Origin of the sequence: Halostella litorea (genome assembly GCF_004785955.1) — an archaeon.
Lineage (GTDB): Archaea > Halobacteriota > Halobacteria > Halobacteriales > Natronoarchaeaceae > Halostella > Halostella litorea.
This window is the reverse complement of the sequence record NZ_ML214300.1, coordinates 327635-437366: the sequence shown is the minus strand read 5'-3', so window position 1 is coordinate 437366 and position 109732 is coordinate 327635. Positions and strand designations below refer to the sequence as shown.

Below are 109732 nucleotides of genomic sequence, written 5' to 3'. Positions count from 1 at the left end.
GGGGTGGGGCTGGCCGTCGACGTACTCGCTGACCTCTTCGGGGTCGACCGGCCGGACGTTGCGTAGGTACTTCGCGTTCGACCGCACCGCTTCGCGCCGGTCCGTCATCCGTCGCCCCCCGCCGCGTCGGCGGTCCCGCCCGCGGCCTCGTACAGCGCCGCGAACGCCTCGGCGTCGGCGTCGGCGATCCGCCGGGCGGCGTCCGCGACGGCCTCCGCCCCGTCGAACGTCTCCTGTATCTCGGCGTACACCCGCGGCTCGTTCCCGGTCACCTGCGACGCGAGGTCGGCCAGCCCGTCGTAGACGGGCGTCCGCAACCCCTCGGGCACGTCGTCGGCCGCGAGCGCGAACGCGAGGACGGCGGCGTGGGCGCCCGCCTGGACGGTCTCCATCGCCGCGTCGTGTTCCGTCGGCGTCGTCTCGTACACCTCGTTGCCGGCTGCGCGGACGTCGTCCAGTACGGCGTCCGTCACGGGCCCCGCGGCGTCCCTGACGACGGCGACACGCCCGGGCGCGCGCTCCGGCGCGAACATCGGGTGCAGACTCGCCCGCTCGGCGTCGGGCGCGTGTTCGGCCATCGCGGCGACCGACCCGGCCATGACGCCCGTCACGTCGAGGACGGCCCGGGTCGCCTTCGGGGCGTGCTCGGCGATCGCCGCCTCGCCGGCCGAGATCGGCACCGCGACACAGACCGCGTCGAACCGTCCGTCGGCGTCGAGCGGGACGCTCCGTCCGCCGACCGCAGTGGCCGCCGCGTCGGCCGCGTCGGGGTCGGCGTCGGCGAACGCGACGTCACCGTCGACGGTCCGGGCGAACCAGCGCCCCATCGCCCCCGCGCCGACGACCAGTGTCTCCATTGGGATGTGATAGGCCCGCACGGTCGTAAAAGGGGTTCGATCACCGCCCCGTCCCCTCGCCAGCTTTATGCGTTCGTGCGGGGTTCTGGACCGTATGCAACGTCGAACTATCGGGGTGCTGGTAGTCGTCGCCCTCGTCGCGGTGGCCGGCTGTTCGGGGCTGACGGGGTCGGACGACCCGACGGAGACGACCGGCGCGACCGACGCGACGACCGGGACCGACGCTGCCGCCGGCAACGGGACGTCGACCGGGAGCGGAACGACGACCGGGAACGGCGGGTCGGACGGGGGGCCGACGCTCGCCGACGTGGCGTATCCCGAGGGGGTGTCCGAAGGCGGGTTCGTCAACGCGAGCGCCGCGGCCCTCGGCCACGCGACCGCGCTGTCCGAGACCGGGTTCGCGGTGACGCTCTCGCAGGCGACGACCGAGGGCAACCAGTCCCGGAACCTGGACTACGAGGTCCGGAGCGACCCCGACGCCCAGCGGACCGCGGGGACGCTGAACGCCAGTTCGTACCGGAACCAGTGGTACGACAACGCCACGCACCGCCACGCCAGGACGTCGACCACCGACGGGGTGCAGGTCCAGGAGCGGCGGACCGACTTCTCGCGGACCCACCGGCAGGAGACGCTCGCGACGACCGTCCGGTCGGTCCTGACGAGCGGGAACTACTCGGCAGTCGAGACCGTCGAACGCAACGGCGAGACGGCCGTGCGGTACGAACTCGACGAGTACAACGCCAGCGCGAGCGAGGGCTTCGAGGCGGAGCAGGCCAGCGGCACCGTCGTCGTCGGCGAGTCCGGCATCATCTACGAGGCGACCCTCTCCGCGACGGGCACGACCGACGCCGGGGAGGCCTCGCTCGACCTCGCCTACGAGGTGACCGAGATCGGCGACGTCGAGGTAGAGCGGCCGGACTGGGTCGACGGGGCCTGACGCCGCTCACTCAACGACTAACTCCTTCTCGTAGTCGACGAGGTTCTCGTAGCCGTCCTCGGTGACGACCACGAAGTCCTCGATCCGGACGCCGCCGACCGCGGGGTCGTACAGCCCCGGCTCGACCGTCACCACGTTGCCGGGTTCGAGTTCGCCGCCGTTCGGGGCGGCGCTCGGGAGTTCGTGGACGTCGAGGCCGATCCCGTGGCCGGTGCCGTGGATGAACCCGGTCTCGGTCGTCTCGTCGCTCCGGAGGGTCGGGTAGCCCGCGTCCTCGTACACGTCACAGACCGCGTCGTGGACGTCCGCGCCCGTCGCGCCGGGCTCGATGGCGTCGAACGCCGCCTCCTGTGCCTCCAGGGTGACCTCGTAGTAGTCCCGGACGGCCTCGCTCGGCTCGCCCTTGACGAACGTCCGCGTCATGTCGGCGTGATAGTTGCTTGCCTTGTCGCGGGGGAAGATGTCGACGACGATCGTCTCGCCGGCCCGGAGCGGGCCGCTCCCGCGGTCGTGGGGGTCGGCGGCGTCGGCCCCGCAGGCGACGATGGTCTCGTCGAGCGCACAGCCGTGGCGCAGCAGCGTCACCTCTATCTCCTCGGTCACGCGCTCGCTGGTCAGGGGCTCGCCGTCGGACACGAGCGTGCCGTCCTCGACGTCGGCCGCTTCGATCAGCTCCTCGGCGGCCGCCATCGCGGCCTCGTTGGCGCGCTGTGCGGTCCGGATGTGGTCGACCTCCTCCTCGGTCTTGACCGCCCGGATCCCGGTGATCACGCCGTCGGTGTCCGGGACGACCGTGATGCCGAGTTCCCGGAGGGTGTCGGCGCGTGCGACGGGGAAGTCCTCGGGGACGGCGACCGACTCGACGCCGTGGTCCGCGAGGAAGGCGGCGAGCGTCCGGACGCTTCCCTCGTAGGAGCCGTACTCCTCGATCTTCTCGCGCCGCCCGTACTCCGCGATGCGGGAGACGGTGTCGGCACGGCTCTCGGAGGCCGCGCGGCCGTACTCCAGCCCCGAGACGAACAGGTGGGTCCCCTCGGGCGTGTACAGGGTCGTGAACGGGTCGGGCGCGCCGAAGCCGGCGAGGTAGAGCTGGTCGGACTCGCCATCGTCGGCGTAGATCAGGTAGCCGTCCGCGTCGACGTCCTCCAGGTGCGCGTCGAGGTCGGAGAGGTCCGGTTCCATGTGGAACCGTGCGAGTGCGCCCCACAAAACGTGCGCGGTTTCGGCGGCTCCGGCGCGGTCGGCGCTCGCCCGGCGGCCGCCCGCGCCAGCGCTGCCGCGTCCGGTAGCCTGATACCGGTGCGGGGGGACTGGCCCTCCATGGACGTCACCGTCTCCGAGTCGACCGTCGCGGGGAGCGCCCGCGCCCCGCCGTCGAAGAGCTACACCCACCGCGCCGTCCTCGCCGCCGGGTACGCCGACGAGGCGACGGTCCGGGACCCCCTCCTGAGCGCCGACACCCGCGCGACGGCCCGCGCCGTGGAGGCGTTCGGCGGGACCGTCGAGCGCCGCGACGGGGACCTCGCCGTGACGGGGTTCGGCGGCCGGCCCGCGGTACCCGACGACGTGATCGACTGCGCGAACAGCGGCACGACGATGCGGCTGGTCACCGCGGCCGCGGCGCTCGCCGACGGCGCGACGGTGCTCACCGGCGACGGCTCCCTCCGATCCCGGCCGCAGGGGCCGCTGCTCGACGCGGTCGAACAGCTAGGCGGCCGCGCCGAGAGCACCCGCCGGAACGGGCAGGCCCCGCTGGTCGTGGGCGGCCCGGTCGACGGCGGGGCCGTCTCGATCCCCGGCGACGTGTCCTCGCAGTACGTCACCGCGCTGCTGATGGCCGGCGCGGTCACCGACGAGGGGATCGCGGTCGACCTCGAAACGGAACTGAAGTCCGCGCCGTACGTCGACATCACCGTCGAGGTGCTCGCCGACTTCGGCGTCGACGCCGAGCGCACGGCCGACGGCTTCCGCGTCGCCGGCGGCCAGTCGTACGCCCCCGCGGACGGCGAGTACAGCGTGCCCGGCGACTTCTCCTCGATGTCGTACCTGCTGGCCGCCGGGGCGGTCGCCGCCGAGGACGGCCTCCGGGTCGAGGGCGCACGCCCGAGCGCGCAGGGCGACAGCGCCATCGTCGGCGTGCTGGAGGACATGGGCGCGTCGGTCGACTGGGACCGCGACGCGGGGGTCATCGACGTCGAGCGCTCCGCCCTCTCCGGCACCACGGTCGGCGTGGGCGACACCCCGGACCTGCTCCCGACGATCGCCGCACTCGGCGCGGTGGCGGACGGCGACACCCGCATCGTCGACTGCGAGCACGTCCGCTACAAGGAGACCGACCGCGTCAGCGCGATGGCCGAGGAACTGGGGAAACTCGGCGCGTCGGTGAGCGAAAAGCGCGACGAACTCGTCGTCCACGGCGGCGACTCCGACCTCGTCGGCGCGTCGGTGGACGGCCGGGCCGACCACCGCGTCGTCATGTCGCTCGCGGTCGCCGGCCTCGTCGCCGACGGGGAGACAACGATCCGCGGCGGCGAGCACGTCGACGTCTCGTTCCCAGACTTCTTCGACGTGCTGGACGGCCTCGGCGCGGCGGTGCGCCGGGACGGGGAGTGACCCCGGCGGAGTCCCGGCCGGCGACAGCGTGACAGCCCGGCCCACACGACCGGCAGTTACTTTTCCGGGTCTCCCCACCGCATCGACATGCTCCGCGAGTCGGTCGAGCGCCGCCTGCGCGAGGACCACGGTGAGGACGGCTACCTCTTCCCGGCCTACGAGGACTACTGCTTCGCGAACGTCCCGCACACGGTCGCCTCCCTGCTCGGGGTCGACACCGGACGGACTCTGCCCGCCGACGCGCTCGACGGCGTCGACACCGAGGGGATCGACACCGTCGTCGTCGCGCTCGTCGACGGGTTCGGGCTGGACGGATGGAAGCGGACCCGCGATGATCACGGGTTCCTCCGCCGCGTCACGGATCGGGGCGTCGTCACGCCGCTGACCTCCGTCTACCCCTCGGAGACGGCCGCGGCGATCACGACGTTCCACACCGGCGCCCTGCCCGCCGAACACGGCGTCGTCGGCTGGAACGTGTACGAGCCGACGGTCGACGAGGCGTTCGAGGCGCTCCCGTTCCGGACGAAGGCCGGCGACGAGCCGGCCGGCCTCACCCGCGGGGACGTGGCGGACGCCGAGCCGCTGTACCCGGACCTCGCCGCCGAGGGCGTCGAGTCGACGCTCGTCGACCCCCACGCGGCCAACCAGCCCGGCGTCCGGGAGCGGCCCTACGAGTCACTCGACGAGGTCGGCACCGAACTCCGCGACGCCGTCGAAACCGCCGACGCCCCGGCGTACGTGGCCACCTACGTCCCGCACGTCGACCACGCCGCCCACGCCGACGGAACGAACTCCGCGACCTACGACGGGACGGTCGGGGCGGTGTTCGATCAACTCGAAGCCGGACTGGTGGATGGGCTCGACGACGCGGCCGCCGAGAACACCCTCCTCGTCGTCACCGCCGACCACGGCCACGTCGACACCGACCCCGAGCGAAACGTCGACCTCTCGGCGGCGGATGGCGTCGGCGACTCGCTCCGCCAGCACGCCGACGGCAGCCTGATCCGGTTCTCCGGGAGCCCGCGGAACGCCCACCTCCAGCTTCGCCCCGACCGCGTCGAGCGCGTCCGGGACGAACTGCTCGCCGGACTCGACGCCCGCGCGTTCACCCGCGAGGAAGCGCTCGCCCGCGACCTGTTCGGCGACGTCGACCCGTCCGAGACGTTCCGCCGCCGCTGTGGCGACCTGGTCCTGACCCACCGCGACCTGGGCACCTGGTGGGGCGACGCCGAGGCCGAGGAACTCGACCTCGTCGGGATGCACGGCGGCCTCCACCCCCACGAGATGCTCGTCCCGTTCGCGGCCGTCCGGCTCTCGGAGCTCCATGACTGAGACCGACGGCCTCCTCGACCGCGTATCGAGCACGCTCGACGCGACGGCGACGGGCGCGACGGAACTCCACGGCGGGATGGTCGGGACGGTGTACCGCGTCGAGTTCGCGGACCGGCAGCCGGTCGCCGCGAAGGTCGACGACGCGCCGCTCGGCGTCGAGGCCGCGATGCTCCAGTATCTCGCCCGCGAGTCGCCGCTGCCCGTACCGACCGTCCACCACGTCGAGCCCGGGCTGCTCGTGCTGGAGTACGTCGACGGCGACGGCAGGTTCGACGAGCGCGCGGAGCGCGATCTGGCGCGCCACGTCGCCGCCCTCCACGACGTGTCGGCCGACGCCTACGGGTTCCCGTTCGACACGCTCTCGGGGCCGTATGCCCAGTCGAACCCGTGGACTGACTCGTGGATCGAGTTCTTCCGGGAGCGACGGGTGCTCCCGTTCGCGAACGCCGCGAGGGACGAGGGGAGCCTGCCCGTCGCCGAGTACGACCGGGTGCTGGCGTTCGCCGACGCGCTCGACGACCTGCTCGTCGAGCCCTCCGCGCCGTCGCTTCTCCACGGGGATGTCCACCCCGGAAACGTGGTCGTCGAGAGCGGCGAGGTCGATGCCGTTCTCGACCCCGCCATCTACTTCGGCCACGACGAGGTCGACCTCGCGTACGTCGCCCGACTGGACTCGGTCGGCGACCCGTTCTTCGACGAGTACCGCCGACACCGGGACGTGTCGGACGCCTTCTTCGACGTGCGCCGGGACGTGTACGTCGCGTTTCACGCGCTGGAGAACGTCCGGTTTTTCGGGGCGGACCCGCTCCCGAACCTCCGGGACGCGCTCGACCGACTGGGGTTCTGAACCCGCGGCGTCGACCCCGTCCCTGCCGACTCCGCGACCGCGCCGACCGCCCGTTCTTGCGCGTATTGCAACACCTAAATGCCCGGCGACCCCACCGGTGAGTAATGAACGGCAACAGCTTCGGTCGCCTCTTTCAGGTGACCACCTTCGGCGAGAGCCACGGCGAGGCGATGGGCGTCACCGTCAGTGGCTGCCCCGCCGGCCTCGAACTCTCCGAGGACGACATCCAGGCCGACCTGGACCGGCGCAAGCCCGGCCAGTCGATGATCTCGACCAGCCGCGGCGAACCGGACGCCGTCTCCATCAAAAGCGGCCTCCAGGACGGTTACACGACCGGGACGCCGATCGGGATGGTGATCCAGAACAAGGACGCCCGTTCGGGCAAGTACGAACCCTTTATCACCGCGCCGCGGCCGTCCCACGGCGACTTCACGTACTCCGCGAAGTTCGGCACGCGCAACTGGGGCGGCGGCGGCCGCTCCTCGGCCCGCGAAACCGTCAACTGGGTCGCCGCCGGCGCGGTCGCCAAGAAACTGCTCGCCCGCGAGGGCGTCGAACTCAAGGCCCACGTCAACCAGATCGGGGACATCGAAGCCCCTGAGGTCTCCTTCGAGGAGATCAAGGAACACTCCGAGGAGAACGACGTTCGCTGTGCCCACCCGGAGACCGCCGAGCGGATGCAGGAACGCATCGAGGAGTATCAGGAAGCGGGCGACTCAATCGGCGGCAGCATCTACTTCGAGGCCCGCGGCGTCCCTCGCGGCCTCGGCGCGCCCCGGTTCGACTCGCTGGAAGCCCGCCTCGGGCAGGCCATGCTCTCCGTCCCCGCGACGACCGCCTTCGAGTTCGGCCTCGGCCGCGAGGCCCGCGAGTACACCGGCTACGAGCGCAATGACCACTGGGAGTTCGACGAGGACGGCGACCCGGTTCCCGCCGAGAACGACCACGGCGGGCTTCAGGGCGGCATCACCACCGGCGAACCGATCTACGGCGAGGTCACCCTGCACGCCCCCACCTCGATCCCCAAGTCCCAACAGACGGTCGACTGGGAGACCGGCGAGGAGAAGGAGGAGCAGGTCATCGGCCGCCATGACCCGGTGCTCCCGCCCCGCGGCGTGCCCGTCGTCGAGGCCATGTTTGCCCTGACGCTCGTCGACTTCATGCTGCTCGGCGGGCGGATCAACCCCGACCGCGTCGACGGCGACGCCGGCGAGTACGACACCGAGTACCACCCGAGCAGCCCGCGGAACGAGTAACCTACCGGCGTATCAGGCGGACCGCTACGAGGAGGATCACTACCCCCATCGCGGCGACGATGGCGTAGTCCAGCGGGGTGTGTTCCTCGTTTGCCTCTATTCGCTCCTCGACTGACTCGTTCTCGTAGTGGTACGTCCGGTTTCGGCTCCACCGCGGTTCGATGGGCTCGTACGACCGGTTGTACACCTCCGTGTCGCCGTCGACGCGCCCCACGAACTCGCGTTGGTCGAACCCCTCCTCACCTTCGGAGAGATTGTCCGCGTACAGGCGGACTTCACCCGCGACCAAGGTGTCGGGGTCTTCTTTGATGGGAACTAGAACCGTCTTGTTCCCTTGGGGGGCTGCAGTAGACCCACCGCGTCGGCTGTAGGTGGTTTCACGGGTATTAACCATTAAATTGGTTCCATAAATTTGTCTCGCCGGATTCTCAACTGCGACTTTTACAACTGTCGTGTTTTGATCATATTCTTCTCCGTCTCCCGTCGTGACTTCGACGTTCGTTATCCGTGGTGACGGTACCTCGGGTGAGTTAGAGGGATCGTACTTGCGCGTGAAGTTGAACTGTGCGGAGCCCTCGTACGTGTAGAACTCCACGGAATGATTATCCCGCATAACGTCGATGCTATTGGAGACGTCCCAGGAATCCTCCCAGGATTCGTTTGTAGAAAGGTTGAGGGTGTGTATCTGGTGTTGGTAACCATCAACGTCCACCCCAAAAGAGGATTCATGATGGAACTGGGTTGGATTGTGTGCGGACACACGTACGCGGTTACGGTCGCTATCGAACTGTACTGTATAGTTCACACCGAGTCCGGACGTTACGTTTTCAGACTCATTGACTGATATTGGTGGAGTAGCACCAGTACTCAGTCCAGTAACAGAACCAACGCTGGCAACGGCCACTACTAATACCGTGACAGCAACCGCCTGACGAAATCTGTTCATCCCTCACACCTCGAATAATAGCCGCCTCTCGCACACGAGTCCTCCGTTCTCGACTGTAAGTCTTCGATCATCGCTTCGGTAGACACCAAGCCGCTTCCGCTGTAGTCACGGGACAACTCGCCGATGTGCTCCCGTCGAGTTTCGTTCCCGTTTATCTGTTCGATGACCTGCACGCTCTCACCAGTCACCGTTCCACGCGTTTCGATGACGCGGTCGGGGTTCTCGTACTCCTCGACGGTCACCTCGCGAGTGTCGACCTGCTTGCTCAGGATCCATCGCTTCGACTGTCGCTCCCCTGCAAGCCGGTAATCCTCGCTGTTGCCCATTTCCTCGGCGATTCCTCGGTTCGTAAGGGTATCGTACGTCCGCCACTCGTACTTCGCCGGCTGTCTCTGTACCCGCCGTGATGCTTCGTACACTTCGACGTCTACCGTTTCCTCCGTTCGGATTCGATACTTGTACTGCCGTTCGTACTGGGCAGGCGAAACGCGGACCTGCCGGCTCGCTACTCGGCTATGTGAGTGGCTTCTGGGAATGCTGCTCCAGTAGGAGTGTTTGGTCCGCACCGTGTACGTCTCCTCCTTTTCGACCGTGTAGGTAACCGTCTTCATTCCGTCACCGTTCATGTTTGGAACCGGTCTCGTTCGTGTTTCAGTCACCGTTCGTGTCCGCTCCTCCGTCTCGTAGTAGACGTACTTTCGCTCGGTCCGGTACTCGGGGGGAGCCGTCTGTACCCGCCGCGTTTCGCCGGTGAACTCACCGGACCCACCCCGATCGCTGCGCCACTCGGTTTCGGTCTCCGTACGCGTTTCCTGACGGACGTATCTACCACCAGCCTTCCAGTCGTCGTTGCGGTCGATGAACCGATCACGGCCTAGTTTGTGCCGGAACGCCTTCGTCTCCTCCTCGTACTCCGCTTTCTGCACCTGTACTCGCTTCTCCACCACGTACTCGGTCCCCTGTCTGTCCGTCCTGTTGAGCTGGTAGCCGGCGTCCAGTAACTCGTCGCGGCGTTGGGCCGTCATTACTCTCCGTTGCGTCCGTTCCGGTATCTCAACCACGTACGACCGGTTCTCCACGGTGACGTTCGTCCACCGGGTCTGGGGCGGTGCGAAGATCTTGCTGTCGGTAGTTAGTGAAGTCGACTTCCGCGTCGTCTCCGGATTGGCCCGGTTGAAAAACGTCACCGTCGGTGCCGGCTGGTCGTCCGCAAAGGCGGCCGCATCCACCTCAACTGTCGCGACGTACTGTTCGCCGCTTTGGTTGATGTTTGGACTGATTCTTTCTTTCCGTTCCTCTATGTAGTGCTTCTTTAGATCGACCACATGAGCTCTGCTAGACGTAGTTACTCCGATATGGTGGTGTTCATGGAAGGTGTTCTTCGTGAAATCGAATCGGTCAGTATACACTTTGAACCGAATCGAATCCGTCAAGTTATACGCCCCTCCGGATATCTCCCGCGAATCCCTGATATCCGGCGTGTAGTAATCTTGGAACGAGTGAGAGATTTTCCGTTCTAATTGATATCCATCGACTACTGTGAGATTTGCAAACCTGAATGAATCAAATTTCCCTATGCCTACCTTTTCCGTTTCAGATGCGCCCTGTCTCCAGAAGTATTCCAAACGCGTTCCATCCGGATCGAATGAATCCCGAGCATCTACCACCATCCCGTCATTCCGGATATCCCGGAAATCTCCACCGTGGATGATGTCTATCCGGATCTCCGGGGGACTGGGTGTTACCCTGAACAACGCAGATTTCCCAGAGCCGACCGAATCTACTTTATCACCTTTCTCTGCATGCAGTCTTGTAGTTACCTTATAGGAGTCTGGAACATCGCCTGCCCAGTACGTATGTACAGTTAACGTTCCTGTATGGTGATCATATTCTTTATGACGCGTTAGGTCACCGGAATCCACGGGTCTAGTATCATCGGACAACGAGCCAGTTTCAACCGACACCGCATCCGGTCCGAGACCGTCCAGATCTACCTCGGTCACGTGATGGGCGGCGTACCGCTCCGCGTCGATCCGCTCGTGGTAGGAGTCAACGGGGCCGTTGACGAACTCAGCCCTGACGATCTCGGGTTCGGCTTTCGGGACGACGGACCGAGTGACTTCGGACCGTTGCCCCCGGGCATCGATGGCGGTTACGGTGACGTTGCTGTCCGTACCGGCCGAAACGTCGCCGACCAGAAAACCGAGTTCCCGCTCGTCTATCGGACGGCTCTTCATACGGTCCCCCGCGGTCCACTCCTCGACGGTCCGCCCGTCGACGGCGACACGGAGCCGCCGGAGGTTACCGACCGCATCGGTGGCGGAGACGGCCCCCGAAATCGTGCTCCCGTTGTCGAGTCGGTCGAACTCCGCGACCGGTCGAGGGTCGACGAAGACGTCGTTCGTCCCGTCGTCGAACGTCACGGTTCGTTCCCGACCGTCAGTGTAGTTGACCACCGCGACGAGTTCGTGGCTGCCGGGGTCCCAGTCGACGACGCGTCTGGGTCCGGTCCCGGCCGGGGATCCGTCCCGATACCAACGGACTCCGACGACCTCGTCGGACGGGCGAGCCGTGTCGACGACGTACCGCTCCCGGAACGGTTCCGTCCCCGTGACCGTCTGTTCGCCACGGAGCGCCGGATCGAGGGTCGGTTGGTCATCGTCGTCGGGCGGTGCGGTGCCGTCGGACGGGGGCGAGGGGTCGGCGACGGGCGGGAGCGGACGCTCGACGGTAACCCTCACGCTGTCGGTCCGCCGTTGCTCGTCGGTCCCGACCGCGACCGCCTCGACCGTGTGGTCTCCGGAACTGTTGAAATTTCGCGACAGCGAGACGGAGTCGTGTCCGGACCGGACGGCCGTCTCCTCGGCCGTCGTGCCGTCGACCCGCCAGACGACGCGGTCGAGTGGGGCACCGCCGCGCCGAACGTCGGCGGTGTACGTGGCGGTCGAGTCGGCCTCGACATCCGTCGTCCCGGTGAGCGTGACTCGGGGCGGATCGCCCGACGTGACGTTCACGTACAGCGTGTCGTTGCTGGTCGCGCCGTCGTCGTCCGTCACCGTGACGCGGACGGCGTACGTCCCTTCGGCGGTCGGTCGGAACTCGGTACGCCCGCAGGTCGGACAGGCGGGCGAAACGGTGCTCCCGTTCGGCGCGGTGATCCGCCACCCGTACGCGGTGACGGTCCCGTCGGGGTCGCGCGACCCAGTCGCGTCGAGCAACACGGTCGACCCCAGCGACACAGTCTGGTCCAGTCCCGCGTCGGCCAGCGGCGGCGCGTTGTCGGCCGAGACGCCGGCCACGGGGCCGCTCAAGGCGGCCGAAACCACGAGTACAGCGATTGCCAGTTCCTTCATTCGTTCCGCAATTAGTTACGCGGAGTAATCCGTTAAAAATGTTCTGAGTTTCGAGAATACTTCTATCCGAGAAAGGGATCTAACAGTGCGAAAGGACGGCGGTACCGTCGCGGACGGTTCGACTAGCGCTCCGACTCGATCCGGTGGAAGATCTCGACCTCGTAACCGTCCGGGTCCTCGACGAACGCGGCTCTGGCGTTCGCCGCGTCGATCGTGAGCGGTCCCTTGAGAACCTCGCAGTCGGTCCGGTCGACGAGGCGGTCGAGCGTCGCGTCGGCGTCGTCGACGAGGACCGCGAGGTGAGCGATCCCGTCGGGGGTTACCTCGTCGTCGCCCTCCGGGTCGTGGACGAACTGGATCTCCGTGTCGAACTCGTCGCCTGTGACGTAGTAGTTGTGGACGCCGTCGTCGGTGTGGAAGTCCCAGGCGCGTTCCAGGCCGAGGCCGTCCTCGTAGAACTCCTTCGTCGCCTCCAGGTCCGACACCCGCACCGCGGCGTGTTGTATCTCCATGGGATCGGATCGTCCGGCCGGGTGATAAGTCGTTCCGTGGCGGTACCGCGGCCGCTACTCGGGGTCGCCCGACACCGCGTCGACGGCCGCCTCGGTCCGGAGTATCGTGGCGAACTCCCCTGAGAGATGCGCGAGCGCCGTTCGGTGGACCGTCTCCGGGTCGAACGCTTCGCCGTCCAACGACCGGTCGAACGTCGCCGACGCGTCCCCGACGAGCGCGACGTCGAACCCGCGGTTCTCGGCCATCCGCGTCGTCGTCGACACGCAGTGGTCCGTCGTCAGCCCACAGACGACGAGCGTTTCGGAGCCGCGCTCGCGGAGCCACGATTCGAGGTCGGTGTCGACGAACGCGCCGTTGACGCGCTTGACGAACTCGGCCTCGCCGTCCCGCGGTTCGAGCCCGTCCTTGAAACGGAAGCCGGGTTCGCTGCGGCGGAGCGGTGACGTCGCCTCCGTCGAGTCGTGGCGGACGTGGACGACGGGCAGGTCGTGTTCGCGCCAGGCGGCGAGCAGTCGCTCGGCGCGGCGTTCGGCGTCGGGGTTGTTGCGCTCGCCCCACCCCGGCTCGTCGAACCCGCGCTGGAAGTCGACGAGCAGGAGGACCGGCGTCCCGTCGAGGTCGACCGTCATCAGTCGGCGCTCCCCGCCGGGAGGGAGTCGTCGGGGCGGTCGGCGTCGAGCAGCAGGCCGGACTTCGGATGCTCCCGCGTGACGGCGATCGGACACTCGTCGGGGGCCTGGTCCCCGTCCGACGACAGCATGTACTGGGGCCACTCGCGGTCGCCGTCCACGCCCCAGTCGCCGAGGTCGGCGTGCGGGCAGACTCCGTCGTAGTCCTCGAGGCGGTCCTGGATCGCGTCCCTGGCCTGCTGGCCGGCCTCGGTGTCTGCGGTCACGCCGAGGTCCTCGAACAGCGCCCGCGGCTGGAACGTGATCTCCAGCCCGACCGGGCAGTACCGGCTCTTACGCGTCCCGTAGAACGGCGCGCGGCAGGTCGGGAACGTCGGCTCGCCGGCGAAGGAGAACTCCCAGTAGGGGTCGTCCGGGTCCGTGGGGATGTCCTCGGGCCACGGCTTCGGGTCGTGCACGTGGAGGAACTGGAGGATGTGCCAGAGGCGCTCGTGGTACTCGGCCTCCGACAGTTCCCGCTCGGGCGGCCTGAAGAAGGTGACCAGCGACGCGTTGCCGCGCCGGTCGCGGTACCCGTCGAGATACCGCCGGAGCGTTCGCCCGAGGTCAAGCAGCGCGTCCTTGTCGGTCATCGACGGTACCGCCGTGTACAGCGGGTCGCCGTTCTCGACGGACTCGACCCCGAAGTAGCAGGGGAACGGCGAGCCGTTTCGCTCGCCCAGCAGCCCGTCGCGAAAGGAGTGCCAGTGTTCGGCGACCCAGTCGGGAGCCGCGCCGGTTTCGACGCGGTCCGCGACGGTCGACTGGTCCACGAGCCCGCCGACGATGCGGTCGCTCATGGGCGAAATCCCGGCTTCCGGGCGTTTCTATCCATCGGTTCCGGCGTCGTCACCCGCCGCGCCGACCCCGTCGCCGACGCGGAGCGTGCCGCCGTCGACGATCCGACAGCGCAGGCCGCCGCGGTGGACCAGCGCCTCGCGGACGCCCTGCTTTTCGAGGTGGCGCTCCAGGTACGAACACGGCTCGCACAGTTCGGTCCCGCGACACACCACGTCGCCGACCCGGAACTGACGGTCGACGAAATGGTTGAGCCGCACGCCCTCGGTGGTGACGTTCCGGCGGTGGACGCCGGGCGCGAGTTCGATCCCGTAGTCCCGTTCGACGGCCGCGAGCGCCTCGCCCTCGATGAGCGTCAGGTCGCCACCGTCGCGGTTCGCGAACGTCCCCTCCGCGTCGAAGTACCGGTCCCCGCGGAGGCCCGAGTCGGCGACCGCCTCGACTTCCTCGACCGGTTCCGGCTCCGCACCCTGCTCCGGGGCGACGTGAATCGCTCGAACGCGACCTTCCATGCGGGGGTCGTCGTACTGGCTCGTAATAACACCCCCCGGTCCTCGGGCGCGTCGGCAGCGTTCAGAACTCCGCGGCGACGGCCTCGAACTCGGCCCGCGTGTTCAGGTTCTTGAACGTCCGCAGCGGGGCGTGCCGTTCGACCTCCGCGCGGTCCACGACCACGTGGTCGAGTTCGAGCACCGCCTCGACCACCTTGCGCTCGCCCCGCGCCAGCGTGCGCTCGCAGGCGTCGGCCATCGCCGCCGTCCGGTAGACGGCCTGCGTCGGCTGGAACCACTCGTCCGGCTTCGGGACCGCCGCGTCGCGGCCGGCGGCCCGGGAAAAGAGGTAGTCGATCAGGTCCGGAGAGACGAACGGCATGTCGCAGGCGACGACGGCGGCGTACTCGGCCTCGGCCGCGCGCAGGCCCGTCGCGATGCCGGCCATCGGTCCCCGGTCCGGCGTCTCGTCGAGGGCGAGCGTCGGGTCGAACGCGCCGTCGGCGAACGCGGCCGCGACCGCCTCCGCCTGGTCGTCACGGCAGTTGACGACGAGTTCATCGACGACCCCGCCGATCCGGTCCGCGACGCGGCGGACCATCGGCGTCCCCGCGAGGTCGGCGACCGCCTTGTCCTCGTCGCCGAACCGGGCCGAGCGGCCGCCGGCGATGATGACTCCTGCCCGCATACGTCGCCGTTTGCGCCTGTCACGGAAGTACTCCGGTGGTACGACTGCGCTGATCGGTAAGTGTAGATGAGATACTGGCGTGAACTACGTCGTTTGTTTGTCGCAGTCTATTTCCGGGATCGGGTTCCGAATGATTGCAATGTCGTAGGCGTTCTCGTAGGCGACTCGACCACCGACACTCTCCGGCCCGAGGAAGCTGTGGCCTGCGTTCTCGCTTCCGATGAAGATAGCGGATGTATCGAGGTCACGGGCGAGGCGACGAATGCGGCTCGAAATCGTTCCGGATGTCGCATATCTATCCACAGTGATATGTTTAAACTCCGCCTCAGGAGCGATCTGTGCTACCTGCTGGCGCAATCGGGAGACGATTAGCTCCTTGTCGAACTCCTCCTCGTCCGTAAGCCAGCCATTCTCTCGTGCGTATCCCGCGTTTCGGTCCGGAATAACCGTGACAGCGAGCAGGTCATCCTGGTAGAGGCCGGATGCACGTAACCCGTGTAGAAGAGCTGATTTCGAAAGTGTTGACCCATCGAACGGTACGATAACGACCATGGGGTACGAAATATCATCGAGATATAAATGTCGCATGGTTTAGAAGGGGAAATTGTAGTCCAACTTCGGATCGCTGGATATGACCGTGGTCGATTGTTTGAGATGCCTACCTACTGAACAGAACGTCAGTGAAAATCGCCTAAAAATCGTCGGAGGCTATGAACTCAGCCGGGCACGTCCTCGTCCTTTGCTGCGCAGTCAGTCGAACAATCGTCACGGCGGTGAGAAGCGGATGGACTCGCCGGGATTTGAACCCGGGGCCTCTCCCATGCCAAGGGAGTGATCTACCACTGATCTACGAGCCCTCGAACGCAATAGAGGATAGCGCGGCAGGTATTGATAAAACCGTCGGATCGCCCGCCGTACGGCAGGGAGTCGCAGGACGGTACGCCCCCGGGCCGGAGTAGAAACCCTTTAGTCCGCCAGCGCGGAAGGACCGGTGGGAACAGCACGACCGCAAATCCGACGCGTCGTCGCGGCTTTCGCGGCGGCTTGGGATTGCGGTAGTGCAGGCGCGTTGCGCCGAGACTACAGCGGTCTGTGCGGTTCCTATCCTCAACTATGGCACGAATGCACACCCGACGCCGCGGCTCGTCCGGTTCGGACAAGCCGGCGGCGGACGAACCGCCGGAGTGGAGTGACGTCGACGACGAGGCGATCGAAGCCCGCGTCGTCGAACTGGCAGAGCAGGGTCACGACCCGAGTCAGATCGGGATGAAACTGCGTGACGAGGGCGTGAAGGGCACGCCGATCCCGGACGTCAAGCTGGCGACCGGGAAGAAGGTCACGGAGATCTTGGAGGAGAACGATGCGGACTCCGACCTGCCTGAGGACCTGCGGAACCTCATGGAGCGCGCAGTGCGGCTGCGCGAGCACATGGAGGAGAACCCCCAGGACCACCAGAACAAGCGCGCGCTGCAAAACACCGAGTCGAAGGTTCGCCGCCTCGCGGACTACTACCGCGGCGACGAGCTCGACGAGGACTTCACGTACTCGTACGACGACGCGAAGGAACGCCTCGAATAGATGTCCACGACGGGTCGAACCGCAACCGCCGCGCCCGACGCACTCGCCGCGACGCTCCGCGAGGCCCCGTTCGTTCGGGTCCTCGCGGCCGCGGACGGCGACAGCGTCGCGGCCGCCGGCGTCGTCGCACGAGCGCTCGACTGCCCGTTCCAGGTCAGCGTGACCCGGACCGCGGCCGAGCGCGAGCGCCGCGCCGCCACCGCCGAGCAGCCACGCGACGCGGCCGCGACGCTGGTCGTCGGCGACGACGCCGACGGCCCGGCGATCGCGGGACGCGAGACGCCCGCCAGCGTCACCGCTGTCGACGTCGCCCGTGAACTGGGCGCGTCGGCCGACCCGGTGCTCGCGCTGGCCGGCGTCGCCGCGGCTGGCGGCGTCCCCGGAGCGGGCGAGAGCGCGAGCGTCCTCGCGGCCGCGGAGGAGCGGGGCCTGGTCGAGCGCCGACCGGGCGTCGCCGTTCCCGTCGCGGACCTCGCGGACGGCCTCGCGCACACGACGCTCGCACACGCCGACTTCTCCGGCGACCCGACGGCCGCCGGCGCGGCGCTCGCCGAACTCGACCTGCCGGCCGACCTCGACGACGGGGCCTACAGCACCGTCGCCTCGCTCGTCGCGCTGTCGGCCAGCGGCGGCGAGCGGGCGACACCCCGCGCGGCCGAGGCGGTCGAGCGGGCGCTTCGCCCGTACGCAACGCCCGAATCGCCGTTCGCCACCGTCAGCGGCTACGCCGACGTGCTGGCGACGACCGCGGAGGCAGCGCCCGGCACCGCCGTCGCGGCGGCGCTGGGCCACGACGTCCGCGACGCCGCGCTCGACGCGTGGCGCGACGCCGCCGAGCGCGCTCACCGCGCGCTCCGCGAGGCGACGACCGGCCGGTACGACGGCCTGTTCGTCGCCCGCCACGACGCCGCGCCGGTCGCCACGACCGCGCGGCTGCTCCAGGACTTCCGGTCGCCGGAGCCGGTCGCGCTGGTCGTCGGCGACGGCGAGGCGGCCGCGGCGGCCGTCGAGGACCGCGGCGTCGGCGCGGCGATGCGGGCCGGCGCGGACGCGGTCGGCGGCGAGGCCGGCGGCGACGCCCGCACCGGCTACGTGCGGTTCGACTCGGATCAGGACGACGGGGCGGCGAGCCCCGAAACCAAGGAGTTCATCGCGGCGTTCAGGGAGGCGCTATGAGACGCGCGACGATTCGCACGGAACTCGACCGGCCCGCCCTCGTGGCCGCGGCGGTCACCCCCGACAACACGTCGGAGATGACCACCCGCGTCGAGGGCGACGCCGTCGTCACGCGTATCGAACGCGAGACGACCGGCGGGCTCCGGTCGACCGTCGACGACTACGTCGTCAACGTCGACGTCGCCACCCGGGTAGCACAGGCAGCCGACCAGTTCACCAACACACAATCATGAGCGAACGATCAGTCTCCAAGCAGAAACAGGAGAAGCGGTGGTACACCGTCCACGCCCCGGAGCAGTTCGACCGGGAGGAGCTCGGTGACACCCCCGCGGACGAACCCGAGAAAGTACAGGGCAGAACCATCGAGACGACGCTCGGCGACCTCACGTCGGACGCCGGCGAGAACAACACCAAGCTGACGTTCAAGATCACGGACGTCGGCAGCGACGCGGCCTACACCGAGTTCATCAAACATGAACTCACGCGGGACTACCTGCGCAGCCTCGTGCGCCGCGGGGCCTCGAAGATCGAGGCCAACATCACGGTACTGACGACCGACGACTACCGCGTTCAGGTCCAGCCCGTCGCCTTCACGACCAAGAAGGCCGACGCGAGCCAGGAGAAGGCGATCCGCCGGACGATGATCGACCTGGTCAACGAGGCCGCCGACGAGCGCTCGTTCGAGCAGCTCGTCGACAGCATCGTCGAGGGCCGCCTCTCCAGCGCCATCTACGGCGAGGCCAAGACCATCTACCCGCTGCGCCGCGTCGAGGTCCAGAAGACGACCCTCGAAGCGCGTCCGGAGGAGGTCGCCGCCGAGGAGGAGACGGCGGTCGACGTCGAGGACGAGGACGTCGAAGTCTAACGCCCCGGATCCGTTTCGTTTTCCGCTGTCGTAACGGGGCCCGTCAGGTGAAGTAGTCGATGTTGATTATCGTGACGCGGACGTAGACGTCGATAGTGTCCCCACTGTCCGGCTCGCAGGTGAACGTCCGCTCGTTGCCCGTCCCGCTCACGTCCCAGTCGTCCTCGAAGTAGTCGCTCCACGCCTCGGGTTTGTCCGACTCGACGGTGACGCTGACGTTCTCGACGGTCGCGTTGTTCTTCGTCCCGGTGCGGTTCTCCGGATAGCGCAAGCCCGACGATTTCCCGGACTCGGCGCGGATCTGTGCCGTCCCGTCGGCGCTCAGCGCGCCGCCCGATGTCTGGACCTCGACGACCGACACCATCGCGTACGACTCGCCGCACCGGTACTCCGGTTCCGACAGCATGATTGCGCGGCCGTCGCCGTCCTGCCGGAAGACGGCCCCGTTCTCGTACGATATCTGTGTTCCCTCGTACTCGTAGACGAACGACCCGACGGACCGGTTCGTCAGGCTGTTTTTCGACCCGTTCGACAGGTTCCAGGTCGGCGAGTGGACCGTGACGTCCGTTTCGTTCTCGACGGAGAGCGTCCCGCCGGAGAGGCGTAGCTCCCCCGAGCGGGCCTCGACGTGGGTCGATTCGATGTCGCCGATGTTGTCCGACAGCGCAACGAACGCGCGCTCGGCGTTGCGCTTTTGCTCGTTCTCCTGATAGTCGGTCAGGGTCGAGTAGCCGAACGTGTAGGTGATCCCGACGCTCGTGATGATGAGCGAGAACACGATGACGAACGCGATCATGTCGCTCACCCCGCGGTCCGTCCCTCTCATGGCTGGCTCTCGATCGTTATTGTCGGGGTGCTCCCCGTGGAGTCGTACACGATCCGAATGTCACCGCCGCTGGCGGATCCGGGGTCGACCTTGCTCGGGTCGACGTCGACCGGAACGACCCGGTCGTCCGAGAGCATCGACGTCGACAGCACCAGGCAGGCGTCCGTCGTCGAGTCGTCGATCAGGGGGCCGCTACAGTCGGGCCCCGTTCTGAGCCGCACCGTGTACGTCGCGCCGCTCACCCTGCTGGGATGGGTGGTGTCGACCGTGATCCGCTCGTCGCCCCCCGGCGTGGCCGCCCGGTCGAGGCTCGATATCTCGGCCGAGACCCGGTCGCCGATCGTGTCGAGTTGGTCCCGCGCGGTACTCCGTTGCTGGTTGTCCAGCACGTTCCCGGCCGTGATGAGCAGCCCCGACAGCAGGATCGTCACGATCCCCGTCGCGAGGACGTGCGTGACCGCGACGGAGACGGCGCGGTCGTCGCCGCGGAAACTGGTCATGGGCCCTCCCGGACCGTGACGGTCCGATTGCCCTCGTACGTGACCGTGCCGGTTTCGAAGGTGAGATCGAGGTTCGCCTCCTTGACAAGGAGGGTAGCGTACGGTGAAGACGACCCGTCGCGGTCGTGGTAGACGGGTTGACTGGCGATCCCGCTCCCGGAAGCCAGGAAGGTGTAGTTGCCTTCCACACGGTCCGGGTTCTGGAAGTGCACCGTGTACGGTGCCTTGAGGTCGTCGAGAGCATAGAAATCACAACCGCTCTTGTTCACTGATGACCCTGTCGAAAGGTTCACCCAGGCTTTCTCATTGTAATCCCCCACGGAACATGTTTCTACATTTCCCGAATAGTTACTCGTGATTTCCATCTCGTTGGATGGGTTCTTTTCGAATCTAACCTCTATTCGGTCGCTGCTGTTCTCCAGCAGGACCGTGAAGTTCTCGGTCCCTGGTCCGGTGTCGCTCAACTGGTTGACGACCATCTGGGCTCTGAAGTCGGTCACGTTCCGTTCGCTGTTTACCGGGCTCCAGTCGCCGGTTCCGCCCGCCCGCTGGAACTCCGTTTCGGTGTGTGTGATCCGCGTCTGAAACGTGCTTTCGCTCTCGTCGAACTCGACGTCGACGTACTTCGTTCCGGATTCGGCGTGTGTCTCGGCGAGCAAGCGGCTGTACGTCCCGGACACGTTCGCCTCGACGTTCGACGTGAGTTCGCCGTTGGAGACCGTCCCGTTCTCGACCCTGCGGATCAGTTCCGGGACCTCCCGCTCGACCTGCTGTTGAAACTCCGTCGCCTCCTCGACCTCATCGACGGAGCCGCGGGCGGCGATGTTCTCGGTGAAAAGCACCGTGTTGAACACGACGACCAACCCGAGGACGATAAAGGCGATGGCGATGCTGCCGACGAGCACCAACTGTGCGCGGTCCCGGCCGCAGCGGCGATCGCTTACCATACGACCAGTCGCACCTCCGCGACGGTGTAGACCGGGCTACCGGGAGCGGTATCCGGGACGGGGAAGTCGTCGGGGTTGCTCACCTCGTCGTCGTAGATTGTCACCGTCTCGGACGCGACGACGGCGCTGTCGGAGGGGACGCCGCGGTACACCATGTTCTTGACGGCGCTGTTCACCCCCGTGTTCGTCGTCTTGTTGGACACGCTCCGGAACTCGACGATGACGTTGTACACCCGGCCGCGCCGGGAGAACGTCCCGTTCAGCGTCTCCCCGAAGTCCCCCGGCGGGTTCGACGGGGCGTAGCCGGTCGACGGTTCGCCGTTGTACCCGTCCTCGGACACGTTCAGGACCTGCTCTTTCAGCGTCCCCTTGTTCCGTTGCTGTGCGAGCACGTCCTCGGCCTCGCGCTCTATCCCGGACTGGACGTCGCGGTCCACCGTCCCCGACGTCGTCGGGGTGATGATGACCGACTGGAGCGCGAACAGCACGGCCGTCAGTATCAGCATCGAGCCGATGAAGCCCTCCAGCGTGAACGCCTGTCCGCGGTCGTCTTCGTGCATGTTACCACACCCTCACTACCAGCCGGCAGGTCGGTGTACAGACGTCGCTCGAGGGGTCATCGAAGCTGATCACGCGGCTGCTGCTCGCGGAGACCTGGTCGTCGTACGCGTCGCCGCGCTTCAGGCGGGTGCTACCGATCTCACGGATGACGGACCCGTTCTGGGTGCGCACCGTCACGTTGACCCGTGCGGTGGTCGGCAGTTTGTACTGTTCTCGGAGATCGTCGCCGTCGCCGCCGGCGTCGAAGAACGACCGGGTGGCGACTGGATCCAGCGTCCCCGGTTTCCCGTCGACCGAGAAGTCCTCCACGACCGTCGCGGCGATCCGGTCGGCCCGGGACTCGTCGCTGCCGCCGGTGTCGGAGTCGAACGGCGTGAATATCGTCGGGATGAACGCGAACAGGAACGCGGTCGTCAGCAGGAAGATGCTGATCCCAACCGCGAAGTCCTGGGTGGTCTGCCCGCGGCCCCCGAGCCTCATCCTACCACCGTCCACACCGCCAGGGCGATGGTCTGGAGGACGATGACGAACTTCAGCCCGCCCATCAGGTCCGCCTCGCGCATGTAGCCGCTGATCATGCCCGAGAGGATCGCCTGCATGGTCACCGCGTGGAAGAACAGCAGCGACAGCTGGTCGGTGTCGACCCCCTCGCTGAGGCTCGCGGCACCGGCACCGCCTCCGCCGCCACCGGCCCCGGCCCCGGCGGCCGCGCCGCCGCCGGAACTCGCCTGCCCGCCGAGCCCGGCCATCACGTCGAGGAACTGGGTCTTGAGGATTGCCATCACCGCAAGCAGCGTCAGATACGTCATGATGATGATGACCATCTGCATCCGGGTCCGGGACTTTCGCTCCCGCATGATGTCGTCCTGGTTCTCGCTGGCTTGGGCGGCCGTCGACAGCACGTCGGTGATCTGGCTGGAGGCCTCCTGGGACTTGCTGATCAGCTTGACCGTCCGGGCCAGCCGCGGCAGGTGGTACTTGTTGTTGAACTCGACCAGCGCGGCCCGGAGGCTCATTCCGTAGTTCACCTTGGCGTGGATCTGCTCGAACTCGTGGGCGAGTTTCCCGGACGTGGTGTTCGCGACCGTCTGGAACGACTCCAGGAGGGTCAACCCCGTGTCGTTCGCGCTCGATAGCTTCCGGAGGTTGTCGGAGATGTCGGACGTGATCGCGCTCCGCGAGCGGATGTTCCACTCGCGGAAGATGGTAAGCGGCGTCAACACGACGTACGTCGGCATGTACACGTAGATGAACGTCCCCCACACCGGTTGGTTCATCAATCCGTCGATCGACGTGGGTGCGGAGCCCGAGGCGACCGCAGTCACGAGGATCACCAGGGCGGCCGGCACCGTCAGTGCGAGCGTGTACAGCGGGTTGTCGCGGAAGAAGATGTGCGGCCGCTGGAGCACCTTCTTCGTCTCGTGGGTCCCCTCCTTGTTCTTGATGCGGTCGAACACGCTGTGTTCGCCGGTGAAGGCCTCGATCAGACCCAGGTCAAGCAGGCCGCCGTCCCGGGCGTTCTTCAGCCGCTCGCTGCTGCCGGACGGTTCGAGGTAGCCGTCGCCGACCTCGTCCTGCTTCACCGTCGACACCATCACCAGAAAGCCGACGCCGGTGATAGGGATCAGCCCGTAGACGGTCGCGTACAGCATCTGGTCCCGCGCCTGCCCCATGATGCCCATGATGACGAGGATGATGATGAGCAACAGCGGGAACAGCGACAGCGTCATGTACATCTCGCCGAACAGCTCCAGGGTCTCCAGGGTCATCTCCTGTTGCTGCTTCGCCGTCCGCATGTGCTTGTCCTTCTTCTCGTCGAGGAACGACTGCATGTCACCGCCGCTGCTGACGATCGAGAGCATGTCCGTGAGGAACTGGCTCAGTTCGTCGCTCGGCGTCTCCATCGACTGCGTGCGCAGCGCGGTCCGGTAGTCGGTGTCGAAGTACTCGGTCTCCTGGACGATGTTCTTGAACTCGTAGGCCACCTCGCCGTACGTGTCCTCGGCTTCGGCCATCGCCTCCAGGATCTCCAGTTGGTTCAGGCCGCCGACCGACAGCGCGTACATGAAGGAGACGGCGTCGGGCAGCAGCATGTTGATCTCGCGCTTGCGGGACGACGCCCGGGAGTACGGCACCGCGACGAACGCGCCAAAGCCCATCCCGAAGCCGATCGTGCCGAGGACGAGCCCGGTGACGCCGATGAGCGCCGGTATCTTCAGCGTCTGGACGATCGTCAGCAGCGTCTCGTTGGGGATCCGCGCGCCGAGGAGCAGTCCGACCTCGACGACGCCCGTCGCGAACAGCACGTAGCCGAGCAGCGTACCGATCAGCCAGAGGAACCCGCCGGCAAGCACGCCGATACCGAGCGCGCGGGAGAGGTACATCTCCACGGGGTCGGTCATCCGCGCCTGCGCGAGTTTCGTCTCGACCCCGCTGACGAAGTTACTGTTCTCGTCGAACAGCGTGGTGTACAGCGGGTAGAACGCGTCGCCGAGCGGGTCGTCGCTCGTGCCGAACCCGCCGTCCCCGCCCGACCTCGTGTCCAGGCTCATTCCTCGTCACCGCCCGTTTCGCCGCCGAAGATCGAGTCGTCGTCCTCGTCGGCGTCGTCCGGACTGAATATCGACTCCCCGTCGCTCTCGCCGAAGATCGACTCCCCGTCGTCCTCGAACAGCGAGCCGTCGCCCCCGTCGTCGCTCTCGTCGAAGACCGGTCCCTCGTCACCGCCGCCACCGCCGTCGTCGTCCCCGAAGATCGAGTCCCCACCTTCGTCCCCGTCGCCACCGAAGATCGAATCGCCGTCGTCCTCGGAACCATCGTCGTCGCCGAAGATCGAGTCCCCGCTGCCACCGCCGAACATCGACCCGCCGTCGCCGCCGTCGTCGCTGTGGTCGGCGTCCCCGGAGCCGTCCTCGTCGTCGAATATCGACTCGCCGTCGGCTCCGAACGGCGACGCGTCGCCGCCCTCGTCGCCGGGCGTATCGGGGTCGTCCGTGGTCGCCCCGTCGTCCGACTGGCTGGTCGCCGACCCGTCATCTGGTTGGTCGGTCGCCGTCTCGTCGGCCGGTTGGTCGGTCACTGGCCCGTCGTCCGGCTGTTCGGTCGCTACCCCGTCACCCGGCCCGTCGGCGCTTCCGCCGCCGGTACCGGTTTCGGTTCCGTCGGGGGCCTTCTCGGCGGCGTCCGTGCGGTCGCTCGGCCCGGCGTCGTCGGACGCCGGCTCAGCGGGCGACGACCCGCCGTCCGAGGGGTCGCTGAACACGACGCCCTCGTCCGAATCGCCGTCGCCGGGCGCGCCGTCCGCCGGGGCGGGCGACGCGTCGACTCCCGTCCCGTCGTCCGTGGGGTCGCTGAACGTGGCGTCCGTCCCGTCGTCCGCCGGTTCGCTGTCCGCCGGTTCGGCCTCCGTGTCGGCCACCGGTGCTTCGGTGCCCGCGTCCGCGTCGGCGGGCGGCGTCGCCGCGTCCGCCTCGGCGCTCGATGCGTCCGCCTCGGGGCCGGTTTCCTCGTCGGCCGCCGCGAGGGCGGGGAGTTCGTCGTCGCTCGACCCGTCCCCGTCGTCGGGGTCCCCCGCTTCGATAGCCGGCCGGTCGCCGTCCGCCGGTTCGGCGTCGTCCGGCTCCGCGGCGGCGTCGGCCGTCTCGCCGTCCGACTCGTCCGCGAAACCGTCGTCGCTGAGCCACTCCGGCCCCTCGTCCCCGACCGCCTCGTCGTCGTCGGCATCCGTGCCGAAGGTGAAGTCGTCCTCGTCGCCAAGCCCGAAGTCGGCGTCGGCGTCGCCGAGGTCGCCGCCGAACTCGAACTCGTCCGCGTCGGCGCTGTCGGCCGTGATCGTCGGCTCCTCCTCGCCGCTGACGCCCGACAGCGCGCTGCCGAGGCCGCTCGGCACCTTCCCGCGGAACTCCTCGAAGATGCGCCCCTCGGCGCGTTCGAGGATGTCGGTCGCCTCGTTGTATATCTCGTCGCCGGCGTCGGGACGCGGGACCAGCGCCTCCTTCTCCGGGTCGACGTCGATCAGCACGGACTCCATCTCGCGGAGGTCCTCCAGGCTCTCCTCCAGTTGCTCGTTTGCGATCAGCGTGAGGATCGTCTCCGGGTCGTTGATGAACGCCTGGACCGTCGCGGCGACCTTCGTGTACTCGTTGAGGCCGTTCTTGATGAGATAGGCGAGGATCACCCGGCGCTTGAACAGTTCGTCGTCCAGTTTGTCGCGGCTCCACCCGCGGTCGAACTGGATCTCGTCCAGCGTGTTCGAGTCCCCCATCTTCAGGAACTCGTCGGTCTCGGCCTGCCACTGGTAGACGTCCTGGACGTTGATCTCGTCGTTCTCCGCGTCGTAGTGGTTGATCTCGGTCAGGGACTTGTTCCGGCGGACCTTGTTGCCCTGCACCCGCGTCTGGGTCTGGATGGAGACCAGGTCCAGCGCCGTGAACATCGTCTTCGAGACGTTGATCGGGTCGGTCGTGAACCGCTTGAGCACCTCGCCCACGGAGTCGGCGTGGAACGTGGTGTAGGTGGTGTGGCCGGTTGACATGACCTGGAACAGCGTCCGGCCCTCCTCCCCGCGGATCTCGCCCATGACGATGTAGTCCGGGCGCTGGCGGAGCGCGGCCTCCAGCAGGTCGAACTCGTCGACGTCACCCTGGCTGTCGTCGGAGAAGGACGGGCGGGTGACGGAGGCGATCCAGTTGCGCTGTGGCAGTTCCACCTCGCGGGTGTCCTCGATGGAGACGATCTTCGTGTTCGACGGGATGAAAAGCGAGATGGCGTTCAGGCTCGTCGTCTTCCCGGACGCAGTACCGCCCGCGAAGATCAGGCTCTTGTGGTTCTCGATGCAGAGCCAGAGGAACGCCATCTCGTCCAGCGAGAACGTGTTCCAGTTGATGAGGTCGACCGGCGTGAACGGCACGTCCTTGAACTGGCGGATTGTGTAGTTCGTCCCGTGGTCGGACACCTCGCGCCCGAGGGTGAGCTGCGACCGCGACCCGTCCGGCAGCGTCGCGTCGACCTGCGGCCGCCGCTTGCTGATACCCTTCCCGGACCGCTGGGCGAGCTTGACGACGAAGTCGTCGAGTTCCTCTTCGCCGTGGTAGATGTTGGAGATGATCTGCTCGTAGTCGGTGTGGTAGACGAACACCGGCGAGTGGTAGCCGTTACAGGAGATGTCCTCGACGTTGATGTCGTGTTTGATCGGGTCGATCCGCTCGTACCCGATGAAGTCCCGTTTGAGCAGGTACAGCAGCTTCTCGACCTGATACTCGTTCAGCCTGTCCGGGTCGTCCGCCAGGATCGCCGGCTCGGGGCGGACGGCGATGCCGTCGAGGCCGCCCTCGGTCTCGTTGCTGGCGGCCGCTTCGCCCATGCCGACGAGTTCCTTGATCTGGTCGACGAACGAGCCGCCGTCGCCGCTTGCCGGCTCGTCGAACAGGTCGTAGCGTTCGAGCAGCCGGCGGGTCTCCTTCTCGATGACCGCCTTCCGACCCTCCTCGCCGCCCTCGACGGTGACCTCCTCGTCGGCGTACTTGATCGCGGTCCGGAGCTTGCCGGTGAGAAACTCCTGGAGGTCCTCCTCGATCTCGGTCAGGTACGGCTCGACCGCGTAGTACTTCTTCTCGTTTTCCTTCTCGGAGTGAAACAGGATGACGAAGGAGTAGGGCTTGTTGACCCAGTACCGGTCCTCCTCGCGGAAGTGGGACTTCTTTTTCTGTGGCACCTCCTTCTCCAGGTCGTAGCGGTTCGCGACCGTCGTGTGGCCCTCCTGCGTGCTGAAGAAGTCGTCCTCGGCCTCGGGTTCGAGCCGGACGTTGACCGTCCGCTCCTCGACGAGGTCGTGCAGCTCGTCGGCGAAGTCCTGGCCCTGGCTCAACAGCCCCTCTATCTCCTCGGGGTCGTGGCCAAGCGCCTCCTCGCGGTCGAACTCGACGACCTCGCCGTCGGCGTCCCGCGGGAGGTCGCCGTCTTCCTCGTAGTAGAAGTCCCACTTGTAGTGTTCCCACCAGTACTCGTCCTTGACGACCGGCGTGGACCGGATGTCCTCCTTGAAGTCGGTCCAGAGCCGCTTGGCCGGCGGGGCGGCCTCCTCGGTGATCCGCTCGGCCAGGTCGTCGGGGTGAAACCCGAGGTATTCCTCGGGCTCGAACTCGACGCCGTCCCAGTCGTCGCCGGTCGGCGGGCCGACCTGCTCGTCCTCCTTGCTGTCGAGGCCGAGCGAGCCGCCGGAGTCGGTCGTCGCGTTCGTCGGGTAGACGCTGCTCACCTCGTGGCCGTACCCGTACTCCTCCATGAAGTCGGCCCACGTGTACTCCCCGACCGCGACGCGGGGGCCGGCGTCGGCCTCGCCGCCGCCCGTCTCGTCGGGCCGCTCCTCCTCGTCCTGGCGGGCCGTCGACCCGTCCCCCTCCTCGGACCCCCCCGGATCGGATGCCGACTCGTCCACCTCCCCCTCGAGTTGACTCGGATCCGACTTGTCGGCGTCGTCGATAGCCATTGGATACTCACTCTGGGCGACTAGTCAAAAAACCTTTTACCAGTTATCATATCCGATAATTTAGACGGAACGCCGGACGGGAGTTCACCCGGACGGACCGGGTCGGATAGGGGACGATTGAAGATGTCTCCGGTCCACAATGACGGCCGTCTGCTCGGGCTGAACCGGCGCGTGCCCGGCCGGCTGAATCCCGCGCCGCTTACACGGCTCACTGACGTTCGCCGGTGAGTGGGCGTGGCCGGGATTCGCATCCCACGCCTCGCGGTCGCTCACGTCCGTTCGCAACGCGCAACGGACGTGGTGGGAGTGAGCGAACGCTTTGCGTTCGCGAGCTACGCCACGGCCTGAGGAGCGCAGCGACGAACGGACGTGGCGGGATTCGAACCCACGCTCTGGAGGTTAGGAACCTCCCGCCCTGATCCACTAGGCCACACGTCCGCCGGAAGAAAAACCAGTCGCGTTACTGCGTGGTCTCGGTATCGGTGTCGGTGTCCTCGCTCGTCACGGGTTCGGTGTCGACGAAGTCGCTGTCGTCGGTGCCGACGTCGTCGGCGGTGTCGGACGTCGAGTCCCCGGACGTACTTCCATCTCGCATCTCCTCGAGTTCCTGTTCGACCTCCTCGCGGCCCTTCTGGAACTCGCCCATCGCCTCGCCGGTCGACCGCGCCAGCTTCGGGATCTTGTTCGCCCCGAACAGCAGCACGGCGATCAGGAGGATAACGACGAGTTCGGGCCCGCCGGGCAGCCCCCCGACGAACGCCGGTGCGGTTACAAGTGCCATCTCTACCCGGTGCTTACCCGCTGGCAATTATAGTCTTTTTGCTCGGGAAGCCCGTCGAGCGGACTGATAGGTCCGAAATAGGAGACGTGTCGGTCGGAAAAGCGAAATTCACTTCCACGTGGTGTCGGAACGGTCGGACGCTATGGTCGAAACCGGCGACGACGCACCCGACTTCACCGCACCGCTCGCGAACGGCGACGTCGACGAGTTCACCCTCTCGGCGGCGCTCGACGACGGCCCCGTCGTGCTCGCTTTCTTCCCCGGCGCGTTCACCAGCGTCTGCACCGACGAGATGTGCACGTTCCGCGACCAGCTTTCCGAGTTCGAGACGGTCGGCGCGGACGTGTACGGCGTCAGCGTCGACTCCCCGTTCGCGCTCAACGAGTTCCGCGAGCAGAACGGCCTGAACTTCGGGCTCGTCAGCGACATCGACAAGGAGATCATCGACGCCTACGACGTGCGCATGGACTTCGCCGACCTCGGCGTCCGCGGCGTCGCCAAGCGCGCCGTGTTCGTGGTCAACACCGACGGCGCGGTCGCCTACAAGTGGGTCAGCGACGACCCCGGCGTCGAGCCGGATTACGCCGAGGTCGCGGCCGCGGCCGAGGACGCGGCCTGAGCGCGGGACGCCGCGGGCCGGCCCGCGTTGCCGGTGCCCTTTTGCCGCCGCTCGACGAACGGCGACCGTATGGCCGACTCAGCGAGCGACGGAAACGGTCGCACGTACGCCCCCGAGGCCGACCACGCCTTCCCCGACGACAGGCTCAACGCGGTTCTGTCGTTCCTCGACGACGACCCCGAGGTGCAGGTGTACCTCGACGCACAGAACGTCAACCCCGTCAAGCGGAAGGGGTACAACGACCACGGGGCGAAACACATCAGCATCGTCCGCAACCGCGCGCTCTGCCTCTACGACCTGCTGAAGGAGGCGGGCGTCGCGTTCAACGGCGCGGCCGACCAGGGGCTGGAGGAGCGCGACGAGTCGGTCATCGTCGCGCTCGCCGCCACGCTGCACGACATCGGCCACGTCGTCCACCGCGACCGCCACGCGTACTACTCCATCCCGCTCGCGGCGGACATCCTCGACCGCATCCTCCCGGAGTTCTACGACGCCGCGGACGCCGTCCGGATGAAAGGCGAGGTGCTCCATGCCATCCTCTGTCACCACACCTCGGAGGACCCGCTCACCACCGAGGCGGGCGTCATCCGCGTCGCCGACGCGCTGGACATGGAGCGGGGCCGGTCGCGGATGCCCTACGAGATGGGCGGCCGCGGCATCAACACCCTCTCCAGCCGGGCGATCCGCAGCGTCTCGCTCCAGCGCGGCGACGAGCGTCCGGTGCTCGTCGAGATCGAGATGACCAACGCGGCGGGCGTCTACCAGGTCGACAACCTCCTGAAGGCGAAGCTCCGGGGGTCCGGACTGGAGGACGACGTCCGGATCGTCGCGGTAAACACCAAGGACGAGGGCGACCAACTGGTCGAGCGGATCGAGCTCTGAGCGCCGGAAGCAGTTCCGCGTCGATATTGTTACTTGGTACCACAACACATATAGCGGTCGGTGGCGTACGACACGCCATGACGCCAACGAAAGTTCGTGAACGTCTCGCGGAGGCCGACGGGGCGGTCGACCCGGAGGAGTACGTCTCCGCGCTCCAGTACGTCCGCGGGGACCCGGACACCCGGGGGGATCGGTAAGTCACCGTTAGCCGGCGACAACCCGCGCGAACGCGAGAAACGGTCGACTCCTTTTACCCGGTCAGCGGCGTCGTTGCGAGCGGGGAAACACTATGGCAGACTCACCGAACAGAGACACGACCGGCGAGACCGCCGGAACGACAGACACGCGAACGGCCGAGGACCGCCCCGGCGACGCCCGAACGACCGACCTGAGCGGGTCGAAACTGCTGGCCGGACTCGCGTCGCTCATCGGGCTCTGGGTCGTTATCGCCCCGTTCATCTACGGGGACGTATCCGGGGACACGCTCGACGCGCTCGGCTGGAACAACGTGATCGTGGGCGCGGCGATATTCCTCGTCGCGGGCTACAACTACTACCGGATGTCGAAGGGGCTGAACGTGAGCGAGGCCGCGGCCGGCCTCGTCGCCCTGCTTGGCCTCTGGCTCGTCGTCGCGCCGTTCGTCGCCTTCGACACGACTTTCGAGTTGCTGTCGAGCACGGCGATCAGCGGGCTGGTCGTGGCGGCGATCGGTGCGTACAACGCCTACAAGGGGCGGCAGGCGAGCGACCGCCGGACGACCGCGCGGACGACCTGACGACCCGACTCGCCCGCCGATCCGCGCCCCGGTGGCTCAGTCCGCGGGCTGGTCGCTCGTCGGCGACCACGCCTCGTCGACGCGGTGCGCCGCCAGGTGATACTGCGTGGCGACGGCGGCGAACGCGACGAGCGCGAGGGCGAACAGCCCCGGGTACAGCGCGGGGACGCCGTGGACGAGGCTGTTCGCGAGCTGTGCGACGGCGACGAGCACCGGGAGGACGGAGTACGTGAACGCGCGGCCGGGGTCGGCGCGGACGAACGCTAACAGTTCGGAGCCGGACATAGTAAGCGTCTCTTTCCGAGGGTTGGCGACGGTCACTATGAACCTTCTCATCGCGTAAGCGTCCGTTTCGCGAGGCGTCTACAGGTAGCCGTCGACGAGCAGGTCGAGCCGCTCGCGCGTCTCGTCGGGGACCGCCTCGGCGGGCGTGTTGAGCGTGCCCTCGAGCGCCGACCCGCAGTCGCAGTCGCGCTCGTCGGGGAGCGTTCGGACGGCGTGCTCCACGATGGCCTTGATCGCCTCCTCGTTGGCCGCGGCGTTCTCCAGCACCTCCGCGAGGCGGTCGTCGGTCTCGCCCTTCCAGACGCCCCAGTCGGTGACGCCCGTGATCGTCGCGTAGCACAGTTCGGCCTCGCGGGCGAGTTTCGCCTCGGGGATCGTCGTCATCCCGATGACGTCCCACCCCTGGGCCTTGTAGAACTCGCTCTCGGCCTTCGTGGAGTACTGCGGGCCCTCGATGCAGACGTACGTCCCGCCCTGCTCGACGTCGGCGTCGGCCGCCTCGCCCGACTCGACGAGGTGGTCGGCCATGTGCGGGCAGTACGGCTCCGCGAACTCCATGTGTGACACCAGGCCGTCGCCGAAGAACGTCGGTTCGCGGTGCTTCGTGCGGTCGAACGTCTGGTCCGGGACGACCAAGGTCTGTGGCGGCAGGTCCTCGCGCAGGCTGCCGACCGCGTTGCTCGACAGCACGCGCTCGACGCCGACCTGCTTCAGCGCGTGGATGTTGGCGCGGTACGGCACCTCCGTCGGCGAGAACTGGTGGTTCCGGCCGTGCCGGGGCAGGAACGCGACCTCCTCGCCGGCGAGTTCGCCGACCGTGACCGGGGCGCTCGGGTCGCCGAATGGCGTCGTCACGTCCTCCTCGCGCACGTTCTCCAGCGGGAGCGCGTCGTAGATGCCGGAACCGCCCATGAAGCCTATCATGGGGGCGACTGCGGGCCGTGCGGTCTTAAAAGGGGATCACTGCCGGGCCGCGGGGCGCCTACTGGCCGGCGACGTCAGTCGTCCGTGAGCGTCCACGCGCCGTCCTCGCCCGCTATCACGCCGCGGCGCTCCATCTCGGACAGCACCTCGTCGAGGCGGTCGGGCTGGGCGATCTCCATCTCGATACGCTGGACGTCGTGGTACTCCGCGAGGTAGTGGCGCACGTCCTCGCGGTCGAACCGCTCGGCGTCGGCCTTCTCCATGACGCCGGCGGTCAGGTCTATCATGTCCTCGATGAAGTTCCACGGGTAGACGACCCACGTCCACTGCTCCAGGCGCTCGCCGACGTGGTCCGGTTCGAACTCGCTGGTCTGGAGCAACTGGAGCGTCGCCGTGCGGACCTGGCCGGGGTCGCGCTCGTTGACGTACTCGTAGGCGCGCTTGATCGACCCGCCGGTGTCGGCGATGTCGTCGATGATGAGCACGTCCTTGCCCTCGACGCTCCCCTCGGGCATCGGGTAGCGGACCTGCGGCTCGTCGGCCTTCTGGGCGGTGCCGACGTAGTGTTCCATCTTCAGGCTGGTCAGGTCGTCCAGCCCGAGGAAGTCACAGATGCAACGTCCCGCGAACCACCCGCCGCGGGCCAGCGCCACGATCACGTCCGGCTCGAACTCGTCCTCGCGGACCTCCCTGCTCACGTCGCGACAGAGCCCGTAGATGTACTCCCAGTTGGTGATCGTACAGTCGAAGTCCTCCGGCAGGTCGCTCATGGGGACGTGTCGCGCGCGTCGGCACTTAACCGTTTCATCTCCCCGCGGTCCCCGCCGTCGCCGGCCGCGTGGGAAGACCCCTCGAACGCGCGCCAGATTCATGCCGCGGGCGGGCGACTGGACGGGCATGGACACCGTTCGTGCGCTGCAGGTCGACGCGTTCACCGACGAGCCGCTGACGGGCAACGCGGCCGGGGTCGTCCCCGACGCCGCGGGGCTGACCGAGGCGCAGATGCTCGCGGTCGCCCGCGAACTCGCGGTGAGCGAGACGGCGTTTCTCCTCCCGAGCGACGACGCCGACCGCGCGGTCAGGTACTTCACGCCGACCCAGGAGGTCGACCTCTGCGGGCACGCGACGGTCGCGTCCCACGCTCACCTCCGCGCCGACGGCGTGATCGACGCCGGCACGCACACGCTGGAGACGGCGGTCGGCGTGCTCGACATCGAGGTGACCGACGAGGGAACCGTCTGGATGACCCAGGACGCCCCGACCGTCCGGCCGGTCGACGTCGCCTACGACCGGCTCGCGGACGCGCTGGGCGTGCCCGTCGGCGCGCTGCAGGACGTGGGCGCGGACCTGCCGACCGCCGTCGCCTCGACCGGACTGCCGTTCCTCGTGGTCCCGGTGAACTTCCTCCAGCACGTCGGCGACGCCGACCCGGACATGGCCGCGGTCGAGGCGGTCTGTGACGAGTACGACGCGACGGGGGTCTACATGTTCACGTTCGACGCGCTGTCGGCCGACGCGACGCTGCACGCCCGGATGTTCGCGCCCGGGGCGGGCGTCCCCGAGGACCCGGTCACCGGCACGGCCAGCGGCGCGGCCGGCGCGTACCTCCGCGAGGTGGCCGCGTTCGACGGCGACCTCCCCGAGGAGATGCTGTTCGAACAGGGTCACTTCGTCGACCGCCCCGGACACGTCCGGGTGCGCGTCGACGACGAGGTGTGCGTCGGCGGCGAGGCGGCCACGGCGCTGGACGGGACGCTGTCGATACCGCCGGCCGACGAGGACGAGATACTGGAGGCGTAGCGCCCGCCGGGGGAGCCGGCGACGCTACAGTTCGGCTCCGCAGTTCATGCAGAAGGAGACGTCCTCCTTGTTCGGGTAGCCGCAGTCTGGACAGGCGACGCCGTCGGGCGTGTCCTCTGCCCCGGCGTCGTCCGCGCCCGTGTCGTCGTCGGGGACCGACGCGGCCGCCGTCGATTCGTCGGACCGCGATGCGGCCGCAGCCGAATCGTCGGACTCCGCGTCCGCGCTCGCCCGCTGGTCGTCCGCCTCCTCGGAGGGGGCCGTCCCGGTGCGGGCCGCCCCCTCGTCGCCCGCGGTCGGGGTGCCGGTGCGCGTCCCCGCGTCGGGCGTCGACTCGCTCTCGTCGCCGCCGGCCTCCGCGGTCGTGTCTCGCCCGGTGCCGGGGCGGCCCGGTTCGTCACGCCGGCCCGCGGCCGTCCCGGTGGTCGTCGGGTCGTCGGTCGGAGCGGCGGACTCGTCGGCCGGCCCGGCCGTGTCCCGCCCCGTCGCCCGCGATGCGCCGGCGGTCGCGGCCGGCCGCGGATCGGGGTCGGTCGGCTCCCGTGCCGGCGCGGCAGCGGGCGCACCGTCCGTCTCGGTCGCGTCGTCGACGGCCGACGCCAGCGTCCAGTAGAACCCGATCGACTTCCCGACCTGCCAGACGAGCACGCCGACGACGACCGACCCGGCCGCGAGCGGGACGTTCGCCGCCGCCTCGGCCTCCTGTTGCTGTGCGGGGTAGTTGTTGATGAGGATGTCTATCGTCTCGCCGAGCCCCGCGGAGAACCCGTACGCGGTGATTCCCATGCCGACGATGAACGACAGCGTCGCGATGCCCCGGTAGTACGCGGCCCACCGAACCGCTCGTTTCGCTTCCATACTCCCTGTGACAGTATTCATCAGTTAAAGCATCTTTGGCGACGGCGTCGCGGGCGGCCTCGACCCCGTCTTGTACTCGGATCCGAGTTGGAATTTTTCACCCACGTTCGCAAAGTACTTTGGCACAGTCGTGGACTCTCCGGGTACAGCATGCCAGTACTGTCTCTGGAGGCGATCGGGGCGGGCGACGTCGACACCGTCGGCGGCAAGGGCGCGTCGCTCGGCGAACTGACGGGCGCGGGGCTCCCCGTCCCGCCGGGGTTCGTGGTCACTGCGGGCACTTATCGGACGTTCATCGAGGAGGCCGGGATCGACGAGGAACTGTTCGAGGCGGTCGACGTGGACGTGGAGGACTCGGCCGCGCTCTCGGCGGCGGCCGACCGCGCACAGGAACTGATCCTGAACGCCGCGTTCCCCGACTCCCTCCGGTCGGAGGTTCTCCAGGCCTACGACGGGCTCGGTGACGGCGAGGCGTTCGTCGCCGTCCGCTCCTCGGCGACCGCCGAGGACCTCCCGGACGCGAGTTTCGCCGGCCAGCAGGAGACGTTCCTCAACGTCACCGGCGAGGCGCTGCTGGAGCGCATCCGCGAGTGCTGGGCGTCGCTTTTCACCCAGCGTGCGATCTACTACCGGCAGAAGCAGGGCTTCGACCACTCCGCGGTGAACATTGCCGTGGTCGTCCAGCGGATGGTCGACGCCGAGAAGAGCGGCGTCATGTTCACCAGCCACCCCTCGACCGGCGACCCGCGCATGATAATCGAGTCCGCGTGGGGGCTCGGCGAGGCGGTCGTCTCCGGTTCCGTGTCGCCCGACAACTACGTCGTCGACAGGGAGAGCGAGGCCGTCGAGGAGGTCACCGTCGCCGAGAAGAAGGTGATGCACGTCCGCGACGACGAGACGGGCGAGACCGTCGAGCGCGCGGTGCCCGACGACCGCCGCGAGCAGCGGGTGCTCTCGGACGAGGAACTCGACCGCCTCCGGGAGATCGGCGAGCGCGTCGAGGGCCACTACGGCACCCCGCAGGACGTGGAGTGGGCAATCTACGACGGCGAGGTGTACATGCTCCAGTCCCGGCCGATCACCACCATCGACGACGGCGAGATCGGCGAGACCGACGGCTCCCGGATGGACGATCCCGTCGGGTCCGCCTCCGAGGCGCAGGCGACCGACGGGAGCGGCGTCGTCGAGGGCAAGAGCGACGACGATGGGGCGGACGCCGGCGGCGTCCTCGTCCAGGGGCTCGGGTCCAGTCCCGGCACGGCCACCGGCGCGGTCCGGATCGTCGGCAAGCTGGACGAACTGGACAAGGTCGGCGAGGGCGACATCATCGTCACCGAGATGACGACGCCGGACATGGTGCCGGCGATGAAGCGGGCCGACGGCATCGTCACCGACGAGGGCGGGATGACGAGCCACGCCGCCATCGTCTCCCGGGAACTCGGCGTGCCGGCGGTCGTCGGCGCCGGCAACGCGACGACGGTGCTGTCGGACGGCCAGCAGGTGACCCTCGACGGCGACAAGGGGGCGGTCCGCGAGGGCCGCGACACGTCCGAGCCCGAGCGCGAGCCGATCGAGGACGCCCGCCCGGAGACCCCCGTCAAGCCCATGACCGCGACGGAGGTCAAGGTGAACGTCTCCATCCCGGAGGCCGCCGAGCGCGCCGCGGCGACCGGGGCCGACGGCGTCGGGCTGCTCCGGATCGAGCACATGATCCTCTCGCTCGGGAAGACCCCGAAGAAGTACGTCGCCGACAACGGCGAGCGCGCCTACGTCGACGAGATCGTCGACGGCGTGCAGACGGTCGCCGACGAGTTCTACCCGCGGCCCGTCCGCGTGCGGACGCTTGACGCCCCGACCGACGAGTTCCGCGAACTGGAGGGCGGCGAGGACGAACCGGAGGAGCACAACCCGATGCTCGGCTACCGGGGCATCCGCCGCAGCCTCGACACGCCGGACGTGTTCGCGCACGAACTGGCGGCGTTCCGGCGGCTGTACGAGATGGGGTACGACAACATCGAGATCATGTTCCCCCTCGTCAACGACGCCGAGGACGTGCTCCGCACGAAGCGCCTGATGGAGGAGGCCGGGATCGACCCCGACAAGCGGCGGTGGGGCGTGATGATCGAGACGCCCGCCTCCGCGCTCGGCGTCGATCGGATGGCCGAGGCCGGCATCGACTTCGCCAGCTTCGGCACGAACGACCTCACCCAGTACACGCTGGCGGTCGACCGCAACAACGGCAACGTCGCCGACCGGTTCGACGAACTCCACCCCGCCGTGCTCGAACTCATCGGCAAGACCATCGAGACGTGCCGCGAACACGACGTCGACACGAGCATCTGCGGGCAGGCCGGCTCGAAGCCGGAGATGGTCCGATTCCTCGTCGACGAGGGCGTCAGCTCCATCTCCGCGAACATCGACGCCGTACGGGACGTGCAACACGAGGTCAAGCGCGTCGAGCAGAAGCTGATGCTGGAGTCGGTGCGGTAACCGACCGCGGCGACGGGGCACGCGGTGTCCCCGCGGCGGGTGGCTGGCGCGACCGGTCGCCGGCGGCGTGGTGCAACACCTGCCCCGACCGAAAGGGCAACCGATAAACCGGCGTCGGTGATACGCTACGGCATGCGAGCCGAGCCGCAGGACTTCGGCCGGGTGCTCTCCTCGATGTGTACCGAGCCGCATCCGGCCGCCCGTGAGGCCGCCGAGCGCTTCCTGGCGACGAACCCCGGCGACCCCGGGACGTACGAGACGGTCGCCCGTCTGGAGGAGCGCGTCGTCGACGACCTCGGGGTGATCGCCGGGCTGGACGACCCCGCCGGCTACGTCGCCAGCGGCGGCACCGAGGCGAACATCCAGGCCGTGCGGGCGGCCCGGAACCTCGCCGCCACCGACGACCCGAACGTCGTCGCCCCCGAGAGCGTCCACTTCTCGTTCCGGAAGGCCGCGGGCGTGCTCGACGTCGAACTCCGACTCGCGCCGCTCGGCGACGACTACCGGGCCGACGTCGACGCGGTCCGCGAACTGGCCGACGGCGACACGGCGCTGGTCGTCGGCGTCGCCGGCACGACCGAGTACGGCCGGGTCGACCCGGTCCCGGAACTCGGGGCCGTCGCCCGGGACCACGACGCCCTGTTCCACGTCGACGCGGCGTGGGGCGGCTTCTTCCTCCCGTTTACCGACCGCGCGTGGAGCTTCGCGGACGCGCCCGTCGACACGATGACGATAGACCCCCACAAGGTCGGGCGGGCGGCGATCCCCGCGGGCGGTTTCCTCGCCCGCGACGAATCGCTGCTCGACGCGCTTGCCGTCGATACGCCGTACCTGGAGTCGACCGGGCAGGCCACCCTGACGGGGACCCGTAGCGGCGCGGGCGTCGCCAGCGCGGCGGCCGCGATGGACGAACTGTGGCCCGACGGCTACCGCGAGGGGTACGAGCGGGCGATGGCCGACGCGGAGTGGCTGGCCGACGCGCTCGCCGACCGGGGGTACGACGTGGTCGACCCGACGCTGCCCCTCGTCGCCGCGGACGTGCCCGAACCGGAGTTCGCCGCCCTCCGCGATGAGGGGTGGCGGATATCCCGGACCGGGAGCGGCGAACTCCGCGTCGTCTGCATGCCCCACGTCACCCGGGAGGCCCTGGAGTCGTTCGTCGCGGATGTCGACGCGGTTCGGCGGCGACGAAACGTCAACACTTAGGGTGCTACGTACGAGGGGTCGACCGTGACTGGACTGGTCCCCACGGCGTCCCCCGCCGGCGCGACCGCGGTCCCCGCGGCCGGCATCGCCTCCGAACTGTTCGGCCCGGACTTCAGCGCGTTCAGGGCCGCCGTCGAGACCGCGACCGGCGTGAGCGGGCTGGTTCTGATCCTCGTCTACTCGTTTCTCATCGCGTTCGTGCTCCCGCTGCCCAGCGAGATCGTGCTCATCCCCGGCTACGCGGGGATGGGGCTCATGGTGCCCGACGCCGTCGAGTTCGGGCTGCTCATCTTCATCAGCGGCGTCGGCAAGGCCGCGGGGAGCGTCCTCGCCTTCCACCTCGGGCAGGAGGCCAAGCAGTCCGGGCCGGTGATCCGGTTCCTCCGGAACTCCCGGTTCGACGTGGTGTCGTGGTCGGAGAAGCGGACGGTCGAACTCGCCCGCGAGTACGGCTACGCGGGGCTGGCGCTGGCGCTCTGTGTCCCCGGCTTCCCCGACACCATCTCGATCTACGCCTTCGCCGTGCTCGAACGCGACTACTACCGCTTCGCGCTGGCCACGTTCGCCGGGAGCGTCGGCCGCCTGCTCGTCACGATGGGCGGTATCGGCGTCGGCACCTCCGTCCTCGGGCTGTGACCGGCGGTCCAGACGGGCGGACGCCGTCCGTCCTGCCCCCGCGCTCCAAAGCGCTTATTCCGCCGCTGGGCCAACCGGCGGGCGTGTTCCGAACGGCCCGCCGTCGGCCTCGTTCCATGCCTCCGTAGCGGGGACGCCGGGTGGACCGCCGCGCTCGGGCCGGTCATGCGGCCGCCGCGCGGCGCGCAAACCCGCGACCGCGACCGCACCGCCCGCGTAGCGACGCCGTCACCGATACCCATGCACACGACCGAGATCGGCGGGTTTTACACCCGCACCGGAGAGAGGGCATAGTATGAGTCACGAGCAGTTCCCAACGGACGACCCCGCGGTGGTGACCTGCGGGCTGCCGTACGCCAACGGCGACCTGCACATCGGTCACCTGCGGACGTACGTCGGGGGCGACGCGTTCGCGCGCTCCCTCGAAAAGCTCGGCCAGGAGACCGCGCTCGTCAGCGGCTCGGACATGCACGGCACGCCGATCGTCGTCAACGCCGAGCAGGAGGGCGTCGACCCCGAGTCGTTCGCGCTCGACTGGCACGAGCAGTACGCCGAGACGTTCCCCAAGTTCGCCATCGACTTCGACAACTACGGCCACACCCACGACGAGACGAACACCGAGTTGACCCTCGACATCGTCGAGAAGCTCGACGAGGAAGGGTACGTGTACGAGAAGGAGATCAAGGTCGCCTGGGACCCCGAGGAGGACCAGCCCCTCCCGGACCGGTACGTCGAGGGGACCTGCCCGTACTGCGGCGCGACGGCCCGCGGCGACGAGTGCGACGAGGGCTGTGGCCGCCACCTCGAACCGGGCGAGATAGAGGACCCGACGAGCACGATCACCGGCAACCCGGCGGAGTACCGGGACCGGACCCACAAGTTCTTCCGCGTCTCGGAGCTGTCCGACTACCTCTCCGGGTTCCTCGACCGGCTGGAGGGCACGGACAACGCCCGCAACCAGCCCCGCCAGTGGATCGAGGACGGCCTCCAGGACTGGTGTATCACCCGCGACCTGGACTGGGGGATCGACTACCCGGGCGACGACGACCTCGTCCTGTACGTCTGGGTCGACGCGCCCATCGAGTACGTCGCCTCGACCAAGCAGTACAGTGACCGCGTCGGGGCCGACGAGTACGACTGGGAGGAGGTCTGGCAGGAGTCGGGCGAGATCGTCCACGTGATCGGCCGCGACATCATCCAGCACCACACCATCTTCTGGCCGGCGATGCTCCGCGTCGCCGAGTACCAGGAGCCCCGCGCGGTCATGGCGAGCGGCTTCATGACGCTGAACGGCGACGGCTTCTCCACCTCCCGGAACCGCGCGGTGTGGGCCCGTGAGTATCTCGACGAGGGGTTCCACGAGGACCTCCTGCGGTACTACCTCGCCACGAACGGCGGGTTCCAGCAGGACGTCGACTTCTCTTGGGAGAAGTTCCGGGACCGGGTCAACGGCGAACTCGTCGGCACCGTCGGCAACTTCTGGTACCGGAGCATGCTGTTTGCCCACCGGAACTACGGCGGCACGCCCGACGCCGACCTCTCCGGGGAGGTCCGCGACCGCATCGAGGACGCCGTCGACGAGTTCGGCGCGGCCGTCAACGACTACTCGCCGCGGGAGGCGAGCGAGGCCGCCGTCGACCTGGCGCGCTTTGGCAACGAGTACATCCAGCGCAACGAGCCCTGGAAGCTCGTCGACGACGCGCCCGACGAGGCGGCCCAGGTGATCCGCGACTGCGTCCAGGTCGCCAAGGCCGTCGGCCTCCTCATGCAGCCGTTCACGCCCAGCAAGGCTGAGGCGCTCTGGGACCAGCTCGGCGAGGACGGCGACGTCGGCGAGGCCACCGTCGAGGCCGCGCTCGAACCGCCGGCCGACGAGTTCGCGGAGCCCGCGGAGCTGTTCGAGTCCATCGAGGACGAGCGGGTCGACGAACTGAACGAGAAGCTCGAAGCTCGCGTGGAGGCGGCGACCGAAAGCGACGAGGGGGAGGCCGCCGAAGGCGACGACATGAGCGACGACGACGCCGAGGTCGAACCGCTGGCCGACGAGCGCATCGGCTTCGAGGAGTTCCAGGAACTGGACATGCGCGTCGGCCGCATCGAAAGCGCCGAGGGTATCGACGGGGCGGACGAACTCGTCCGTCTGGAGGTCGACGTGGGGACGGAGACCCGCCAGATCGTCGCCGGGCTGAAACAGCTCCACGACGTCGACGCCCTGCCCGGGACGAAGGTGGTCGTCCTCGTCAACCTGGAGAAGGCGGAGCTGTTCGGGGTCGAGAGCAACGGCATGGTGCTTGCCGCCGGCGACCAAGCCGACCTGCTCACGACCCACGAGGACGCCGAACCGGGCACGACGATCCGGTAGGTCGGGGAACGCGACCGCCGCCGGCCCCGACGAGCGCTCAGATGTCGTCGACCAGGTCGGCGAACTTCTCCGTTTCCTCGATGGGGATCGTCTCGGTCCGGAGGCCGTGGCGGCCGATCGCGAGCGCCGTCCGGTAGGCGGCGTCGCGGTCCGCCGCGTCTATCGTGACGAGGAAGTCGTACTCGCCGAGCGCCGCGTACGACTCAGCGAGTTCGACGTCGCGCTCCCCTATCTCGGTCCGGATCTCCCCCCACAGCGTCGCGAGGTCCTGGACGTTCTGGAACTCCGCGTCGTCGACGGTGACGAGGACGGCGAACTGCGGCATGTCCGCCCTGCAACGGCGACCGGCAAAACGGTTCGCCCGACGGCGCGGGCGGAACACCGTGCTTTTTGGCGCGGACAGGCGTACCGAAACGCATGCGAAACGCGAAGATCGTCTGTACCCTCGGCCCGGCCTCCGAGACCCGGTCTACGATCCGTGAACTGGCCGACGCGGGGATGTCCGTCGCGCGCCTGAACGCGAGCCACGGCTCGCGGGAGGACCGCGCGTCGGTCATCGACCGCATCCGGCAGGTCGACGACGCGACCGCGGACCCCCTCGCCGCGATGGTCGACCTGCAGGGCCCGGAGATCCGCACCGCGCCGCTCGACGACGCGATCCACCTCGCCGAGGACACCGAGGTGCGCTTCGTCGAGGGGGACCACGCGACCCCCGAGGAGGTCGGCCTCTCCCTGCCCATCCAGGGCGTCGGCGAGGGCGACCGTATCCTGCTCGACGACGGGCGGATCCAGACGACCGTGCTGCGGACGGAGGGCGACGCCGTCATCGCGCGCGTCGACGACGGCGGCGAACTCCCCGGCCGGAAGGGCGTCAACATCCCCGGCGTCGACCTGGACCTCGATGTCGTCACCGAAAACGACCGGAAGGACCTCGAACTGGCGGCCGAGAAGAACGCCGACTTCGTCGCCGCCTCGTTCGTCCGCGACGCCGAGGACGTGTACGAGGTGAGCGAGGTCCTGGAGGAACTGAACGCCGACATCCCGATCATCGCGAAGATAGAGCGGGCCGGCGCGGTCGAGAACTTGGAGGAGATCGTCGACGCGGCCTACGGCGTCATGGTCGCCCGGGGCGACCTCGGCGTGGAGTGCCCGATGGAGGACGTGCCGATGATCCAGAAGCGCATCATCCGGACCTGCCGGAACGCGGGCGTCCCGGTGATCACGGCGACCGAGATGCTTGACTCGATGGTCCACGAGCGGCGGCCGACCCGCGCGGAGGCCTCCGACGTCGCCAACGCCGTCCTCGACGGCACCGACGGCGTGATGCTCTCCGGCGAGACGGCGATCGGCGACCACCCCGTCCGCGTCGTCGAGGCGATGGACCGCATCGTCCGGCAGGTCGAGCGAAGCGAGGAGTACGCCGAGGTGCGCGAGCAACGCGTCCCGACCGCCGCCGACGCCCGCACCGACGCGCTGGCGCGGTCGGCGCGCTACCTCGCGCGTGACATCGGCGCGAGCGCCATCGTCGCGGCCAGCGAGTCCGGCTACACCGCGCTCAAGACCGCGAAGTTCCGCCCGGGCGTCCCGGTCGTCGCGTCGACGCCGAACGACCGCGTCCGCCGGCAACTCGCGCTGTCGTGGGGCGTCAACCCACAGTACGCGCCCCTCGTCGACGAGGGCGCGGACGCCGTCATCGAGAACGCCGTCGGCTCGGCGCTGTCGGCGGGCGTCGCCGAGAGCGGGGACACCGTCGTCGTCCTCTCGGGGATGATGACCGAACTGGAGGGCGCGAGCACGACCAACATGCTGAAGGTCCACGTCGCGGCCGAGACGCTCGTGACGGGCCGGAGCGTCGTCGGCGGGCGCGTCGCCGGGCCGGTCGCCCACTCCGCTGACGGCGACCTCTCCGAGGTGCCCGAGGGCGCGATCCTCTCGCTCGGCGAGGGCTTCGACGGCGAGTTCGACGGCGACGCCGCGAAGCTCGGCGGCATCGTCGACGCCGCGCCCGGGATGACCGGCTACCCGGCGATGGTGGCCCGGGAACTCGGCATCCCGATGATAAGCGCCGCGTCGCTGTCGGTCGACGACGGGACGCTCGTGACGCTGGACGCCGAGCGCGGCGTCGTCTACGAGGGCGACGTCGAGGCGGCCCAGGCCGACCGGCCGCGCTGAGACGGCCGCCGACCCGACCGGCGGATTTTTGCGTTCCCGTGACCGACTACCCCTATGGTCGACGACCGCGCTTCGGAGCGCGACGACGGGGACGGGTCGCCCGAGCCCGGCGAACGAGCGCCGGACGGCGAGGACCGGATGAATGCGGCCCCCGACGATGACGAGTGGCGGTTCGGGGTGGACGAGGTCAGCGAGGACGGCGTCGTCGACGACCGCGACCCGATCGAACCGGAGGCGGTGTCGCTGGAAAACGCCGCCTTCGTGCTGTTGGGCGCGCTCGTCACGCTCGGGGTCATCGCCCGCGTGGTGATGGTGTTCGCCCCCTGACCGGCGACGCCGCATGTCGACGGCGCCCGCGCCGCCTGCAAAAATGTTAATCAGTCACGAGCCATACCACCCCACATGGCTCTCACGCTACTGCAGCTCCTCGGCGACGGGGGCAGCCTCCCGCTGCTCCTGACGGTCGCCGGGTTCGCCCTCGTCATCCTCGAGGCGTTCGCCCCGGGCGCTCACTTCATCGTTCTCGGCGTTGCCCTGCTCGTCGCGGGGTTGCTCGGGCTCGCGCTGGGGAGCCTCGCGACGCCGCTCGTGCTCGCGGGGCTGGTGTTCGGCGTCGGCGCGGTGACGCTTTTCGTCTACCGGGAGTTCGACTTCTACGGCGGGAAGGAGGCCGGCCGGACCAGCGACTCGGACTCGCTGTCGGGCAAGGTCGGCCGCGTCACCGCGCGCGTCACCGAGACCGGCGGCGAGGTGAAACTGCAGGACGCCGGCTTCAACCCCTACTACCAGGCCCGGAGCCTTGACGGGGAGATCGCGGAGGGCGAGGAGGTGATCGTCGTCGACCCCGGCGGCGGCAACGTCGTCACCGTCCAGTCGCTGGAAGCCGACCACCGCGACGACATCGACCGGGAACTCGCCCGTGAGCGGTCGGACCCCGCCGAGCGAACCGCGCCGGACGGGAACGGCCAGGACGCGGCCGACGCCGACGGCGATACCGGCACGGTGGACGACACGGCGACGGACGCGGCGGGGGACGACACGAACACGGACACCGAGACCGAGCCGACGGGCTGACCACGACCGCACACACGGGAACGCTTTTTACATCAGTGCCCCAAGGGAAGGTTATGTGGTATCACACCATCCTCCAGGTGACACCGACGTTGACGGTCGTGGCGTTGCTGTTCCTGGTACTTGCCGTCGTGACCGTGTACAGCATGGTCGAGATCGTCGACGCGACCGAGAAGCGCGCGTTGACGGTGTTCGGCGAGTACCGGAAACTGCTCGAACCGGGTATCAACATCGTCCCGCCGTTCGTCAGCAACACGCACCGCTTCGACATGCGGACCCAGACCCTGGACGTTCCCCGCCAGGAAGCGATCACGCGCGACAACTCCCCGGTGACGGCCGACGCCGTCGTCTACATCAAAGTGATGGACGCCAAGAAGGCGTTCCTCGAGGTCGAGAACTACAAGCGCGCCGTCTCGAACCTCGCACAGACGACGCTGCGTGCCGTCCTGGGCGACATGGAACTCGACGACACGCTCAACAAACGCCAGCAGATCAACTCGAAGATCCGCATGGAACTCGACGAACCCACCGACGAGTGGGGGATCCGCGTCGAGAGCGTCGAGGTCCGCGAGGTCAACCCCTCGAAGGACGTCCAGCAGGCGATGGAGCAACAGACGTCCGCGGAGCGTCGCCGCCGCGCCATGATCCTCGAAGCGCAGGGTGAACGCCGCAGCGCCGTCGAGAAGGCCGAGGGTGACAAGCAGTCCAACATCATCCGCGCGCAGGGGGAGAAACAGAGCCAGATCCTCGAAGCGCAGGGTGACGCCATCTCCACGGTCCTGCGCGCGAAGTCCGCCGAGTCGATGGGCGAGCGCGCGGTCATCGACAAGGGAATGGAGACGCTGGAGGCCATCGGTCAGGGCGAGTCGACGACGTTCGTCCTGCCACAGGAGCTTTCCTCGATGCTCGGCCGGTACGGCAAGCACCTCACCGGCAGCGACGTGCGGGACAACGGCGACGACCTGAACAGCCTCGAGTTCGACTCCGAGACCCGGCAGATGCTCGGCCTCGACGACATCGACGAGATCCTCGGCCAGATCGACGAGGAGGCCCAGATGGACATCGAGGCGATGGAGCAGGAGGCCGAGGCGATAAAGCAGGGGGAGGATTCGGCCAACATCCGCGACCCCGACGAGGTCATCGAGGACATGGACGGGAACTTCAACGCCGACGGCGGCACGGACGGCGAGGCGCCTCCGGAGGGCGGCGACGCCGACGGCGAAACGAACTCCGACTAGCGAAGGGGTTTTAGGTTCCACCGCGTAACCCCACTCCAATGGACGGTCCCCGCGACGTCGACGAGAGCAAACGTGCGACGCTCCGGCGCTTCGCTGCCGTCGGAGCGGCGAGCCCGCTCACCCGGCTGCGGGACGGGGACGACGAGCCCGAGCAGGACAGCGACGCGCGCGACGCCATCTCGGGCTACGTGACGACGACGCCGGGCGCACACTTCTCGAAGCTCCGCGACGACCTGCAGCTCGGCACCGGCGAGACACAGCACCACCTCCGCCAGCTGGAGTCGGCCGGCGCGGTCGTGAGCCGGAAGGACGGCGACTACCGCCGCTTCTTCCCGGCCGGGCGGTTCTCCGGGTTCGAACAGGTCGCGCTGGGCTACCTGCGTCGGGAGACGCCCCGCGGGATGCTCGTCGAACTCCTCCGGGACCCCGACGCGACCGGCTCGGACCTGGCGGACGCACTCGACGTGTCGCGGCCGACGATCAGCAAGTACGCGGGCGAGCTAGAGGAGGTCGGACTGCTCTCCCGGGAGGACGGTTACGCGGTCGAGGAGCCCGAAACCGTGCTGACGCTGCTGGTTCGGTACGCCGACTCGTTCGGCCCGGACGCCGCCGCGCTCGCGGCGGACGCCGACGGGCTGATCCGGTTCGACCCCTGAGCTACGCGGTCACTTTCCACGTCGTGCTGGAGGAGTAGCCCCACTTCTCCACGTCGACGTCCGCGTCGCCGTTCTGGATCGCCGTCATGTTGGTGCCCACTTCCTTCGCGGTCATGTTCAGGTCCTCGCCGATGAGCCGCGACTTGAAGTAGGTCTTCGTGTCGGCGTTCTCGCGGAGGTAGTCGAGGATGCGCTCCTGCTTGTCGGTGAGGTCGGGGGCGGTCGACGTTGCTGTGGTGCTCATACTGGTAGGGAGGACCGAGACCACCTTAGGGGGTTTGGTACAGCAGGTTAATCCGTCGCTTCCTTGCGATTACCGGGGGCCGAGATCCGGTTCTCGGGCGGGTGGGTTTGCGGGTTGGTACGGCCGGGAAACGTCGGCTTACCGGCGGGGGCGGGGGTGGCCACCACGTGGGGCGGCCGGCGCGGTTGGCCGTCCGCCGGTCGGACCGGGACCGCATCCAGAAAATTCTTACACGCGCGGTTTCGATGACCACCAATGAGTCCCCCGGCGGTCGAGGTCAGCGTCGTCCTCCCCGCGTACAACGAGGAGGCGACGATCCGAGATACGGTCGAGACGACCCTTTCCACCCTCGCGGCGTTCCTGCCGGCGGGAAGCTTCGAGGTGCTCGTCGCCGAGGACGGCTGCGAGGACCGCACGCCGGAGATAGCCGACGAACTCGCCGCCGCCGACGAGCGCGTGCGCCACGTCCACAGCGACGAGCGCCTCGGCCGCGGCGGCGCGCTGGAGCGCGCGTTCGCGGCCGCCCACGGCGACACGCTCGTCTACTTCGACACGGACATGGCGACGGACATGCGCCACCTGGAGGAACTCGTCGAGAGCGTCCGCTCCGGCGAGTACGACGTGGCGACGGGGTCGCGCTGGATCGAGGGCCGCGAGGCCGATCGCCCGGCCAAACGCGGCGTGCCGAGCCGGGGGTTCAACGCCCTCGTGCGCCTGTTCCTGCGCTCGTCGCTGCGCGACCACCAGTGCGGATTCAAGGCGTTCGACCGCGAGGCGCTGGAGACGCTGCTGGACGACGTCGACGACGACCACTGGTTCTGGGACACGGAGGTGCTCGTCCGCGCCCAGCGGGCGGGCTACCGCGTCAAGGAGTTCCCGGTCGACTGGACGCCGAAGGGCGACACGAAGGTCGACCTCGTCCGCGACGTGTTCGGCATGGGGTCGGCGATCCTCCGCACCTGGTGGCAGGTCGCCGTCTCCCCGCGGATCGACCGCCGGGTCACGCTGGGCGCGGGCACGCTGCTCGTCGTCGTCGCGCTGGCGCTGATGACGCAGTACCTCGACCCCCAACGCGTCGTCGACAGCATGGCCGGGGCCGACCGGGGGCTGGTCGCGCTCTCCGGGCTGATCTACCTGCTCTCCTGGCCGCTGCGGGGCGCGCGCTACCGCGACATCCTCGCGGAACTCGGGTACGACGAGCGGGTGGGCTTTCTCACCGGCGCGGTGTTCATCAGCCAGACCGGCAACCTCGTGTTCCCCGCCCGGGCCGGCGACGCCGTCCGGGCGTACGTCGTCAAGGCGCGGCGGTCGATCCCGTACCCGACGGGCTTCGCATCGCTGGCGATAGAGCGCGTCTTCGACCTGCTGACGATAGCCGCACTCGCCGGGGCGGTGTTCCTCGGCCTCGCGGCGACCGGCGGGACCGCGGGCCTGGAGTCGGCGCTGTTCGGGAGCGGCCGCGAGGCGGGCCAGAGCGGGCGCTATGCGGTCACCGTCGCCGCGGGGGTCGGCGCCGCCGCCATCGCCGCGGTGGCGCTCATCGTCGCCACGGCCCGCTCCGACCGGAACTTCGTCCGCGAGGGCGTCACGCGGCTCAGCTCGGACAGCTACGCCGAGTACGTCGCGGGCGTCGTCGAGCAGTTCGCCGGCGACGTGCAGGCCGTCGCCGGGGACGGCCGGGCCTTCGCCCGGGTCGGCGCGAGCAGCCTCCTCATCTGGGCGCTGGACGTGGTGACCGCCATCGTCGTGCTGGTCGCCTTCGACGGCGTCGACCTGGCGCTCCCGACGCTGCTCGCGGTGGGCTTCTTCGCGGTCAGCGTCGGCAACCTCGCGAAGGTGCTGCCGCTGTCGCCGGGCGGCGTCGGCCTCTACGAGGGCGCGTTCACGGCGCTGGTCGTCGGCCTCACGCCGGTCGGCTGGAGCGTCGCGCTCGCCGCCGCCATCGTCGACCACGCCGTGAAAAACGTCGTCACGGTCGTCGGGGGCGTCGTCTCGATGCTCCTGCTAAACGTCTCGCTGACCACGGCCGTCGAGGAGAGCGCCGACGCGCGCGAGACGGCCGCGGTCGATACGGACTAGTACAGGTCGGCGACGAACGGGCCCAGCGCCCCGGCGACCGCGCTCGAAAGCGCCGCTTCGCGGTCGACCGCCCCGTCGGTGAGCGCCCCCGCCGCGCCGCCCTCGCGCGCCACGCCCTCCCTGTCCAACACGTCGTCCATCACCGGGCCGAGTTCCTCGCCGGCGTCGACGCGCGCCGCGATGTCATCGGGTAGGCGGAGGCTCGGCCCGCCGCCGCGACCCGTCCGATCGCCGTCGGTGACCGCGGCCCACATGATCAGGAAGCGGCCGCCGACGCCCGAAAGCGTCGCCACGCCGCCCTCGATGCCCACCCCGAGGTCGAACTCCCCGGCGGCGAGCGCTCGCCGCGCGCGGTTCTCCGCGCCCTCGACGGTCTCGGCGCGTCCCCGCGGCTGTTCGCTCACGCCCGACTCGACCGGGACCGCTTCGACCGTCGCGTCCCGCCCCGCGAGCGCGCGCTCGGTGGCCGTCGCCTTCACCGGGTTGCCGCTGCCGACTCCGACTCGCATGGCCGCCGGTTCGAACCCGGGGGCAAGAAAGCTGGCGCTCGCCCGATCAGGTATCCGTATTGAATCTTTCTCCCCGCGGGTGCGAGACCGGCCAGCGTCGGCCGTTTTCGCCGGGATCGGATTCCCGGACCGAAGAATATAAATGCTGCGCTGACGGATAACGAAGGTAAGGAACCATCTCCGGGATTTTTCCGAGCGATCACCCGGGCAGCTTCCGCCCTCTCGTACAATGACCGAGAACACACGAACGCGCGTACGCAGCTCAGAGGACGAACGCGAGACCGAGCAGACGGACGAAACGCTCTCCTGTCCCGAATGCGGTGGCCAGCTCGTCAACGACGAGGAACACGGCGAGACGGTCTGTCAGGACTGCGGGCTCGTCGTCGAGGAGGACTCCGTCGACCGCGGCCCCGAGTGGCGGGCCTTCGACGCACAGGAGAAAAACCAGAAGAGCCGCGTCGGCGCGCCCACGACGAACACGATGCACGACAAGGGCCTGTCGACGAACATCGACTGGCGCAACAAGGACGCCTACGGCAACTCGCTTGGCTCCCGCCAGCGCGAGAAGATGCAGCGCCTGCGCAAGTGGAACGAGCGCTTCCGCACCCGCGACAGCAAGGAGCGCAACCTGAAGCAGGCGCTGGGCGAGATCGACCGGATGGCCTCCGCGCTCGGCCTCCCCGAGAACGTTCGGGAGACCGCCAGCGTCATCTACCGCCGCGCGCTAGAGGAGGACCTCCTGCCCGGCCGCTCCATCGAGGGCGTCTCGACGGCCTGCGTCTACGCCGCCGCCCGCCAGGCCGGCGTGCCGCGCAGCCTCGACGAGATATCCGAGGTGAGCCGCGTCGAGAAAAACGAGGTCGCCCGGACGTACCGCTACGTCGTCCGCGAACTAGGCCTCGAGGTCCAGCCCGCCGACCCCGAGAGCTACGTGCCCCGCTTTGCCTCCGGGCTCGGCCTCTCGGACGAGGCCGAACACCGCGCGCGCAAGCTCCTGCAGAACGCCAAGGAGAAGGGCGTCCACAGCGGGAAGTCGCCGGTCGGCCTCGCCGCCGCCGCCGTCTACGCCGCGGCCTTGCTCACCAACGAGAAGACGACTCAGGCCGCGGTCAGCGAGGTGGCCGACATCAGCGAGGTCACCATCCGCAACCGCTACCACGAACTGCTGGAAGCCGAGGAGAGCCTCGGCCTGGCGTAACCGTTCTCCGCGAGTCGGCTTCCGACTGGCTCGTTCGGCCCGTTGACATCGCGCTAGCCGGCGGTAACAGTCCTCACTCTTCGCCGTCGCCGGTCAGGAACCCGTAGCCGAGGAGCGCCGCGAGCACCACGACGCCGACCGTGGTCTCGGTGGCGTACCGGAGCCCGATCCCGACCAGGAGGGCGCAGTTCACGGCCAGCAACACGAGGGCGGCGTCGAGGCGCGTTCGCAGGGCAGCGTCGCTCATCCGGGTTTCATGTGGTACGAGCTGGAAAAATAGCTACCGGTCGGCCGCCCGTCGAGGCGGCGGACCGCCGTTTCGGCTGTGTCCGGCCGGGCGTTTTAACTGACACACCGTAGAAGAGGGAAGAATGGCGCAGAAAGTTCTGCTGGACGTCGATCCGGGGACGGACGACGCTCTCCTGCTGGCGATGCTGCTCGAAGCCGACGACTGGGACGTGGTGGGGATCACCACCGTCGCCGGCAACGCGACAGTCGGGAAGACCACGCACAACGCCCTCTCGATACTGGAGTTCCTGGACCGGACGGACGTGCCGGTCGCGCGGGGCGCACACCGGCCGCTCGTCGACGAACACGAGGACGCGGAGTGGGTCCACGGGCCGGACGGCATCCGCGGCGACCTCCCGGAGCCGAGCGCGGAACCGGTGGAGGCGGAGGCCTCGGACTTCATGCTGGAGACCGCACGCGAGTACGGCGAGGATCTCACTGTCGCCGCCGTCGGGCCGCTGACGAACGTCGCGGTGGCGCTGGCCCGGGACCCGACCTTCGCCGACCGGGTCGGCGACCTCTACTTCATGGGCGGCGCGGCGCTGACCAGCGGCAACGCGACGCCCGCCGCGGAGTTCAACGCGCTCGCCGACCCCATTGCGGCCAGCCGGGTCGTGCAGGACGCGACCCCGAAGATGGTCGGCCTCGGCGTCACGGAGCCGGCGATCATCCGGGAGGAGACGGTCGAGCGGTGGCGTTCATCCGCCGAGCCGCTGGCGACCGTCGGCGAGTGGTGCAATTACCCGGACAAGCTCAAACACGACGGCGGCTACTCCGTGCCCGACGCCGTCGTCGGCGCGCACATGATCGGCGACGTGCTGGAGTTCGAGGACCTCCCGCTGGCGGTCGACACGTCCCACGGGCCGAGCCGCGGCGCGACCATCGCCGACACCCGCGACGAGGCCGAGAACAAGGAGCCGCCGAACGCCGCCGTGGCGACCGCGGTAGACGTCGAGGCGTACCGCGAAGTCGTCTCCGACCTCGTCGAGTCGCTCTGAGCGCCGAGCGGGTCGCTCGCCGGCCCCGGCGGCTCAGACGACGCGGTTGTGTAGCTCCTCGCCGTCGGCGATCCGGCCGGCGTTCTCCCGGACCAGTTCGGCCACGTTGCCCGCGTAGTCCCGCGTCGCCCCCGCGGTGTGGGGCGTGACGATCACCTCGTCCATCCCCCACAGCGGCGAGTTCTCGGGCAGGGGCTCCTCCTCGAACACGTCGAGCGCCGCGCCCGCGATCCGGTCGGCCTCCAGCGCGGCGACCAGCGCGTCCTGGTCGACCACGTCGCCGCGGGCGACGTTCAGGAGGTACGCGTCGTCGCGCATCGCGTCGAGTTCCGCCTCGCCGATCATCCCCTCGGTCTCGTCGGTCAGCGGCACCGCGAGCGCGACGAAGCGGGCGTCCGCGATGGCGTCCCGGTACTCGTCGCTGGGGTACACCTCGCCGACGCCCGGCACGTCCTCGGGCGTTCGCTTGACGCCGGTCACGTCCATCCCGAGGCCGGCCGCGCGGTCGGCGATGCCCCGGCCCAGCGCGCCGAGGCCGACGACGCATATCGACTCGCCGGCGACGGTGAACGGTTCGTGCCACTCGGGGCGGTCCCACGCCCGGCGCTGCTGGGCGGCGACGGCGTCGTGCAGCCGGCGGGCGAACGCGAGCACGTAGCTCGCCACCGTCTCGCCGACGCTGTCGTAGTGGACGCCCGTGCTGTTGGTCAGCGCGACGTCCCGCGCCTCGAACTCCGCAAGCGGGAAGCGGTCGTAGCCGGCCTGTATCGAGTGGACCCAGTCGGCGGTTTCGAGGTAGTCGCCGCGGTGGGCGAACGTGACGACGGCGTCGCATTCCGCGAGGTCGCCGGGGTCCTCGCCGACGGTGACCTCGACGCCCACGTCCGACAGTTCGGCGGCGAGCCTGTCCGGCGGGAAGATGACGCTGACGGAGTCGTCGATTCCGAGGCGACGGAGTTGCATGGCCACCCATTCGCGGATATCGGGGTTCAATCTTGCGCCGAAGGGCGACGCTGCCGAGAAACGGTCGCTACGCGTCGGACGGTGGCTCGGGTGAAGGCCTCGTCACAAGGGGCTCGGAGGGGGTAACTGTCTTCATCGCCACCGGGCGACGGTTGCGGGTGCAGGTACAAAAGCGTCCGCAACCGCGGCGGCGGTGGGTCGGCGGGCTGCCCTCCGTCACAGCCGCTTCCGCATGCAGGTCGCGGCGTTGGGGCACAGGTCCGCGAACTCGGTCGTCCCCGCGATGGCCGGTGGGACGCCGTCCCGGTCGACCGCCTCGTAGCCCCGCCGGCGGAAGAAGTCGGCCGCGGTCGTCGTCAGCAGGAACAGCGTCCCGACCCCGGCGTCGCGCGCCCGCGCCTCCAGCGCGTCGCACAGCGCCCGACCGTACCCCTGCCCGCGGTGGGGCTCCGGGACGACGACCGACCGGAGGAGCCCGTTCGAGCCGTGGACTTCGACGCCGCCGACGCCGACGAGCGCGCCGTCGGCGCGGGCGACGTGGAAACACTCCGGCTTCGTCCGCACGTCCCCGCTCGGGAGCCCGTTCGCCGCCAGCAGGGATTCGACGCGCGCGAGGTCGTCCCCGTCGGCGTCCCGGAGCGTGATCGATGGGTCGGTCATCGTCGGTCAGCAGGTCTCGTCGGCGGGGGGTCGCCGGATCGTGATCCGCGCCGTGTCGCCCACGTCGAAGGCGATCCGCCGGCAGTTCCGGAGGCACCGGACCAGCCTGTGGGCGCTCCGCACGACGGCGGCCGCGCCGACGAGCGCGGCCAGCAGGGCCGTTCCGGCCAACGGGTTGGCACCGAACCAGAGCAGGAACGGCACCGCGGCGATCAGGCCATAGCTGCCGGCGACGTCCCGCCAGGTCGGTTGTTCTACGAGCGGACGGTCTCGGGGGTCGAGTGGTGGTCGAAACATGGTGGGGTTCAGTCGTCTGCTGGTTTCTCCGCGGCTATTCGCGCCGACGCGACGTACTCGCTCAGGTCGCGGTCGGGGTCCCATTCGCGGACGAACGCCTCGCTCTCGGCCTTCGGCTCGACGGCCACGTCGGCGAAGCCGGCGTCGGCGAGCATCGCCTCCAGTTCCGGCACCGTCGCCGCGCCGGCGACGCAGGCGGCGACCGACGTCGGGTCGTCGCGCAGGTCGGCCGGGACGTCGGCGGTCATGACGACGTCCGAGACGGCCAGGCGGCCGCCCGGTCGGAGCACGCGGTACGCCTCGCGGAACACCTGCGGCTTGTCCGGCGAGAGGTTGATCACGCAGTTCGAGAGGATCACGTCGACGCTCCCGTCGGCGACCGGGAGGTGTTCGATCTCGCCGAGCCTGAACTCGACGTTGCCGGCGTCGTTTTCGGCGACGTTCTCGCGGGCCGTCTCGACCATCTCGGGGGTCATGTCGACGCCGACGACGCGGCCGTCCTCGCCGACCTCCCGGGCCGCGAGGAAGCAGTCGAACCCCCCGCCGGAGCCGAGGTCGAGGACGGTCTCGCCCGCCTCGAGGCCGGCGATAGCGGTCGGGTTGCCACAGCCGAGGCCCAGATTCGCGTCCCCGTCGACGGCGTCGACGTCGTCGGCCCCGTAGCCCACCGCGCGCGACCGCGCGGCGGCGTCGCGCGGGCCGTCGTCACCCCCGCCGCCGGTCGACGCCGCTCCGTCGCCGCAACACGTCGACCCCTCTTCGGCGATGCTGGCGTAGCGCTCGCGGACGGCCGACCGCTGCTCCGCGGCGGAGAGGCCGTCGCCGCCCGCGTCGGCGGAACCGCCGTCACTCATCATCGACCGACCTCGTGTCGTCGAGGACGCGGAGCAGGCGCTCCGCCCGGGGCGTCGGCGTGTAGTACCGCCAGCGCCCCTCCTTTCGCCGCTCGACCAGCCCGGCGCTGAACAGCCGCGAGAGCGCCTGGCTCACCGCGCCCTGGCTGACGCCGAGCGCGGGCTCTATCTCGCAGACGCAGACGCCGTCGTCGTCGCCCTCGGCGATGACCCGGAGCGCCTCGTACCGCGTGTCGTTCCCGAGCGTCGCGAGCACGTCCACGTCGGCGGCCACCGCCGACTCGGGGAGGGAGTGCGCGTGCGGCCCCGAACAGCAGCCCGCGGACTGCTGGTCCTGTCCCTCGGCCGCCCGGCCCTCGGATCGCTGTTGCGTCATTTTAGCTCGTGCTAATATTAGACTGTGCTAATATAAGGTTTCGTATAAGCGATCGGAGAGGAATGCGTCGCTGGCGGGGTGGTCAGGCAGCAAGGACGCGGAAAGTCGCCGCTACGCCGCGAAAATGCCCGCGTACTGGAGCGTCTGCGGGTTACTCGTCCGCGCGCTCGGCCAGTTCCCGCAGTTCCTCGGCGACGTCGGCCACGTCGTCGGGCGACAGCGCGCCGCGCTCGGTGACGACGGCCTCGACCAGGTCCGGCGGCGTCACGTCGAACGTGGGGTTGCGCACGTCGACCGGCGCGTCGCCGTCGTACACCGCCGCGCGGTCGCCCGACTCCAGGGGCACCTCCTCGTCGGTCGCTACCTTGTCGCTGGCGGCGGCGGCGTACAGCGGGACGCCCTCCCGCGCCGCGGCGAGCGCGACGGCGCGGGTGCCGGTCTTGTTCACGACGCTTCCGTCGGGCAGGACGGTGTCCGCGCCGACGAGGACGGCGTCGACGTCCGCCGTCGCCAGCACGTGCGCGGCCGCGGCGTCCGTGTGGAGCGTCACGCTCGTCCCGTCGGCCAGCGTCTCGGCGACGCCGACGCCCTCGTTCCCGGGGCGGGACTCCGCGACGAACAGCGCGGCGGGCGGCCCCTCGCGCAGCGCCGCGAGGACGGTGCCCGAGCGGGAGAGCGTCAGCGCGTGCTCGCCGCGGACGCGGTCGGCGGCGGCGCTCGCGGCCCCCTCGTCGGCCCGGATGGCGCGGTCGATACCGCCGTCGGCGCTGGCCTCGACGCCGGCCGGCGTCCCGTCGGCCTCGGCGACGGCGCGGTTGACGCGGTTGTGGAGCGCGGCCATGCTCGGCCGGGCGCGGCGCAGGCGGGCCGCCAGGTCCCGGAGTTCGGCGTCGTCGGCCGCGCCCTCGTCGGCGACCACGGCGGCGCGGTCGCGCAGGACCTCCAGCGCACGCACCGAGAGGTACGCCGACCCGTGTTCGTCGTCCGCCGCGACCGAGCGCACCGTCGGCGCGACGACCTCGTACGCCCGCCACGCGCCCGGCCCGGCGTCGCGCCGGAGCAGTTCCGTCGGCGTCGCCCACGCCGTCTCCGCGGGGTCGCCGGGGAGCGCCGCCGAGTCGACCGACCGGTCCGCGCAGTCGAACAGGAAGGGGCGGACCGACTCGCCCCCGGCGTCGACGGCACGGCCGCTCCGCACGAGCGTCGCGTCGCCCGCGGCGCGCTCCGCGAGGGCGGTGGCCACCGCTTCCGGGTCGTCGCCGGCCGGCGCGCGCGGCACGTCCCACTCGGCGGACTCCGCGGTCGGCCCGTCACCGGTCTCGGGGTCGTCGCCGCGTCGACACAGCAGTACCTCGCCGTCGTTCCGGAGGAAACACGCGAACGCGTCGGGCATACGCCGGCGTACTCGCGCCACCGGGAACTTCTTTCGGGGTTCGGGCCGAAGTGCGAACATGCCCGAAGTAGCCGTCGTCAGCGACACGCACGTGCCGACGCGGGCCGATACGATCCCGGAGTGGGTCCGCGAGCGGATGGGGGCGGCCGACCACGTCGTCCACGCGGGCGACTTCGACTCGGCGGAGGCGTACGACGAGGTGGCGGCCCTGGCGGCCGACCTCACCGCCGTCGCCGGGAACATGGACCCGGTCACCCTCGACCTGCCGGACGTTGCGACCGTCGAACTCGGCGGCGCGACGTTCGTCGTCGTCCACGGTACCGGGGCGGTGCGGAACTACCGCGAGCGCGTCGCCGGCATCGTCGCCGACGAGGCCGAGAGCGCGGCGGCCGCGCCGCCGGTGGTCGGGGTCGCGGGGCACACCCACCGGGTCATGGACGAGCGCGTCGAGGCGAACGGGCGGACGGTCCGCCTGCTCAACCCCGGCAGCGCGACGGGTGCCGACCCGGCGAGCGAGGCGACGATGCTGACCGTCGCGGTCGACGACGGCGAGGTGGACGCGACCGTGCGCCGCCCCTGACGCGGGGGCGTTCGCCGCTCCTCCCGCCGCGCGCCGTCGCCGACGCCGGGGGTACCTGCCAGCATCCGCGCGCTTTTTACCGCGACGGGCCGAGGCACCGCCATGGAAGTGTTCGCTGTCCCGGGACTCCCGGAGGTGCGGCGGGGCGACGACCTCGCCGCGCTGATCGAGGACCGGATGGACGTCCGGGACGACGACGTGGTCGTGGTCGCAAGCACCGTCGTCTCGAAGGCGGAGGGCCGGGCCGCCGACCTGTCGGCGTTCCCGGCCGGCGACCGCGCCGAGGCTATCGCCGAGCGCCTGGCGTCGATCACCGGCGAGGAGAAGGACCCGCGCTTCGCACAGGCCGTCATCGAGGAGAGCGAGGCGCTGCTCACGGAGGCCCCGTTCCTGCTCGCGAAGACGCGCTTCGGCCACGTCGGCGTCAACGCGGGGATCGACCGGTCGAACGTGCCCGACGCGGACCTGCTCTTGCTCCCCGAGGACCCCGACGCGAGCGCCGAGCGGATCCGGGCGAACCTCTCGGCCGACGCCGCGGTCGTCGTCACCGACACCAGCGGGCGGCCGTTCCGTCACGGGCAGCGCGGCGTCGCCGTCGGCTACGCCGGGATGCCGGCCAGCCGCGACTGGCGCGGCGAGACCGACCGCGACGGCCACGAACTGGAGGCCACCGTCGAGTCGGTCGTCGACGAACTGGCCGCGGCGGCCAACCTCGTCACCGGCGAGGGCGACGGCGGCAAACCCGTCGCGGTCGTCCGGGACTGGGAGTTCGGCGACCACGGCGGCAGCGACGAACTGTTCCGCGACCGCGAGGCGGACCTCGTGCGCCAGGCGCTGGAGGCGTGGGAGTACGAGCCGTGATCGGGATCGAACTCACCCCCGAGCACTCGCTCGACCGCGTCGCGGACCTGGCGGCGCGCGCCGAGGCCGCGGGGTTCGAGGCCGTGCTGGCGAGTTGTCACTACAACAACCGCGACCCGTTCGTCGCGCTGTCGCGGATCGCCGCCGCCACCGACGACGTGGCGGTCGGCCCCGCCGCGGCGAACCCGTACGACACCCACCCCGTGAAGCTGGCGTCAGCGGTCGCCACCGTCGACGAGGTCAGCGACGGCCGCGGCGTGTTCGGGGTCGCGGCCGGCGACCGGTCGACGCTCGCGAACCTCGGCTACGACTCCGACCGGCCGCTCCGGCGCGTGCTGGAGGCGTTCAAGGTCGCACAGCGGCTCTGGGACGGGGAGACCGTCACCCACGACGGAACGTTCGAGGCGACCGACGCCGCGCTGAACTACGACGCCGGCGACATCCCCGTCTACGTCGGCGCGCAGGGGCCACACATGGTCCGGATGAGCGCGAAACACGCCGACGGCGTCCTGCTGAACGCCTCCCACCCGGACGACTTCGCGTGGGCGGCCGAGCGCGTCGAGGAGGGGCTGGCCGAGCGCCCGGCCGACCGCGGCGAGTTCGACTTCACGGCGTACGCGAGCGTCAGCGTCGCCGAGGACGAGGCGGCGGCCCGGGAGGCCGCCCGCCCGCCGGTCGCGTTCATCGCCGGCGGCGCGGCCCCGCCGGTGTTGCAGCGCCACGGGATCGACGAGGAACTGGCCGGCGATATCGGCGCGTCGATCGAGGCCGGCGAGTTCCGCGAGGCGTTCGCGGCGGTGACGCCCGCGATGATAGACGCGTTCTCGGTCGCCGGGACGGAGGAGTCGGTAGCCGAGCGGCTGGCGGAGATACTGGAGTACGCCGACGGCGTCGTCGTCGGCGCGCCGCTGGGGCCGGAGTTAGAGACCGCCGTCAGCCTTGCCGGGGCGGCGCTCGACCGAGCGACTCGGGGATGATCAGGTCGACGACCGCGCCCGCCGTGAGGTAGGCGAGGGCGGCGGACGGGGCGACGACGAACAGCGCGCCGACCGCGACCAAGGCCGCGGAGAGCGGGTCCGACGTCGCGACGTCGCTGAACAGCGAGACCATCGTGGAGAGGTTCTCGACGATCGAAACCATGCCCGACCGTTCGGAACGGCCCTACTTGTGTGGTTCGGCTTCCCGCACCTCTAAGAGCGCCCGGGCCGAACCGCGTCCCGTGACCGAGGACGCTTCCCTGACCGACTTCGCGGACGGCACGGAGTCGGGCGACGCGGACCCGGCCGACCCGGCGAGCGACGCGACGGCGGACGACGCGAACCCGGACGGAGCGGAGGCCGGCGACGTGGAGGCCGACGACCCCACCGACGAGCCGGCTCCCGCCACTTCGACCTACGGCTGGTCCCCCGACGGCGAACCCTGTCCCGAGTGCGGGCGGACCGTCGAGCGCCGCTGGCGCGACGGCGACCGGCTCGTCTGTGCCGACTGCAAGGCGTGGTAATGTCGACCGGGCCGAACAGCAACGTTACAAGCCTCGCCGCGCTAGAGAACGACACCACACCGGGCGGTCCCCCGTGTCCGACGCGCCGCCCGCCGCCACCACCATGACCGACACACACGGACCGGAGACGGCAGGACCGTCGAACCGGGAGGCCGACCCGACCCCGCTCTCGGTCGACGCCGCCGCCCGTGCGGGCAACGCGATCATCGACAACGTCAAGGAGGTGATCGTCGGGCACCACGACGAGATCGAGCACGTCCTCACCGCCGTCCTCGCCGACGGCCACGTGCTGGTCGAGGACGTGCCCGGCGTCGGCAAGACGATGCTCGCCCGGGCGCTGTCGCGCTCCATCGACTGCTCGTTCAGCCGGGTACAGTTCACGCCGGACCTCCTGCCCTCCGACATCACCGGCGTCAACGTGTTCAACCAGAAGACCCGCGAGTTCGAGTTCCAGCCCGGCCCCGTCTTCGCCAACTTCGTCCTCGGCGACGAGATAAACCGCGCGCCGCCGAAGGCCCAGAGCGCGCTGCTTGAGGCGATGGCCGAGCGCCAGGTCACCGTCGACGGCGACACCCGCCCGCTCCCCGACCCCTTCACCGTCGTCGCCACGCAAAACACCGTCGAGGGCGGCCGGACGTACGAACTGCCGATGGCGGAGGTCGACCGCTTCACGAAGAAGATCCACCTCGGCTACCCGGACCAGGACGAGGAGGCGCGGATGCTCGACCGCGTCGTCGGCGGCCACCCGATAGAGGAACTGGAGGCCGTCACCGACGTCGAGACGGTCCGCCGGGCGCGGGCGACGGCGTCGGCCGTGACGGTCAGCGAACCGGTCCGGGCGTACGCGAGCCGGATCGCCGGCTACACCCGCGACCACGCGAGCCTCGGCGTGAGCCCGCGCGGCTCCATCGCCCTCCTGCGCTCGGCGCAGGCCCGGGCCGTGCTCGCCGGCCGGGACTACGTGGTGCCGGACGACGTGCAAGCCGAAGCGCCGACCGTCCTCGCCCACCGGATCCGGACGGCCGACGGCGACCCGGACGCCGGCGCTCGCGTCGTCCGGGAGGCGCTGGAGTCCGTCCCGGTCGAATGATGCTCACGCGACGCGGCTGGGGGCTGCTCGGGGTCGTCGTCGGCTGCCTGGCGATGGCGACGGCGTACGGCGCGCGCTCGCTCAACGCCGTCATGGTGCCCGGACTGATCGCGCTGGTCGCCGCCGTCGTTCAGGTCGCCCGGGCCGACAGGCCGTCGGTGACCCGCGGCGTCCCCGCGGACGGCTTCGTCGGCGAGCGCCGGACGGTTACGGTCGACGTGGCCGCCGACGCGGCCGCCGCCGGCGTCGTCACCGACCGCCTCGACGCGGGCCTCGGCGGCGGGACGGTCACCCGCGAGACGACGGTCGGCGGGACCGTCTCCTACGACGTGACGCTCGAAGCGCGCGGCGAGCACCGCCTCGGCCCCGCCTCGGTCGCCGTCACCGACGTGCTCGGGCTGGCGCGGCGGGCCTTCGACTACCGCGACACGGACACCCTGCTCGCGTACCCGCCGGTGTACGGGCTGACCCGCGGGTCGCTCCCGTACGGTGCCGCCGCGACGGCCGGCGGCCGCGAGGAGTTCGACCACCTCCGGGAGTACGACCGCGGCGATTCGACCGGCGACGTCCACTGGAAGTCGAGCGCGAAGCGGCCGGACGACGAGTTGCTCGTCCGGGAGTTCGTCGGGGACGAACCCGACGCCGTCAGCGTCGTCGCCGAGACGGCGGACGACGCCCGGCCGCAGGCGGACGCGATGGCGACGGCCGCGGCGAGCGTCTCGCTCGGCCTGCTCGACCGCGGGGTGCCGGTCGCGGTCGACGCCCCCGCGGGGAACGTCCCGGCGGGCGACGGCCCCGACCACCGGACCGCGGTCCTCTCGCTGCTGGCCCGGACCGGTCCGGGGTCTGTCCCGGCCGACCGGCGGCGGGACGCCGACGTCGTCGTCACCGCGACCGACGGCGGCGTCGACGTCGCGTTCGCCGACCGCCGGACGACGTTCGACGCCCTCGTCGCCGGGGAGCCGACGGAACGCGCCGCCGAGGCGGAGGTGACGCCGTGAGCGCCCGTACCGCCGCCTCGGCCGTCGAGGGGTCGGGGCGGGGGTACCGCCTGCTCGCGCTCGGGGGCGTCGCCGCGCTCACCGCGTCGTACGTCGCCGTGTTGCACGACCTGGCGACGATAGTCGGCGACAGCAGCCTCCTCCTGCCGGTCGTCGCCGGGTCGGCGCTGCTGGGGGCCGCGGTCGCCCGGTCGCTCGGGGAGCGGGCGGCGGCGACGCTCGCGGCGTGTCTCGGGGCCGTGGGCTACGGCTACTACCTCCTCGTGACGCCGGGGGGGCTGGAGGTCCTCCTGAACGCGACCGACCGGATCATCTCCGACGTCGTGGCGCTGCTGACGGGGTACTCCGTGCTCCGGCTGACGATGGCCGACGTGTGGTCGCTCGGCTTCGCGCCGGCCCCCGTCTTCCTCTCGTGGTACTTCGCCGTCAGGCGGCGGTACGTCCCCGCCGTCGCGGCCGGCGGGGCCGCCCTCCTCGTCCTCGTCCTGACCGGCGACGCCGGGATCGAGATCACGCTGCTGGGGGTGCTCGGCGGCGTCGCCGCGGTCGGCTTCGGCGAACTCGACCGCCGCGGCGGGAGCGTCGAACAGGCGGACGTCGTCGTCGTGCTCGTCGTGGCGATGGCCGTCGCCTCGCTGTGGGTCCCGGCGGTCGGCGGCGACGGGAGCAAGCCGCTGTTCCTGGTGCCCGGCGGCGGGAGCGCGGCGGCGGGCGGCGGGCTGGCCGAGGCGACCGACCGCATGACGATACAGGGCGAGACCGAGCTGTCGCCGACGGTCCGGTTCACCGTCGAGAGCGAGCGCGCCGAGTACTGGCGGGTCGCCACGTACGACCGCTACACCGGCGACGGCTGGATCCGGTCGGGCAAGTCCGAGCCGTACGACGGACAGCTCCTCGAACCGCCCGGGCCGACGCGGACGGTCGAGCAGCGCGTCACCGTCGAGTCGCCGATGCGGGCGATGCCGGCCGCCGCCAGCCCGGTCGCCGTGCGCGGCGACGCCGCCGGCGACGCGCTCGTCACCGACCACGGCGGGCTCGCGACCGGCGGCCGGCTGGCGCCCGGCGCGACGTACACCGTCGAGAGCGAGGTGCTCACGACGACGCCCGGGGAGCTGCGCCGCGCGGGCACCGAGTACCCCGACTACGTCCGGCAGCGCGACTACACCCAGCTGCCGGACGACACGCCCGCCCGGCTCGGCGAGCGGACCGCGGAGATAGCGGGGGACGAGACGAACCCCTACGACAAGGCGGTCGCCATCGAGGAGTACCTGGAGGCGAACAAGGAGTACTCGCTGGACGTCGACCGGCCGGACGGCAACGTCGCCGACGCGTTCCTCTTCGAGATGGACGCCGGCTACTGCACGTACTACGCGACGACGATGACCGCAATGCTGCGGTCGCAGGGTATCCCCGCCCGGATGGTCACGGGCTACACGCCCGGGCAGGACGTCGGCAACGACACGTACGTCGTCCGCGGGGTCGACGCCCACGCCTGGGTCGAGGTGTACTTCCCGGACAACGGCTGGGTGCGGTTCGACCCGACGCCGAGCGGCGACCGGTCCGACTCGGAGACCGAGACGGTCCAGGAGGCCCGCGAGGACGGCGCCGACGGCGTCGACACCGACGAGAGCGCCGGGGAGCCGCTGGTCGAGACGACCACAGCGCCCGACGACCCGGGGCTGACGAACGGGTCCCAGCCCGGGGAGCGGGGGACCGTCGACCGCCGGGCGAACATGCCCGAACTGCCCGAGGGAACGGTAAACGGCACGCTCGCCGCGACGGACGCCCCCAACACGACGGCCGGCGGCTCGTCGCCGTCGAACGACGCGGGCGGCGGCGACGCCGGACCGTCGTCCCCGGACCTGCCGTCCCCCGAGACGGTCGCCTGGGCGCTGTTCGTCGGGGTCGGCCTCGTCGCTGGGGCACACCGCGCCGGCGTGACGGGCCGGGCGTACGGCGCCCTGCGGCTCCACTGGCAGGGCGACGCGGACACGCCGGCCGCCGACGCGGAGCGCGCCGGGGAGCGCCTCGACGCGCTGCTCGCGCGCGAGTACCGCCCCCGTCGCCCCGGCGAGACGCCGCGGGAGTACGTCGAGTCGCTGTCGCTTGCCGGCCTCGACGACCGGGCGCACCGGGTCGCCCGGATCCGCGAACGCGCCCGCTACGGCGACGGCGTCTCCCGCGAGGAGGCCGACGAAGCCATCAAACTGGTCGACGACCTCGTCGCCGAGCGGACGCCGCTGCTCGGAAGGATCCGGCGGCTACCGTAGGCGCTGGCGGTCTCGCAACTACGCGCGGGAGAACGGCGTCAGTCGGCGTCGCCGGCGTCGGGCGGATGTCGGAACAGCCCGTCGACCATGGCGAGCAGTCCGACCGCCGCGCCGGCGACGAGGGTCACGCGTGGCGAGAGCGAGAGCAGGCGACCGACGACCAGCGCACAGACCATCGCCGCCGGAATGACCGCAAGCAGGATGTCGTAGCGCGATACCGGGAGCGACCGCGTGGCCGCGAACGTTCGTCCGTCACGTTTCACGCTCATCTCACTCTCACCTCCAGCGGATCGTACGACGGATTTCCACTAAAATCTTATCCCCGTGCAGTTCAGCCAACACACTCGGAACCGCCCTGTCGATAACACCGTGGTTCTTTTTGCCCAATGCAGATTATCCTCATAACTTATAGACCGAGCTTTCGGGCCGACGCTGGCGATCCGCGAGGCGGCGACGGCCCGCGTGCGGCCGGCCCGGGACCGCTCAGCGCAGGTCGCCGTAGTGTTCGCCGAGATACGACTCGATGCGGTCGCTCTCGGTTACGACCTCGCCGCGGTCGTGGTCGACGAGCACCGGGATGGTGTCCTCGCCGGCGACCGCCCGCAGTTCCGCGTGGACTTGTTCGTTGAGCACGGCCGGATTCTCGCCCGGGCGGCGCGGGTTGTGTGCGACGTAGGAGAGCCCCAGATCGGTGAGTTTCTCCCGAACCGTTTCGCTGTGCGGACAGCCCTCGGCCTGGTACAGTTCGAGCATCGACCGCGTGTCCACGCGCCGGCGGAAAAGCGGCGTGCCCGCCGCGCCACCAATCGGCCAACCTTGCAGCCAGAAACGGCCTTTTGTCCGTCCGGCCCCTAAAACGGGTAGTCCGACGACCGCACGCTCGGGTTAGCCGAAAGCGGACTAAGAACGGGCCGAAGTTAGCCAACTTGGGCAAAAGGTACTTGAATAGCGCAACCGTTACCCGAGGTGAAGGTCAAACGGCTTTCCATCATGCAAGGACAATCGCAACAGCAGGCGTACGACCGCGGGATCACTATCTTCTCGCCGGACGGCCGCCTGTACCAGGTGGAGTACGCCCGCGAGGCGGTCAAGCGCGGGACGGCAAGCATCGGCGTACGGACGAGCGAGGGCGTCGTCCTCGCGGTGGACAAACAGCTCCGCTCGGAGCTGATGGAGCCAAACAGCATCGAGAAACTGCACAAGGCCGACGACCACGTCGGCATCGCCAGCGCGGGCCACGTCGCCGACGCGCGCCAGTTGATCGACTTCGCGCGCCAGCAGGCGCAGGTCGAGCAGATCCGCTACGGCGAGCCGGTCGGCGTCGAGACGCTGACCAAGCGCGTCACGGACCACATCCAGCAGTACACCCAGACGGGCGGCGCGCGCCCGTTCGGCGTCGCGCTGCTGATCGCCGGCGTCGACGACGGCCAGCCGCGCCTGTTCGAGACCGACCCCAGCGGCACGCCCAACGAGTGGAAGGCGCTGGCCGTCGGCCGCGACCGCGGCGAGATCCAGGAGTACCTGGAGGACAACTACGAGGAGGAGGCCGACCTCGACGCCGGCATCGACCTCGCGCTTGAGGCGCTTGGCTCCGTGGCCGACGACGGCTTCGAGCCCAGCGGCGTCGGCGTCGCGACGGTCGACGTCGAGACCGAGCAGTACGACGAACTCGACGAGGACCGCGTCGAATCGCACCTCGCTGAACTCGACCTCCTGACGGAGGAGTAACCATGCACGACGATTTCACTACCGACGGCATCGACGGCGGACGGCCCGGACCGACCGACCCCGAAGTCGGGCAGATCCCGACGAACGACCTGTCCGCGGAGGACCTGGACAACGTAAACAAGACGGGGACGACGACGGTCGGCCTGGTCACCGCGGACGGCGTGGTGATCGCGACGGACATGCGCGCCAGTCTGGGCGGGCGGTTCGTCTCGAACAAGAACGTCCAGAAGGTCGAACAGATCCACGACACCGCGGCGCTGACGCTGGTCGGCTCGGTCGGCGGTGCGCAGTCGTTCATCAAGAGCCTGCGGGCTGAGGCGAACCTCTACGAGGCGCGCCGTGGCGAGTCGATGAGCATCAACGCGCTGGCGACGCTGGCGGGCAACTTCGCCCGTGGCGGTCCGTTCTTCGCGATCAACCCCATCCTGGGGGGCGTCGACGAGGAAGGCCACCACGTCTACAGCATCGACCCCGCCGGCGGCGTCATGGCCGACGACTACACCGTCACCGGCTCTGGCATGCAACTGGCCTACGGCGTCCTCGAACAGGAGTACGAAGAGGGCCTCTCGAACGAGGAAGCCAAGACCGTCGCCGCCCGCGCCGTCAAGAGCGCCGCCGAGCGCGACACCGGCTCGGGCAACGGCGTGTTCCTCGCCGAAATCACCGACGAGGGCGTCGACATCCACGGCCACTCCGACTTCGACGAAGTCATCTGAGTTCCTCGACGTCCACGTCCTCGCGCTCGCCGCAGTGATGTGCGAACGCGCGCAACTCCTCCTCGGTGAGGTCGCTGTACGCGCCCCGCACGATCTTCTCGACGGTCTCGTCGACGGAGGCGGTCGTCCGCTCCACGTCGAACGTCGCGCTGACCGCGGTCGCGCCACACTTGCGCTCGGCGCGGTGGACCGCCTCCACGAACGTCGCCCGGCGCGAGCGGTCGCCGTCGCCGACGCCGAGATAGAGGAGGGCGATCGCGTCCACCAGCGCGTCGTCGAGGTCGTCGTCCGCGAACACCCGCTCGCGGTCCCGCGACTCCAGTTCCTCGAACAGCAGGGCGAAGTCGAGCACCGCGTTTCTGAGCCGCCGCCGGATCCGGTACCGGGCGTCGTAGGCTGACTGTTCGCTCCGGAGCGTCGCCTCCCCGCGGAGGTACGCCCTGTCGGCCGGCGTGAGTACGCCGCGGTCGCGGCTATCGTCGTCTGACATAGTCTGAAACTGGCTAATCGATTTCGAGTTCACGCCCGTATCAGCAAAAACGTTGGGGCACGGCCGGGACGGCCGTCGCCGACAAGTCCGCCGCGGTGCGTCCCGACGGCCGATCCGGCCGGCGCGTGAACGTTATTACTAACCGGTTCGTAAGCTCGACTGTATGCCCCGAACCGTGACCGAACTCTCCGGGTGGGAACAGAACACGGAAATGAGCCTCATCGGGTACCTGCTCGGGGCGGGGACGGCGCTGCTGATGCTGCCCCTGCTCCCTTTCCTCGCCGTGCTGTGGGTGTTCGACCGCCTGTTCGGCGGTGACCGCACCGGGCGGGCCGCCGACAGTGTCGACTACCGCCCGGACTAGGGCTGACCGAACGGTTAGATGGGCCGCAGATTCGCCGGCGTTCCGCCGGCGGCCGCGCGGCCCCGGGCAGTTCCGCGACGCACCCCCGACGGAACCGGTGTCCGAGTTCGTTCTCCGCGCCGCAGTCCGGGCGGGCGACGGCGTCGGTCGCCGCGACGACGGGTTCCGCGAGCGTTAGAACGATTGTTTCTCGGCTCGAAGCGCCCGTATGAGCGAGTCGTGGGACGCGTCATCGATGCCGGACCAGTCCGGGAAGACCGTGGTCGTCACCGGCGCGAACAGCGGCGTCGGCCTCGAAGCGACGCGGGCGTTCGCCCGGAAGGGCGCACACGTCGTCATGGCCTGCCGGAGCGTCGAGCGCGGCGAGGCGGCGAAGGCGGAGGTCCGCGAGGACGTGCCCGCGGCGTCGCTGACCGTCGGCGAACTCGACCTCGGCGACCTGGGATCGGTGCGGTCGTTCGCCGAGTGGTTCGGCGGGCGGGACCTCCCGCTGCACGTCCTCTGTAACAACGCCGGCGTGATGGCGATCCCGCGGCGCGAGACAGCCGACGGGTTCGAGCAGCAGTTCGGCGTCAACCACCTCGGCCACTTCGCGCTGACCGGGCTGCTCCTCCCGCACCTCCGGGAGACGTCGGGGGAGACCCGGGTGGTCACCCAGAGCAGCGGCGTCCACGAGCGGGGCCGGATCGACTTCGACGACCTGCACGGCGAGGCGTCGTACGACAAGTGGGACGCCTACGCACAGAGCAAGCTCGCCAACGTGCTGTTCGCGTACGAACTCGACCGCCGGCTCGGCGGCGACGCCGACAGCGCCGACGTGCGCAGCGTCGCCTGCCACCCCGGCTACGCCGACACGAACCTCCAGCGGCGCGGCCCGGAGATGGCGGGCTCGCGGATCCGCCTGTGGCTGATGAAGGCGGCGAACGCCGTCCTCGCGCAGTCGCCCGAGGACGGCGCGCTCCCGATGCTGTACGCCGCCACCGCGCCGGACGTCGACGGCGGCGACTACGTCGGCCCGGGCGGCCTCATGAACATGCGCGGCCCTCCGGAGAAACAGCGGTCCAGCGACCGGTCGTACGACGAGTCGACCGCGCGCCGCCTCTGGGAGGTCTCGCGCGAGGCGACCGGCGTCACGTACGCGCTCAGCGCGCCGTCGTGAGCCGGGACCGGCCGTCCAGTTACGCCGTCGTGCCCTCGACGAGCCGTTTCAGCTGTTCCGGCGGGACTGCGCCGCGCGCGGCGTGTTCCTTGTAAACGAACGTCGGGACGCCCGTGACCCCCTGCCGCCGCGCCGCGTCGAACAGTTCGCCGACCGTCTCCCGGAGCCGGTCGTCGGAGATAGCCGACCGGACCTCGTCGGGGTCGACCCCGGCGTCGTCGGCCAGTTCAGCGAGGACGTCCACGTCGCCGATGTCCCGCTCGTCCTGCCAGAGCGCGTCGAATATCGCCCAGTCGAACGTCAGCCACGTCCCCTGCGGGTAGTGTTCCTTCACGTAGTACGAGGCGACCTGCGCGTCCAGCGAGTCCACATCGGTGGCCATCTCCGTCGCCATCTCGACGCCGTACTGCTCCTGCAGGCGCTCGACGTTCCGTCGGGCCTCCGCGTAGTAGTCCTCGTCCTTGCCGTTGTCGACCGAGCTATCGATCTCCCCGTCGGGGCCGCGCTCGCCGGCACGGAGGTCGAACGGGTGCCAGTCGACCGCGATGTCGCCGTCCCGCCCCTCGCGGTACTGCTCCAGCGACTTGCGCCCGAGGTAACAGAACGGGCAGACGTAGTCGGAGTAGACGGTGACGACTTCGGCGTCCTGCGCGTCGCTCATTGTGCCCCGACGTAGCCGGCGGCGACACAAGAGCGCGTCCCGGGTGTGAGCGGCGGGCGCATCACCGCCGCCGCGGCTCGGTCGCGGCCGGTGGGGCGTGTTCCTCGACCGTTCCGACGAGTTCCTCGGCCCCGACGAACCCGTCGGCGTGGCGGGCGACCTCCTCGCCGTCGGCGAACAGGACGAGCGTCGGGACGCTGCGCACGTCGTACTCGTCGACGAGGGCGAGGTCGGTTCGCGGGTTGCACGTGGCCACGACGGCGTCGGTCGCGCGGGCGACGGTGCCGACGACGGGCTCGACGGCCTGACACAGCGTACAGCCCTTCGTGTAGAAGTCCACGAGGACGAGGTCGTGCTCGGCGAGGAGCGCGTCGAGTTCGTCCCCGGTGTCGACGCTGACGGGCGTGTCGAACTCGCCATCGGCCGGCGCGGCGGTGTCGGTCATCACCGACCGTAGGCGACGCGACCCTTTTCCGGTTTCGGGGGCGTGCGGTGGCCGCGCACGGCGGCGGTCCCGGGGGCCGCCGGCCCCGGCCGACCGCTCGAACCGGCCGCGGTTCCGAGAGGTATATCCCCACGGAGGCACGGCGATCCGCCATGGACCCGGCGCTGGGACCCCCCGAAAAGATGGCCGAGCGGGTCGAGGACCTGACGCCGATGATGCGCCAGTACCACGACCTCTGTGCGCGCTACGACGACTCGCTCGTCCTGTTTCAGGTCGGGGACTTCTACGAGACGTTCTGCGAGGCCGCCGAGACGACCGCCCGCCTGCTGGAGATCACCCTCACCGAGCGCGAGGACAGCACCGGCACCTACGCGATGTCCGGCATCCCGATCGACAACGCGGAGTCGTACATCGAGACGCTGCTGGACGCGGGCTACCGCGTCGCCGTCGCCGACCAGGTGCAGGACCCGTCGGAGACCACCGGCGTCGTCGACCGCGCGGTCACCCGCATCGTCACGCCCGGCACGATAACCGAGGACGAACTGCTGGAGACCGACGACAACAACTTCGTCGCCTGCCTGACGGAGTCGGTCGACGGCGAGCGGTACGGCCTCGCCCTGCTCGACGTGTCGACCGGCGACTTCTACGTCACCGGGGCCGACTCGACCGCGACGGTCGCCGACGAGGTGAGCCGCTTCGCCCCGCCGGAGGCCATCGTCGGCCCGAACGTCCGGACCGGCGCGGCGGAGGCGTTCGACGCGGACTGCATGGTGACGCCGTACGACGAGGCTGCCTTCGGTGGCGACGCCGCCCGCGAGACGGTCGCCGACTACTTCGGGTCGCCGGACCGCCTGCTGGCCTCGGACGCGGAGATCCGGGCCTGCGGCGCGCTGCTCGCGTACGCCGAGTACGCGCGCGGCGGGCAGAATGGCCGCCTCGATTACCTCAACCACCTGACGCGGTACGACCCGCGGGAGTACATGCTCATGGACGCCGTGGCCCTGCGCAGCCTCGAACTGTTCGAGCGCCGCGGCGTCCACGGCGCGGAGGGGGCGACGCTGGTCGACGTGCTGGACGAGACGGCGAGCGCCGTCGGCAGCCGGAAGCTGAAGGACTGGCTCCGCCGGCCGCTGATCGAGCGCGACCGGATCGAGGCGCGCCACGACGCCGTCGGCGAACTCACTGAGCGGGTCCGGACCCGCGAGGCGCTCCACGAGCGCCTGCGGGACGTGTACGACGTCGAGCGCCTCGTCGGCCGGATCTCCCGCGGCCGGGCGAACGCGCGGGACCTGCGCTCCCTGAAGGAGACGCTGGACGCGATCCCGGACCTGAAGGAACGCCTCGCGGACGCCGACTGCGAGCCCCTCCGCGAACTCCGCGAGGAGATGGACGAACTCGACGACGTTCGCACCCTGATCGGCGACGCGATCCGGGCGAACCCGCCCGCAGAGATCACGGAGGGCGAGCTGATCCGCGAGGGGTACGACGACGAACTCGACGACCTGCGCGAGACCGAGCGCTCGGGGAAGGCGTGGGTCGACGACCTGGAGGAAGGCGAGCGCGAGCGCACCGGCATCGACTCGCTGAAGGTCGGCCACAACTCGGTGCACGGCTACTACATCGAGGTGACCGACGCCAACCTCGACCGCGTCCCGGACGACTACACGCGCCGGCAGACGCTGAAGAACGCCGAGCGGTACTACACGCCCGAACTGAAGGAGCGCGAGGACGAGATCATCCGCGCCGAGCAGCGCGCCGACGAACTGGAGTACGAACTGTTCACCGAGGTGCGCAGCGACGTGGCCGCCGAGTCCGAGCGGATCCAGCGGCTCGCGGACGCCGTCGCCGAACTCGACGCGCTCGTCTCGCTCGCCGAGGTGGCCGCGCGGTACGGCTACGTCCGCCCCGAACTGGCCGACGACCGGATCCGGATCGAGGCCGGCCGGCACCCCGTCGTCGAGCGCACCCAGGAGTCGTTCGTCCCGAACGACGCCGCCTTCGACCGCGAGTCGCGCGTCGCGGTCGTCACCGGCCCGAACATGAGCGGCAAGTCGACGTACATGCGCCAGGTGGCGCTGATCGCCGTGCTCGCGCAGGTCGGGAGCTTCGTCCCGGCCGAGTCGGCAGAGCTCCGGATCGTCGACCGCGTGTTCACCCGCGTCGGCGCGAGCGACGACATCGCGGGCGGCCAGTCCACGTTCATGGTCGAGATGACCGAACTGTCGGAGATACTCCGCGCCGCCACGCCGGACTCGCTGGTGCTTCTGGACGAGGTGGGCCGCGGCACGAGCACGACCGACGGCTACGCCATCGCGCGGGCGGTCACGGAGTACCTCCACGACGAGGTCGGCGCGACGACGCTGTTCGCCACCCACCACCACGACCTGACCGAGGTTGCCGCGGACCTGCCCGGCGCGTTCAACCGCCACTTCGCCGCCGAGCGCGTGGGGGACGGCGACGCCACGGACGGAGCCGACGACCGCGAGGTGACGTTCAGCCACGAGATACGGCCGGGGGCGGCGACGGCCTCCTACGGCGCCGAGGTCGCCAGCATGGCCGGCGTGCCGGGCGATGTCGTGGACCGGGCGCGGGACCTACTCGACGACGCGGCGGACGCGGCGAGCGGTCGCGGCGCGGGCACGGCCGATCCGGACCCGACGGACGCCCGTGGCCGACCTACAGACTTGCCGCAGGTCGACGCGGGCGAGGGTCGACCCGCCGTCGCGACCGACGGCGACCCGGATGTGCCGCTGTCGGTCGCCGAGCGCCTGCGCGCGACCAGCATCGCCGACACGACGCCGATGGAGGCACTGCGGCTGCTCGACGAACTCCAGCGCGAACTGGAGTAGCCGCCCGGGGGGACGGGGGCGCCACTGTGCCGTCCGACAGCCACTTGACCCCGCCGCCCTGACAGAACCCCGTGAATCCCGACGACGTGGCCCGAGAACTCACCGGCACGGTCGCGGGCGGCCTCGGCGTCGACCCCGACTACGCCCGGGGGAGCGTCCCCTGCGCGCGGTGTCGGCCGGACGACGGCTCCGACGACGGCGCGGACGGACTGCTCACCGCCGACGACGAGGTCACCGTCGCGTTCCGCCGCTACGAGGGCCACACCTGGGAACCCGTCGGCGTCTACTGCCGCCGTCACGGCGTCGACGCCGTCGTGGACGCGATGCCGACGCTCGCCGAGGACCAGGCCGTCGTCGCCGCGGTGCTGGAGCCGACCGGGTACCGCGACCCGCTCGACGGTCACCACCCGAACGCGCTCTCGCTGGGCGGCTTGGAAGTGCTCGACGTCAGCCCCGCCGAGGAGGGGTACTGATACGGACTATTGTATTTCGGGGACTGTCCCGTAACTGGCACATGCCAGCACGAGGTTGGGACTGCTGGTATCACTCCGTTGGGAAGTCCATGGGGCGTAAAACGGCGATTATATTACTGAATACTCCTGTTGACATCAATCATCAGATAACATTCTCAGACTCACTCTATAGCAATTCCCTCTATGGACGATAGTTGGACGATACTCCGAGTCCATACGGACCTCATTTAACGTGCTGAAGATTTCGAGTATTCCCGATGAATACTCCGGTTCTTCCACATATGTGTCGGAGTGTACGATCGTATCCAATTTCTCATCGACAGCATCTGTAGTGTTCCTCTCATCGAAGTTCACGTCAACCGACTCGTTGTTACAGTCGGTTTCCGTGGCATTCATTTTTATCTCCCCATCGTTGACTCGGTCTCCGAACGTCCTCTCGGTCTCATTGGCTCGGTCCCCAAACACACAACCCGAGAGCCCAACTACACCGATCGAACAGGTAGCCAAGACGGTTCTGCGGTACATATGAACAGGACGCAGTTTGAGTGGTATATGCTTTCTCTCAGCTAGGGCTGGCGTTTTTACTACCCATTCGGTTCTGAACTCAACAACCCACTGACTCCGGTAGCGGACTGGTTGGTTAGTACAGCTAGTAGACGGGACCCCCAGACGGGCAGACGGTTATGGCGGCGATAGCGCGACGAACTCGAGGCCCTTCTTCTCCAGCAGCCGCTCCGCTCTCTGCGTCACGGAGGGCGCGATCAGCAGCCCGCGGACGCTCGCGTCGGCGTGGAGCGAGCGCTCCAGCGCCCCGACGTAGCGGTCGAGTTGGCCGACAGCGTCCGGGCCGACGCGGCGGCGCTTGAGTTCGACGACGACGGTCCGGCCGGCGGCGTCCTCGCCGTAGATGTCGACCGCGCCGGCGGGCGTCTCGCGCTCGGTCGCCAGCGGCGTGAAGCCGTCCTCGACGAGCGACGGGTCGGCGAGGATCCGCTGGCGCAGGTCCTCCTCGGTCCCCTCGACGGCCAGATCGTGGCCGTCGGTCAGGTCGAACGCCGACACCTGGTCGACGCGCTCGAACGTGACGACCAGCTCCTCGTCGGGCGACGAGCGGACGCTCCGGACCCGGAGGTCGCCGGCGTCCGTAAGCGACGGCTCGTGCGTACAGCCCGGCGGCTGCCAGTTGACGGGTTTCTGTCCCTCGTCGGTGTGGACGAGGATGGTGCCGTCGGGCTTGAGCATGACGTGGCGGTCGCCGGGGCCGAGCTGGCTGGCGGCGCGGCCGTCGTAGTCGACGGTACACCGGCCGAACAGGGTGACGAGCGCGCCGGCCGCCACGCCGTCCTCGACGGTCGACAGCGCCTCCTCGGCGCTCGGGTTCCGGAGCGTCACGTCCGTGGAGCGTCGGCCGCTTGCGGTCACTACCACGGGGTAGGGCGCGGGCGACCAAAAGCGGCCCGCGTTCGGGCTACGCCACCGGGATCACCTCCCGGCGGTCGCCGACCCGGCGCTGGACGCGGTCGGCGAGGTAGGCCACGGCCTCGTCGCGGGTGAGCGCGCCGCGGGCGGTCAGGTCGGCGACGACTCCCTTCGTGGCGCGGAACCAGCGCCGGAGCCGCGGGCCGCCGTACGGACCGCCGTCCGGGTCGGCGGCGACGAGCGCGCCGGCGGTCACGTCCGGCGCGACGCCGGGCAGCCCGAACCACAGCGGCAGGTACGCCGTCACGTCGTAGTCCGGCGCGACAACGAACAGCGCCTCGTGTTCGCGCGGGTTGACGGCGGCAACCACGTCGTCGAAGTCCAGGCCGACGGCGGTCGGTCGGGTCTCGACCGGCCGGGAGCCGGCTTCGGGCGGGAGTTCCGCGGGCGGGGTCGGGCTCCTGCCGGTCCAGGCGGCACCGGGGCCGCCGAACGGCGTCCGTGCGGTGATGCGGCGGGCCAGCGAGAGGTCCGCCCCGCCCCAGCGCGAGCGGTGGAGGTCGTAGTCGCCGTCGGGGCGTTCGTAGGCGACGAGGGCGCGGTGGGCCACGGACCCCGAGGTGGGCGCGTCCCCGTACTTAAACCTGAACCGCCCCGGCGGCGGGACGGAAGCCCCGGCACCGCGCGCCGACCAGCATCCCTTTGTCGCCGCCGACCCCACCGCCGGTATGGCCGACGCCGGGAAGGTCGACCGCGAGTTCTTCGAGGAGTACATCTACCCGCGCCTCGGCGCGGACCGGGCGGACGTCGCGCTCGGCCCGCGCCACGGCGTCGACTTCGGCGTGATCGACGCCGACGGGACGGCCGTCGTGACCGCGACTGACCCCCTCTCGATCCTGCCCGGCCTCGGGTGGGAGCGCGCCGCCCGGTTCGCGCTGGGGGTCGTGCTCGCGGACGTTGCCGTCTCCGGCCTCGCGCCGTCGCATCTCTCGGTCGCCTTCCACCTCCCGCCGGGGATGGCCGACGAGTCGTTCGCCGCCGTCTGGGGCGCGATGGACGACGCACTCGCGGAACTGGGCACCGCCGTCGTCACGGGCCACACCGCGCGGTACGCGGGCTGTTCGTTCCCCTGGGTCGGCGGCGCGACGGCGATGGCGGTGGGCGACCACGACGCAGTCGTGCGCCCGGACGGCGCGCGGCCGGGCGACCGCCTGCTCGTGACGACCGGCGCGGGCGTCGAGGCCGCCAGCCTGTTCGCCTCGCTGTATCCCGATCAGATCCCGGCCGACAAGGCGGCGCTGGACGCCGCGGCCGCGCGGCTCCCCGGCGTCGAACACGTCCGGGGGGCCGTCGCCGCGGCCGCCGCCGGGCCCGTGACCGCGATGCACGACGCGACGGAGGGCGGCCTCCACGGCGCGCTCCACGAACTCGCGGGCGCGGCGGGCGTCGGGGTCGAGTTCGAGCGCGACGCCGTGCCGCTCCCCGACGACGTGCGGGCGGTCGCGGACGCGCTGGACTTCGATCCGTGGCGCGCGACGAGTTCCGGCACGCTGCTGGTGACGGCCCCGCCGGACGCCGCCGACCGGGTCCTCGACGCGCTCCGGGGCGAGGGGCTGACGGCCGCGGACGTCGGGCGGATCACGGACGGCGAGAGCGTCGTCGCCGACGGCGAGCGCGTGCCCGAGCCGGACGGCGACTCCTCGTGGCCCGTGTACGAGCGGCTGGCGGGGGAGTAGGCGGGACCAGGCCTGGCGGACCGAGCGCCCGCACCGATCCCACCACCGCTTTGTACTACCAAGTAATACCACGGCGTATGCGAACACCAGCACCGACGGAGCGACCGGTCGCGATGACGGTGGCGGGGAGCGACTCGGGCGGCGGCGCGGGCGTACAGGCCGACGTAAAGGCGATGGAGGCGGCGGGCGCGTTCGGGACTAGCGTCGTGACGGCGGTCACCGCCCAGCACACGCGCGGCGTCGAGAGCACCCACGTCCTCCCCGTCGAGGAGGTGGCGGCGCAGTACGACGCCGTCGTCGGCGACTTCGACGTGGGCGCGCTCAAGACGGGGATGCTCGCGACCGCGCCGGTCGTCGAGGCCGTCACGGAGCGCGTCGCCGACACCGACGCGCCCGCCGTCGTCGACCCCGTGATGGTCGCGGCCTCCGGCGACCGCCTGCTGGCCGCGGAGGCCGAGCGGGCGTACGAGGACCTCGTGGCCGAGGCCGCGCTAGTGACGCCGAACGCCGACGAGGCGGCCGTCCTGACGGGGATCGACCCGGACGACGAGACCGGGCAGGCGGCCGCCGCCGAGGAACTGCGCGACCTCGGGGCCGACGCCGCGCTCGTGACGGGCGGCCACGTCGGCGACGGGCGGGTCCGGGACGTGCTCGCCACCGCCGACGGCGTCGAGACGTTCGAGGGGCAACGCGTCGACACCGACGCGACCCACGGCACCGGCTGTACGCTCTCGGCCGCGACGGCGGCGCGGCTCGCGGCCGGCGATTCGACTCCTGAAGCGGTCGAACACGCCGTCTCACTCGTCGAACGGGCGGTCCGGTACCACAACGACGTCGGCGAGGGGCCGGGCGCGGTCGACGGCCTCGCCGCGCTGCGCGAGCGGGCCGACCGCCAGCCCACCGCGGCGGCCGTCTCCGAGGTCGTCGGCGCGTTCGTCGAGGCCGACGTGCGCCGGCTGGTGCCGGAGGTCGGGATGAACGTCGTCGCCGCGACGCCGCGCGCGGAGGCCGTCGAGGAGACGGCGGCGGTCGAGGGGCGGATCGCCCGCACGCTCGACGGCGTCGCGCCGAACCGCGGCGTCCGCTTCGGCGCGTCGAGCCACGTCGCGCGGTTCCTGCTCGCCGCCCGCGAGTTCGACCCCGACCTGCGATTCGCGGTCAACTGCCGGTTCGACGACGCCGTGGCCGACGCGCTGTCGGCCCTGGACTGGACGGTGGCGGCGTACGACCGGAGCGAGGAGCCGCCGGACTTGAAAGCGAGCGAGGGGAGCACGATGGGCTGGGGGACCCGGCGGGCGTTCGAGTCGGTTCCGGACGTGCCCGTGGCGGTCGTCGACAGCGGCGAGGTCGGCAAGGAGGCGATGGCGAAACTGGTCGCGCCCGACGCCGGCACGCTGGTCGACCGCGTGCTGGCGCTGGACCGGGCGGTCGGGGACTGAGCCGCGGACGGGCCGCACGCTCACTCGTTCCGGCGGTCGCCGGGGCGGAGCGCGGCGACCCAGTCGACGGCCGCTTCCACCGTCCACCCGGCCCAGCGCGCCTCGGCGGCGGCCCAGAGGACCAGCGTGACCGCGAGCGCGACCACCGCGCCGAGTTCCGGATACCCGAACCAGCCCGGCAGCAGGCCGAACAGCGCGTCCGCGACGCCGTCCGGCACGACCCAGGCGACGCCGGCACCCACTGCGTCGGCGACCCGCCCGCCGGCGTCGAACAGCGGCACCCCCTCGCGGTCGGTCGCCGCGGCAGCGTAACCGAGCCCGACCGAGAGCAGGAGGCCGAACACGACGGTCGCGAACCCCGCCCGGGAGACCGTCCGTCTCGGTGGCACGGTCGGCCACTACGACGACCCGGGGGAATATAGCCTGCGGAAACCCGCAGGGTTTTAGCCCGCGACGGCCCTGAAAGCGAGATATGACAGAGGCGACGGGGATCGTCGGGGAGTTCCTCTCCCTGAAGGAGGGGACCGACGCCGACCTGCTGGCGATGCAGTGTGGCGACTTCTACGAGTTCTTCGCCGACGACGCCGAGACGGTCAGCGACGAGCTGGACCTGAAGGTGTCCCAGAAGTCGTCCCACGGCTCGTCGTACCCGATGGCCGGCGTGCCGCTCGACGACCTGACGCCGTACCTGAAGGCGCTCGTCGAGCGCGGCTACCGCGTCGCCGTCGCCGACCAGTACGAGACCGACTCGGGCCACGCCCGCGAGATAACGCGGGTCGTCACGCCCGGGACGCTGCTGGAGACGACCGACGCCGACGCGCGCTACCTCGCGAGCGTCGTCGCGGACGACGACGGCTACGGCCTCGCCTTCGCCGACGTGACGACCGGGCGCTTCCGCGTCACCGCGGTCGACGGCGACGACGCGACCGGCGAGGCGCTGACCGAACTGTACCGCTTCGACCCCGTCGAACTGCTGCCCGGGCCGGAGGCGCGGAACGACGACGGCTTCCTCGACGCCGTCCGCGAGCGGGTCGACGCCGCCGTGACGCTGCACGACGCCGCCGCGTTCGCGCCGGGCCGGGCGCGCCACCGGACCCGCGAGCAGTTCGGCGACGAGACGCTCGACAGCGTCGGCGTCGCCACGGACGGCCCCGCCGTGCGGGCCGCGGGGGCGGCCCTCGACTACGTCGAGGAGACCGGGACGGGCGTGCTGGCGTCGATGACGCGGCTCCAGCCGTACCGCGGCGACGACCACGTCGAGGTCGACGCGACGACCCAGCGCAACCTCGAACTCACCGAGACGATGCAGGGCGAGCGCTCGGGGTCGCTGTTCGACACGGTCGACCACACCGTCACCAGCCCCGGCGGCCGCCTGCTAAAGGAGTGGCTCCAGCGCCCCCGCCGCTCCGTCGAGACGCTGGAGCGCCGCCAGGAGAGCGTCGCCGCGCTGGCCCGCGCCGTGATGGCCCGGGAGGGGCTGCGCGAGTCACTGTCGGCCGCGGCGGACCTCGAACGGCTGGCCTCCCGCGCGAGCTCCGGCAGCGCCGACGCGACGGACCTGCTCAAGGTCCGGGACACGCTCGCCCTGCTCCCGGACCTCGTCGACGCCGTCGAGAACGACCCCCAGCTGTCCGCGTCGCCCCTGACCGAAATCGTCACCCGCCCGGACCGGGCGGCCGCGGCCGACCTGCGGACGACGCTTTCCGACGCGCTCGCAGAGGACCCGCCGTCGACCGTGACCCAGGGCGGGCTGCTGACGCGGGGGTACGACGACGAACTCGACGAGGTGATCGAGCGCCACGAGGCGCTCCGGGAGTGGTTCGACACGCTGGAGGAGCGCGTCAAAGCCGAGACTGGCCTGACCCACGTCACCGTCGACCGCAACAAGACCGACGGCTACTACGTGCAGGTCGGCAAGAGCGAGGCCGACGACGTGCCCGACCGCTTCGAGAACGTGAAGACGCTGAAGAACTCCGAGCGGTTCGTCACCGACGAACTGGCCGAGAGGGAACGCGAGATCCTCCGGCTGGAGGAGCGCCGCGGCGAACTGGAGTACGAGCTGTTCCAGGAACTGCGCGCCGAGGTGGCCGAGGCGGCCGAACTCCTGCAGGACGTGGGCCGGACCGTGGCGACGGTCGACGTCCTCGCGGCGCTTGCGACCCACGCCGTCAACAACGACTGGACGCGGCCCGAGCTCCACCGCGGCGACGACCTGCACATCGAGGGCGGCCGCCACCCCGTCGTCGAGCAGACCACCGAGTTCGTCCCGAACGACGCCGCGCTCGACGCCGAGCGCCGCTTCCTCGTGGTGACGGGGCCGAACATGAGCGGCAAGTCGACGTACATGCGCCAGGTGGCGCTCATCACCCTGCTCGCGCAGGTCGGGAGCTTCGTCCCGGCCCGCGAGGCGTCGGTCGGCGTCGTCGACGGCATCTACACCCGCGTCGGCGCGCTGGACGAACTGGCCCAGGGCCGCTCGACGTTCATGGTCGAGATGCAGGAGTTATCGAACATCCTCCACTCCGCCAGCGAGGACTCACTGGTCATCCTGGACGAGGTCGGCCGCGGCACCGCGACGTACGACGGTATCTCCATCGCGTGGGCCGCGACGGAGTACCTGCACAACGAGGTCCGCGCCAAGACGCTGTTCGCGACCCACTACCACGAACTGACGACGCTCGCGGACCACCTGTCGGGCGTCGCCAACGTCCACGTCGCGGCCGACGAGACCGACGGCGACGTCACCTTCCTCCGGACGATCCGCGACGGCCCGACGGACCGCTCGTACGGCGTCCACGTCGCGGATCTGGCCGGCGTCCCCGGCCCGGTCGTCGACCGCTCGCGCGAGGTGCTCGACCGCCTGCGCGAGGAGAAGGCCATCGAGGCGAAAGGCGGTGGAAGCGGCGACGGCGGCACGAAGCAGGTCGTCTTCGACGTGGGGAGCGGCGAACTCCGCGCGGCGGAGGGGGGCGACGACGCGGGCGGCCGCGAATCCGCGCCGGGTGCGTCCCGGAGCGCGGACGCCGCGGCCGACGGCGGCGACCCGGCGGAATCCGTCGACCCCGAGGCCGAGCGCGTGCTGTCGGCCCTCGAGGACCTGAACGTCGACGAGACGCCGCCCGTGGAGCTGATGGCGAAGGTTCAGGAGTGGCAGAAGAGGCTGGACGAGTGAGCGTCTCGCCGACGCTCAGACCGACTCGACGGCGTCGACGAGTTCGTCGTAGTCCGGTTCGTTCGTCGGGTCGTCGGCTGCCCAGCCGTACGCCACGGTGCCGTCGCCGTCGAGCACGTACACCGCGCGGTTCGCCACGCCGTACAGCCCCAGGTCCGGCAGGTCCATCTCCAGGTCGTACGCCCGGATCGCGTCGCCGGCCATGTCGCTCACGAGGTCGAATTCGATGCCGTGCTCCTCGCGGAACGCGCCCTGCGAGAACGCCGAGTCGGCGCTGACGCCGAGCACGGTCGCGCCGGCGTCCTCGAAGCGGTCGAGGTGGTCCTGCAGCGCGACCATCTCGTTCGTGCACGGCGGCGTGAACGCGCCGGGGAAGAAGGCCAGGACGACGGGGCCGTCGCCGAAGTAGTCGTCCAGGTCGAACGGTTCGTGGTCGCTCGTGCCGACCGTCGCTGTGAACGACGGTGCGGCGTCACCCTCGGAGAGCATCGTGTCGATACAGGGCCTCGGAGCGTATAAAGCCACTCGCGAACGGCCCTCCCGGCGTTCGCGGTCGGTCCACGGGCGGGCCGACGGTCAGGCGACCCGCCCCTCGGCGTAGCCGTAAGCGACCGCCCCGACGACTAGCAGGAGACCGTATCCCCAGATCGCCCCGCGTACCGCGGGGGGCACGTCGACGGCACCCGTCGCGTCGAGCACCACGTCCGCCGGGAGCCCGAAGACGACGAAGAGCAGCAGGAGTCCCGAGACGACGCGGCTCGCCCGGCGCTCGACCGCTGCCTCGCGCTCGTCGATCAGCCGGACGCCGGTGCGCCGCCAAACGGCGAGGTAGCCGAGCACTCCGAGGTAGTACGCGCCGACGCCGGCGAACAGGAGGGGGTCGGAGACGCTCGCCGGCGCGAACACCGCCGCGACCGTCGCGACGAGGAACCCGGCCACGCCGAGCCCCAGCGCCCGGTTCATCCGCTCCCGGTGTCGCTCGCGCTCCTCGATGGGGTGATGGGTGGACATCGTGTGTAAAGCTCCTTTTACAGTAAAGCTTGCTTTACACCAGTTATTAAAGCTACCGGTAAACGCCCCGGCGCGTCACCGCTCCGGCGGGGCCACGAGCGAGTACAGGGCGAGCGTCGCGGCAACCGCCGCCGCGGCCAGCGCCGCCAGCGCGATGAGCGGCAGGTCCGCGGGCGGCAGGCCGTACAGGGCGATGGCCGTTCCCGCGGCGACCGCGCCGACGGCGACGCTGCCCGCGGCGTGGACCGCCGTCCGGAGCGCCGTCTCCCGGCCGTCGCCCGCGCGCTCGCCGACGACGGCCGCCGTCGACGCGCCGTCCCAGGCCAGGACAGCGAGCGCGACCGTCACCGGCGCGTGCCACGGGCCGACCGGCGAGAGGACGCTCCGGCCGACCGCGGCGAGGACCAGCAGCGAAGCGCCGGCCGCCCTGAAGCCGCCCTTCCACCGGTCGACGACCGGGACGAGGCCGAGCGACAGCGCGAGCACGCCGGCGAGCGCGGCGACGAGCGGCGCGCGTCCGGCCGGCGGGCCGGGCAACACGGCGGCGAGTCCGACGGCGAGACAGGCCACCGCGCCGCCGCAGGCGCTCGTCAGGACGCCGACGGCCCGGTGCCGACGACGGCCGAGGACGGGCGCGACGACGGTCCCGGCCGCGCCGACCGCCGCGACGCCGACGACCGACCGGCCGAGCGGGCCGGGGGCGACGAGCGCCGCGGCGGCGAGCGCGAAGCAAAGCGACAGCGCGCTCCCGGCCCGCGCCGGGCGACCGCGGAACGAGACGGGCGACGGCGTCACGGCGACCCCCCCAGCCCGGCGCGGGCAAACGCCGCGGCGAGCGGTTCGGCCGGGTCCCAGTCCGCCACTGGGATCCCCGCGTTGCGAAGCGCCGCGATCCGGGCGTCGCGCTCGACGCGGGCGACGCGGCCGCCGGCCGTCGCGGCCGTTGTCACGTCCGGGCTGACGACCGTCACGTCCCGCCCGGCGGCGGCCAGTCGCCGGGCCGTCCCAGCCACGTACTCGCCGACCAGCGGCGCGAACCAGACGGCGTGTGCGTCCTGCGGGAGCGCGGCCAGCAACCCCTCGCGGTCGCCGGGCGCGCCGGGCGTCGGCGGGCGGGCCGGCGGCTTCGCCACTGCGTGCTCGTCGAGCGTCGCGCCGACGCCGCGCTCCGTGAGGGGGCGGCCGGACGGGGGGATCCACTCGAACGACTCCCCGACGACGGCGAGGCCGACCCGGTCGCCGCGGTCGAGGGCGGCCTCGCCGACGGCCCGTGCCGCGTCGGCCGCGTAGGCGACCGCGTGGGGTTCCCCCGCCCCGGCGGAGCGGAACGCACACGGGCGGGCGTCCAGACAGAGGACGAGCGTCGCGGCGCGCTGGGCGGGCGACTCCACGGTCGTCAGCTTCCGGTCGCGGGCGTAGCGCCGCCAGTCGATCCGTCCCGGCGAGTCGCCCGGTCGGTACTCCCGGACCCGGGCGAACTCGACGCCGGCGTCGAACGACGCCGCGTCGCCCCGGCCGGGGTAGCGCCCGGCCCGCGACGGCACCCCGCCCTCGGGGGCCGACGGCGGACACGCCAGTTCGGTCGCGCCGGCGTCGTCCCCGGCGACGGAAAGCGTCGCCTCGTGGCCGCCGCTCACGTCCCGGACCGTCACGTCGGCCGGGTCGAACGCGTGCGTGCCCCGTTTCGCCACCACGTCGTACCGGACCGTCGTCGACTCGCCCGGCCGGAGCGCGGCGGCCCCGCGGGGCGACCCCTCGACCACGACGAGGTGGTCGGGGACGCCGTCGGCGAACTCGACGGCCGGCAGGACCGACCGCCCGTCGTTCGTGAGCGTCGCCTCGACGGTCACCCGGTCGCCGTGGTCGGGCGACGCCGGCGTCGCCGTCCGCGTGAGCGACAGCGAGACGGCCGGCGGACGGGACAGCCACGGGTAGGCGGCGTAGGCTGCGGGGACGGCCGCCGCCAGCAGCACGCCCGCGTCGCCGAGATACACGCCGGCCGCGACGAGCACCGCCGCCGCGGGGACCGCGGGTCGCCAGCGACCGGTCCGGCGGAACTCGGTCACGCCGACTCACCGGCCGACGGCCGGTCCGGGTCGAGTTCGCGGACGGCGGCGCGGGCTCCCCGGCCGAACGCGTACGACGACGAGACGCGGTACAGCGGCCGCAGGTGGCGCGGCGGGGCAACGTCGCCGAGGAAGGCGGCGGCGACCGGGTCGTCGGTCCAGCGCCCCGACTCGACGGCGGTCAGCGCCGCCTCGCGGGAGCAGCCCTCGGCCGCCATCGTCGTCCTGACGGCCGTCTCGCGGAGCCGTTCGCGGACCGCGCGGCGGTCGGCCCCGTACAGCCCCGGCGCCAACCCAAGCCCGCCCGCGGCGCTGTCGAGGGACGACCCCGGATACGGCGTCGCCGTGGCCTCCTCGGGCGGGCGCGTCGACCCGTCGTCCTCCAGCGCCGGCAGCCACGACAGCGTCGCCAGCAGCGCGCCGAGCGTGATCCCGACCGTCGCGAACGCCGCCGCGACGAGCGAGCCCGGGTCCGCGGCGTCGGCAAGCGGGCGGCCCAGCGCGTCGGGGCCGGCCAGCGCTGCGACGGCCGCCACGGCGGCGAGCAGCGCGGCGACGGCGAGCAGTCCCCGCCGGGCGAGCGCCACGGGGTCGAACTCAGCCGTCGACGGCATCGTCCCCCCGATCCCCTCCCCGCTCTTCCGCCCGGTCCGATGCCGCTGCGTCCGCCGACCCCGTCTCCGACGGCCCCTCGGCATCCGTCGCCGTCTCGCCGTCCCCCGCCAGCCGGCGGCGGAGCGTCTCGGCCCGCGCCGCGCGCTCGTCGGTCACGGGGCGGCCGCCGTACCTGACCGCCCGGAACAGCGACACGGCGCGGTCCACGGCCGCCGCGGGCAGGCCCGAGTCGACGCCCGCCCGCTCCCACTCGGCGGGCGTCCGGGACGCCGGCCTGGCGGCGTCGGCCCGCGACACCAGTTCGACCCAGGCCGCCTCGACGGCGTTCGACGGGTCGCCCGGCGACCAGTCCGACCGCCCGTCACCCGACGCGGGCGACCGGGAGCGCGACCGCACGGAGCGGGTCGCGGCGACGACGCCGTCGCGGTACCGCACCGCCAGCGCGACGACGGCGAGCAGCGCCACCGCCCCGAGGAGCGCCGGCAGGTTGGCCGCCAGCCAGCGGAGGGCGACGGGCAGGAACGACGGCGCGCCCCCGCCGCCCAGTTCCACGTGGATGCCGAAGACGGCGAGCACGCGTGTCAACAGCAGCAACAGGAGGCCGTACAGCGATCCGCCCCCGCCACCGCCGCGACCGGACCGCGGCGAGTCCAGCGCGGGGGCTATCGAGGCTTCCACGGCGGTCGCCGCGGCGGCCACTGACCCGACCGCAAGGGCCAGGGCGACCCCGGCCACGGTGCGAGTGGAGGGCATCACTACCCGGTTCGCGGGACGAACAAAAAAGCCCGCCGGACTACCGGAACCGCCGCAGCAGCCGCCGCAGCGGGCCGCCGGCGTCGACGCCGACCTCGCGGGCGACGGCGTCCAGTTCCTCGTCGTCGAACTGCTCCTGTGCGCGGGCCTCGACGAGCCAGTCCTCCCACTCGGGTTCGGAGAGCGTCCCCGTCGCCCGGCCGTCCTCGCCCCACTGGTCGGCGAGTTGCTCGCGGTCGTCGAAGGGGATGTCCATCTCCCCGCCGCCCCAGTACAGCGGCGAGAGGTAGAAGGCGGCGGCGTCGTCCCCCGGGACGAACCGGTACGGGTAGCCGCCGAAGAGGAACACGTCCTCGGGCGTCACCGTCTCGCCGTTCGGAAGCTCCAGCGTCTCCATCGCGCGGCGCTACGGCGTCCGTCCTGATGACCGTTCCGGCGGGGGGCGGTCGGCCGACGGCGGGGGCTGTCCGACCGCGGGGGTTTTGTGTCGGGACTCCGATGCGACGGTATGGCTCTCTGGGACGCCCTCAGGCGGCGGTTCGTGGCGGGGCTGCTCCTCGTCGCGCCGCTCGTCGTCACGCTGTACGTCGTCACCACGCTCGTCCGCTGGAGCCTCGTGGTGATAGACCCGGTCGTCGCCGGGACGCGCCTCACCCAGTACACGGGCAACGACCAACTCGCCGCGCAGGTGCTGGCGGTCGTCCTGATACTCGGGGCGCTCGTCGCGCTGGGCTCGCTCGCCGGCCGCACCGTCGGGAGCCGCCTGTTCGGCAACGTCGGGCGAGTGGTCAACTTCGTCCCGCTCGTCAACACCATCTACTCCAGCGTCCGGCAGGTCGCCAGCGCACTCGTCGAGCGCGACAGCCGGTACGACAGCGTCGTGCTGGTCGAGTACCCGCGCGACGGCATCTACGCGCTCGGCTTCGTCACCGGCGAGAGCCCCGAGCCGGTGCTTTCGGCGACGGACGAGCGGGCGTACAACGTGTTCCTCCCCAACAGCCCGAACCCGACCGGCGGCCGGCTGGCCCTGGTCCCCGAGGACCAGATCACCGAGATAGACATGAGCGTCCGCGAGGGGCTCCGTCAGGTCGTGACGACCGGGATGGGCCCCGAGGAGGAACCGATCGCCGACGTTCCGGTCACGAACGCGCCGTCGGGGGCCGACGCCGAGTCCGACCCGGACGTGGACGCGAGTCGGCCGGACCGATAGCCCGCCACCCCCCGCCGACCTGCTGGCCCGCGGTCACAGCGCGTACGCCAGCCGCTCGCCCGTCTCTAGCCCGTTCCGCAGCGCCGCGTGGAGCCGCCCCTCGCCGGCGACCCAGTCGCCGACGACGTGGAGGTCGTGGGCGGCGGCGTCGTCGATCGGCCCGGGTCGGACGCCCGCCTCGGGCAGTGCGTAGCGCCACCCCTGGTGGTCCGTCCAGTCCGGCTCCGCGAGGCGGTCGTCGCCGACGACGTCGGCCGTCATCGCGGCCAGGTCCGCGACGTTCCCCTCGGGCGGGTCGTCGTAGCGCTCGACCGACCACTCGTGGCTCGCCTGCACGACCAGCAGCGACTCGCCGTCCGGCACGTGGCCGGGCTTGCACTCCTCGCGGGCGATCCAGCCGACCGCGTGGTCCTTGCCGGGGTTGACCAGCGCGTAGTACGGCCGGTCGAGTTCGAAGGGGTAGTGCAACACCGCGGTCCAGATGGTCCGGTAGTCGACGGCCGCGGCGGCGGCGGCGAGGTGGTCGCGAGCAGGGTCGTCCCAGTCGGCGTCCCGGAACAGGTCCGCGGTCTGGGGCGCCGGCGGGTTCAACACCAGCGCGTCGAACGGCCCCCACTCGCCCCCGTCGGCGTCGACCAGCCGCCAGTCGTCGCCGTCGCGGACGACGCGCTCGACCCGCGTCCGGCGATGGACCGTCGCGTCCGTCGCGCCGAACAGCCGCTTCGCGACCTGCGTCAGCCCCGAGCGGTACGTCCACTTGCGCTCGTCGTCGTCGCGGCCCTCGCTCACCGCGCCGTCCGCATCGAACGTCCACACCGGTTCGGCGACGTCGACGAGGCCCTCGTCGTCCAGCGCCCCGGTCAGCAGGTCGACGACGCGCTCGTCGTCGTCTTTTACGTAGTTCGCGCCGTAGTCGTACGTCACGTCGCCCCGGCGGCGCGTCGCGGCGCGGCCGCAGACGCCGCCGGACTTCTCCAGGACGGTCACGTCGGCTTCGGGCACCGTCGCGTCGACGACGTGCGTCGCCGCGGCGGCGGCCGCCCCCGCGCCGACGACTCCAACGCGTGGCATACTCGGACTAGGGACGAACTCGGCAAAGTTGCACCGGTCGCGGCACCGGCGAAAGGCTTTCCCCGCTCATACGTGTCGGGTGGCCCATGGTGTCCTCCAAGCTTCGCTCGTCGTACGCGGCCGCGGACCGCTGGCTCCGCGACCACGTGGTCGCGTGGTGGCTGCTGCTCGCGCTCGTCCCCGGCGGAACGTACGCGGCCGCGGAACTGCTGCTGAGCGACGGATCGTCACACCGTGCGCTGATCCTCGGCGTCGTCTTCGGCGCGACGTTCGCCACGGTGACCGTCGTCGCGCAGCGGTGGCGGGGGTAACGTGCTTTCAGCAGATAGTGTACGTCATCTCCAGTCCGCTCTCACCTCTGGTCGTGACGTAATAATCCCCGAGACAGCCGCTGAGAGACTTGTTGACGGAGGCCGACTGCCCGTCGCTACTGGTTGCGGTCACGTTCACCGTGCTCGGATACGAAACCGATTCATTGACGATGCCAGCGACCTGCTCCCTGGAGTCGGGCTCGATGGAGTGGGTCCGGTTGTACACCATCTTCTCACCTCGCTGGACCGTGATCCGGAGCGTTTGCGAGGCGTTCCGTTCGTTCTCCACCGTGATACCGTGTTCGTGGTCCCCGTTTTCGACGACCACTAGCGGACCGGATTCGGCTGGCCGCGGGGACTGACTTGCACAGCCGGCTACAGTCATGAGGGAGACGACCAGAACGATCCGAAGGAGGCGGGCGTCCATACTCGGCGATGAGTCGCCCGCGGTAAGTGTTTTGTCCAAACCCGAATTCCCTGCACAATACGGATCCGCCGACGGATCCAATACTGCCGTCCCGCACGTTCAAGTGCCGCCGGTCGGATCCTCAGCCAATGACTCCCGCGAACCAGCGACCGGAGGCGGATCGACGGTGAGCGAGACGGAGATACGCGAACTCGACGAGTCGACGGTCCAGCGGATCGCGGCCGGCGAGGTGGTCGAGCGCCCCGCCAGCGCGGTGAAGGAACTGGTCGAGAACAGCCTCGACGCCGACGCCTCGCGGGTCGACGTGGAGGTCGAGCGCGGCGGCATCGACGGCATCGTCGTGAGCGACGACGGGGTCGGGATGACCGAGGCGGACGTCCGCGCGGCCGTCCGGGAGCACACCACGAGCAAGATCGACGGGCTGGCCGACCTCGAATCCGGGCTGACGACGCTCGGCTTCCGGGGCGAGGCGCTCCACACCATCGGCGCGGTGTCGCGGCTGACGATCACCACGAAGCCCCGCGACGCCGACGACGCGGCGACGGAACTGCGCTACGAGGGCGGCGAGGTGACCGACGTGTCGCCCGCGGGGCGGCCGCCGGGGACGACCGTCGCGGTGGACGACCTGTTCTACAACACGCCGGCCCGACGGAAGTACCTCAAGACCGAGGCGACGGAGTTCGCCCACGTCAACCGCGTCGTCACGCGGTACGCGCTGGCGAACCCGGACGTCGCGGTGTCGCTGACCCACGACGGCCGCGAGACGTTCTCGACGACCGGGCGGGGGGACCTCCGCTCGGCCGTCCTCTCGGTGTACGGCCGCGAGGTCGCCGAGGCGATGATCGAGGTGCCGGGCGACGACCTCCCCGCCGGCCCGCTCGACGGCGTCTCGGGCTACGTCAGCCACCCCGAGACGAACCGATCCGGCCGGGAGTACGTCTCGACGTTCGTCAACGGCCGGTACGTCACCGCCGACGCGGTCCGCGAGGCCGTGCTGGAGGCCTACGGCGGCCAGCTCGCCGCCGACCGCTACCCCTTCGTCGTGCTCTTTCTCGACGTGCCGCCGGCGTCCGTCGACGTGAACGTCCACCCCCGCAAGATGGAAGCGCGGTTCGACGACGAGGCCGGCCTGCGCCGGCAGGTCGAGGGCGCCGTCGAGGACGCGCTGCTCGACCACGGCCTCGTCCGGTCGAGCGCGCCGCGGGGCCGCTCCGCGCCGGACGAGACGTCGGTACGGCCGGACGACGGCGCGGCTGCGGAGTCGGAGCGCGACGGGAACGAGGCCGCGGATGGCGTACAGACGGACGCCGGCGACGCCGACAACGGGCACACGGCCCGCGCCGACGCGGCCGCCGTGGATACCCCGGACGGTGCGGTCGCGCCGGACGAGTCAGACCCGGCGGGGGCGGACGCGGGCGGAACCCGGCCCGGCGGGACCGGATCGACCGTCGCGAGCGAACCGACCGGGTCGTCGGACGCAGCGTCTACGGGGTCGGTCGACGCGAACGCTTCCGGCGAAACGACCGGTTCGGACGCCGCCGCCGAGGCCGAAACGTCCGGTACGTCGCCGCGGACGGACGCGTCGCGGGCCGCCGACCGGGACGACGACACCCCCGAGTCGGGCGGCGGCCGCGACGGAGCCGAACCGACTGCCGCCGCGGACGCCGCCGACAAGTTCGACGGGCCGACCGAGCAGCGGACGCTGACCGGCGGCTCCGTCGACCGGACCCGGGAGTACGACAGCCTCCCGGCGATGCGCGTGCTCGGGCAGTTCCGGGACACGTACGTCGTCGCCGAGACCGACGAGGGGCTGGCGCTGGTCGACCAGCACGCGGCCGACGAGCGGGTGAACTACGAGCGACTGCGCGAGGCGTTCGCGGGCGACACGACTGCGCAGTCGCTGGCCGAACCGGTCGCGGTCGAACTGACGGCCGGGGAGGCGGCGCTGTTCGATGACTACGCCGACGCGCTCGCGAGCCTCGGGTTCTACGCGGACCGCGCCGGCGACCGGGCCGTCGAGGTGACGACGGTCCCCGCGGTGTTCGACGAGACGCTCGACCCCGAGGACCTGCGCGACGTACTCGCGTCGTTCGTCGAGACGGCCGAGGACGCGTCAGGCCGGGAGACGGTCGAGTCGCTGGCCGACGAGTTCATCGCCGACCTGGCCTGCTACCCCTCGGTGACGGGCAACACGTCGCTTTCGGAGGGCGCGGTGACGGACCTGCTCGCGGCGCTCGACGGCTGCGAGAACCCCTACGCCTGCCCGCACGGCCGCCCCGTGGTGATCGAACTCGACGACGACGAACTGACCGACCGGTTCGAGCGGGACTACCCCGGCCACGGCGGCCGGCGGTCCGGCTGATCGATCGGGGGGACTTATACCGGCCCCGTCCGTTTGCGGGGGTATGTACCAGCCGATCGAACGCCAGCGGGTCGCCGCCCTCCGGCCGATCGGGGTGATCCCATGAGCGATCTCGTGACCTTCGGCGAGACGATGCTCCGGCTCTCGCCGCCCGGCAACGAGCGACTGGAGACGACCGACGAACTGGAGTTCCGCGCCGCCGGCGCGGAGAGCAACGTCGCCATCGCCGCCGAGCGCCTCGGCGCGGTGTCGACGTGGATGTCGAAGCTTCCCGACTCCCCGCTCGGGCGGCGCGTCGACAACGGCCTGCGCGGCTACGGCATCGACACCGAGGTCGTCTGGTCCGAGGACGGCCGGCAGGGGACCTACTACCTCGAACACGCCGGCAAGCCCCGCGGGACGAACGTCATCTACGACCGCGAGAACGCCGCGGTCACGACTGCCTCGGCCGAGGAGTTCGACCTGAGCGTCGTCCGGGACGCCCGAGCGTTCTACACGAGCGGGATCACGCCGGCGCTGTCGGACACGCTGCGGGACACGACGGCGAACCTCCTGCAGGTCGCCAAGAAGGCGGGGACGACGACGGCGTTCGACCTGAACTACCGCTCGAAGCTCTGGTCCCCCGAGGAGGCCCGGGGGACGGTGACGAAGCTGTTCCAGCTGGTCGACGTCCTCGTGATCCCGTTCCGGGACGCCCAGCGGGTGCTGGACTACGACGGCGACGCCCCGGAACTCGCCCACCATCTTGCCTCGGAGTACGAGTTCCAGACCGTCCTCGTCACGCAGGGCGAGCACGGCTCGCTGGCCTGGCACGACAACGTCGTCCACGACCAGGACACCTACGAGGCCGACACCGTCGACGCCATCGGCACGGGCGACGCGTTCGTCGGCGCGTTCCTCGGGCGGCGGCTCTCCGGCGACGACGTGCCCCAGGCCCTGGAGTACGCCGCCGCGACCGCGTCGCTCAAGCGCACTATCCCGGGCGACGTCGCCGCCGTGACCAAGGCGGAGGTCGAGTCCGTCGTCGGCGACAAGCTCCACCGCATCTCGCGGTAGCGGTCGGTCGGCGGGCACACACGTCGCCCGAACCCCTAAGCCGCCGGCGGACGCAGGTCCCCACATGCCACACGTCGCCATCATCGGAGCCTACGGCAGCGCCGGCGTCCCGGTCGCGGGCGAACTCGCCGACGCCCCCGACGTGGAACTGACGCTGGTCGACGACGGCGACCCCGGCGGCGGCCTCTGTATCCTCCGTGGCTGCATGCCCTCCAAGGAGGTCATCTCGGCGGGCGCACACCGCTTCCAGGCGCGCCACGACCGCCGCCTGACCGGCGACCTCCCCGAGATAGACCTCGAACGCGTGGTGGCGACGAAAGACGACCACGTGCTCGGCTTCGCGGAGCACCGGCGGGCCGCGGTCCACGACCTGGCCGAGCGCGACGACGTGGAGTTCCTGCACGATACCGCCCGGTTCGTCGACGACCACACGCTCGCCGTCGGCGACCGGACCGTCGAGGCCGACTACGTCGTGATCGCCACCGGCTCGACGGTCAACGTCCCCGACGTCGACGGGATCGGCGACGTGGAGTACATGACCAGCGCCGACGTGCTCGACGCGACGAGCCTCCCCGACAGCGGCGTCGTGATGGGCTTCGGTTACGTCGGCCTCGAACTCGTCCCGTACCTCGCGGAGGCCGGGACGGAACTGACCGTGATCGAACACGACGAGCGGCCGCTCGACGAGGCCGACCCCGAGTACGGCGACGAACTGCTCGACCTCTACGAGGACAACTGGGACGTGGATATCCGCACCGAAACGCGGGAGAGGCGGCTGGAGCCGACCGACGACGGCGGCGTCCGCCTCCACGTCGACCGCGACGGCGAGTCCGAGGCCGTCGAGGCCGAGGAACTGTTCCTCTTCACCGGCCGGCGGCCGAACCTCGACGGCCTCGGGATCGAACACACCGCGCTCGAACCGGGGTCGGGCTGGGTCGCGGACACGATGCAGGCCCGCGACGACGAGCGGACGTTCGTCGTCGGCGACGTGAACGGGCGCGAGCCGATCCTCCACGTCGCCAAGGAGCAGGGGATACGGGCCGCCGAGAACGTCCTCGCCCACGCCCGCGGCGAGGCGCTGGAGCCCTACGAGAACGTCCACCACCACGTCGTCTTCTCGGGGCTCGGCGTCTACCCCTACGTCCGCGTCGGCTACTCCGTGGACGCCGCAAGGCGCCGGGACGTCGACCACGTCGCCGTCACCCGCGCGGCCAGCGACGACGGCGTGTTCAAGTCGAAGGACGTACCCGAGGGCCGGGCGACGCTGGTCGTCGACCCCGACGACGGCACCGTGCTCGGCTATCAGGGCCTGCACTACCACGCGGACGTGATGGCGAAGACGATGCAACTCGCCGTCGAGATGGAACTCGACGTACGCGATATCCCCGACCGCGCCTACCACCCCACGACGCCCGAGATCATCGACGGGCTAGTCCGCGATGCGGCCGAGCGGGTCGGGGAGTAGGTCGGCCCGCGTTCCGTCCCGTTACCGGGACTCGGACTCGCTTCCCTCGCGCTCGACCTCGATCCGCTGCGGTTCGCGGTCGCTCCCGCCGCCGCCGTCGTCGCCGAGGAACTTCGACCGCAGGTCCTCCGTGAACGACTGCACCTGGTCCTTGAGCGTCTTGACCTCCTCCTCGAACTCCTCGACCGACCGCTCGACGTAGTACACCCGCTGGGCGGGGATCCGCCGGACGGTGTCGCTGTCCGACCGCGAGGGACCGGCGTCGTCGTCCGCCGCCTCCGCCTCCTCGTCGACCTTGACGATCCAGTGGTCCTGGAAGTACGCGATGTGGTCGTTGTCGACCGTCCGCTCGACGGCGTCGCCGTCCGGTCCCTCGTACACGATGGTCGCCTCACCCAGGTCGTCGATCCGCTCGGTTTCGTCCTCTATCATGGGCCGACGTAGGACGCGGAGACGGGTAGACCTAGGCAACTGTGTGGCCGCGGTCATGTCACCGACGCCGGCAACTCGGCGTACCCCCGAACCGGCCCCGACCGAGGGCTATATAGCTCGGCCACCAGACTTATTTAGGAAATTTTATTTTTACTCCGAAGATACAATTTGCAGTAACTTTATGACTAATAAGATATACAGGTACGAACGAACTCATGCGGTGGATGATCCGCCGCGGGGGGCAGCTAAACATGGGAAAGGGAATCATCGGATTCATCGGCGTCACAGGGCTCGTAATAACGCTTGTGGCCGCGGGCTACGTCGCCCGCGGCCCGCTGACCGGCGGGACGCTCCCGCCGCGGCTCCACCTCATCGGCGCGGGAGCGTGGTTCGTCGTCGGCCTGATCACGTTCGCCTGGGGCATGAAGAAGTTCACCGCGAGTGCCGACCGCCCCGAACCGGACCGGGGCCGTCTGCGGATGTACAAGCGCTGAAACGGCCGTAACGGACTCTTACTCCCCGCTCGCCGACCGTTCCTCCCACGCCTCCGCCAGCGTCCGCTGGACCGTCTCGTGGCCCACCGCTTCCGCCAGCGTCTCGAAGCCGGCCCGCTCGGCCCGGTCGCCCGCGTCGGCAACGAGCCGCGAGACGATGAACTCCGGCGTCGAGCGCCCGACCGTGCCGAAGCGTGGCTGGTAGTCGACCTCCAGTTTCAGGTCCGGCGTCAGCCCCTCCGCGAAGATGCCGTCTGTGCGGGCCGCCTCGGGCAGCGGTTCGAGGTCGTCCGCGAGGTGGGTGACGAACGTGCCGAGCGCGCCCTCGTCGACCGCCAGTCGGACCAGCCCGTGCAGGAGGTCCGCGGCGCTGCCCGGCTCCGTTATCGCCTCGAACTCGTCGACCAGCGTCAGCGTCCGGTCGGACTCCGTCAGCGGCGGGACGATGGAGCGCAGCGTCGATTCGAGCACGCCGGCGTTGAAGCTGGCGTGCCGCCGGTGGAACACGACGGCGTCGAACGTCGCCACCTCGGCGCGCTCGGCCGGCACGGGCAGCCCCATCGCCGCGAGCAGGACGACCTGACACACCGTCTCCAAAAGCGTCGTCTTCCCGCCGCTGTTCGCGCCGGTCAGCACCGAAATGCGCTCGTCGCCGGGGACGCCCACGTCGGCGGCCGCCGCGCCCGTCCTCCGCGAGGCGGGGGTCACGTCGGCCGCGGACACGCCGTGCTCGCCGAGCGCGTACGTGACCGGCTGGACCGACTCGCCGCCGGCCGACAGCGTCAGGTTCCGCGCGCCGACGACCGCGACGCCGTCGTCGACGAACGTCGGCCGCGTCAGGTCGTGGGCCGCCGCGAACCGCGCCAGCGAGAGGTGGAAGGCGATGTCGTCGACCGCCGCGACCGCCACGTCGACGTCCTCGCGGGCCGCGGCGACCTCGCCGCGCAGGTCGCGGGCCACGGCGCGCTCGCGCTCGTCGACCGCGGTCCGCAGGTCGTCGGTTAGCTCCCGGAGCGTGCGGGCGACGAAGTCCGTCGCGTCCGCCGCGTCGGCCGGCATCGCGTCCCGCACGCGGTCGACGGTGACGTCCGCCTCGCCGGCGACGTGGTCGAGGAACGACTGGCGGAACGCCTCGGTGCCGCGCACGTCGCCGTCCCTGACGGCCTCCACCACGCCGACGGCGTCGGCCGCCAGCGACTCGGCGGCCGCCAGCGACGCCCGCAGGCCGTCGAGTTCCTCGTCGGCCCCCTCCCGGACCCGGCCGTCGTCCAGCGCGGCCAGCGCGTCGGCGGCGTCGGCCAGCGCCTCGGGGTCCACGTCAGCGATCGGCGCGAACGGCCCCTCGGTGACGCCCGCCTCGCGCAGCGTCAGCGCCGCCTCGACCGCGGGGCGCTCGCCGCCGCCCGTCTCGTCGTACGCCTCGAACGCGTCGAGGACGGTCTCGCGGGTCCCCTCGTCGAGCGCCGTCCACGCCTCGCGCGCCGAGAGCACGGCGTCCAGCCGCTCGACCCGCGTCTCGTGGGACGCGGTCGGCGTCAGCACCTGGATCCGGTCGGCCGCGTCGCGGGTGACCGCGTGCTCCCGAGCCAGGTCGAGCAGTTCCTTGTACACCTCGCGGGCGTCGCCCGTCGCCAGGACGTCCATCCCCGCCTCGCCGTTCGCCCGGCGCAGGATGCGCGTCGCCCGGCCGCGGCTCAGCCCCGCCGTCGTGAGCGTCCGGACGTCCGCCGACTCGATCGCCTCGACGGCCGCCTCGACGCCGAGTTCCTCGGTCAGCAGTTCCCGGGTCTTCGGCCCGACACCCCAGTACTCCTCAAGTCGCATGGGTGGGAGTGGCGAGGCGGCCGCCTTAGTCGGTGCGGTCGCCGGCGATTCGGACGGGACCCGCGGGCGTGGTCTCCGCGGCCCATGCGGCGGTGGGTTTTTCGTGTCACGTGTTGTCAGCCCTCGTATGCGCGCCGTCGTACTACAGGACCACGGGGAACCGCTCGCCGTCGAGGACGTGGAGCGCCCGGAGGCCGGGCCGGACCAGGTCGTCGTCGAGACCGAGGCCTGCGGGGTGTGCCGGAGCGACTGGCACGCCTGGCAGGGCGACTGGGAGTGGGTCGGCGCACAGGCCCGGCCGGGGCAGGTGCTCGGCCACGAACCGGCCGGCGTCGTGAGCGAGGTCGGCGAGGACGTCGAAACCCTCCGCGAGGGCGACCGCGTGGCCGTCCCGTTCGCGCTGGCGGACGGCACCTGCCCGCACTGCCGACGCGGGCACGCGAACGTCTGCGAGACGGTGCTGCCGCTGGGCTTTACGAGCGTCGCGCCCGGCGCGTTCGCCGAGGCGTTCCCGGTGCGGGCCGCCGACTACAACGCCGTCCGCCTCCCGGACGGCGTCGACGCGGTCGACATGGCCGGACTGGGCTGTCGTTTTGCCACGGCGTTCCACGGCCTCGCCCACCGCGCCGACCTCACGGCGGGCGACTGGGTCGCCGTCCACGGCTGCGGCGGCGTCGGCCTCTCGGCGGTCCACGTCGCGGACGCGCTCGGCGCGAACGTCGTCGCGGTCGACATCGAGGACGAGAAACTCGACGCCGCGGCGGACCTCGGTGCCGACGAGACGCTGAACGCCGCCGACGCCGACAGTGTCGGGGCGGAGACGAAGGCGCTCGCGGGCGGCGGCGCGGCCGTCGCCGTCGACGCGCTCGGCGTCGCGGAGACCTGCCGAAACGCGCTCGCCAGCCTCGGCAGCCGCGGCCAGCACCTCCAGATCGGCCTGACGACCGGCGAGGAGGGCGGGGAGATCCCGCTGCCGACCGACGAGATGGTGATGAAGGAGGTCGACTTCCTGGGCTCTTTCGGGATGCCGCCGACAAGCTACGACGAGATATTCCGGATGGTCGAGCGCGGGAAACTGAACCCCGGCGCGATCGTCTCGGAGACGATCGGGCTGGGCGACGTCCCCGACCGGATCGCTGCGATGAGCGAGTTCGACACGGTCGGCATCCCCGTCGTGACGGAGTTCTGAGGGCGCGCGTTCGCCCTACGCGTACGTCGCCTCGATGAACTCCAGGATGCGCTCGGATTCGCCCATCGTCACGCCGTACTCCTCGTCGACGAGGACCGGCACCGAGCGCTGGTTCGACACGCGGGCCACCTCATCGCGCTCGGAGTGGAGCCCCTCGACCCAGACGCTCTCGTAGTCGACCCCCAGTTCCTGCAGGCGCTCGTGGACCTTCTCGCAGTACGGGCAACCGTCGAGTTCGTACAGCGTGATGTCGCTCATGGGCACACGTTCGGCCGTCGCGGCAAAAAAGGCGCGGGCCGCGGCCGGCCACACCGGGACCGCCGGTTACTCCCCGGACCCGGCCGACCCGGTGTCCTCGAGCCGCCGTTCGTACTTGTCGAGGGACTCCGCCAGCGCCGCCCCGGCGTCGACGTCTAGCGAGTCGGCGAGCGCCAGCAGCGCGAACAGCGCGTCGCCCAGTTCGTCCGTCGCCACGTCGACTTCGTCGGGGGCGTCGCCGTAGCCGGTCGACTCGTTGATCTCTTTCGCCAGTTCGCCGACCTCCGATTCGAGGTCGAGGACCCGGTAGGCGGGGTCGGCGTCCAACTCGTGTGCCGCGACGAACTCGGCGACGCGTCGCTGGTCGTCCATACCGCGTCGGCTCGGTCCGGCGACGAAAGCGTTTCGGTGGCGTGAGTGGGAGTGACAGTCACACGACCATAACCGACTTCCTCCGGCATCGCCCCGTGCCGATATGGACGACATCACGGCGGTGCTCGCTGCGGCGTTCCCCGACCGGTCGGTCGCCGAGACGATCCCCACGGGGCCGTCGTGGAACCCGGCGACGCGAACGGTCGGCGTGCGGTTCACCGACGGACGGCGGGCGTTCCTGAAAGCCATGACCGACGGCAACGGGAGCCGAGTCGCGCGGGAGCGGGCGGTCATCGAATTCGTCGGCGCGAGATGCGACGTGCGCGTGCCGACGGTGCTCGCCAGCAACCCTGAAGGGGAAGTTCCGTACCTCGCGACCGCCCCGATCCCCGGCGAGAGCGTCGTGGCAGCGTGGCACGACTGGACCGATGCGGAGCGGGCCACTGCGGCGAGGCAGGTCGGCCGCGCGCTGGCGGGCGTCCACGCGGCGACGTTCGACGGGCACGGCCACGTCGACGGCGGCGACGCGGAGGGCCTGACCGTCGAGTCGAAGCCCTGGACCGACGTGCTCGTCGACACGATCGAGACCCTCCGGGAACTCTCGCCGTCGGACCGGTTCGACCACCGCTTCGACGACGTGGTCGCCGCCGTCGAGGCGAACCGTGACGTCTTGGACGACGTGCCGGCCACGCTGCTCCACGGCGATCCCGCGAAGCCGAACTGCATCAGGGGCGACGACGACGTGGCGCTGCTCGACTGGGAGAACGCCCACGTCGGCGACCCGGCGCGTGACCTGTACCGGGCCCGGGCACAGCAGCTGGACGGGATACGAACCGCGGCTGCCGACCGGCTCGTCGAGGCGCTGCACGAGGGGTACCGGGAACGGGCGGGGGCGCTCCCGGCGGGGTTCGCGGAGCGTCGACCGGTGTATCGAGCCGTCAGGTTCCTCGGGACCGCGGGGTTCGTCGACCGGACCGCGGAGTACGTCGACGAATCGGCCGACGAGTTCGCGGAGTGGGTCGACGCGGAACTGGGCCGGCGGCTCGGCGAGTTGTGAACGCTCAGAGCCCGCCGCCCGCGACGGACAGCGTTTTGCCCGTCCTGTCCCTACGGACGGCAACATGATGGTCACGACGCACGCGTTCGTCGGCCTCGCGCTGGCGAGCGCGGTCGCGGTCGCCGCGCCCGACCTCGCCGTGCCCGCGGCGGTCGGCGGCGCGGCGGGCGGGCTCTTCCCCGACCTCGACATCGTCGGCAAGCACCGGAAGACGCTCCACTTCCCGGTGTACTACAGCCTGGCGGCCGTGCCCGCGGTCGCGGTCGCGGTCGCCGCGCCCGGGCCGGCGACCGTCGCCGGCGCGCTCTTCCTCGTCGCCGCGGCGGTCCACTCGGTCAGCGACGCCGGCGGGGGCGGCCTGGAACTGAAGCCGTGGGAGGGGACCTCCGAGCGCGCGGTGTACGTCCACGCAACGGGAACGTGGGTCCGGCCCCGGCACTGGATCCGCTACGACGGGTCGCCGGAGGACTTCGTGCTCGGCGCGGTCGTCGCCGTCCCGGCGCTCGTGGTCTTCGACGGTCCCATCCGGTCGGCCGTCGTCGCCGCGCTGGTCGCGTCGCTTGCCTACACCGTCGTCCGCAAGCGGATCGTCGAGTACGCGCCGGAGTGGATGAAGTAGTCCCGGGGCGACCGTCGCCGCGGTCAGTCGAACCGGTACTCGTCGAACCGGCGGACGGCGTAGGCGACGGAGGCGAACGGCGCGGCGGCGAGCACGACCAGCGCCGCGGTCGCGGCCAGTTCCAGCGGCCCCGCCGTGACGGTCACGCGCGGCAGCAGGAACGAGAGCACGACCGCGAGCAGTTCGGCGATACCGTCGACGAACACCGTCCCCGCCGCGAGGGCGGCCGCGGCGAGCGCCGCGGTGTAGGCCAGGAACGCCCGCTTGCTGGGCATCACCGCCTCCCTGCTGCCGACGACCGTCACCGACCCGTAGCGCGGGAACAGCGTGCCGACGCCGGTCGCGAGCAGCGGCGTCAACACCGAGAGGACGGCGGCGGCCGCGACGAGCGCGGCGACGCGGCCGAGCGCGAGCGGGCTGGCGACGCCGACGACGGCGGTCAGCAGCGTGACCAGCGGCGCGACGGCGACGACGGCGACGACGACGTGCCCCGTGACGAACTGCCGCCCGGAGACGGGCGTCGTCAGCGTGCCGGGCAGCACCGCCCCCTGGTCGCCGAACAGGTTCAGCGTGACGGGGATCCCGGCGACCCAGCCGCCGTACCCGGCCACGACGTACGGGAGCGACGGCGGAACCTGGCCCTGTTCGATCGCCGTCTGCGCGAGGGGGATCGCGCCGAACAGGGGGTAGGCGACGTACGCGAGCTTTATCGGCGCACGGACCGCCCGCTTGACGGCCGTCGTGGCGACGGCGCGGGTCGGCCGGGAGAGCCGGGAGGACGGGAGCGGGAGGGAGACGTCGGGGAGGAAGCGGCCCAGTCCGCCGTCGGCGTCCGCCCCGTCGTCGTCGCCGGACGACGCGCTCACCGGGTCCGAGAACCAGTGGCGGGCGGCGATCCGAACGGTCCCCGCGAACACGGGCACCGTGGCCGCGAGGACGAGCACCGGCCCGGCGACGGCCCGGAGGGGCGAGCCCGTGACGCCCGGCGTCCCGAGCAACAGCAGGTCGCCGAGCCACCCGACCGGCGTGCGGGCGAGGGGGTCGAGCAACAGCGCGCCGAGTTCGTTGATGCCGCCGGTAAACACCAGCGCGAAGTAGCCGAGGAAGGCGAGCCCGAAGAGGACCTGCCGGTGTCGTGCGAGGACCTCGTGGCGCGTCACGACCTGCCGGACCGCGAGGCCGACGGCGTACCCGGTCGCCACGGCGAGGCCGCCGAGCAACAACACGACCGGCGCGATGGCCAGCAACGGCGCGGGCGTCCGGGCGCCGTAGGCGAAGCTCCCGGCGAACAGGCCGAGCGGCGGGAGCGTCCAGAGGAGCACGAACGCGAGTTCGGAGAGGACCATCCCGCCGACGGCGTCCGCGGTCGGTACGGTCGTCAGCAGGCCGTCGGCCTCGGGGACGGTGCCGCGCTTGCCGACGGCGCGGGCGGCGACGAGGGCCGCGAGGCCGACGCCGACGAGTCCGACCGCGCCCCGGACCGTCGGCCCGACGTCGAAGCCGGCGAGCGCGCCGCCCGCACGGAGCGACTGCCCCGCGCGGTAGAGGAGGTACGTCGCGACGGCGACGAACAGCGCGACGAACAGGCCGGAGAGCGCTGTTATCGCCAGCCGCGTGCGGTCGGCGACGAACGAGCGGAGCGCCCGCCTGACCTCGACCCGCGCGACGAGGGCGCTGCGGCGCGGCGACGGCAGGAGCTTCATCGGCGCACCACCTCGGCGGGCGCTCGCGGCGGACCGATGCGGGGGAGGGTCGCGGCCGCGTCTCGGGGAACCAGTCCGGACATGTCTCCGGGTTTCATCCCGGACGTGATAAATGACTGGGGAGACCGGGACGCCGGCGCGTACCGGGCGGCCGCATTGAAAACGCTGAAACCGTTCGCCCCCAAGGAACTGATATGTCACTCGTCGACGCGGCGATACGGACGACGCATCTGCTGTTCGCGGCGCTGTGGGTCGGAAGCGTACTGTTCGTCACCCTCGCCGTGCTCCCGGCGGCGCGGGACGGCCACCTGAACGCCGACCCGCTGGAGCGGATCGTCGGCAGCCTGACCACCATCTCGCGGGCCAGCGCGGCGGTCCTGTTCCTGACCGGCGGCCACATGGCGGCCAACGGCTACCCGGGCCGGAACCTGCTGGAGACGACGAACGGCAACCTCGTCCTCGCGATGCTCGCCCTCTGGCTCGTGCTGGCCGGCCTCGTCGAGGTCGGGAGCTCGAAACTGACCGACGAACTTCAGATGAAGAAGGTTCGCGCGCCGGCCTCGCAGTACCTCGTGCTGTTCCGGGCCGCCTCCGTCGTCGGCCTCCTCCTGCTCGTCGACGCCGGGCTCATCTCGACCAACGCGCTCCTGTAGGATCGGTTACACGGCCGCGGCCTGGTGCAGTCCCGCGGTTTTCTCGTCCCCAAAATACAAATACGATAGTTACAACTCCCCGGTATGAATCGCAAGACGGGGGACCTGATCCTGTCGCTGCTCGTGGTCGCGGCGACGGCCGCGCTGGGACTGGTACGGCGTCGAAACAGCGGCGATGACCCGACGGCAAGCGTCGCCGCGCGGGTCGTCGACGACCCGCCGCCCGGCGCGGACGTGCTCGCCGACGACGACCGGTTTCTCGACCGCGTTCCGGGGGTCGGCACCGCGGTCCGGCGCGCGGCGGCGAACGACGTCCGCGAGGAGTGGGCCGCCGTCGACGTGAGCGGCCGGGACGCGCTGGCGCTCGTCGACGTGGTCCAGGAGGACCTCCCGTACCACGTCGCGCCGGCGGCCGCCGACCACGAGAGCGGCGTCTACGTCGAACACGACGACGCCACGGTCGTCGTGACCGCCGTGGGCTGGGAGCGGCTTCGGAACCGGCGGTACTGACCGCGCGATGCCGACGGTCCCGGAACGGCCCGCCGCCGGCCCGCCGGCGGTCGCGCCCGCGTCGGTACGGCCCCGGTCGCGGCACGGTACCCCACGGATCTGAAACTTTTTGGCGGTGCCCCCGAGAGGCTTGGCACATGCGGGAGACGCTCGCGGAGTGGCGGCCGGCCGTCGACAGCGCCATCGAGCGCGTGCTGCCGCGCCAGATCGACGAGGACTACCTCACGGACTACTTCGGGCCGGCGTCCCACCGGTACGACCCGGAGAGCCTACAACACGCCCTCGTCGACCCGGTGTGGGACCTGCTCGACCGGGGCGGCAAGCGCTGGCGGCCCGTCGTCTTCCTCACGCTCGTCGAGGCGTTCGGCGAGGACCCCGAGGCGTACCTACCCTACGCCGCCATCCCCGAGATACTCCACACCGGCACGATCATCGTCGACGACGTCGAGGACGAGGCGGCGATGCGTCGCGGCGGGCCCGCCCTCCACCACGTGTACGGCGAGGACGTGGCGCTCAACGCCGGGAACGCGATGTACTTCCTGCCGCTGAAGATCGTCACCCACGACCCGGGGAACCTCTCGGCCGAGCAGCGGCTGGCGGCCTACGAGATGCTGATGACCGAACTGAACCGCACCCACCTCGGGCAGGGGATGGACATCTACTGGCACAACCAGCGCACGGTCGAGACGAGCGTCGACGAGTACCTGGAGATGTGCGCGTGCAAGACCGGCTGCCTCGGCCGGATCGTCGCGCGCCTCGCGGCCATCGTCACCGGCCAGCCCGAACGCGTCGAGCGCCGCGTCGCCCGGTACGCCGAGGAGATGTCCGTCGCCTTCCAGATCGGCGACGATATCCTCGACGTGGAGCACTCGCTGGACCGCGCGGGGGCGTTCGGCAAGGAGTTCGGCAACGACGTCCGCGAGGGCAAGAAGACGCTGCTGGTCATCCACGCCGTCCGCGAGGCCGCCCCGGAGGAGGCCGAGCGCCTCCAGTCGATCCTCGCCGCCGACGAGAACACCGACGCGGAGGTCGAGGAGGCGCTGTCGATCCTCGAACAGACGGGCAGCGTCGCGTTCGCCCGGGAGCGGGCGGCCGCCCTCGCGGCGAGCGCCCGGGACCACCTCACCGAACTCGACCTCGAACCCGAGGCGGCGACGACCCTGGCCGATTTCACCGAGTTCGTCGTCGAGCGGGACCGGTAGGCCGGCGGCGAAACCAAAGTATTCAGTACGGGCCGCTTCCTAGCCCCCGGTATGGCGATAGACGACGCGAACGCTTCGGTGTCCCGTCGCGGCTTTCTCAAGGCCGGTGCCGGCGCGACCGCCGCCGTCGGGGCGACGGGGACCGCGGCGGCACAGGAGGGCAACGAGAGCGACGGTGGCGGCGGTGGCGGCGGGAGCGAAACCGTCGCGCTGACCGGCGACAACGTGTACGACCCCGAGGAACTGTACATCGCCCCGGGGACCACGGTGACGTTCGACTGGACCTCCGACGGCCACAACATCATCGTCGACAGCAAGCCCGGGGACTCCGACTGGGAGGGCCACGAACCCATCGAGAACGAGGGGTTCACCCACGAGCACACCTTCGAGGTGCTCGGCGACTACGAGTACTACTGCTCGCCCCACCAGTCGCTGGGCATGGAAGCGGTCATCCACGTCACCGAGGGCGGCCAGAACCCCAACGCCGGCGGCGGCGGTGGCGGTCCGACCCTCCCCGACAGCGCGATGACGATGGGCGTCGCCACGATGGCGGCGCTGGTCTCGACGCTCGCGCTCGCGTTCTTCTTCATCAAGTACGGCGGCGACTACGAGATGCCGGAGTAGCCGGAACGATAGGTTTTCGGCGCGCGGTTGTCAACCGTTCGGTCGAATGTACATCATCGTCGTCGGCGCGGGCAGCATCGGGATCCCGCTCATCGACGTCGCCACGACCGACGAGAACGAGGTCGTGGTGGTCGAGCGAAACGAGGCCAAAGCCGACCGGGCCGCCCGCGAGTACGACTGTCTCGTCCTGAACGACGACGCCACGGAGATGGCGACGCTGGAGGACGCCGGGATCGACCGCGCGGACGCGCTCATCAGCACGACCGACCAGGACGCCACCAACATCATGGTGTGCCTGCTCGCGAAGGAACGGGAGGTGCCGGCGATCGTGTCGGTGGTCCACAACCCCGAGCACATGAACCTGTTCCGCCGGATCGGCGTCAACACGATGGAGAACCCCCAAAGCCTCATCGCGGAGTACCTCTATCGGGCGGTCAAGCGCCCCTCGATCAAGGACTACATGCGCGTCGGCGACACCGCGGAGGTGTTCGAGATCACGGTCGACGAGGACGCGCCCATCGCGAACAAGACCCTGATCGAGGCCGACGAGGAGGGACTGCTCCCTCACGGCGTCCTCGTCGTCGCCATCGAGCGCAACGGCGAGGCCGACCCGATCACGCCACAGGGGGGGACGGAGATCCACGGCGGGGACATGCTGACCGTCTACTCCCAGGAGGGCGCCACCCCGTCGGTGACGGACGCGTTCGGCCACTACGAGGACCACGACTTCGCGTAGATGACCCGACACCGCACGCGGGTCCCGGCGGCGCTCGCCACCATCGCCCGCGACGTGGGGTCGCTGCTGCTGGTCGAGGCGGCGCTGATGACGCTGACCGTCGCCGTCGCGCTCGGCTTCCGCGAGTTCCACGCGGCGCTCGCGTTCCTGCTCGCCGGCGGGATCACCGCCGGCGTCGGCGGCGCGGCGCGCCTGCGCTTCGCGGACGCGCCCGACCCCCGGATGAAACACGGGATGGTGATCGCCGCCTCCGGGTGGTTCGCCGTGGCGCTGTTCGGCTCGCTGGGGTTTTTCCTGACGGCTTCCCTGACCCCCGACGGGGTCGCCGCGGGCTACGTGCCTGCGGGGGCGTCGTACTCCGAGTCTAGCCTGCGGTACTTCGAACACCCGCTCCACGCGCTGTTCGAGAGCATGAGCGGGTGGACCGGGAGCGGCCTGACGATGGCGGTCCACGAGCCGTCGCTGCCCCACGCCCTCCAGTGGTGGCGCTCGCTCATCCAGTGGGTCGGCGGCGTCGGCGTCATCGTGCTCACGGTGTCCATCCTCTCCCGGCCCGGCAGCGGGAGCTACGCCCTCTACCGGAGCGAGACGCGCGAGGAGAAGATCCATCCGAGCGTCGTCAGCACGGTTCGGACCGTCTGGAAGATATTCGTCGCCTACTCCGTCCTCGCGGTCGTCGCGCTGTTCGCGGCGATCCACTGGACGCAGGACCTCTCGCTGTTCGACGCGGCCTGGCAGGCGCTCAACCACGCGATGACCGGGCTGTCGACCGGCGGGTTCAGCGTGACCGACAACTCGATCGCGACCTACGACTCGCCGCTGATCGAGACGGTCCTGCTCCCGATCATGGCGCTCGGGGCGATCGCCTTCCCGATCCACTACGGCGTGTTGAACGGCCGCGACCCGCGCCTGCTGGTCTCGGACCTCCAGACGCGCTGGCTGTTCGTGCTGTTCGCCGTCGGCGTGGTCGGCCTCTCGGCCCAGAACGCCCTCGTGGACCCGGTCGCCGCGACGGCGTTCGACGGGTCGACCGACGCCGTACGCGACTCGACGTTCCAGTGGATCAGCGCGCTCAGTTGTACCGGCTTCCAGTCGGCCCCGATCGGCGAGTGGAGCCCCGGCGGCAAACTCCTCGTCAGCGTCGCCATGGTGATCGGCGGCGCGGCCGGGTCGACCGTCGGCGGGATCAAGATCGTCCGGGCCTACACCGTTGCCCGGGGGATCAGGTGGCAGTTCTCGCGGGTGTTCCTGCCGAAGTCCGCCGTCGTCAACGCCCGCATCGGCGACCGCGTCCTCGACCGCGGCGAGATGGCCCGGGAGTTCAGCGAGGCGGCCATCGTGACGATCCTCTGGGTGATCCTGCTGGTCGCGAGCAGCCTCGTCCTGGTCAACGCCTCCGGGGCCGACTACGCGAGCGCGCTGTTCGAGGTGGCGAGCGCCCAGGGCAACGTCGGCCTCTCGGCGGGGATCACCGGGCCGGAGATGCCCGCCGTCGCGGAGGGGATGTTCGTCCTCAACATGTGGGTCGGCCGCCTGGAGATCATTCCGGTGCTGGTGTTGGCCCGGTCGGTCCTCTACGGGCTGGAGCCCTAGCTCCGCCAGTAGCCGGAGGTCAACAGGACCAGCACGGGGATGATCTCCAGCCTTCCGACCCACATCAGCCCGACCATCAGTAGCTTCGACGTCGCCGGGAAGTCGAGGTAACTCCCCATGGGGCCGACCATGCCGAGCCCCGGCCCGATGTTCCCGAGCGTCGCGGCCGACGCGGTCACCGCCTCGATCACCGCGAGGTCGAGCCCAACCCGAGCGGCGTCGACCGCCAGCAGGAGCGCGCCGACCAGGAACAGGGCGAAGTACAGCAGCGTGAACGCGTAGATCCCCCGCAGGGCGCGTTCGTCGAGCGCGCGGCCCCCGAGGCGGACCGGCCGCACGGCCTCCGGGTGGACCGTGGTGAACAGTTCCCGCCGGATCGACTTGACGATCACCAGCCAGCGGACGATCTTGATCCCCCCGCCGGTCGACCCCGCGCTGCCGCCGATGAACATGGCGAACACGAGGACGTACTGCGCCGGTCCGCTCCAGACCTCGAAGTCCATGCTCGCGTAGCCGGTCGTCGTGACGATGGAGACGGCCTGGAAGGTGGCGTGCCGGAGCGACGCTTCGAGGTCCCCGGCGACGGGGAACGGGTTCCCCTGCCCGACTAGGTTCGGCCCGACGAACAGCAGGGCCGCACCGACCGCCGAGACGACGCCGATCGCGCCGGCGTAGGTTCGGAACTCGCTGTCGCCGAAGAGGTTCGAGGTCTCGCCGCGCAGGACGTGCCAGAACAGCGCGAAGTTGGTCCCGGCGGCGACCATGAACGGGATGATGACCCACTGGACGACCGCGGAGAACGCCTCGATGCTGCGGGCCTCGGGCGAGAACCCGCCGGTCGGCATCGTCGTCAGCGGGTGCGCGACGGCGTTGTAGAACGTCATCTCCGGCGCGTAGCCGGCGAGGTGCAGGCCGTACAGCAGGAAGAACTCGACGACGGTGAACCCGAGGTAGACGAGCCACAGCACCCGCGCAGTCTCGGCGATCCGCGGCGTGAGCTTCTCGATGCCGGGGCCGGGCGCTTCGGCGTCCATCAGCTGTGCGCCCCCGACCGACAGTTCCGGGAGGATGGCGACGGCGAGGACGACGATCCCCATCCCGCCGAGCCACTGGGTCTGCTGTCGCCACAGCAACAGCGCCCGGGAGTGGGTGTCGAAGGAGATGTCGGCCATCACGGTCGCCCCGGTCGTCGTGAAGCCGCTCATGCTCTCGAACAGCGCGGCCGTGGGGACGGCGACGCTCCCCTCGCCGGCGATCAGGTAGGGGACGGCCCCGACGACGGCGACGGCCAGCCACGTCAGCCCGACCATGAGAAATCCCTCGCGCGCGCCAAGGTCGGGGTCCGCGTCGAGCCGCTCCATCGCCGTTCCGAGCGCCACCGCGACCAGTATCGACGCGCCGAACGTGACGAGGCCGTCGCCGTACCAGACCGCGGTCGCGAGCGGGAGCAACAGCGCCACGGCGAGGTACTTCACGACCGTCCCGACGAGGCTGACGCTCGCCCGCCAGTCGACGCGGATGTTCATAACAGGCTCGCCACCTCGTCGAGCACCTCCGCCTCGACGAAGACGATGACGTGGTCGCCCTGATGGACGACGGTGTCGCCCCGCGGCGTGACGAACTCGCCGTCGCGGGTGATCGCGCCGACGACGACCCCCTCCGGGAACTCGGCGGCCGCTTCGCGGATCGTGGCGTCCCGGAGGACGCTCTCCTCGTCGACCTCGACCTCCAGCACCTCCGCCCGGTCGCCCTCGATGATCGCGACGTTCTCAGTCCCCTCCTCGTGGGTGAACCGCGTGATCTCCTCGGCGGTCACCTCGCGGGGGTTGACCGCGACGTCGACGCCGACGGCCTCGAACAGGTCGACGTACTCGCCGGTGTTGACCACGGCGACCGTCCGCGCACAGCCGATCCGGCTGGCCAGAAGCGACACGAGCAGGTTCTTCTCGTCGCTGTCGAGCGTCGCCACGACGAGGTCGGCCTCGTCGACGTGCTCGCGGTCGAGGAACTCCCTGTCGGTCGCGTCGCTCTCAAGCACGACCGTCCCGGGGAGGTCCTCCGCGAGTTCGCGCGCCCGGTCGGGGTCGTGCTCGACGAGTCGCGGCGCGACGCCCCGCTCCTCGAACAGGCGGGCGGTCTGATACCCGATCTCGCCGCCGCCGACGATGACCACCTCGTTCGCCTCGTGGAGCGTCGTGTTCGGCGTCAGCGAGGCGGCGAACCCGCGGACGCTCTCGGGGCTGCCGATGACGACGACCCGGTCGCCGGCCTCGATGACCGTGTCGCCGGTCGGGATCGTCACGTCGTCGTCCCGCAGGATGGCGGCGAACGTGAGCGACTCGAAGCGGTCGGCCTCCTTGACCGTCTGGTCCGCAATGGGGCTGTCGGGGTCGATCCCGAACTCCGCCATCCGGACCGTGCCGTCGGCGAACGTGTCGACGTCCTGCGCGCCGGGGAGTCCGGCGATGCGGACGATGCTCTCGGCGGTCTGGAGGTTGACGCTGACCATGAAGTCGACGCCGAACACCCCCTTCGACCGCTCCCAGGTGCGCAGCAGCGACGTCTTCTTCACCCGGGCGATGGTGAACACGTCGCCCAGCGTCTTCGCCGTCGCGCAGGCGACGATGTTCGTCTCGTCGATGTCGGTGCTCGCGATGAGCATGTCGGCGTCGGTGACCCGGACCTCCTCCAGCGTTTCGAGCGACGTGCCGTCGCCCTCGACGGCGAGCACGTCAAGGTCGTACGTCAGCGACTCGACCCGCTCGGGGTCCTGGTCGACGACGACCACGTCGTGGGACTCCGAGAGGCTCGCCGCGATGCTCGACCCGACTTCGCCCGCGCCGATCACGATTACGCGCACGGAACAACCCTCCGGAGCATTTGCCGAATCGTGTCGGGGCGGCACTAAGTGGTTTTCTATCCGTCGGGCGCGGTGTGTATCTCCAGGTCGACGGGACGTGGCTCCCCCTCCAGGTCGGCGACGATCCGCTCGACTATCTCCTCGGCCTCCGCGCGGATCTTCGGTTTCACCTTGTCGACCACCCAGTCGAAGGAGACGAACCGCGGCAGTCCGATCCCGCCGCGCGCCGAGTCGACGTCGAAGCGGATCCGGAGGTAGACCCGGCTCGCAGTTTCCGCGTCGGGCGGCGCTTCGTCGGCCGCCGCCTCGACGACCCACGCCCCCGCGGCGTCGATGTCTTTCACCAGTTCCCAGTCGATCCGCTCGGGGCGCTGGGCCGCGACGACGCGGGACCGCGCGGTGTAGCTGAGCTTCCACCAGGCGAACTCCAGGTCGTACTCGGTCCCCGGCGA

116 protein-coding genes and 2 tRNA genes (2 of these 118 cut by a window edge) are annotated in these 109732 nt (G+C 70.5%); 56 read left to right on the top strand and 62 right to left on the bottom strand.

The window, feature by feature from the left end:
- Together EYW40_RS02260 and EYW40_RS02255 are read right to left on the bottom strand one after the other, a co-directional pair.
- On the bottom strand, positions 1-108 hold the 5' portion of the coding sequence (locus tag EYW40_RS02260) for a small ribosomal subunit Rsm22 family protein (protein ID WP_135819996.1). The gene continues 1299 nt to the left of window position 1, outside the view; the window shows 108 of its 1407 coding nt (coding positions 1-108); its start codon is at positions 106-108; the stop codon falls past the left edge of the window.
- A complete protein-coding gene (locus tag EYW40_RS02255) occupies positions 105-857 on the bottom strand; it encodes a prephenate dehydrogenase/arogenate dehydrogenase family protein (protein ID WP_135819995.1) in 753 nt (250 codons plus the stop codon). The genes EYW40_RS02260 and EYW40_RS02255 overlap by 4 nt, the downstream gene beginning before the upstream one ends.
- Positions 858-951: 94 nt before the next feature.
- Here EYW40_RS02255 and EYW40_RS02250 point away from each other — a divergent pair, with 94 nt between their 5' ends.
- Positions 952-1794, top strand: a complete 843-nt coding sequence (locus EYW40_RS02250; RefSeq protein WP_135819994.1) for a hypothetical protein — start codon at positions 952-954, stop codon at positions 1792-1794.
- 6 nt (positions 1795-1800) lie between these two features.
- Here the strand turns inward: EYW40_RS02250 and EYW40_RS02245 are convergent, their stop codons facing one another.
- Positions 1801-2976 (bottom strand): M24 family metallopeptidase, encoded by a 1176-nt coding sequence (locus EYW40_RS02245; RefSeq protein ID WP_135819993.1) that lies wholly within the window; start codon positions 2974-2976, stop codon positions 1801-1803.
- A gap of 138 nt (positions 2977-3114) precedes the next feature.
- Between EYW40_RS02245 and aroA the strand changes: the two genes are divergently transcribed.
- The 4 genes from aroA (at position 3115) to aroC (ending at position 7842) form a co-directional block, all read left to right on the top strand.
- The gene (gene aroA / locus EYW40_RS02240) at positions 3115-4407 is read left to right on the top strand and encodes a 3-phosphoshikimate 1-carboxyvinyltransferase (RefSeq protein ID WP_135819992.1); all 1293 of its coding nucleotides are present in this window, start codon (positions 3115-3117) and stop codon (positions 4405-4407) included.
- An 87-nt stretch (positions 4408-4494) separates the two neighbouring features.
- Complete coding sequence (locus EYW40_RS02235) at positions 4495-5739, top strand: alkaline phosphatase family protein (protein WP_135819991.1); 1245 nt, start codon at positions 4495-4497, stop codon at positions 5737-5739.
- Positions 5732-6586: a fructosamine kinase family protein gene (locus tag EYW40_RS02230; RefSeq protein ID WP_135819990.1), complete on the top strand. Its 855-nt coding sequence runs from the start codon at positions 5732-5734 to the stop codon at positions 6584-6586. The genes EYW40_RS02235 and EYW40_RS02230 overlap by 8 nt, the downstream gene beginning before the upstream one ends.
- 104 nt (positions 6587-6690) lie before the next feature.
- Positions 6691-7842, top strand: coding sequence for a chorismate synthase (aroC, locus tag EYW40_RS02225; protein WP_135819989.1), 1152 nt, complete (start codon positions 6691-6693; stop codon positions 7840-7842).
- Position 7843: 1 nt separating this feature from the next.
- Here the strand turns inward: aroC and EYW40_RS02220 are convergent, their stop codons facing one another.
- The 9 genes from EYW40_RS02220 to EYW40_RS02180 all read right to left on the bottom strand — a co-directional run bounded on the left by EYW40_RS02220 (position 7844) and on the right by EYW40_RS02180 (position 16156).
- The gene (locus tag EYW40_RS02220) at positions 7844-8437 is read right to left on the bottom strand and encodes a hypothetical protein (RefSeq protein ID WP_135819988.1); all 594 of its coding nucleotides are present in this window, start codon (positions 8435-8437) and stop codon (positions 7844-7846) included.
- Between the two features lie 347 nt (positions 8438-8784).
- On the bottom strand, positions 8785-12141 hold the full coding sequence (locus EYW40_RS02215) for a PKD domain-containing protein (protein WP_135819987.1): 3357 nt from the start codon (positions 12139-12141) through the stop codon (positions 8785-8787).
- A gap of 122 nt (positions 12142-12263) precedes the next feature.
- A complete protein-coding gene (locus tag EYW40_RS02210; RefSeq protein ID WP_135819986.1) occupies positions 12264-12653 on the bottom strand; it encodes a VOC family protein in 390 nt (129 codons plus the stop codon).
- Positions 12654-12707: 54 nt separating this feature from the next.
- Positions 12708-13283 (bottom strand): cysteine hydrolase family protein, encoded by a 576-nt coding sequence (locus EYW40_RS02205; RefSeq protein ID WP_135819985.1) that lies wholly within the window; start codon positions 13281-13283, stop codon positions 12708-12710.
- The gene (locus EYW40_RS02200; protein WP_135819984.1) at positions 13283-14122 is read right to left on the bottom strand and encodes a YqcI/YcgG family protein; all 840 of its coding nucleotides are present in this window, start codon (positions 14120-14122) and stop codon (positions 13283-13285) included. The genes EYW40_RS02205 and EYW40_RS02200 overlap by 1 nt, the downstream gene beginning before the upstream one ends.
- Positions 14123-14149: 27 nt before the next feature.
- The gene (locus tag EYW40_RS02195; RefSeq protein ID WP_135819983.1) at positions 14150-14632 is read right to left on the bottom strand and encodes an MOSC domain-containing protein; all 483 of its coding nucleotides are present in this window, start codon (positions 14630-14632) and stop codon (positions 14150-14152) included.
- 61 nt (positions 14633-14693) lie between these two features.
- Positions 14694-15299: a molybdenum cofactor guanylyltransferase gene (locus EYW40_RS02190; RefSeq protein WP_135819982.1), complete on the bottom strand. Its 606-nt coding sequence runs from the start codon at positions 15297-15299 to the stop codon at positions 14694-14696.
- A gap of 84 nt (positions 15300-15383) precedes the next feature.
- Positions 15384-15851, bottom strand: coding sequence for a universal stress protein (locus tag EYW40_RS02185; RefSeq protein ID WP_161973147.1), 468 nt, complete (start codon positions 15849-15851; stop codon positions 15384-15386).
- A 233-nt stretch (positions 15852-16084) separates the two neighbouring features.
- Positions 16085-16156: transfer RNA gene (locus tag EYW40_RS02180), tRNA-Ala, on the bottom strand.
- Between the two features lie 256 nt (positions 16157-16412).
- On the opposite strand from EYW40_RS02180, the gene EYW40_RS02175 reads away from it, so the two are divergent.
- The 4 genes from EYW40_RS02175 to EYW40_RS02160 are packed head-to-tail and all read left to right on the top strand — an operon-like array spanning position 16413 to position 18918.
- On the top strand, positions 16413-16877 hold the full coding sequence (locus tag EYW40_RS02175; protein ID WP_135819980.1) for a 30S ribosomal protein S15: 465 nt from the start codon (positions 16413-16415) through the stop codon (positions 16875-16877).
- Complete coding sequence (locus EYW40_RS02170) at positions 16878-18053, top strand: exonuclease RecJ (protein WP_135819979.1); 1176 nt, start codon at positions 16878-16880, stop codon at positions 18051-18053.
- Positions 18050-18286: a KEOPS complex subunit Pcc1 gene (locus EYW40_RS02165; RefSeq protein WP_135819978.1), complete on the top strand. Its 237-nt coding sequence runs from the start codon at positions 18050-18052 to the stop codon at positions 18284-18286. The genes EYW40_RS02170 and EYW40_RS02165 overlap by 4 nt, the downstream gene beginning before the upstream one ends.
- Positions 18283-18918 (top strand): 30S ribosomal protein S3ae, encoded by a 636-nt coding sequence (locus EYW40_RS02160; RefSeq protein WP_135819977.1) that lies wholly within the window; start codon positions 18283-18285, stop codon positions 18916-18918. The genes EYW40_RS02165 and EYW40_RS02160 overlap by 4 nt, the downstream gene beginning before the upstream one ends.
- A 43-nt stretch (positions 18919-18961) precedes the next feature.
- Here the strand turns inward: EYW40_RS02160 and EYW40_RS02155 are convergent, their stop codons facing one another.
- From EYW40_RS02155 to EYW40_RS02115, 9 genes are all read right to left on the bottom strand, one after another.
- Positions 18962-19744: a DUF7289 family protein gene (locus EYW40_RS02155; RefSeq protein WP_135819976.1), complete on the bottom strand. Its 783-nt coding sequence runs from the start codon at positions 19742-19744 to the stop codon at positions 18962-18964.
- Positions 19741-20244 carry a DUF7266 family protein gene (locus tag EYW40_RS02150; protein ID WP_135819975.1) on the bottom strand — a complete coding sequence of 168 codons (504 nt, stop codon included), beginning with the start codon at positions 20242-20244 and terminating at the stop codon, positions 19741-19743. Before EYW40_RS02150 ends, EYW40_RS02155 begins: the two co-directional genes overlap by 4 nt.
- Positions 20241-21191, bottom strand: coding sequence for a DUF7261 family protein (locus EYW40_RS02145; protein ID WP_135819974.1), 951 nt, complete (start codon positions 21189-21191; stop codon positions 20241-20243). Before EYW40_RS02145 ends, EYW40_RS02150 begins: the two co-directional genes overlap by 4 nt.
- Positions 21185-21751, bottom strand: a complete 567-nt coding sequence (locus tag EYW40_RS02140) for a DUF7288 family protein (protein ID WP_135819973.1) — start codon at positions 21749-21751, stop codon at positions 21185-21187. Before EYW40_RS02140 ends, EYW40_RS02145 begins: the two co-directional genes overlap by 7 nt.
- 1 nt (position 21752) lies before the next feature.
- On the bottom strand, positions 21753-22232 hold the full coding sequence (locus EYW40_RS02135) for a DUF7287 family protein (RefSeq protein WP_135819972.1): 480 nt from the start codon (positions 22230-22232) through the stop codon (positions 21753-21755).
- Positions 22229-24304, bottom strand: coding sequence for a type II secretion system F family protein (locus tag EYW40_RS02130; RefSeq protein WP_135819971.1), 2076 nt, complete (start codon positions 24302-24304; stop codon positions 22229-22231). Before EYW40_RS02130 ends, EYW40_RS02135 begins: the two co-directional genes overlap by 4 nt.
- Entirely contained in the window at positions 24301-28239 is a 3939-nt protein-coding gene (locus tag EYW40_RS20420) for an ATPase, T2SS/T4P/T4SS family (protein ID WP_135819970.1), read from the bottom strand. Before EYW40_RS20420 ends, EYW40_RS02130 begins: the two co-directional genes overlap by 4 nt.
- Before the next feature lie 364 nt (positions 28240-28603).
- Positions 28604-28677: transfer RNA gene (locus EYW40_RS02120), tRNA-Arg, on the bottom strand.
- A 22-nt stretch (positions 28678-28699) separates the two neighbouring features.
- On the bottom strand, positions 28700-29020 hold the full coding sequence (locus EYW40_RS02115) for a twin-arginine translocase TatA/TatE family subunit (RefSeq protein ID WP_135819969.1): 321 nt from the start codon (positions 29018-29020) through the stop codon (positions 28700-28702).
- A gap of 142 nt (positions 29021-29162) precedes the next feature.
- Between EYW40_RS02115 and EYW40_RS02110 the strand changes: the two genes are divergently transcribed.
- From EYW40_RS02110 to EYW40_RS02100, 3 genes are all read left to right on the top strand, one after another.
- On the top strand, positions 29163-29639 hold the full coding sequence (locus tag EYW40_RS02110) for a redoxin domain-containing protein (RefSeq protein WP_135819968.1): 477 nt from the start codon (positions 29163-29165) through the stop codon (positions 29637-29639).
- A gap of 69 nt (positions 29640-29708) precedes the next feature.
- Positions 29709-30521, top strand: coding sequence for an HD domain-containing protein (locus EYW40_RS02105; protein WP_135819967.1), 813 nt, complete (start codon positions 29709-29711; stop codon positions 30519-30521).
- 289 nt (positions 30522-30810) lie between these two features.
- Positions 30811-31296: an SPW repeat protein gene (locus EYW40_RS02100; protein WP_135819966.1), complete on the top strand. Its 486-nt coding sequence runs from the start codon at positions 30811-30813 to the stop codon at positions 31294-31296.
- 36 nt (positions 31297-31332) lie between these two features.
- Here EYW40_RS02100 and EYW40_RS02095 read toward each other — a convergent pair whose 3' ends face one another.
- The 3 genes from EYW40_RS02095 to EYW40_RS02085 all read right to left on the bottom strand — a co-directional run bounded on the left by EYW40_RS02095 (position 31333) and on the right by EYW40_RS02085 (position 33275).
- Entirely contained in the window at positions 31333-31581 is a 249-nt protein-coding gene (locus EYW40_RS02095; RefSeq protein WP_135819965.1) for a hypothetical protein, read from the bottom strand.
- A gap of 78 nt (positions 31582-31659) precedes the next feature.
- The gene (gene mtnP / locus EYW40_RS02090; RefSeq protein WP_135819964.1) at positions 31660-32505 is read right to left on the bottom strand and encodes an S-methyl-5'-thioadenosine phosphorylase; all 846 of its coding nucleotides are present in this window, start codon (positions 32503-32505) and stop codon (positions 31660-31662) included.
- A gap of 74 nt (positions 32506-32579) precedes the next feature.
- A complete protein-coding gene (locus EYW40_RS02085) occupies positions 32580-33275 on the bottom strand; it encodes a phosphoribosyltransferase (protein ID WP_135819963.1) in 696 nt (231 codons plus the stop codon).
- A gap of 127 nt (positions 33276-33402) precedes the next feature.
- Between EYW40_RS02085 and EYW40_RS02080 the strand changes: the two genes are divergently transcribed.
- Positions 33403-34305: a PhzF family phenazine biosynthesis protein gene (locus EYW40_RS02080; RefSeq protein ID WP_135819962.1), complete on the top strand. Its 903-nt coding sequence runs from the start codon at positions 33403-33405 to the stop codon at positions 34303-34305.
- Positions 34306-34329: 24 nt separating this feature from the next.
- Here the strand turns inward: EYW40_RS02080 and EYW40_RS02075 are convergent, their stop codons facing one another.
- A complete protein-coding gene (locus EYW40_RS02075) occupies positions 34330-35163 on the bottom strand; it encodes a zinc ribbon domain-containing protein (RefSeq protein WP_161973146.1) in 834 nt (277 codons plus the stop codon).
- Between the two features lie 150 nt (positions 35164-35313).
- On the opposite strand from EYW40_RS02075, the gene ppsA reads away from it, so the two are divergent.
- From ppsA to metG, 4 genes are all read left to right on the top strand, one after another.
- On the top strand, positions 35314-37653 hold the full coding sequence (gene ppsA, locus EYW40_RS02070; protein ID WP_135819960.1) for a phosphoenolpyruvate synthase: 2340 nt from the start codon (positions 35314-35316) through the stop codon (positions 37651-37653).
- Positions 37654-37785: 132 nt separating this feature from the next.
- Positions 37786-38859 (top strand): tyrosine decarboxylase MfnA, encoded by a 1074-nt coding sequence (gene mfnA / locus EYW40_RS02065; RefSeq protein ID WP_135819959.1) that lies wholly within the window; start codon positions 37786-37788, stop codon positions 38857-38859.
- Between the two features lie 84 nt (positions 38860-38943).
- On the top strand, positions 38944-39495 hold the full coding sequence (locus tag EYW40_RS02060) for a YqaA family protein (protein WP_135820610.1): 552 nt from the start codon (positions 38944-38946) through the stop codon (positions 39493-39495).
- A gap of 295 nt (positions 39496-39790) precedes the next feature.
- On the top strand, positions 39791-41857 hold the full coding sequence (metG, locus tag EYW40_RS02055) for a methionine--tRNA ligase (RefSeq protein WP_135819958.1): 2067 nt from the start codon (positions 39791-39793) through the stop codon (positions 41855-41857).
- A 37-nt stretch (positions 41858-41894) separates the two neighbouring features.
- Here the strand turns inward: metG and EYW40_RS02050 are convergent, their stop codons facing one another.
- Complete coding sequence (locus EYW40_RS02050; protein ID WP_135819957.1) at positions 41895-42182, bottom strand: GYD domain-containing protein; 288 nt, start codon at positions 42180-42182, stop codon at positions 41895-41897.
- 92 nt (positions 42183-42274) lie between these two features.
- Here EYW40_RS02050 and pyk point away from each other — a divergent pair, with 92 nt between their 5' ends.
- The 5 genes from pyk to EYW40_RS02025 all read left to right on the top strand — a co-directional run bounded on the left by pyk (position 42275) and on the right by EYW40_RS02025 (position 46994).
- Positions 42275-44029, top strand: coding sequence for a pyruvate kinase (gene pyk / locus EYW40_RS02045; protein ID WP_135819956.1), 1755 nt, complete (start codon positions 42275-42277; stop codon positions 44027-44029).
- A 54-nt stretch (positions 44030-44083) separates the two neighbouring features.
- Positions 44084-44356 (top strand): DUF7312 domain-containing protein, encoded by a 273-nt coding sequence (locus EYW40_RS02040; protein WP_237560553.1) that lies wholly within the window; start codon positions 44084-44086, stop codon positions 44354-44356.
- A 75-nt stretch (positions 44357-44431) separates the two neighbouring features.
- A complete protein-coding gene (locus EYW40_RS02035) occupies positions 44432-45103 on the top strand; it encodes an NfeD family protein (RefSeq protein WP_135819955.1) in 672 nt (223 codons plus the stop codon).
- Between the two features lie 53 nt (positions 45104-45156).
- On the top strand, positions 45157-46338 hold the full coding sequence (locus EYW40_RS02030; protein WP_135819954.1) for an SPFH domain-containing protein: 1182 nt from the start codon (positions 45157-45159) through the stop codon (positions 46336-46338).
- 38 nt (positions 46339-46376) lie between these two features.
- Positions 46377-46994, top strand: a complete 618-nt coding sequence (locus EYW40_RS02025; RefSeq protein WP_135819953.1) for a winged helix-turn-helix transcriptional regulator — start codon at positions 46377-46379, stop codon at positions 46992-46994.
- A 1-nt stretch (position 46995) separates the two neighbouring features.
- On the opposite strand, the gene EYW40_RS02020 is transcribed toward EYW40_RS02025, so the two are convergent.
- A complete protein-coding gene (locus EYW40_RS02020; RefSeq protein WP_135819952.1) occupies positions 46996-47238 on the bottom strand; it encodes a DUF7123 family protein in 243 nt (80 codons plus the stop codon).
- Positions 47239-47493: 255 nt separating this feature from the next.
- Between EYW40_RS02020 and EYW40_RS02015 the strand changes: the two genes are divergently transcribed.
- A complete protein-coding gene (locus EYW40_RS02015; RefSeq protein WP_135819951.1) occupies positions 47494-49317 on the top strand; it encodes a flippase-like domain-containing protein in 1824 nt (607 codons plus the stop codon).
- On the opposite strand, the gene EYW40_RS02010 is transcribed toward EYW40_RS02015, so the two are convergent.
- Positions 49314-49826, bottom strand: coding sequence for a DUF84 family protein (locus tag EYW40_RS02010; protein WP_135819950.1), 513 nt, complete (start codon positions 49824-49826; stop codon positions 49314-49316). The two genes, EYW40_RS02015 and EYW40_RS02010, sit on opposite strands and share 4 nt — an antisense overlap.
- Positions 49827-50055: 229 nt before the next feature.
- Between EYW40_RS02010 and EYW40_RS02005 the strand changes: the two genes are divergently transcribed.
- The gene (locus EYW40_RS02005; RefSeq protein ID WP_135819949.1) at positions 50056-51024 is read left to right on the top strand and encodes a transcription initiation factor IIB; all 969 of its coding nucleotides are present in this window, start codon (positions 50056-50058) and stop codon (positions 51022-51024) included.
- A 73-nt stretch (positions 51025-51097) separates the two neighbouring features.
- On the opposite strand, the gene EYW40_RS19800 is transcribed toward EYW40_RS02005, so the two are convergent.
- The gene (locus EYW40_RS19800; protein ID WP_202614409.1) at positions 51098-51271 is read right to left on the bottom strand and encodes a hypothetical protein; all 174 of its coding nucleotides are present in this window, start codon (positions 51269-51271) and stop codon (positions 51098-51100) included.
- A 124-nt stretch (positions 51272-51395) separates the two neighbouring features.
- On the opposite strand from EYW40_RS19800, the gene EYW40_RS02000 reads away from it, so the two are divergent.
- Entirely contained in the window at positions 51396-52310 is a 915-nt protein-coding gene (locus tag EYW40_RS02000; RefSeq protein ID WP_135819948.1) for a nucleoside hydrolase, read from the top strand.
- 33 nt (positions 52311-52343) lie between these two features.
- Here the strand turns inward: EYW40_RS02000 and ddh are convergent, their stop codons facing one another.
- From ddh to EYW40_RS01970, 6 genes are all read right to left on the bottom strand, one after another.
- On the bottom strand, positions 52344-53273 hold the full coding sequence (gene ddh / locus EYW40_RS01995) for a D-2-hydroxyacid dehydrogenase (RefSeq protein ID WP_135819947.1): 930 nt from the start codon (positions 53271-53273) through the stop codon (positions 52344-52346).
- Between the two features lie 216 nt (positions 53274-53489).
- Positions 53490-53933: an arsenic resistance N-acetyltransferase ArsN2 gene (arsN2, locus tag EYW40_RS01990; RefSeq protein ID WP_135819946.1), complete on the bottom strand. Its 444-nt coding sequence runs from the start codon at positions 53931-53933 to the stop codon at positions 53490-53492.
- Positions 53934-53939: 6 nt separating this feature from the next.
- Positions 53940-54230, bottom strand: coding sequence for a hypothetical protein (locus EYW40_RS01985; RefSeq protein ID WP_135819945.1), 291 nt, complete (start codon positions 54228-54230; stop codon positions 53940-53942).
- 8 nt (positions 54231-54238) lie between these two features.
- Complete coding sequence (gene arsM / locus EYW40_RS01980) at positions 54239-55087, bottom strand: arsenite methyltransferase (protein WP_375137143.1); 849 nt, start codon at positions 55085-55087, stop codon at positions 54239-54241.
- Entirely contained in the window at positions 55077-55460 is a 384-nt protein-coding gene (locus tag EYW40_RS01975; RefSeq protein WP_135819943.1) for an ArsR/SmtB family transcription factor, read from the bottom strand. The genes arsM and EYW40_RS01975 overlap by 11 nt, the downstream gene beginning before the upstream one ends.
- Before the next feature lie 151 nt (positions 55461-55611).
- On the bottom strand, positions 55612-56853 hold the full coding sequence (locus tag EYW40_RS01970) for an eIF2B alpha/beta/delta subunit family protein (protein ID WP_135819942.1): 1242 nt from the start codon (positions 56851-56853) through the stop codon (positions 55612-55614).
- Between the two features lie 58 nt (positions 56854-56911).
- Here EYW40_RS01970 and EYW40_RS01965 point away from each other — a divergent pair, with 58 nt between their 5' ends.
- From EYW40_RS01965 to EYW40_RS01955, 3 genes are all read left to right on the top strand, one after another.
- Positions 56912-57433: a metallophosphoesterase family protein gene (locus EYW40_RS01965; RefSeq protein WP_135819941.1), complete on the top strand. Its 522-nt coding sequence runs from the start codon at positions 56912-56914 to the stop codon at positions 57431-57433.
- A gap of 102 nt (positions 57434-57535) precedes the next feature.
- Positions 57536-58294 (top strand): coenzyme F420-0:L-glutamate ligase, encoded by a 759-nt coding sequence (locus EYW40_RS01960; protein WP_135819940.1) that lies wholly within the window; start codon positions 57536-57538, stop codon positions 58292-58294.
- Positions 58291-59271 (top strand): 5,10-methylenetetrahydromethanopterin reductase, encoded by a 981-nt coding sequence (locus tag EYW40_RS01955; protein WP_135819939.1) that lies wholly within the window; start codon positions 58291-58293, stop codon positions 59269-59271. The genes EYW40_RS01960 and EYW40_RS01955 overlap by 4 nt, the downstream gene beginning before the upstream one ends.
- Here the strand turns inward: EYW40_RS01955 and EYW40_RS01950 are convergent.
- On the bottom strand, positions 59228-59434 hold the full coding sequence (locus EYW40_RS01950) for a DUF8024 family protein (protein WP_135819938.1): 207 nt from the start codon (positions 59432-59434) through the stop codon (positions 59228-59230). The two genes, EYW40_RS01955 and EYW40_RS01950, sit on opposite strands and share 44 nt — an antisense overlap.
- A 79-nt stretch (positions 59435-59513) precedes the next feature.
- Here EYW40_RS01950 and EYW40_RS01945 point away from each other — a divergent pair, with 79 nt between their 5' ends.
- The 4 genes from EYW40_RS01945 (at position 59514) to EYW40_RS01930 (ending at position 64156) form a co-directional block, all read left to right on the top strand.
- Positions 59514-59795, top strand: coding sequence for a zinc ribbon domain-containing protein (locus EYW40_RS01945; protein ID WP_135819937.1), 282 nt, complete (start codon positions 59514-59516; stop codon positions 59793-59795).
- 103 nt (positions 59796-59898) lie between these two features.
- A complete protein-coding gene (locus EYW40_RS01940) occupies positions 59899-60885 on the top strand; it encodes an AAA family ATPase (protein WP_202614408.1) in 987 nt (328 codons plus the stop codon).
- The gene (locus EYW40_RS01935; protein WP_135819935.1) at positions 60885-61886 is read left to right on the top strand and encodes a DUF58 domain-containing protein; all 1002 of its coding nucleotides are present in this window, start codon (positions 60885-60887) and stop codon (positions 61884-61886) included. The genes EYW40_RS01940 and EYW40_RS01935 overlap by 1 nt, the downstream gene beginning before the upstream one ends.
- Complete coding sequence (locus tag EYW40_RS01930) at positions 61883-64156, top strand: transglutaminaseTgpA domain-containing protein (protein WP_135819934.1); 2274 nt, start codon at positions 61883-61885, stop codon at positions 64154-64156. Before EYW40_RS01935 ends, EYW40_RS01930 begins: the two co-directional genes overlap by 4 nt.
- Before the next feature lie 38 nt (positions 64157-64194).
- Here EYW40_RS01930 and EYW40_RS01925 read toward each other — a convergent pair whose 3' ends face one another.
- Both EYW40_RS01925 and EYW40_RS01920 read right to left on the bottom strand, forming a co-directional pair.
- On the bottom strand, positions 64195-64425 hold the full coding sequence (locus tag EYW40_RS01925; protein ID WP_135819933.1) for a DUF8015 family protein: 231 nt from the start codon (positions 64423-64425) through the stop codon (positions 64195-64197).
- Positions 64426-64639: 214 nt separating this feature from the next.
- Positions 64640-64909, bottom strand: coding sequence for a glutathione S-transferase N-terminal domain-containing protein (locus tag EYW40_RS01920; RefSeq protein ID WP_135819932.1), 270 nt, complete (start codon positions 64907-64909; stop codon positions 64640-64642).
- Between the two features lie 237 nt (positions 64910-65146).
- Here EYW40_RS01920 and psmA point away from each other — a divergent pair, with 237 nt between their 5' ends.
- The gene (psmA, locus tag EYW40_RS01915; protein ID WP_135819931.1) at positions 65147-65884 is read left to right on the top strand and encodes an archaeal proteasome endopeptidase complex subunit alpha; all 738 of its coding nucleotides are present in this window, start codon (positions 65147-65149) and stop codon (positions 65882-65884) included.
- Positions 65885-65886: 2 nt separating this feature from the next.
- Positions 65887-66600, top strand: coding sequence for an archaeal proteasome endopeptidase complex subunit beta (gene psmB / locus EYW40_RS01910; RefSeq protein ID WP_135819930.1), 714 nt, complete (start codon positions 65887-65889; stop codon positions 66598-66600).
- On the opposite strand, the gene EYW40_RS01905 is transcribed toward psmB, so the two are convergent.
- Complete coding sequence (locus tag EYW40_RS01905; protein WP_135819929.1) at positions 66593-67090, bottom strand: DUF8102 family protein; 498 nt, start codon at positions 67088-67090, stop codon at positions 66593-66595. The two genes, psmB and EYW40_RS01905, sit on opposite strands and share 8 nt — an antisense overlap.
- 163 nt (positions 67091-67253) lie before the next feature.
- On the opposite strand from EYW40_RS01905, the gene EYW40_RS01900 reads away from it, so the two are divergent.
- Both EYW40_RS01900 and EYW40_RS01895 read left to right on the top strand, forming a co-directional pair.
- Positions 67254-67454: a DUF7535 family protein gene (locus tag EYW40_RS01900; protein ID WP_135819928.1), complete on the top strand. Its 201-nt coding sequence runs from the start codon at positions 67254-67256 to the stop codon at positions 67452-67454.
- Positions 67455-67662: 208 nt separating this feature from the next.
- Positions 67663-68613 carry an oxidoreductase gene (locus tag EYW40_RS01895; protein ID WP_135819927.1) on the top strand — a complete coding sequence of 317 codons (951 nt, stop codon included), beginning with the start codon at positions 67663-67665 and terminating at the stop codon, positions 68611-68613.
- 19 nt (positions 68614-68632) lie between these two features.
- Here the strand turns inward: EYW40_RS01895 and EYW40_RS01890 are convergent, their stop codons facing one another.
- Together EYW40_RS01890 and EYW40_RS01885 are read right to left on the bottom strand one after the other, a co-directional pair.
- Positions 68633-69274, bottom strand: a complete 642-nt coding sequence (locus tag EYW40_RS01890; protein ID WP_135819926.1) for a DsbA family oxidoreductase — start codon at positions 69272-69274, stop codon at positions 68633-68635.
- A 61-nt stretch (positions 69275-69335) separates the two neighbouring features.
- Complete coding sequence (locus EYW40_RS01885) at positions 69336-69719, bottom strand: thioredoxin family protein (RefSeq protein WP_135819925.1); 384 nt, start codon at positions 69717-69719, stop codon at positions 69336-69338.
- Between the two features lie 152 nt (positions 69720-69871).
- Between EYW40_RS01885 and mutS (EYW40_RS01880) the strand changes: the two genes are divergently transcribed.
- Together mutS (EYW40_RS01880) and EYW40_RS01875 are read left to right on the top strand one after the other, a co-directional pair.
- Positions 69872-72568: a DNA mismatch repair protein MutS gene (gene mutS, locus EYW40_RS01880; RefSeq protein ID WP_135819924.1), complete on the top strand. Its 2697-nt coding sequence runs from the start codon at positions 69872-69874 to the stop codon at positions 72566-72568.
- Positions 72569-72639: 71 nt separating this feature from the next.
- Positions 72640-73041 carry a hypothetical protein gene (locus EYW40_RS01875; RefSeq protein WP_135819923.1) on the top strand — a complete coding sequence of 134 codons (402 nt, stop codon included), beginning with the start codon at positions 72640-72642 and terminating at the stop codon, positions 73039-73041.
- A gap of 135 nt (positions 73042-73176) precedes the next feature.
- Here the strand turns inward: EYW40_RS01875 and EYW40_RS01870 are convergent, their stop codons facing one another.
- The 3 genes from EYW40_RS01870 to EYW40_RS01860 all read right to left on the bottom strand — a co-directional run bounded on the left by EYW40_RS01870 (position 73177) and on the right by EYW40_RS01860 (position 75070).
- Positions 73177-73566, bottom strand: a complete 390-nt coding sequence (locus EYW40_RS01870; protein ID WP_135819922.1) for a hypothetical protein — start codon at positions 73564-73566, stop codon at positions 73177-73179.
- A 156-nt stretch (positions 73567-73722) separates the two neighbouring features.
- Positions 73723-74463, bottom strand: a complete 741-nt coding sequence (nucS, locus tag EYW40_RS01865) for an endonuclease NucS (protein WP_375137142.1) — start codon at positions 74461-74463, stop codon at positions 73723-73725.
- Between the two features lie 46 nt (positions 74464-74509).
- Complete coding sequence (locus EYW40_RS01860) at positions 74510-75070, bottom strand: DUF6735 family protein (RefSeq protein WP_135819921.1); 561 nt, start codon at positions 75068-75070, stop codon at positions 74510-74512.
- A 118-nt stretch (positions 75071-75188) separates the two neighbouring features.
- Between EYW40_RS01860 and EYW40_RS01855 the strand changes: the two genes are divergently transcribed.
- Both EYW40_RS01855 and thiD read left to right on the top strand, forming a co-directional pair.
- Complete coding sequence (locus EYW40_RS01855; RefSeq protein WP_135819920.1) at positions 75189-76196, top strand: AIR synthase-related protein; 1008 nt, start codon at positions 75189-75191, stop codon at positions 76194-76196.
- Positions 76197-76273: 77 nt separating this feature from the next.
- Positions 76274-77635, top strand: a complete 1362-nt coding sequence (gene thiD, locus EYW40_RS01850; protein WP_135819919.1) for a bifunctional hydroxymethylpyrimidine kinase/phosphomethylpyrimidine kinase — start codon at positions 76274-76276, stop codon at positions 77633-77635.
- Between the two features lie 20 nt (positions 77636-77655).
- Here the strand turns inward: thiD and EYW40_RS01845 are convergent, their stop codons facing one another.
- On the bottom strand, positions 77656-78024 hold the full coding sequence (locus EYW40_RS01845; protein WP_135819918.1) for a hypothetical protein: 369 nt from the start codon (positions 78022-78024) through the stop codon (positions 77656-77658).
- Between the two features lie 83 nt (positions 78025-78107).
- Between EYW40_RS01845 and mutS (EYW40_RS01840) the strand changes: the two genes are divergently transcribed.
- Positions 78108-80807, top strand: a complete 2700-nt coding sequence (gene mutS, locus EYW40_RS01840; RefSeq protein ID WP_135819917.1) for a DNA mismatch repair protein MutS — start codon at positions 78108-78110, stop codon at positions 80805-80807.
- Positions 80808-80822: 15 nt separating this feature from the next.
- Here the strand turns inward: mutS (EYW40_RS01840) and EYW40_RS01835 are convergent, their stop codons facing one another.
- The 7 genes from EYW40_RS01835 to EYW40_RS01805 form a co-directional block, all read right to left on the bottom strand.
- A complete protein-coding gene (locus tag EYW40_RS01835) occupies positions 80823-81296 on the bottom strand; it encodes a redoxin domain-containing protein (protein WP_135819916.1) in 474 nt (157 codons plus the stop codon).
- Between the two features lie 87 nt (positions 81297-81383).
- The gene (locus tag EYW40_RS01830; RefSeq protein ID WP_135819915.1) at positions 81384-81818 is read right to left on the bottom strand and encodes a hypothetical protein; all 435 of its coding nucleotides are present in this window, start codon (positions 81816-81818) and stop codon (positions 81384-81386) included.
- Positions 81819-81893: 75 nt separating this feature from the next.
- Complete coding sequence (locus EYW40_RS01825; protein ID WP_135819914.1) at positions 81894-82613, bottom strand: DUF7519 family protein; 720 nt, start codon at positions 82611-82613, stop codon at positions 81894-81896.
- Positions 82610-83884 carry a DUF58 domain-containing protein gene (locus tag EYW40_RS01820; protein WP_135819913.1) on the bottom strand — a complete coding sequence of 425 codons (1275 nt, stop codon included), beginning with the start codon at positions 83882-83884 and terminating at the stop codon, positions 82610-82612. Before EYW40_RS01820 ends, EYW40_RS01825 begins: the two co-directional genes overlap by 4 nt.
- The gene (locus tag EYW40_RS19795) at positions 83881-84498 is read right to left on the bottom strand and encodes a DUF7269 family protein (RefSeq protein ID WP_135819912.1); all 618 of its coding nucleotides are present in this window, start codon (positions 84496-84498) and stop codon (positions 83881-83883) included. Before EYW40_RS19795 ends, EYW40_RS01820 begins: the two co-directional genes overlap by 4 nt.
- Positions 84482-85252, bottom strand: coding sequence for a DUF4129 domain-containing protein (locus tag EYW40_RS01810; protein WP_135819911.1), 771 nt, complete (start codon positions 85250-85252; stop codon positions 84482-84484). The genes EYW40_RS19795 and EYW40_RS01810 overlap by 17 nt, the downstream gene beginning before the upstream one ends.
- Before the next feature lie 40 nt (positions 85253-85292).
- The gene (locus EYW40_RS01805; protein WP_135819910.1) at positions 85293-85649 is read right to left on the bottom strand and encodes a hypothetical protein; all 357 of its coding nucleotides are present in this window, start codon (positions 85647-85649) and stop codon (positions 85293-85295) included.
- Positions 85650-85760: 111 nt separating this feature from the next.
- Here EYW40_RS01805 and EYW40_RS01800 point away from each other — a divergent pair, with 111 nt between their 5' ends.
- Complete coding sequence (locus EYW40_RS01800) at positions 85761-86462, top strand: DUF502 domain-containing protein (RefSeq protein WP_135819909.1); 702 nt, start codon at positions 85761-85763, stop codon at positions 86460-86462.
- 33 nt (positions 86463-86495) lie between these two features.
- On the opposite strand, the gene EYW40_RS01795 is transcribed toward EYW40_RS01800, so the two are convergent.
- Complete coding sequence (locus EYW40_RS01795; protein ID WP_135819908.1) at positions 86496-87533, bottom strand: NAD(P)/FAD-dependent oxidoreductase; 1038 nt, start codon at positions 87531-87533, stop codon at positions 86496-86498.
- Positions 87534-87619: 86 nt separating this feature from the next.
- Here EYW40_RS01795 and EYW40_RS01790 point away from each other — a divergent pair, with 86 nt between their 5' ends.
- Positions 87620-87844 (top strand): hypothetical protein, encoded by a 225-nt coding sequence (locus tag EYW40_RS01790; RefSeq protein ID WP_135819907.1) that lies wholly within the window; start codon positions 87620-87622, stop codon positions 87842-87844.
- A 7-nt stretch (positions 87845-87851) separates the two neighbouring features.
- Here EYW40_RS01790 and EYW40_RS01785 read toward each other — a convergent pair whose 3' ends face one another.
- Complete coding sequence (locus tag EYW40_RS01785; RefSeq protein ID WP_135819906.1) at positions 87852-88271, bottom strand: hypothetical protein; 420 nt, start codon at positions 88269-88271, stop codon at positions 87852-87854.
- Positions 88272-88437: 166 nt separating this feature from the next.
- Here EYW40_RS01785 and mutL point away from each other — a divergent pair, with 166 nt between their 5' ends.
- The 3 genes from mutL (at position 88438) to EYW40_RS01770 (ending at position 93154) form a co-directional block, all read left to right on the top strand.
- A complete protein-coding gene (mutL, locus tag EYW40_RS01780) occupies positions 88438-90633 on the top strand; it encodes a DNA mismatch repair endonuclease MutL (RefSeq protein ID WP_237560552.1) in 2196 nt (731 codons plus the stop codon).
- A 102-nt stretch (positions 90634-90735) separates the two neighbouring features.
- Positions 90736-91689: a bifunctional 2-dehydro-3-deoxygluconokinase/2-dehydro-3-deoxygalactonokinase gene (kdgK1, locus tag EYW40_RS01775; RefSeq protein ID WP_135819904.1), complete on the top strand. Its 954-nt coding sequence runs from the start codon at positions 90736-90738 to the stop codon at positions 91687-91689.
- A 64-nt stretch (positions 91690-91753) separates the two neighbouring features.
- Positions 91754-93154 (top strand): dihydrolipoyl dehydrogenase family protein, encoded by a 1401-nt coding sequence (locus EYW40_RS01770; RefSeq protein WP_135819903.1) that lies wholly within the window; start codon positions 91754-91756, stop codon positions 93152-93154.
- A 21-nt stretch (positions 93155-93175) separates the two neighbouring features.
- Here the strand turns inward: EYW40_RS01770 and EYW40_RS01765 are convergent, their stop codons facing one another.
- The gene (locus EYW40_RS01765) at positions 93176-93586 is read right to left on the bottom strand and encodes a hypothetical protein (protein WP_135819902.1); all 411 of its coding nucleotides are present in this window, start codon (positions 93584-93586) and stop codon (positions 93176-93178) included.
- 251 nt (positions 93587-93837) lie between these two features.
- Between EYW40_RS01765 and EYW40_RS01760 the strand changes: the two genes are divergently transcribed.
- The gene (locus tag EYW40_RS01760) at positions 93838-94080 is read left to right on the top strand and encodes a hypothetical protein (RefSeq protein ID WP_135819901.1); all 243 of its coding nucleotides are present in this window, start codon (positions 93838-93840) and stop codon (positions 94078-94080) included.
- A gap of 18 nt (positions 94081-94098) precedes the next feature.
- Here the strand turns inward: EYW40_RS01760 and EYW40_RS01755 are convergent, their stop codons facing one another.
- Entirely contained in the window at positions 94099-95904 is a 1806-nt protein-coding gene (locus EYW40_RS01755; RefSeq protein WP_135819900.1) for a MutS-related protein, read from the bottom strand.
- A 127-nt stretch (positions 95905-96031) separates the two neighbouring features.
- Here EYW40_RS01755 and EYW40_RS01750 point away from each other — a divergent pair, with 127 nt between their 5' ends.
- Positions 96032-97093, top strand: a complete 1062-nt coding sequence (locus tag EYW40_RS01750; RefSeq protein WP_135819899.1) for a zinc-dependent alcohol dehydrogenase family protein — start codon at positions 96032-96034, stop codon at positions 97091-97093.
- A 15-nt stretch (positions 97094-97108) separates the two neighbouring features.
- Here EYW40_RS01750 and EYW40_RS01745 read toward each other — a convergent pair whose 3' ends face one another.
- Together EYW40_RS01745 and EYW40_RS01740 are read right to left on the bottom strand one after the other, a co-directional pair.
- Positions 97109-97351, bottom strand: a complete 243-nt coding sequence (locus tag EYW40_RS01745) for a glutaredoxin family protein (protein ID WP_135819898.1) — start codon at positions 97349-97351, stop codon at positions 97109-97111.
- A gap of 66 nt (positions 97352-97417) precedes the next feature.
- Positions 97418-97723, bottom strand: coding sequence for a MazG-like family protein (locus EYW40_RS01740; RefSeq protein WP_135819897.1), 306 nt, complete (start codon positions 97721-97723; stop codon positions 97418-97420).
- 103 nt (positions 97724-97826) lie between these two features.
- Between EYW40_RS01740 and EYW40_RS01735 the strand changes: the two genes are divergently transcribed.
- Together EYW40_RS01735 and EYW40_RS01730 are read left to right on the top strand one after the other, a co-directional pair.
- On the top strand, positions 97827-98780 hold the full coding sequence (locus tag EYW40_RS01735; protein WP_135819896.1) for a phosphotransferase family protein: 954 nt from the start codon (positions 97827-97829) through the stop codon (positions 98778-98780).
- A 64-nt stretch (positions 98781-98844) separates the two neighbouring features.
- Positions 98845-99399 carry a metal-dependent hydrolase gene (locus tag EYW40_RS01730; protein WP_135819895.1) on the top strand — a complete coding sequence of 185 codons (555 nt, stop codon included), beginning with the start codon at positions 98845-98847 and terminating at the stop codon, positions 99397-99399.
- Positions 99400-99422: 23 nt separating this feature from the next.
- On the opposite strand, the gene EYW40_RS01725 is transcribed toward EYW40_RS01730, so the two are convergent.
- Complete coding sequence (locus EYW40_RS01725; RefSeq protein WP_135819894.1) at positions 99423-101102, bottom strand: hypothetical protein; 1680 nt, start codon at positions 101100-101102, stop codon at positions 99423-99425.
- A 194-nt stretch (positions 101103-101296) separates the two neighbouring features.
- Between EYW40_RS01725 and EYW40_RS01720 the strand changes: the two genes are divergently transcribed.
- From EYW40_RS01720 to EYW40_RS01695, 6 genes are all read left to right on the top strand, one after another.
- Complete coding sequence (locus EYW40_RS01720; protein WP_135819893.1) at positions 101297-101755, top strand: CopD family protein; 459 nt, start codon at positions 101297-101299, stop codon at positions 101753-101755.
- A gap of 84 nt (positions 101756-101839) precedes the next feature.
- Positions 101840-102265 carry a hypothetical protein gene (locus EYW40_RS01715; protein WP_135819892.1) on the top strand — a complete coding sequence of 142 codons (426 nt, stop codon included), beginning with the start codon at positions 101840-101842 and terminating at the stop codon, positions 102263-102265.
- A gap of 137 nt (positions 102266-102402) precedes the next feature.
- Positions 102403-103467 carry a polyprenyl synthetase family protein gene (locus EYW40_RS01710; RefSeq protein WP_135819891.1) on the top strand — a complete coding sequence of 355 codons (1065 nt, stop codon included), beginning with the start codon at positions 102403-102405 and terminating at the stop codon, positions 103465-103467.
- A gap of 51 nt (positions 103468-103518) precedes the next feature.
- A complete protein-coding gene (locus EYW40_RS01705; protein WP_135819890.1) occupies positions 103519-104091 on the top strand; it encodes a plastocyanin/azurin family copper-binding protein in 573 nt (190 codons plus the stop codon).
- A 46-nt stretch (positions 104092-104137) separates the two neighbouring features.
- Positions 104138-104827: a potassium channel family protein gene (locus tag EYW40_RS01700; RefSeq protein ID WP_135819889.1), complete on the top strand. Its 690-nt coding sequence runs from the start codon at positions 104138-104140 to the stop codon at positions 104825-104827.
- The gene (locus tag EYW40_RS01695) at positions 104828-106420 is read left to right on the top strand and encodes a TrkH family potassium uptake protein (RefSeq protein WP_135819888.1); all 1593 of its coding nucleotides are present in this window, start codon (positions 104828-104830) and stop codon (positions 106418-106420) included.
- Here EYW40_RS01695 and EYW40_RS01690 read toward each other — a convergent pair.
- The 3 genes in view from EYW40_RS01690 to EYW40_RS01680 are tightly spaced (at most 56 nt apart) and all read right to left on the bottom strand, a layout consistent with a single transcriptional unit that may run on beyond the window.
- On the bottom strand, positions 106417-107946 hold the full coding sequence (locus tag EYW40_RS01690; RefSeq protein WP_135819887.1) for a TrkH family potassium uptake protein: 1530 nt from the start codon (positions 107944-107946) through the stop codon (positions 106417-106419). The two genes, EYW40_RS01695 and EYW40_RS01690, sit on opposite strands and share 4 nt — an antisense overlap.
- Positions 107943-109280: a Trk system potassium transporter TrkA gene (trkA, locus tag EYW40_RS01685; protein ID WP_135819886.1), complete on the bottom strand. Its 1338-nt coding sequence runs from the start codon at positions 109278-109280 to the stop codon at positions 107943-107945. The genes EYW40_RS01690 and trkA overlap by 4 nt, the downstream gene beginning before the upstream one ends.
- A 56-nt stretch (positions 109281-109336) precedes the next feature.
- A protein-coding gene (locus EYW40_RS01680; RefSeq protein WP_135819885.1) for an SRPBCC family protein crosses the window boundary here: on the bottom strand, positions 109337-109732 show its 3' portion. Its footprint extends 129 nt past the window's final position; 396 of the gene's 525 nt are visible here — the last part of the coding sequence; its start codon lies beyond the right edge, outside the window — the gene reads right to left on this strand; it ends in the stop codon at positions 109337-109339.

What these genes read in the sequence shown, in the direction of transcription:
- EYW40_RS02255 (WP_135819995.1), bottom strand. Translation starts at nt 857, where the DNA reads ATGGAGACACTGGTCGTCGGCGCGGGGGCGATGGGGCGCTGGTTCGCC.
- EYW40_RS02250 (WP_135819994.1), top strand. Translation starts at nt 952, where the DNA reads ATGCAACGTCGAACTATCGGGGTGCTGGTAGTCGTCGCCCTCGTCGCG.
- EYW40_RS02245 (WP_135819993.1), bottom strand. Translation starts at nt 2,976, where the DNA reads ATGGAACCGGACCTCTCCGACCTCGACGCGCACCTGGAGGACGTCGAC.
- aroA (WP_135819992.1), top strand. Translation starts at nt 3,115, where the DNA reads ATGGACGTCACCGTCTCCGAGTCGACCGTCGCGGGGAGCGCCCGCGCC.
- EYW40_RS02235 (WP_135819991.1), top strand. Translation starts at nt 4,495, where the DNA reads ATGCTCCGCGAGTCGGTCGAGCGCCGCCTGCGCGAGGACCACGGTGAG.
- EYW40_RS02230 (WP_135819990.1), top strand. Translation starts at nt 5,732, where the DNA reads ATGACTGAGACCGACGGCCTCCTCGACCGCGTATCGAGCACGCTCGAC.
- aroC (WP_135819989.1), top strand. Translation starts at nt 6,691, where the DNA reads ATGAACGGCAACAGCTTCGGTCGCCTCTTTCAGGTGACCACCTTCGGC.
- EYW40_RS02215 (WP_135819987.1), bottom strand. Translation starts at nt 12,141, where the DNA reads ATGAAGGAACTGGCAATCGCTGTACTCGTGGTTTCGGCCGCCTTGAGC.
- EYW40_RS02210 (WP_135819986.1), bottom strand. Translation starts at nt 12,653, where the DNA reads ATGGAGATACAACACGCCGCGGTGCGGGTGTCGGACCTGGAGGCGACG.
- EYW40_RS02205 (WP_135819985.1), bottom strand. Translation starts at nt 13,283, where the DNA reads ATGACGGTCGACCTCGACGGGACGCCGGTCCTCCTGCTCGTCGACTTC.
- EYW40_RS02200 (WP_135819984.1), bottom strand. Translation starts at nt 14,122, where the DNA reads ATGAGCGACCGCATCGTCGGCGGGCTCGTGGACCAGTCGACCGTCGCG.
- EYW40_RS02195 (WP_135819983.1), bottom strand. Translation starts at nt 14,632, where the DNA reads ATGGAAGGTCGCGTTCGAGCGATTCACGTCGCCCCGGAGCAGGGTGCG.
- EYW40_RS02190 (WP_135819982.1), bottom strand. Translation starts at nt 15,299, where the DNA reads ATGCGGGCAGGAGTCATCATCGCCGGCGGCCGCTCGGCCCGGTTCGGC.
- EYW40_RS02185 (WP_161973147.1), bottom strand. Translation starts at nt 15,851, where the DNA reads ATGGTCGTTATCGTACCGTTCGATGGGTCAACACTTTCGAAATCAGCT.
- EYW40_RS02175 (WP_135819980.1), top strand. Translation starts at nt 16,413, where the DNA reads ATGGCACGAATGCACACCCGACGCCGCGGCTCGTCCGGTTCGGACAAG.
- EYW40_RS02170 (WP_135819979.1), top strand. Translation starts at nt 16,878, where the DNA reads ATGTCCACGACGGGTCGAACCGCAACCGCCGCGCCCGACGCACTCGCC.
- EYW40_RS02165 (WP_135819978.1), top strand. Translation starts at nt 18,050, where the DNA reads ATGAGACGCGCGACGATTCGCACGGAACTCGACCGGCCCGCCCTCGTG.
- EYW40_RS02160 (WP_135819977.1), top strand. Translation starts at nt 18,283, where the DNA reads ATGAGCGAACGATCAGTCTCCAAGCAGAAACAGGAGAAGCGGTGGTAC.
- EYW40_RS02155 (WP_135819976.1), bottom strand. Translation starts at nt 19,744, where the DNA reads ATGAGAGGGACGGACCGCGGGGTGAGCGACATGATCGCGTTCGTCATC.
- EYW40_RS02150 (WP_135819975.1), bottom strand. Translation starts at nt 20,244, where the DNA reads ATGACCAGTTTCCGCGGCGACGACCGCGCCGTCTCCGTCGCGGTCACG.
- EYW40_RS02145 (WP_135819974.1), bottom strand. Translation starts at nt 21,191, where the DNA reads ATGGTAAGCGATCGCCGCTGCGGCCGGGACCGCGCACAGTTGGTGCTC.
- EYW40_RS02140 (WP_135819973.1), bottom strand. Translation starts at nt 21,751, where the DNA reads ATGCACGAAGACGACCGCGGACAGGCGTTCACGCTGGAGGGCTTCATC.
- EYW40_RS02135 (WP_135819972.1), bottom strand. Translation starts at nt 22,232, where the DNA reads ATGAGGCTCGGGGGCCGCGGGCAGACCACCCAGGACTTCGCGGTTGGG.
- EYW40_RS02130 (WP_135819971.1), bottom strand. Translation starts at nt 24,304, where the DNA reads ATGAGCCTGGACACGAGGTCGGGCGGGGACGGCGGGTTCGGCACGAGC.
- EYW40_RS20420 (WP_135819970.1), bottom strand. Translation starts at nt 28,239, where the DNA reads ATGGCTATCGACGACGCCGACAAGTCGGATCCGAGTCAACTCGAGGGG.
- EYW40_RS02115 (WP_135819969.1), bottom strand. Translation starts at nt 29,020, where the DNA reads ATGGCACTTGTAACCGCACCGGCGTTCGTCGGGGGGCTGCCCGGCGGG.
- EYW40_RS02110 (WP_135819968.1), top strand. Translation starts at nt 29,163, where the DNA reads ATGGTCGAAACCGGCGACGACGCACCCGACTTCACCGCACCGCTCGCG.
- EYW40_RS02105 (WP_135819967.1), top strand. Translation starts at nt 29,709, where the DNA reads ATGGCCGACTCAGCGAGCGACGGAAACGGTCGCACGTACGCCCCCGAG.
- EYW40_RS02100 (WP_135819966.1), top strand. Translation starts at nt 30,811, where the DNA reads ATGGCAGACTCACCGAACAGAGACACGACCGGCGAGACCGCCGGAACG.
- EYW40_RS02095 (WP_135819965.1), bottom strand. Translation starts at nt 31,581, where the DNA reads ATGTCCGGCTCCGAACTGTTAGCGTTCGTCCGCGCCGACCCCGGCCGC.
- mtnP (WP_135819964.1), bottom strand. Translation starts at nt 32,505, where the DNA reads ATGATAGGCTTCATGGGCGGTTCCGGCATCTACGACGCGCTCCCGCTG.
- EYW40_RS02085 (WP_135819963.1), bottom strand. Translation starts at nt 33,275, where the DNA reads ATGAGCGACCTGCCGGAGGACTTCGACTGTACGATCACCAACTGGGAG.
- EYW40_RS02080 (WP_135819962.1), top strand. Translation starts at nt 33,403, where the DNA reads ATGGACACCGTTCGTGCGCTGCAGGTCGACGCGTTCACCGACGAGCCG.
- EYW40_RS02075 (WP_161973146.1), bottom strand. Translation starts at nt 35,163, where the DNA reads ATGGAAGCGAAACGAGCGGTTCGGTGGGCCGCGTACTACCGGGGCATC.
- ppsA (WP_135819960.1), top strand. Translation starts at nt 35,314, where the DNA reads ATGCCAGTACTGTCTCTGGAGGCGATCGGGGCGGGCGACGTCGACACC.
- mfnA (WP_135819959.1), top strand. Translation starts at nt 37,786, where the DNA reads ATGCGAGCCGAGCCGCAGGACTTCGGCCGGGTGCTCTCCTCGATGTGT.
- metG (WP_135819958.1), top strand. Translation starts at nt 39,791, where the DNA reads ATGAGTCACGAGCAGTTCCCAACGGACGACCCCGCGGTGGTGACCTGC.
- EYW40_RS02050 (WP_135819957.1), bottom strand. Translation starts at nt 42,182, where the DNA reads ATGCCGCAGTTCGCCGTCCTCGTCACCGTCGACGACGCGGAGTTCCAG.
- pyk (WP_135819956.1), top strand. Translation starts at nt 42,275, where the DNA reads ATGCGAAACGCGAAGATCGTCTGTACCCTCGGCCCGGCCTCCGAGACC.
- EYW40_RS02040 (WP_237560553.1), top strand. Translation starts at nt 44,084, where the DNA reads ATGGTCGACGACCGCGCTTCGGAGCGCGACGACGGGGACGGGTCGCCC.
- EYW40_RS02035 (WP_135819955.1), top strand. Translation starts at nt 44,432, where the DNA reads ATGGCTCTCACGCTACTGCAGCTCCTCGGCGACGGGGGCAGCCTCCCG.
- EYW40_RS02030 (WP_135819954.1), top strand. Translation starts at nt 45,157, where the DNA reads ATGTGGTATCACACCATCCTCCAGGTGACACCGACGTTGACGGTCGTG.
- EYW40_RS02025 (WP_135819953.1), top strand. Translation starts at nt 46,377, where the DNA reads ATGGACGGTCCCCGCGACGTCGACGAGAGCAAACGTGCGACGCTCCGG.
- EYW40_RS02020 (WP_135819952.1), bottom strand. Translation starts at nt 47,238, where the DNA reads ATGAGCACCACAGCAACGTCGACCGCCCCCGACCTCACCGACAAGCAG.
- EYW40_RS02015 (WP_135819951.1), top strand. Translation starts at nt 47,494, where the DNA reads ATGAGTCCCCCGGCGGTCGAGGTCAGCGTCGTCCTCCCCGCGTACAAC.
- EYW40_RS02010 (WP_135819950.1), bottom strand. Translation starts at nt 49,826, where the DNA reads ATGCGAGTCGGAGTCGGCAGCGGCAACCCGGTGAAGGCGACGGCCACC.
- EYW40_RS02005 (WP_135819949.1), top strand. Translation starts at nt 50,056, where the DNA reads ATGACCGAGAACACACGAACGCGCGTACGCAGCTCAGAGGACGAACGC.
- EYW40_RS19800 (WP_202614409.1), bottom strand. Translation starts at nt 51,271, where the DNA reads ATGAGCGACGCTGCCCTGCGAACGCGCCTCGACGCCGCCCTCGTGTTG.
- EYW40_RS02000 (WP_135819948.1), top strand. Translation starts at nt 51,396, where the DNA reads ATGGCGCAGAAAGTTCTGCTGGACGTCGATCCGGGGACGGACGACGCT.
- ddh (WP_135819947.1), bottom strand. Translation starts at nt 53,273, where the DNA reads ATGCAACTCCGTCGCCTCGGAATCGACGACTCCGTCAGCGTCATCTTC.
- arsN2 (WP_135819946.1), bottom strand. Translation starts at nt 53,933, where the DNA reads ATGACCGACCCATCGATCACGCTCCGGGACGCCGACGGGGACGACCTC.
- EYW40_RS01985 (WP_135819945.1), bottom strand. Translation starts at nt 54,230, where the DNA reads ATGTTTCGACCACCACTCGACCCCCGAGACCGTCCGCTCGTAGAACAA.
- arsM (WP_375137143.1), bottom strand. Translation starts at nt 55,087, where the DNA reads ATGATGAGTGACGGCGGTTCCGCCGACGCGGGCGGCGACGGCCTCTCC.
- EYW40_RS01975 (WP_135819943.1), bottom strand. Translation starts at nt 55,460, where the DNA reads ATGACGCAACAGCGATCCGAGGGCCGGGCGGCCGAGGGACAGGACCAG.
- EYW40_RS01970 (WP_135819942.1), bottom strand. Translation starts at nt 56,853, where the DNA reads ATGCCCGACGCGTTCGCGTGTTTCCTCCGGAACGACGGCGAGGTACTG.
- EYW40_RS01965 (WP_135819941.1), top strand. Translation starts at nt 56,912, where the DNA reads ATGCCCGAAGTAGCCGTCGTCAGCGACACGCACGTGCCGACGCGGGCC.
- EYW40_RS01960 (WP_135819940.1), top strand. Translation starts at nt 57,536, where the DNA reads ATGGAAGTGTTCGCTGTCCCGGGACTCCCGGAGGTGCGGCGGGGCGAC.
- EYW40_RS01950 (WP_135819938.1), bottom strand. Translation starts at nt 59,434, where the DNA reads ATGGTTTCGATCGTCGAGAACCTCTCCACGATGGTCTCGCTGTTCAGC.
- EYW40_RS01940 (WP_202614408.1), top strand. Translation starts at nt 59,899, where the DNA reads ATGACCGACACACACGGACCGGAGACGGCAGGACCGTCGAACCGGGAG.
- EYW40_RS01935 (WP_135819935.1), top strand. Translation starts at nt 60,885, where the DNA reads ATGCTCACGCGACGCGGCTGGGGGCTGCTCGGGGTCGTCGTCGGCTGC.
- EYW40_RS01925 (WP_135819933.1), bottom strand. Translation starts at nt 64,425, where the DNA reads ATGAGCGTGAAACGTGACGGACGAACGTTCGCGGCCACGCGGTCGCTC.
- EYW40_RS01920 (WP_135819932.1), bottom strand. Translation starts at nt 64,909, where the DNA reads ATGCTCGAACTGTACCAGGCCGAGGGCTGTCCGCACAGCGAAACGGTT.
- psmA (WP_135819931.1), top strand. Translation starts at nt 65,147, where the DNA reads ATGCAAGGACAATCGCAACAGCAGGCGTACGACCGCGGGATCACTATC.
- psmB (WP_135819930.1), top strand. Translation starts at nt 65,887, where the DNA reads ATGCACGACGATTTCACTACCGACGGCATCGACGGCGGACGGCCCGGA.
- EYW40_RS01905 (WP_135819929.1), bottom strand. Translation starts at nt 67,090, where the DNA reads ATGTCAGACGACGATAGCCGCGACCGCGGCGTACTCACGCCGGCCGAC.
- EYW40_RS01900 (WP_135819928.1), top strand. Translation starts at nt 67,254, where the DNA reads ATGCCCCGAACCGTGACCGAACTCTCCGGGTGGGAACAGAACACGGAA.
- EYW40_RS01895 (WP_135819927.1), top strand. Translation starts at nt 67,663, where the DNA reads ATGAGCGAGTCGTGGGACGCGTCATCGATGCCGGACCAGTCCGGGAAG.
- EYW40_RS01890 (WP_135819926.1), bottom strand. Translation starts at nt 69,274, where the DNA reads ATGAGCGACGCGCAGGACGCCGAAGTCGTCACCGTCTACTCCGACTAC.
- EYW40_RS01885 (WP_135819925.1), bottom strand. Translation starts at nt 69,719, where the DNA reads ATGACCGACACCGCCGCGCCGGCCGATGGCGAGTTCGACACGCCCGTC.
- mutS (WP_135819924.1), top strand. Translation starts at nt 69,872, where the DNA reads ATGGACCCGGCGCTGGGACCCCCCGAAAAGATGGCCGAGCGGGTCGAG.
- EYW40_RS01870 (WP_135819922.1), bottom strand. Translation starts at nt 73,566, where the DNA reads ATGTACCGCAGAACCGTCTTGGCTACCTGTTCGATCGGTGTAGTTGGG.
- EYW40_RS01855 (WP_135819920.1), top strand. Translation starts at nt 75,189, where the DNA reads ATGGCCGACGCCGGGAAGGTCGACCGCGAGTTCTTCGAGGAGTACATC.
- thiD (WP_135819919.1), top strand. Translation starts at nt 76,274, where the DNA reads ATGCGAACACCAGCACCGACGGAGCGACCGGTCGCGATGACGGTGGCG.
- mutS (WP_135819917.1), top strand. Translation starts at nt 78,108, where the DNA reads ATGACAGAGGCGACGGGGATCGTCGGGGAGTTCCTCTCCCTGAAGGAG.
- EYW40_RS01835 (WP_135819916.1), bottom strand. Translation starts at nt 81,296, where the DNA reads ATGCTCTCCGAGGGTGACGCCGCACCGTCGTTCACAGCGACGGTCGGC.
- EYW40_RS01830 (WP_135819915.1), bottom strand. Translation starts at nt 81,818, where the DNA reads ATGTCCACCCATCACCCCATCGAGGAGCGCGAGCGACACCGGGAGCGG.
- EYW40_RS19795 (WP_135819912.1), bottom strand. Translation starts at nt 84,498, where the DNA reads ATGCCGTCGACGGCTGAGTTCGACCCCGTGGCGCTCGCCCGGCGGGGA.
- EYW40_RS01810 (WP_135819911.1), bottom strand. Translation starts at nt 85,252, where the DNA reads ATGCCCTCCACTCGCACCGTGGCCGGGGTCGCCCTGGCCCTTGCGGTC.
- EYW40_RS01805 (WP_135819910.1), bottom strand. Translation starts at nt 85,649, where the DNA reads ATGGAGACGCTGGAGCTTCCGAACGGCGAGACGGTGACGCCCGAGGAC.
- EYW40_RS01800 (WP_135819909.1), top strand. Translation starts at nt 85,761, where the DNA reads ATGGCTCTCTGGGACGCCCTCAGGCGGCGGTTCGTGGCGGGGCTGCTC.
- EYW40_RS01795 (WP_135819908.1), bottom strand. Translation starts at nt 87,533, where the DNA reads ATGCCACGCGTTGGAGTCGTCGGCGCGGGGGCGGCCGCCGCCGCGGCG.
- EYW40_RS01790 (WP_135819907.1), top strand. Translation starts at nt 87,620, where the DNA reads ATGGTGTCCTCCAAGCTTCGCTCGTCGTACGCGGCCGCGGACCGCTGG.
- EYW40_RS01785 (WP_135819906.1), bottom strand. Translation starts at nt 88,271, where the DNA reads ATGGACGCCCGCCTCCTTCGGATCGTTCTGGTCGTCTCCCTCATGACT.
- kdgK1 (WP_135819904.1), top strand. Translation starts at nt 90,736, where the DNA reads ATGAGCGATCTCGTGACCTTCGGCGAGACGATGCTCCGGCTCTCGCCG.
- EYW40_RS01770 (WP_135819903.1), top strand. Translation starts at nt 91,754, where the DNA reads ATGCCACACGTCGCCATCATCGGAGCCTACGGCAGCGCCGGCGTCCCG.
- EYW40_RS01765 (WP_135819902.1), bottom strand. Translation starts at nt 93,586, where the DNA reads ATGATAGAGGACGAAACCGAGCGGATCGACGACCTGGGTGAGGCGACC.
- EYW40_RS01760 (WP_135819901.1), top strand. Translation starts at nt 93,838, where the DNA reads ATGGGAAAGGGAATCATCGGATTCATCGGCGTCACAGGGCTCGTAATA.
- EYW40_RS01755 (WP_135819900.1), bottom strand. Translation starts at nt 95,904, where the DNA reads ATGCGACTTGAGGAGTACTGGGGTGTCGGGCCGAAGACCCGGGAACTG.
- EYW40_RS01750 (WP_135819899.1), top strand. Translation starts at nt 96,032, where the DNA reads ATGCGCGCCGTCGTACTACAGGACCACGGGGAACCGCTCGCCGTCGAG.
- EYW40_RS01745 (WP_135819898.1), bottom strand. Translation starts at nt 97,351, where the DNA reads ATGAGCGACATCACGCTGTACGAACTCGACGGTTGCCCGTACTGCGAG.
- EYW40_RS01740 (WP_135819897.1), bottom strand. Translation starts at nt 97,723, where the DNA reads ATGGACGACCAGCGACGCGTCGCCGAGTTCGTCGCGGCACACGAGTTG.
- EYW40_RS01735 (WP_135819896.1), top strand. Translation starts at nt 97,827, where the DNA reads ATGGACGACATCACGGCGGTGCTCGCTGCGGCGTTCCCCGACCGGTCG.
- EYW40_RS01730 (WP_135819895.1), top strand. Translation starts at nt 98,845, where the DNA reads ATGATGGTCACGACGCACGCGTTCGTCGGCCTCGCGCTGGCGAGCGCG.
- EYW40_RS01725 (WP_135819894.1), bottom strand. Translation starts at nt 101,102, where the DNA reads ATGAAGCTCCTGCCGTCGCCGCGCCGCAGCGCCCTCGTCGCGCGGGTC.
- EYW40_RS01720 (WP_135819893.1), top strand. Translation starts at nt 101,297, where the DNA reads ATGTCACTCGTCGACGCGGCGATACGGACGACGCATCTGCTGTTCGCG.
- EYW40_RS01715 (WP_135819892.1), top strand. Translation starts at nt 101,840, where the DNA reads ATGAATCGCAAGACGGGGGACCTGATCCTGTCGCTGCTCGTGGTCGCG.
- EYW40_RS01710 (WP_135819891.1), top strand. Translation starts at nt 102,403, where the DNA reads ATGCGGGAGACGCTCGCGGAGTGGCGGCCGGCCGTCGACAGCGCCATC.
- EYW40_RS01705 (WP_135819890.1), top strand. Translation starts at nt 103,519, where the DNA reads ATGGCGATAGACGACGCGAACGCTTCGGTGTCCCGTCGCGGCTTTCTC.
- EYW40_RS01700 (WP_135819889.1), top strand. Translation starts at nt 104,138, where the DNA reads ATGTACATCATCGTCGTCGGCGCGGGCAGCATCGGGATCCCGCTCATC.
- EYW40_RS01695 (WP_135819888.1), top strand. Translation starts at nt 104,828, where the DNA reads ATGACCCGACACCGCACGCGGGTCCCGGCGGCGCTCGCCACCATCGCC.
- EYW40_RS01690 (WP_135819887.1), bottom strand. Translation starts at nt 107,946, where the DNA reads ATGAACATCCGCGTCGACTGGCGGGCGAGCGTCAGCCTCGTCGGGACG.